At 70.8% G+C, this 115,343-nt stretch carries 95 protein-coding genes (1 of these 95 running past the window's edge); 49 read left to right on the top strand and 46 right to left on the bottom strand.

All coding sequences use genetic code 11. The features are described 5' to 3' along the window. Nucleotides 1–172 precede the first annotated feature (172 nt). A complete protein-coding gene (locus B1H55_RS00670) occupies nt 173–556 on the bottom strand; it encodes a PLD nuclease N-terminal domain-containing protein (RefSeq protein ID WP_073451556.1) in 384 nt (127 codons plus the stop codon). An 82-nt stretch (nt 557–638) separates the two neighbouring features. Between B1H55_RS00670 and B1H55_RS00675 the strand changes: the two genes are divergently transcribed. Further along, the gene (locus B1H55_RS00675) at nt 639–1,952 is read left to right on the top strand and encodes an AMP-binding enzyme (RefSeq protein WP_073451555.1); all 1,314 of its coding nucleotides are present in this window, start codon (nt 639–641) and stop codon (nt 1,950–1,952) included. A gap of 125 nt (nt 1,953–2,077) precedes the next feature. Further along, entirely contained in the window at nt 2,078–3,025 is a 948-nt protein-coding gene (locus B1H55_RS00680; protein ID WP_073451554.1) for a 1,4-dihydroxy-2-naphthoate polyprenyltransferase, read from the top strand. Nucleotides 3,026–3,101: 76 nt separating this feature from the next. Here B1H55_RS00680 and B1H55_RS00685 read toward each other — a convergent pair whose 3' ends face one another. After that, a complete protein-coding gene (locus B1H55_RS00685; RefSeq protein WP_073451553.1) occupies nt 3,102–3,446 on the bottom strand; it encodes a hypothetical protein in 345 nt (114 codons plus the stop codon). A gap of 448 nt (nt 3,447–3,894) precedes the next feature. Beyond that, the gene (locus B1H55_RS00690; RefSeq protein ID WP_073451552.1) at nt 3,895–4,203 is read right to left on the bottom strand and encodes a hypothetical protein; all 309 of its coding nucleotides are present in this window, start codon (nt 4,201–4,203) and stop codon (nt 3,895–3,897) included. A 201-nt stretch (nt 4,204–4,404) separates the two neighbouring features. On the opposite strand from B1H55_RS00690, the gene B1H55_RS00695 reads away from it, so the two are divergent. The 3 genes from B1H55_RS00695 to B1H55_RS00705 all read left to right on the top strand — a co-directional run bounded on the left by B1H55_RS00695 (nt 4,405) and on the right by B1H55_RS00705 (nt 7,605). Continuing rightward, a complete protein-coding gene (locus tag B1H55_RS00695) occupies nt 4,405–6,099 on the top strand; it encodes a cytochrome c biogenesis protein CcdA (protein WP_077240525.1) in 1,695 nt (564 codons plus the stop codon). 73 nt (nt 6,100–6,172) lie between these two features. Further along, nucleotides 6,173–6,748, top strand: coding sequence for a sigma-70 family RNA polymerase sigma factor (locus tag B1H55_RS00700; protein WP_077240524.1), 576 nt, complete (start codon nt 6,173–6,175; stop codon nt 6,746–6,748). After that, nucleotides 6,745–7,605: an anti-sigma factor gene (locus B1H55_RS00705; protein ID WP_077240523.1), complete on the top strand. Its 861-nt coding sequence runs from the start codon at nt 6,745–6,747 to the stop codon at nt 7,603–7,605. The genes B1H55_RS00700 and B1H55_RS00705 overlap by 4 nt, the downstream gene beginning before the upstream one ends. 77 nt (nt 7,606–7,682) lie before the next feature. Here the strand turns inward: B1H55_RS00705 and B1H55_RS00710 are convergent, their stop codons facing one another. Beyond that, entirely contained in the window at nt 7,683–8,258 is a 576-nt protein-coding gene (locus B1H55_RS00710; protein ID WP_073451549.1) for a YagU family protein, read from the bottom strand. A 39-nt stretch (nt 8,259–8,297) separates the two neighbouring features. Next, entirely contained in the window at nt 8,298–9,446 is a 1,149-nt protein-coding gene (locus B1H55_RS00715) for a 1,4-dihydroxy-2-naphthoyl-CoA synthase (protein ID WP_231952745.1), read from the bottom strand. A 52-nt stretch (nt 9,447–9,498) separates the two neighbouring features. Here B1H55_RS00715 and B1H55_RS00720 point away from each other — a divergent pair, with 52 nt between their 5' ends. Beyond that, entirely contained in the window at nt 9,499–10,899 is a 1,401-nt protein-coding gene (locus tag B1H55_RS00720) for an arginine deiminase (protein WP_231952754.1), read from the top strand. A 143-nt stretch (nt 10,900–11,042) separates the two neighbouring features. Here the strand turns inward: B1H55_RS00720 and B1H55_RS00725 are convergent, their stop codons facing one another. Both B1H55_RS00725 and B1H55_RS00730 read right to left on the bottom strand, forming a co-directional pair. Then, the gene (locus B1H55_RS00725) at nt 11,043–12,404 is read right to left on the bottom strand and encodes a hypothetical protein (RefSeq protein ID WP_080461516.1); all 1,362 of its coding nucleotides are present in this window, start codon (nt 12,402–12,404) and stop codon (nt 11,043–11,045) included. Nucleotides 12,405–12,558: 154 nt separating this feature from the next. Then, the gene (locus B1H55_RS00730) at nt 12,559–13,926 is read right to left on the bottom strand and encodes a flagellar basal body-associated FliL family protein (protein ID WP_080461517.1); all 1,368 of its coding nucleotides are present in this window, start codon (nt 13,924–13,926) and stop codon (nt 12,559–12,561) included. Nucleotides 13,927–14,087: 161 nt separating this feature from the next. Between B1H55_RS00730 and B1H55_RS00735 the strand changes: the two genes are divergently transcribed. The 3 genes from B1H55_RS00735 (at nt 14,088) to B1H55_RS00745 (ending at nt 18,731) form a co-directional block, all read left to right on the top strand. Then, complete coding sequence (locus B1H55_RS00735; RefSeq protein WP_073451546.1) at nt 14,088–15,203, top strand: o-succinylbenzoate synthase; 1,116 nt, start codon at nt 14,088–14,090, stop codon at nt 15,201–15,203. 37 nt (nt 15,204–15,240) lie between these two features. Beyond that, nucleotides 15,241–16,983 carry a 2-succinyl-5-enolpyruvyl-6-hydroxy-3-cyclohexene-1-carboxylic-acid synthase gene (gene menD, locus B1H55_RS00740; RefSeq protein WP_077240520.1) on the top strand — a complete coding sequence of 581 codons (1,743 nt, stop codon included), beginning with the start codon at nt 15,241–15,243 and terminating at the stop codon, nt 16,981–16,983. A gap of 236 nt (nt 16,984–17,219) precedes the next feature. After that, the gene (locus tag B1H55_RS00745; protein ID WP_077240519.1) at nt 17,220–18,731 is read left to right on the top strand and encodes a S1C family serine protease; all 1,512 of its coding nucleotides are present in this window, start codon (nt 17,220–17,222) and stop codon (nt 18,729–18,731) included. A 101-nt stretch (nt 18,732–18,832) separates the two neighbouring features. Here B1H55_RS00745 and B1H55_RS00750 read toward each other — a convergent pair whose 3' ends face one another. The 4 genes from B1H55_RS00750 to B1H55_RS00765 all read right to left on the bottom strand — a co-directional run bounded on the left by B1H55_RS00750 (nt 18,833) and on the right by B1H55_RS00765 (nt 24,336). Further along, the gene (locus tag B1H55_RS00750; protein WP_077240518.1) at nt 18,833–19,894 is read right to left on the bottom strand and encodes an alpha/beta hydrolase; all 1,062 of its coding nucleotides are present in this window, start codon (nt 19,892–19,894) and stop codon (nt 18,833–18,835) included. Continuing rightward, nucleotides 19,891–21,624, bottom strand: a complete 1,734-nt coding sequence (locus tag B1H55_RS00755; RefSeq protein WP_143221379.1) for a hypothetical protein — start codon at nt 21,622–21,624, stop codon at nt 19,891–19,893. The genes B1H55_RS00750 and B1H55_RS00755 overlap by 4 nt, the downstream gene beginning before the upstream one ends. Nucleotides 21,625–21,738: 114 nt before the next feature. Next, the gene (gene metX, locus B1H55_RS00760; protein ID WP_073451541.1) at nt 21,739–22,968 is read right to left on the bottom strand and encodes a homoserine O-acetyltransferase MetX; all 1,230 of its coding nucleotides are present in this window, start codon (nt 22,966–22,968) and stop codon (nt 21,739–21,741) included. Between the two features lie 27 nt (nt 22,969–22,995). Continuing rightward, the gene (locus tag B1H55_RS00765) at nt 22,996–24,336 is read right to left on the bottom strand and encodes an O-acetylhomoserine aminocarboxypropyltransferase/cysteine synthase family protein (protein WP_073451540.1); all 1,341 of its coding nucleotides are present in this window, start codon (nt 24,334–24,336) and stop codon (nt 22,996–22,998) included. A gap of 481 nt (nt 24,337–24,817) precedes the next feature. On the opposite strand from B1H55_RS00765, the gene B1H55_RS00770 reads away from it, so the two are divergent. Beyond that, entirely contained in the window at nt 24,818–26,191 is a 1,374-nt protein-coding gene (locus B1H55_RS00770) for a C40 family peptidase (protein ID WP_080461518.1), read from the top strand. A gap of 75 nt (nt 26,192–26,266) precedes the next feature. Here the strand turns inward: B1H55_RS00770 and B1H55_RS00775 are convergent, their stop codons facing one another. Continuing rightward, nucleotides 26,267–26,758, bottom strand: coding sequence for an inorganic diphosphatase (locus tag B1H55_RS00775; RefSeq protein ID WP_073451538.1), 492 nt, complete (start codon nt 26,756–26,758; stop codon nt 26,267–26,269). A 206-nt stretch (nt 26,759–26,964) separates the two neighbouring features. On the opposite strand from B1H55_RS00775, the gene dacB reads away from it, so the two are divergent. The 5 genes from dacB (at nt 26,965) to folE (ending at nt 33,374) form a co-directional block, all read left to right on the top strand. Beyond that, nucleotides 26,965–28,365 carry a D-alanyl-D-alanine carboxypeptidase/D-alanyl-D-alanine endopeptidase gene (gene dacB, locus B1H55_RS00780; protein WP_077240940.1) on the top strand — a complete coding sequence of 467 codons (1,401 nt, stop codon included), beginning with the start codon at nt 26,965–26,967 and terminating at the stop codon, nt 28,363–28,365. Further along, complete coding sequence (locus B1H55_RS00785) at nt 28,365–29,549, top strand: zinc-dependent metalloprotease (protein WP_077240516.1); 1,185 nt, start codon at nt 28,365–28,367, stop codon at nt 29,547–29,549. The genes dacB and B1H55_RS00785 overlap by 1 nt, the downstream gene beginning before the upstream one ends. A 256-nt stretch (nt 29,550–29,805) precedes the next feature. Further along, nucleotides 29,806–30,360: a hypoxanthine phosphoribosyltransferase gene (gene hpt / locus B1H55_RS00790; protein WP_073451616.1), complete on the top strand. Its 555-nt coding sequence runs from the start codon at nt 29,806–29,808 to the stop codon at nt 30,358–30,360. Between the two features lie 357 nt (nt 30,361–30,717). After that, complete coding sequence (gene ftsH, locus B1H55_RS00795; protein ID WP_073451536.1) at nt 30,718–32,847, top strand: ATP-dependent zinc metalloprotease FtsH; 2,130 nt, start codon at nt 30,718–30,720, stop codon at nt 32,845–32,847. Beyond that, nucleotides 32,844–33,374, top strand: coding sequence for a GTP cyclohydrolase I FolE (gene folE / locus B1H55_RS00800; RefSeq protein WP_080461520.1), 531 nt, complete (start codon nt 32,844–32,846; stop codon nt 33,372–33,374). Before ftsH ends, folE begins: the two co-directional genes overlap by 4 nt. A gap of 399 nt (nt 33,375–33,773) precedes the next feature. On the opposite strand, the gene B1H55_RS00805 is transcribed toward folE, so the two are convergent. Further along, the gene (locus B1H55_RS00805) at nt 33,774–34,871 is read right to left on the bottom strand and encodes a sensor histidine kinase (protein WP_231952762.1); all 1,098 of its coding nucleotides are present in this window, start codon (nt 34,869–34,871) and stop codon (nt 33,774–33,776) included. 109 nt (nt 34,872–34,980) lie between these two features. On the opposite strand from B1H55_RS00805, the gene B1H55_RS00810 reads away from it, so the two are divergent. Further along, entirely contained in the window at nt 34,981–35,652 is a 672-nt protein-coding gene (locus B1H55_RS00810; RefSeq protein WP_073451533.1) for a response regulator, read from the top strand. Here the strand turns inward: B1H55_RS00810 and B1H55_RS00815 are convergent. The 11 genes from B1H55_RS00815 to B1H55_RS00865 all read right to left on the bottom strand — a co-directional run bounded on the left by B1H55_RS00815 (nt 35,627) and on the right by B1H55_RS00865 (nt 47,468). After that, on the bottom strand, nt 35,627–36,898 hold the full coding sequence (locus B1H55_RS00815; protein ID WP_240494172.1) for a S8 family peptidase: 1,272 nt from the start codon (nt 36,896–36,898) through the stop codon (nt 35,627–35,629). The genes B1H55_RS00810 and B1H55_RS00815 overlap by 26 nt on opposite strands. Nucleotides 36,899–36,981: 83 nt before the next feature. Next, complete coding sequence (locus tag B1H55_RS00820; RefSeq protein WP_073451531.1) at nt 36,982–37,362, bottom strand: hypothetical protein; 381 nt, start codon at nt 37,360–37,362, stop codon at nt 36,982–36,984. A 42-nt stretch (nt 37,363–37,404) separates the two neighbouring features. Then, nucleotides 37,405–39,360 (bottom strand): alpha/beta hydrolase family protein, encoded by a 1,956-nt coding sequence (locus tag B1H55_RS00825; protein WP_073451530.1) that lies wholly within the window; start codon nt 39,358–39,360, stop codon nt 37,405–37,407. A 12-nt stretch (nt 39,361–39,372) separates the two neighbouring features. Next, nucleotides 39,373–41,079 (bottom strand): ABC transporter ATP-binding protein, encoded by a 1,707-nt coding sequence (locus tag B1H55_RS00830; RefSeq protein WP_231952768.1) that lies wholly within the window; start codon nt 41,077–41,079, stop codon nt 39,373–39,375. Further along, nucleotides 41,076–41,867 carry a hypothetical protein gene (locus tag B1H55_RS00835; RefSeq protein ID WP_073451528.1) on the bottom strand — a complete coding sequence of 264 codons (792 nt, stop codon included), beginning with the start codon at nt 41,865–41,867 and terminating at the stop codon, nt 41,076–41,078. Before B1H55_RS00835 ends, B1H55_RS00830 begins: the two co-directional genes overlap by 4 nt. Continuing rightward, nucleotides 41,864–42,121, bottom strand: coding sequence for an actinodefensin-associated protein B (gene adfB, locus B1H55_RS00840; protein WP_240494173.1), 258 nt, complete (start codon nt 42,119–42,121; stop codon nt 41,864–41,866). Before adfB ends, B1H55_RS00835 begins: the two co-directional genes overlap by 4 nt. Continuing rightward, nucleotides 42,076–43,227 (bottom strand): actinodefensin-associated protein A, encoded by a 1,152-nt coding sequence (gene adfA / locus B1H55_RS00845; RefSeq protein WP_073451526.1) that lies wholly within the window; start codon nt 43,225–43,227, stop codon nt 42,076–42,078. Before adfA ends, adfB begins: the two co-directional genes overlap by 46 nt. Before the next feature lie 95 nt (nt 43,228–43,322). Continuing rightward, complete coding sequence (locus B1H55_RS00850; protein ID WP_073451525.1) at nt 43,323–43,532, bottom strand: actinodefensin; 210 nt, start codon at nt 43,530–43,532, stop codon at nt 43,323–43,325. A 132-nt stretch (nt 43,533–43,664) separates the two neighbouring features. Next, entirely contained in the window at nt 43,665–43,868 is a 204-nt protein-coding gene (locus B1H55_RS00855; RefSeq protein ID WP_073451524.1) for an actinodefensin, read from the bottom strand. A gap of 376 nt (nt 43,869–44,244) precedes the next feature. Next, a complete protein-coding gene (locus B1H55_RS00860) occupies nt 44,245–46,710 on the bottom strand; it encodes an FtsX-like permease family protein (RefSeq protein WP_077240515.1) in 2,466 nt (821 codons plus the stop codon). Then, a complete protein-coding gene (locus B1H55_RS00865) occupies nt 46,710–47,468 on the bottom strand; it encodes an ABC transporter ATP-binding protein (protein WP_077240514.1) in 759 nt (252 codons plus the stop codon). The genes B1H55_RS00860 and B1H55_RS00865 overlap by 1 nt, the downstream gene beginning before the upstream one ends. Before the next feature lie 221 nt (nt 47,469–47,689). Here B1H55_RS00865 and folP point away from each other — a divergent pair, with 221 nt between their 5' ends. From folP to panD, 8 genes are all read left to right on the top strand, one after another. Then, on the top strand, nt 47,690–48,559 hold the full coding sequence (gene folP, locus B1H55_RS00870; protein WP_077240513.1) for a dihydropteroate synthase: 870 nt from the start codon (nt 47,690–47,692) through the stop codon (nt 48,557–48,559). Then, nucleotides 48,556–50,826, top strand: a complete 2,271-nt coding sequence (gene folK, locus B1H55_RS12085) for a 2-amino-4-hydroxy-6-hydroxymethyldihydropteridine diphosphokinase (protein WP_096519393.1) — start codon at nt 48,556–48,558, stop codon at nt 50,824–50,826. The genes folP and folK overlap by 4 nt, the downstream gene beginning before the upstream one ends. Further along, the gene (locus B1H55_RS00885; protein WP_077240512.1) at nt 50,826–51,332 is read left to right on the top strand and encodes a DUF3180 family protein; all 507 of its coding nucleotides are present in this window, start codon (nt 50,826–50,828) and stop codon (nt 51,330–51,332) included. The genes folK and B1H55_RS00885 overlap by 1 nt, the downstream gene beginning before the upstream one ends. 112 nt (nt 51,333–51,444) lie before the next feature. Further along, entirely contained in the window at nt 51,445–52,014 is a 570-nt protein-coding gene (locus tag B1H55_RS00890) for a PH domain-containing protein (protein ID WP_077240511.1), read from the top strand. Further along, nucleotides 52,011–53,792, top strand: coding sequence for a PH domain-containing protein (locus B1H55_RS00895; RefSeq protein ID WP_096519395.1), 1,782 nt, complete (start codon nt 52,011–52,013; stop codon nt 53,790–53,792). The genes B1H55_RS00890 and B1H55_RS00895 overlap by 4 nt, the downstream gene beginning before the upstream one ends. Before the next feature lie 28 nt (nt 53,793–53,820). Next, nucleotides 53,821–54,783: a Rossmann-like and DUF2520 domain-containing protein gene (locus B1H55_RS00900; protein WP_080461521.1), complete on the top strand. Its 963-nt coding sequence runs from the start codon at nt 53,821–53,823 to the stop codon at nt 54,781–54,783. 115 nt (nt 54,784–54,898) lie between these two features. Beyond that, nucleotides 54,899–55,861 carry a pantoate--beta-alanine ligase gene (panC, locus tag B1H55_RS00905; RefSeq protein ID WP_077240510.1) on the top strand — a complete coding sequence of 321 codons (963 nt, stop codon included), beginning with the start codon at nt 54,899–54,901 and terminating at the stop codon, nt 55,859–55,861. A gap of 237 nt (nt 55,862–56,098) precedes the next feature. Further along, entirely contained in the window at nt 56,099–56,554 is a 456-nt protein-coding gene (panD, locus tag B1H55_RS00910) for an aspartate 1-decarboxylase (RefSeq protein WP_073451517.1), read from the top strand. A gap of 164 nt (nt 56,555–56,718) precedes the next feature. Here the strand turns inward: panD and B1H55_RS00915 are convergent, their stop codons facing one another. Further along, on the bottom strand, nt 56,719–57,330 hold the full coding sequence (locus B1H55_RS00915) for a hypothetical protein (RefSeq protein WP_077240509.1): 612 nt from the start codon (nt 57,328–57,330) through the stop codon (nt 56,719–56,721). 152 nt (nt 57,331–57,482) lie between these two features. Between B1H55_RS00915 and B1H55_RS00920 the strand changes: the two genes are divergently transcribed. Beyond that, on the top strand, nt 57,483–59,189 hold the full coding sequence (locus tag B1H55_RS00920; protein ID WP_073451515.1) for a lysine--tRNA ligase: 1,707 nt from the start codon (nt 57,483–57,485) through the stop codon (nt 59,187–59,189). A 16-nt stretch (nt 59,190–59,205) separates the two neighbouring features. On the opposite strand, the gene B1H55_RS00925 is transcribed toward B1H55_RS00920, so the two are convergent. The 15 genes from B1H55_RS00925 to B1H55_RS00995 all read right to left on the bottom strand — a co-directional run bounded on the left by B1H55_RS00925 (nt 59,206) and on the right by B1H55_RS00995 (nt 79,654). Further along, nucleotides 59,206–59,541 carry a DivIVA domain-containing protein gene (locus B1H55_RS00925; protein WP_073451514.1) on the bottom strand — a complete coding sequence of 112 codons (336 nt, stop codon included), beginning with the start codon at nt 59,539–59,541 and terminating at the stop codon, nt 59,206–59,208. Nucleotides 59,542–59,726: 185 nt separating this feature from the next. After that, the gene (locus B1H55_RS00930; protein ID WP_077240508.1) at nt 59,727–61,295 is read right to left on the bottom strand and encodes a peptide MFS transporter; all 1,569 of its coding nucleotides are present in this window, start codon (nt 61,293–61,295) and stop codon (nt 59,727–59,729) included. A 329-nt stretch (nt 61,296–61,624) separates the two neighbouring features. Continuing rightward, on the bottom strand, nt 61,625–62,893 hold the full coding sequence (locus tag B1H55_RS00935) for an alpha-hydroxy acid oxidase (RefSeq protein ID WP_073451512.1): 1,269 nt from the start codon (nt 62,891–62,893) through the stop codon (nt 61,625–61,627). 279 nt (nt 62,894–63,172) lie between these two features. Then, a complete protein-coding gene (locus tag B1H55_RS00940) occupies nt 63,173–64,624 on the bottom strand; it encodes a mannitol dehydrogenase family protein (protein WP_077240507.1) in 1,452 nt (483 codons plus the stop codon). A 160-nt stretch (nt 64,625–64,784) separates the two neighbouring features. Next, nucleotides 64,785–66,107: an RbtT/DalT/CsbX family MFS transporter gene (locus B1H55_RS00945; RefSeq protein WP_077240506.1), complete on the bottom strand. Its 1,323-nt coding sequence runs from the start codon at nt 66,105–66,107 to the stop codon at nt 64,785–64,787. A gap of 330 nt (nt 66,108–66,437) precedes the next feature. Further along, entirely contained in the window at nt 66,438–67,280 is an 843-nt protein-coding gene (locus B1H55_RS00950) for a DeoR/GlpR family DNA-binding transcription regulator (RefSeq protein WP_077240505.1), read from the bottom strand. Nucleotides 67,281–67,456: 176 nt separating this feature from the next. Beyond that, the gene (locus B1H55_RS00955; protein ID WP_077240504.1) at nt 67,457–68,107 is read right to left on the bottom strand and encodes a LutC/YkgG family protein; all 651 of its coding nucleotides are present in this window, start codon (nt 68,105–68,107) and stop codon (nt 67,457–67,459) included. Next, nucleotides 68,107–69,660, bottom strand: coding sequence for a LutB/LldF family L-lactate oxidation iron-sulfur protein (locus B1H55_RS00960; RefSeq protein WP_077240503.1), 1,554 nt, complete (start codon nt 69,658–69,660; stop codon nt 68,107–68,109). The genes B1H55_RS00955 and B1H55_RS00960 overlap by 1 nt, the downstream gene beginning before the upstream one ends. After that, on the bottom strand, nt 69,657–70,454 hold the full coding sequence (locus tag B1H55_RS00965; protein WP_073451508.1) for a (Fe-S)-binding protein: 798 nt from the start codon (nt 70,452–70,454) through the stop codon (nt 69,657–69,659). The genes B1H55_RS00960 and B1H55_RS00965 overlap by 4 nt, the downstream gene beginning before the upstream one ends. A 347-nt stretch (nt 70,455–70,801) precedes the next feature. Continuing rightward, nucleotides 70,802–72,496: an L-lactate permease gene (locus B1H55_RS00970; protein ID WP_077240502.1), complete on the bottom strand. Its 1,695-nt coding sequence runs from the start codon at nt 72,494–72,496 to the stop codon at nt 70,802–70,804. A gap of 251 nt (nt 72,497–72,747) precedes the next feature. Further along, on the bottom strand, nt 72,748–74,709 hold the full coding sequence (locus B1H55_RS00975) for a heavy metal translocating P-type ATPase (protein ID WP_077240501.1): 1,962 nt from the start codon (nt 74,707–74,709) through the stop codon (nt 72,748–72,750). Continuing rightward, on the bottom strand, nt 74,702–75,106 hold the full coding sequence (locus tag B1H55_RS00980; RefSeq protein ID WP_231952777.1) for an ArsR/SmtB family transcription factor: 405 nt from the start codon (nt 75,104–75,106) through the stop codon (nt 74,702–74,704). The genes B1H55_RS00975 and B1H55_RS00980 overlap by 8 nt, the downstream gene beginning before the upstream one ends. A 310-nt stretch (nt 75,107–75,416) precedes the next feature. Continuing rightward, on the bottom strand, nt 75,417–76,943 hold the full coding sequence (gene glpK, locus B1H55_RS00985; protein WP_073451506.1) for a glycerol kinase GlpK: 1,527 nt from the start codon (nt 76,941–76,943) through the stop codon (nt 75,417–75,419). A 76-nt stretch (nt 76,944–77,019) separates the two neighbouring features. After that, entirely contained in the window at nt 77,020–77,784 is a 765-nt protein-coding gene (locus B1H55_RS00990; RefSeq protein WP_073451505.1) for an MIP/aquaporin family protein, read from the bottom strand. A 97-nt stretch (nt 77,785–77,881) separates the two neighbouring features. Then, nucleotides 77,882–79,654 (bottom strand): glycerol-3-phosphate dehydrogenase/oxidase, encoded by a 1,773-nt coding sequence (locus B1H55_RS00995; protein WP_077240499.1) that lies wholly within the window; start codon nt 79,652–79,654, stop codon nt 77,882–77,884. 238 nt (nt 79,655–79,892) lie between these two features. Here B1H55_RS00995 and B1H55_RS01000 point away from each other — a divergent pair, with 238 nt between their 5' ends. After that, on the top strand, nt 79,893–80,975 hold the full coding sequence (locus B1H55_RS01000; protein ID WP_096519397.1) for a sugar-binding transcriptional regulator: 1,083 nt from the start codon (nt 79,893–79,895) through the stop codon (nt 80,973–80,975). A 109-nt stretch (nt 80,976–81,084) separates the two neighbouring features. On the opposite strand, the gene tkt is transcribed toward B1H55_RS01000, so the two are convergent. Then, entirely contained in the window at nt 81,085–83,172 is a 2,088-nt protein-coding gene (gene tkt, locus B1H55_RS01005) for a transketolase (protein ID WP_077240497.1), read from the bottom strand. A gap of 341 nt (nt 83,173–83,513) precedes the next feature. On the opposite strand from tkt, the gene B1H55_RS01010 reads away from it, so the two are divergent. The 7 genes from B1H55_RS01010 to B1H55_RS01040 all read left to right on the top strand — a co-directional run bounded on the left by B1H55_RS01010 (nt 83,514) and on the right by B1H55_RS01040 (nt 91,896). Then, nucleotides 83,514–83,972, top strand: coding sequence for an RpiB/LacA/LacB family sugar-phosphate isomerase (locus B1H55_RS01010; RefSeq protein WP_073451501.1), 459 nt, complete (start codon nt 83,514–83,516; stop codon nt 83,970–83,972). A 90-nt stretch (nt 83,973–84,062) separates the two neighbouring features. Continuing rightward, entirely contained in the window at nt 84,063–85,028 is a 966-nt protein-coding gene (locus B1H55_RS01015) for a DUF7973 family transport facilitator (protein ID WP_073451500.1), read from the top strand. Between the two features lie 72 nt (nt 85,029–85,100). Beyond that, complete coding sequence (locus B1H55_RS01020; protein ID WP_073451499.1) at nt 85,101–85,994, top strand: HAD-IIA family hydrolase; 894 nt, start codon at nt 85,101–85,103, stop codon at nt 85,992–85,994. A gap of 84 nt (nt 85,995–86,078) precedes the next feature. Continuing rightward, the gene (locus tag B1H55_RS01025) at nt 86,079–87,641 is read left to right on the top strand and encodes an FGGY-family carbohydrate kinase (RefSeq protein ID WP_073451498.1); all 1,563 of its coding nucleotides are present in this window, start codon (nt 86,079–86,081) and stop codon (nt 87,639–87,641) included. 32 nt (nt 87,642–87,673) lie between these two features. Further along, nucleotides 87,674–89,062: a sn-glycerol-1-phosphate dehydrogenase gene (locus tag B1H55_RS01030; RefSeq protein WP_077240496.1), complete on the top strand. Its 1,389-nt coding sequence runs from the start codon at nt 87,674–87,676 to the stop codon at nt 89,060–89,062. An 84-nt stretch (nt 89,063–89,146) separates the two neighbouring features. Then, nucleotides 89,147–90,877, top strand: coding sequence for a ribulokinase (locus tag B1H55_RS01035; RefSeq protein ID WP_231952779.1), 1,731 nt, complete (start codon nt 89,147–89,149; stop codon nt 90,875–90,877). Between the two features lie 74 nt (nt 90,878–90,951). Continuing rightward, nucleotides 90,952–91,896, top strand: coding sequence for a sugar-binding transcriptional regulator (locus tag B1H55_RS01040; RefSeq protein ID WP_073451496.1), 945 nt, complete (start codon nt 90,952–90,954; stop codon nt 91,894–91,896). 73 nt (nt 91,897–91,969) lie between these two features. On the opposite strand, the gene B1H55_RS01045 is transcribed toward B1H55_RS01040, so the two are convergent. Next, nucleotides 91,970–92,428, bottom strand: coding sequence for a peptidase inhibitor family I36 protein (locus B1H55_RS01045; protein WP_077240495.1), 459 nt, complete (start codon nt 92,426–92,428; stop codon nt 91,970–91,972). Nucleotides 92,429–92,642: 214 nt separating this feature from the next. Here B1H55_RS01045 and B1H55_RS01050 point away from each other — a divergent pair, with 214 nt between their 5' ends. The 3 genes from B1H55_RS01050 to B1H55_RS12090 all read left to right on the top strand — a co-directional run bounded on the left by B1H55_RS01050 (nt 92,643) and on the right by B1H55_RS12090 (nt 96,547). Next, on the top strand, nt 92,643–93,266 hold the full coding sequence (locus tag B1H55_RS01050; RefSeq protein ID WP_073451494.1) for an amino-acid N-acetyltransferase: 624 nt from the start codon (nt 92,643–92,645) through the stop codon (nt 93,264–93,266). A 167-nt stretch (nt 93,267–93,433) separates the two neighbouring features. Next, a complete protein-coding gene (locus B1H55_RS01055) occupies nt 93,434–94,462 on the top strand; it encodes an HhH-GPD family protein (protein WP_420866431.1) in 1,029 nt (342 codons plus the stop codon). Nucleotides 94,463–95,146: 684 nt separating this feature from the next. After that, nucleotides 95,147–96,547 (top strand): hypothetical protein, encoded by a 1,401-nt coding sequence (locus tag B1H55_RS12090; RefSeq protein WP_143222400.1) that lies wholly within the window; start codon nt 95,147–95,149, stop codon nt 96,545–96,547. 136 nt (nt 96,548–96,683) lie between these two features. Here the strand turns inward: B1H55_RS12090 and disA are convergent, their stop codons facing one another. Beyond that, on the bottom strand, nt 96,684–97,745 hold the full coding sequence (disA, locus tag B1H55_RS01065; protein WP_073451491.1) for a DNA integrity scanning diadenylate cyclase DisA: 1,062 nt from the start codon (nt 97,743–97,745) through the stop codon (nt 96,684–96,686). A gap of 184 nt (nt 97,746–97,929) precedes the next feature. After that, nucleotides 97,930–99,342 (bottom strand): DNA repair protein RadA, encoded by a 1,413-nt coding sequence (gene radA / locus B1H55_RS01070; protein WP_080461523.1) that lies wholly within the window; start codon nt 99,340–99,342, stop codon nt 97,930–97,932. A gap of 207 nt (nt 99,343–99,549) precedes the next feature. Here radA and B1H55_RS01075 point away from each other — a divergent pair, with 207 nt between their 5' ends. The 4 genes from B1H55_RS01075 to B1H55_RS01090 are packed head-to-tail and all read left to right on the top strand — an operon-like array spanning nt 99,550 to nt 103,383. Then, complete coding sequence (locus B1H55_RS01075; RefSeq protein WP_231952785.1) at nt 99,550–100,605, top strand: siderophore ABC transporter substrate-binding protein; 1,056 nt, start codon at nt 99,550–99,552, stop codon at nt 100,603–100,605. Between the two features lie 9 nt (nt 100,606–100,614). Further along, nucleotides 100,615–101,595, top strand: coding sequence for an ABC transporter permease (locus B1H55_RS01080; RefSeq protein WP_231952981.1), 981 nt, complete (start codon nt 100,615–100,617; stop codon nt 101,593–101,595). Continuing rightward, the gene (locus tag B1H55_RS01085) at nt 101,592–102,608 is read left to right on the top strand and encodes an iron chelate uptake ABC transporter family permease subunit (protein WP_077240493.1); all 1,017 of its coding nucleotides are present in this window, start codon (nt 101,592–101,594) and stop codon (nt 102,606–102,608) included. Before B1H55_RS01080 ends, B1H55_RS01085 begins: the two co-directional genes overlap by 4 nt. Nucleotides 102,609–102,630: 22 nt before the next feature. Further along, nucleotides 102,631–103,383, top strand: a complete 753-nt coding sequence (locus B1H55_RS01090; protein ID WP_073451487.1) for an iron ABC transporter ATP-binding protein — start codon at nt 102,631–102,633, stop codon at nt 103,381–103,383. Nucleotides 103,384–103,538: 155 nt separating this feature from the next. Here B1H55_RS01090 and B1H55_RS01095 read toward each other — a convergent pair whose 3' ends face one another. Then, the gene (locus tag B1H55_RS01095) at nt 103,539–104,513 is read right to left on the bottom strand and encodes a sugar-binding transcriptional regulator (protein WP_073451486.1); all 975 of its coding nucleotides are present in this window, start codon (nt 104,511–104,513) and stop codon (nt 103,539–103,541) included. Between the two features lie 201 nt (nt 104,514–104,714). On the opposite strand from B1H55_RS01095, the gene B1H55_RS01100 reads away from it, so the two are divergent. The 5 genes from B1H55_RS01100 to B1H55_RS01120 all read left to right on the top strand — a co-directional run bounded on the left by B1H55_RS01100 (nt 104,715) and on the right by B1H55_RS01120 (nt 109,927). Continuing rightward, complete coding sequence (locus B1H55_RS01100; RefSeq protein WP_073451485.1) at nt 104,715–105,707, top strand: phosphotriesterase family protein; 993 nt, start codon at nt 104,715–104,717, stop codon at nt 105,705–105,707. 15 nt (nt 105,708–105,722) lie between these two features. Then, on the top strand, nt 105,723–106,382 hold the full coding sequence (locus tag B1H55_RS01105; RefSeq protein ID WP_073451484.1) for a 3-dehydro-L-gulonate-6-phosphate decarboxylase: 660 nt from the start codon (nt 105,723–105,725) through the stop codon (nt 106,380–106,382). Next, nucleotides 106,379–107,338: an L-ribulose-5-phosphate 3-epimerase gene (locus B1H55_RS01110; protein WP_231952786.1), complete on the top strand. Its 960-nt coding sequence runs from the start codon at nt 106,379–106,381 to the stop codon at nt 107,336–107,338. The genes B1H55_RS01105 and B1H55_RS01110 overlap by 4 nt, the downstream gene beginning before the upstream one ends. 145 nt (nt 107,339–107,483) lie before the next feature. Continuing rightward, nucleotides 107,484–108,431: a sugar kinase gene (locus B1H55_RS01115; RefSeq protein ID WP_073451483.1), complete on the top strand. Its 948-nt coding sequence runs from the start codon at nt 107,484–107,486 to the stop codon at nt 108,429–108,431. A 95-nt stretch (nt 108,432–108,526) separates the two neighbouring features. Continuing rightward, nucleotides 108,527–109,927 (top strand): MFS transporter, encoded by a 1,401-nt coding sequence (locus B1H55_RS01120; protein WP_073451600.1) that lies wholly within the window; start codon nt 108,527–108,529, stop codon nt 109,925–109,927. A 185-nt stretch (nt 109,928–110,112) separates the two neighbouring features. Here B1H55_RS01120 and B1H55_RS01125 read toward each other — a convergent pair whose 3' ends face one another. Further along, nucleotides 110,113–110,865 (bottom strand): L-ribulose-5-phosphate 4-epimerase, encoded by a 753-nt coding sequence (locus B1H55_RS01125; RefSeq protein ID WP_096519399.1) that lies wholly within the window; start codon nt 110,863–110,865, stop codon nt 110,113–110,115. A 257-nt stretch (nt 110,866–111,122) separates the two neighbouring features. Here B1H55_RS01125 and xylB point away from each other — a divergent pair, with 257 nt between their 5' ends. From xylB to B1H55_RS01145, 4 genes are all read left to right on the top strand, one after another. After that, nucleotides 111,123–112,577 carry a xylulokinase gene (gene xylB, locus B1H55_RS01130; RefSeq protein ID WP_073451481.1) on the top strand — a complete coding sequence of 485 codons (1,455 nt, stop codon included), beginning with the start codon at nt 111,123–111,125 and terminating at the stop codon, nt 112,575–112,577. Nucleotides 112,578–112,765: 188 nt separating this feature from the next. Next, nucleotides 112,766–113,776 (top strand): dihydroxyacetone kinase subunit DhaK, encoded by a 1,011-nt coding sequence (gene dhaK / locus B1H55_RS01135; protein ID WP_073451480.1) that lies wholly within the window; start codon nt 112,766–112,768, stop codon nt 113,774–113,776. Beyond that, on the top strand, nt 113,773–115,059 hold the full coding sequence (dhaL, locus tag B1H55_RS13065; RefSeq protein WP_073451479.1) for a dihydroxyacetone kinase subunit DhaL: 1,287 nt from the start codon (nt 113,773–113,775) through the stop codon (nt 115,057–115,059). Before dhaK ends, dhaL begins: the two co-directional genes overlap by 4 nt. 248 nt (nt 115,060–115,307) lie before the next feature. Beyond that, nucleotides 115,308–115,343, top strand: the beginning of a protein-coding gene (locus tag B1H55_RS01145; protein WP_077240491.1) for an aldose epimerase family protein. The gene runs 894 nt beyond the window's last position; the window shows 36 of its 930 coding nt (coding positions 1–36); the start codon lies at nt 115,308–115,310; the stop codon falls past the right edge of the window.

The following is a 115,343-nucleotide window of genomic DNA, read 5'->3' on the forward strand; positions in this document are numbered from 1 at the left end:
CTACATCACCACCACCCAAACCACCCCACCCCTAACCATCCAACGCCTCATCCCCTACCTCACCGACGACGCCCAAGAACACCACAACCACTAACCCACCACCAACCGGCCTCGACGACAACAACGACCGGTCTCGATGACATTTTCGACCGGTCTCGGATATAGGGAGGGGTTATGGGGTGGGGGTGCTGGGGGAGGAGGGGGAGTCGCCCTCCTCGTCGTCGCGGCGGCGACGGCGGATGTCCCGCTCCAGGTTCCTCAGGAACTCCGGGTCATCATCCGGGCCCAGCGGCCGCTGCCTCTCGGGACGGCGGAACTCCACGCCCTCCCGGGAGGACCACAGCTTCGGCTCCACGACGCCCCCGCGCTCCTCAGCGGCCTTCACCCTCGAGGTGATGATCCACGCGATCGGCCCCACACCGGTGAGGGCCAGGATGATGAGGATCCACAGGGGCTTCGGGAGTCGCGCGGGCATGTCCTCATTCGGTGTGCGAGCGCAGTCCAGCACCGAGTAGATCGCCAGGGCGAACAGGAGGACGATGAGGACGACGCGCACGCCCCCACCATATCCGAGTCGTCGAACACGGGCAGGCCGAGTCCGGGCGGCGCGGCGGCGCGGGCGGTGCGAGGATGCCCCCGTGAGCACGCGCCCGGCCCCCCTCCTCCTGCGCGGCGGTACCAGTCCCGACGCCGTTGCCGGGCTCCGGGCGGCCCTCGCGTCCCTGCTCGATCGGGATACCACCGGCCCCGGCCCTTCCGCAGTCGCCATAGAGGGCAGTGCCGCCTCGTACCCACTGCTCGTCCCCATCTCCCCGCAGGAGGATGAGGCACTCGTCCGCGCCGACCTCGCGCGCCGTCTCGACCCGGCCGGCCCCGCCTCCCGCGCGGACATCCTCCTGCGCACCTCCGGCTCCACCACGGGCACCGGCAGTCTCATCGCCATGAGCGCCCCCGCCCTGGTCGCCTCCGCCCGCGCCACCCATGCGCGCCTCTCAGGACCCGGGACCTGGGTCCTCGCCCTCCCCGCGCACCATGTCGCCGGGCTCCAGGTCCTCGTGCGCTCGCTCGTGGCCGGGACCGAGCCCGTCGTCGTCGACACCACCGGCGGATTCAGGGCCACCGCGCTGACCGGCGGACTGGCCGGCGCCCTGGCCACCAGCAGCCGCCCCGTCTACCTCTCCCTCGTACCCACCCAGCTCCTGCGCGCCTTGGCCGACCCCGACTGCGCCCGCGCCCTGGCCCGCACCAGTGCGGTCCTCCTCGGTGGTGCCGCGGCCGACCCCGTCCTGCTCGCCCGCGCCCGCAGCGCCGGCGTCCCCGTCGTCACCACCTATGGGATGAGTGAGACCGGCGGCGGCTGCGTCTACGACGGCGCCCCCCTCGACGGCGTCACCGTCACCATTGAGGAGCCGGACGCCACCGGCGCGGGCCGCATCGCCCTGGCCGGCCCCGTCCTCGCTCTCGGATACGCCCACCGCACCCTCCCCGGCGATCCCGCCCCCGCCTCGCGCTTCGCCGCGCGCGACGGGAGGCCCCTCCTGCTTACCTCCGATCGCGGGCGCCTCGACGGAGACGGTCGCCTCATAGTCCTCGGGCGCCTCGACGACGTCATCATCAGCGGCGGCATCAAGGTGGACCCCCGCGAGGTCGAGGCCGCTCTCCTGCGCATTCCGGGCGTCGGGGAGGCCTGCGTCGTGGGGATTCCCGACACCCGGTGGGGGAGCGCCGTCGCGGCCGCCGTCGTGCCGGCGCCCTCCTGGGACGACGGCGGACTGGACGCCCAGTCCCTGCGCTCGGCCGCGCGTGCCGCCCTGCCGGGGCCCAAGGCGCCCAAGCGCGTCGTCGTCGTGCCCGAACTGCCCCAGCGAGGCCTCGGCAAGCCCGACCGGCGCGCCGTCGCCGTCCTCCTGGCCGGCTCCAGCCGGCCGGAGGCCCCCCGAGCAGGCGACTGATCCCGATCAGCAGGCAGGCCCCGGACGCAGCCCGCCCGCAGGCTCCCCCCGCGCGGCCCGCCCGCCGTGGGAGCGGACCGCCGCCCGCGATAGGCTCTAGGCCGCATCCCCTCCGAGAGGCCCTCATGAGCAGACCAGCCCACCAGGCACCCCCGGCCCGCGCCACGAACTGGGCAGAGGTCGTGCGCCTGCGAACCCTGCCTGCCGCCGTCGCCCCCGTCCTCCTGGGGGCCGGCGCCGCCACCTCACTGGGCACCGGCTCGCTGCCGCGCACACTGCTCGCCGCGGGCGTCGCCCTGGCCCTCCAGATCGGCTGCAACCTCGCCAATGATTACTCCGACGGCGTGCGCGGCACTGACGATCAGCGCACCGGTCCCCCGCGCCTGACCGCCTCGGGGCGGGTGGCGCCCCGCAGGGTCAAGCTCGCCGCCCTCGGCTGCTTCGCGATCGCAGCCGCGCTCGGGCTCGTGCTGGTGGTCCTGACCGGGCAGTGGTGGCTCATCGGCGTCGGCGCCGCTGCCGTGGCCGCCGCCTGGTTCTACACCGGCGGACCCCGCCCCTACGGATACGCGGGCCTGGGGGAGGTCTTCGTCTTCGTGTTCTTCGGCCTGGTGGCAACCTGCGGCACCGCCTACGTCCAGGGCGGGGTCGTGCCCGGATGGCTCTGGCTCGCCGCCGGCGGTATCGGCCTCATCGCCTGCTCCCTGCTCATGGTCAACAACCTGCGCGACATCGGCACCGATCCCGCCCACGGGAAGATGACGCTGGCAGTGCGCCTCGGCGATTCCCGCGCCCGTAGCGCCTACATGGTCATGGTGTTCATGCCGGTCTTCATCGCCCCCGGATCGCTCGCCTGGGCTCATACCGCCGCCGGTGGGGCCTGGGACGCCATGGCCATCATCGACATCGTCTGCCCGCTGATCGTCATCGCGCCCCTCGCCTGGCGCGCCACCACGGCCGTGAGCACTGGGGCGGCCGGCCGCGAGCTCATCGGCTCCCTGCGCGACGCCGGCCAGTACGAACTCGTCTACGGCGCGGTCATCGGCCTGGCCTTCCTCATCGTGGGGACCTGAGGCCCTCGGGCACGACGGCGCCCCGGCGCCCCGCCCGGTACTGGGCGGGGCGCCGGGGCGCCGCTGCTCACGGGCCTCAGTTATCGCTGTCCGAGCCCATGGAGTCATCGCTCATGGGGTTGGCGGGCGCCTCTGAGGCGTCGCCGCCCATGGTGCCGTCATCGCCCATGGATCCGGCCGGGTCGGTGTCGTCGCCGCCCATCTTGTTGTCGTCATCCGTGGTGGAGTCGTCCCTCATCGAGCCGCCGGGCGCGCCGGAGGCCCCGGCGTCCTTCGCGGCCGGAGCCGTGGTGGCCGCGGGGGCCGTGGTCACGGAGTCGTTGGACTCGCCGGAGTCGCCGGAGTCCGAGGACCCGCAGGCGGCCATGCCGAGGGCGGCGATGGCGATGAGGGAGGCGGCCATGGCGGTGCGAATGCGCATGTGCTTCTCCTAATGGTGGGTGGTGCGAGCGCGTGAGAAGCGCGTCGCCGGTTCGCGGCACCATAACGAATAGATCACTGTGGATTCTGTGATACTCCCCATAGACGCTGGTGGCTGCTGGAGCCCCTATGACCGCTCCTGGTCGCTCCGCGGCGCGGAATCGCGGGCCAATCCATCACGCTCCCTCCCGCTCCTCCCGGCGGGAATCTCCCGGGACTCGTCTCAAGGAGCGCCCGCGGGCCCCGCCCGCGCCGGTCCCCACGGACTTGATCGGGCCCGCCGGTGCCCTTCCCCCTCATCCCCTCTCGGGCGGAGAAGAGCGGTCGACCGCATCGTGATGCAGTCGACCACCAATGAATACGACGAGCCCTCGGCGCGGCCCTCTCCCCAACTCAGAGGCCGCGCCGAGGGAGCTTCTACTCCGTGCTCGTCATGCTCGTCGCGGGGGTCACTTCGCGGCGTCGGTCGCCTTGCCGTCGCTCATCTTGTCGTGGCCGTCCGACATCTTGCCGTGGCCATCGGACATCTTGCCGTCCGACATCTTGTCATCCTTGCCGTCGGACATCTTGCCGTCCGACATCTTGTCATCGGACATCTTGTCGTCGCTCATCTTCCCGTCATCCATCTTGTCGGCGGTGGCGGTCGCGGCGGGCTTGGTGTCCTTCGACTCGCTGGACGAGCCGCAGGCGGCGAGGCCCACGGCGGAGATGGCGATGAGGCCGGCCGCGAGAGCGGTGCGAGCGGTGCGAATGCGCATGAGTGTTCTCCTCTACGAAGGTTCGGGATCGGGCCCGCCTCGTGGCGAGCCATCACCCCTCATCCGGGGCCGGCGCCCCGCTGGATCGGAGCGATTGATGTGACGCTCGCCATGCCCCGCTCATCGTCATTCCACCCATCCACCGAGCGCCCGGCGCCGAACAAGGGATGAATCAACCGCACAGACACGCAAGGAGCCCAGATGCTCATCAGTCTTGTCCTCATCGGCTTCTTCGGAGGCCTCATCACGGGCATATCGCCGTGCATCCTGCCGGTCCTGCCCGTCATCCTCCTGTCCGGCGGCGCCCAGGGCGCCAAGGGCGAGGGTGGGAAGGCGCCCTCGCGCCTGCACCCCTACCTCGTCGTCGGCGGCCTCGTCCTGAGCTTCACCACCTTCACCCTCATCGGCTCCACGTTGCTCAACCTGCTGGGCCTCCCGCAGGACACGCTCCGCTGGGCCGGCGTGGTGCTCCTCGCCCTCATCGGCGTGGCCATGATCATCCCGAAGGTCATGGAGATCATCGAACGCCCCTTCGCGCGCTTCCAGAGCATCGGCGGTGGCAAGCGCCCCACGAACGGATTCCTCCTCGGACTCGTCCTGGGAACCGCCTACGTGCCCTGCGCCGGGCCCGTGCTCGCCGCCGTCTCCGTGGCGGGCTCCACCGGCAGGATCGGCGCCGACACGGTCGCCCTCGCCGTGTCCTTCGGCCTGGGCACCGCCGTCCCCCTGCTGTTCTTCGCCCTGGCCGGCCGCGGCATCACCGAGCGCCTCAAGGCCTTCCGCACGCGCCAGAAGGGCGTGCGCATCGCCGCCGGCGCCATGATGATCTTCCTGGCCGTCGCCCTGGTCACCGACCTGCCCGCCGTCGTCCAGCGCTCCCTGCCGGACTACACCGCCTCCCTCCAGGCCAAGACGGACGAGGCCCTCAGCTCCACCCGCCAGGTCGCCCAGGGCCGAGGGGCCTGCGTCGACGGCGCCGACCACCTGGAGAACTGCGGCACCGTCCCGGAGCTGACCGGGATCAACGCATGGTTCAACACCCCCGGTGAGCAGGCATTGACCGCGGCCGACCGCGAGGGCAAGGTCCACCTCTACGACTTCTGGGCCTACTCCTGCATCAACTGCCAGCGCTCCATCCCCGGCATCGAGAGGCTCTACGAGACCTACAAGGACTCCGGCCTGCAGGTCGTCGGCATCCACTCCCCGGAGTACGCCTTCGAGAAGGAGGTCGACAACGTCCGCGACGGGGCCAAGAAGCTCGGCATCACCTACCCGGTCGCCGTCGACTCCGACCTGGCCACCTGGACCGCCTTCGACAACCACTACTGGCCCGCCCACTACCTCGTGGACGCCACCGGGCAGCTGCGCCAGGTGAAGTTCGGCGAGGGCGGCGAGGAGACCACCGAGAAGCTCGTCCGCGAGCTGCTCAGGCAGGCCAACCCGTCCGTCCAGCTCCCCGAGCCCATCTTCACCGAGGCGGACAACGCCCCCGACGTCTCGGCGGAGCGCAGCCCTGAGACCTACCTCGGCTCCGATCGCGCCCAGTACTTCGCCGACGGCGTCCTCAAGCCCGGTCCCGGCACCTTCACCTTCCCCGCCGAGCAGAAGGAGAGCAGCTTCTCCCTCGACGGCGCCTGGTTCGTCGAGGGTCAGAAGATCAACCCCGATGGCGCGCCCGGCAAGTTGCGCCTGTCCTGGAAGGGCGAGCACGTCTACCTCGTGGCCTCCGGGGAGGGCAATGTCACCTGGAAGAACGACGGCGGCGAGGAGAAGACGATCCACATCTCCGGAACGCCCAACACCAATGAGCTCGTGAGCACGGCCAAGCCCTCATCGGGGCAGCTGGAGCTCACGGTTGACCCGGGGGTCTCCCTGTACTCCTTCACCTTCGGGTGAGGGGCGCAGTCCCCGGCTGCGAATAGGAAGAGAGGAGGAGAACGATGAGGAGGCGCCCCACCGGGCCCGTACTATGCGCAGTGTGGAAAAGCAGCGGCACACTGAGCGCGGCGACGAGGTCGACGCTCTCCTGGGACGTGTTGCCCGGGGTGACGAGCATGCCTTCGCCGAGTTGTACGACGCCTGGGCGGGGCGCCTCCTCGCCCTCATCATCCGCATCGTCATCGACCGGGCCCAGAGCGAGGAGGTCCTTCAGGAGGTCATGCTCGAGGCCTGGCGCCGAGCGCCCTCCTTCGATCCCTCGCGGGGGACGGGGCGGGCCTGGCTCGTCACCATGGCCCGCCACCGGGCCATCGACAGGGTCCGCTCCGCCCAGGCCGCGAGGGACCGTGAGGACGCCTGGCAGGACTACCTGCCCGATAGCGACGTCACCGTGGCCGAGGTGGAGGACCGCATGGAGGCCGGCAGAGTCCGCGAGGCCCTCGACGCCGTCGGCGAGCCCCACCGCACGACGATCGCCCTGGCCTACTTCACCGGCCTCACCCACACCGAGATCGCCAAGCGGATGGGCGTGCCGCTGGGCACCGTCAAGAGCCGCATCCGGGACGGGATGGCCAAGATGAGAACGCACCTAGGAGAACAACGATGAGCAGGGAGGGAGAGGACATGACCGCGGCAACGCGCCCCGGCGCCGATGATGAGGAGCTCCGCGCGCTCCTCGACGGCGAGACCGGTGCCCTCCTCGGCGCATCACTGGCCCCCGTCGAGCCGCCCGCCGGGATGCGTGCAGTGCTCCTGGAGCGGATCAAGGGCATCGAGCAGGAGGGGTCGGCCCCGACGCCGGGCACCCGCTCGGAGACGGTCCGCGCGGACGCCTCCCGGGGCCCCGGCTCCGACGACGCCGAGGCGCTCGCCCCCGTCATCCCCCTGCGCCGTCGCCGCGCCTGGCGCTACACGACCCAGGCGGCGGCCGCCGTCGCGCTCATCGCCGCGGGCTTCGGCGCCGGGTACGGCAGTGGGTACGGATCGGGCTACGACGGCGGCCACGACACCGCCATGGAGCATGTGACCCCGATGGTCGACTACACCCACCTCAATGAGGCCCAGGACGTCCAGCGCGTCACCGACACCATGTCCGACGGGCATGTGGCCACGCTGACCTGGAGCGAGGGCATGTCCATGACGGCCCTGTCCCTCCCGGCGGCGATGCCCGCCTCGACCGGCGGGGCCACTTTGCAGATGTGGTTGGAGGATCCCGCGGGCATCACCTCGCTGGGCGCCTATTCCCCCGATGAGGGCACCACCTTCACCTTCCTTCCCACGACGCCGAGGCCCGGCCAGCGCATTCTCATCACGGCGGAGCCCGCCGGGGGCTCCGCCCAGCCGACGACGACGCCGCTCGTGGTCCTCGCCGTCGGCGGTCAGGGCGACGATGAGGGGAGCGCGTCCTCCGGGCCGAGCGGCCCGGCCTCCACGCCGTCGTCGCCGGCCACCAGCCACGCCTGAGGCGCCTGGCCCGAGCAGTGAGCGGCCCCGGTACCGAGCTCGGTACCGGGGCCGCTCACGCGCGATGAGGAGTGGCGTCAGCGGGCGCCCTCGGCCAGGGGCGCCTCGGCGTCGGGCTCATGCGTGATCCGGTTGCGGATATCGCGGCGCACCACCTCGATGCTCCACAGCCAGATGATGTGTCCGAAGAACTCCGAGAAGTGCTCGGACCAGGTCTGCGCGCCGGCGACCCACGGGAAGGGGTTCGGGGCCCAGCCCAGTATCGGCATCACGACGACGTGCGCGCCCACGTAGACGAGGATGCCGAAGGCGGCGCCCTGCCACAGCTTGATGCCGGGGTAGTACTCGGCGATGACGCAGTAGATGAGCGCGAACACGATCGCGAAGCTGAAGTGCACGATGAAGGACATGATCGGCGCCGGGTTGTTGTTGAAGGTCACCGTGGCGTGCGAGGTGTCGTGGGACATCCCGAACCACTCCAGCATCGACTGCGGGGGGTTGGTCTCCGAGCGGACGCCCGGAGTGCGGGGCGGGAAGGGGACCTCCCAGCCGAACTTCACGATGGCGGAGAAGAAGCCGCCGATGAGACCGACGATGATCGCGGCGCCGATGCGGCGACGGGCCGGATCGGTCTTGGTGAGCAGTGATGACATGGGGGAGACCTCCTCGATGGATGTGCCAGCGGAATACACCTAGAAGTAATAGGGGAACGGTGACCAGTCCGGCTCGCGGCGCGCCAGGAAGGCGTCCCGCCCCTCGACGGCCTCATCGGTCATGTAGGCCAGGCGCGTGGCCTCCCCGGCGAAGACCTGCTGGCCGGCCAGACCGTCGTCGGCCAGGTTGAAGGCGTACTTGAGCATGCGGATCGCCTGCGGCGACTTGGAGGCCACGATGGCGGCGTACTCCAGCGCCCGCTCCTCCAGCTCGGCGTGGGGCACCGCCTCATTGACCACGCCCCAGCGCTCGGCGGTGGCGGCGTCGTAGGGGCGGGCGAGGAAGAAGATCTCGCGGGCGCGCTTGTCACCGCACTGGCGGGCCAGCAGCGCCGAGCCGTAGCCGGCGTCGAAGGAGCCCACGTTCGCGTCGGTCTGCTTGAAGCGCGCGTGCTCGACGGAGGCCAGGGACAGATCGCACACGACGTTGAGGGAGTGCCCGCCGCCGGCGGCCCAGCCGCTCACAGCGGCGATGACGACCTTGGGCATCATGCGGATGAGCCTCTGCACCTCCAGGATGTGCAGGCGCCCCGCCCGGGCCGTGTCGACGCGGGCCCGAGCCGCCGCCACGTCCGCCTCATGGGAATGGGGCTTCGACGGCGGCCGATGGGCGGCGGGGTCAGCGGGCTCGGCGTCCCCGGCGCGCCGAGCGGACGATGCGCCGTCGTCGGTCTCGTAGAGGTAGCCGTCACGGCCCCGGATGCGCTGGTCCCCGCCGGAGGAGAAGGCCCAGCCGCCGTCGCGCGGGGAGGGGCCGTTGCCGGTGAGGATGACGGCGCCGACGTCGCCGCTCATGCGCGCGTGGTCGAGCACGGCGGCGAGCTCGTCCACGGTGCGGGGCCGGAAGGCGTTGCGCACCTCGGGGCGGTCGATCGCCACGCGCACCACGGGAAGATCCCGCGACCAGGCGCCGTCGGCGTCCCGCTCGCAGCCGCGGTGGTAGGTGACGTCGGTGAGCTCGCCCGAGCAGAAGCCCTCGACCTCCCTCCAGCGCAGGGGATCGAAGATCTCCGAGACGCGGCGGGGCAGGGGGTGCTCGGAGCCCCGCGCGGCGCGGGCGCCCCCGGAGACGGGTGCCGGCGGCCTTGGAGGGGCGGATGGGGCTGACGAGGGCGGTACGGCGGTCATGGGCATCAGAGTAGGCGAGTGGCGCGAGGGGGAGCGCGGCTACGCTGGGGCCATGAACGAGTCCCAGCCCAGTGCCGCACCTCATGCGATGCCAGGCGCCGCGTCCGCCGGCGCCCTCCGCGCCACCGGGGCGCCCGTGGCGGCGAGCCGCGCCCACCAGCGCCAGACGATCCCCGCCGCCAGGGGCGGGGGACGGGTCGACTCCGAGGTCGGCCGATTGCGCGAGGTCATCGTCCACCGGCCTGGCGCGGAGGTCGCCCGCCTGACGCCCATCAACGCGAACAGCCTCCTGTTCGACGACGCCCTCGACATCGAGCTCGCCCAGGCCGAGCACGACGCCCTCACCACGATCCTGCGCGAGCACGGCGTCATCGTCCACGACTTCCGCGACCTGCTCGCCGAGTCCCTCGCCGTGCCCGAGGCCCGCGCCCTCGTCCTGGAGCAGGCCGTGGGCCCCGAGGAGGTCGGCCTGTCCACATCCGAGGTCCTCACCGCCTACCTCTCCGGCCTGCCCGACGCCGAGCTCGCCGATATCCTCCTGGCGGGTCTGACCCGCGCCGAGCTGCACGACCGCCTCGACGCCTCCGATTCCAGGACCTTGTTCGCCACGACCTTCCTGTCGACCCTCGAGGGGCAGTTCGTCATCTCCCCGCTGCCCAACCACCTGTTCACGCGCGACGCCTCCTCGTGGATGTACGGCGCCTGCCACCTCAACCCGATGGCGCTGGCCCCCCGCCGCCGTGAGACCGCCAACTACGAGGCGGTGTACCGCTACCACCCCGCGCTCGCCGACCGGGCCGCTCTCTGGACCACCGCGCGCCACGCCACGGGCGCCACCGTTGAGGGCGGCGATATCCAGGTGATGGGCAACCGGACCCTCGTCGTGGGACTCTCGCACCGCTCCACCGCAGCGGGGGTCGAGCGCCTGGCCTCCCGGCTCTTCACCGATGGCGCCGCGGACCGCGTCATCGGCGTCCACATGCCCGACCGCGCCTTCTACACCGAGCTCGATGCCGTCATGCACCTGGACACCCTCATGTCGATGGTCTCCCCGGACACCTACCTGCGCTTCGCGGGCTTCGACGACGTCACCACCGTGGAGATCGAGCCCGGCCCCGCCCACGGCTCCTCGACGCCGGGCCTCAAGGTCACGATCCACGACGGCGCCGAGATGGACCAGGTCCTGGCCCGGGCGGCGGGCATCGACTCCTTCCGCATCATCAGCCCCGACATGACCGATGAGGCCGAGGCCCTGCGGGAGTTGGCGCGCGATTCCTGCAATGTCGTCGCCCTCGCCCCGAACCTCGTCATCGGCTACGCCCACAACCGGCGGGCCAATGAGGCGCTGCGCGCCGCGGGAGTCGAGGTGATCGAGACCCCCGGCGTCGAGCTCGTCCGCGGCCGTGGCGGCGGCCACTGCATGACCTGCCCCGTCACCCGCGACGCCGTGTGAGCGGGCTGCGCGCGCTTCTCGGCGCTGAGCGGTGCCGCCTCCACCCACTGGTGCGTTCTGCCCGCACCAGTCGGTGAAAACGGCACCGGTCGGTGCTGGCAGCCCGGCAACGGGCCTTTGAAGCGGCGCGGTCCGCGGGGGCGTCAGGCGGCGGGCTTGGGGCGGTAGGCCGTCAGGCGCCCTGAGTTGTCGTAGACGATCATCTCGCCGTCGCCGGAGGCGACGCCCCACGAGGAGAGATCGCCGACCCTGATCGCCCCCGACTCACCGCCCGAACTGGGGTCGACCAGGTGCAGGTACAGGTCATGATCCCGTACCTCGCGGACCTCGGCGAGCGGCCCGGTTCCCATCATCGTCGCGTAGGTGACCGGCAGCAACCTGCACTCGGCGTCGTCACCAGCGGCGGCGCGGTTGCGCCGGGCCAGCGAGTTGACGCCCGGCATCGACAGGGTTGACCCGCCATGGAGGAGCGCGGCGGAGCAGGCGCCATCCGTCGCCTCCGTGGAGACCGTCATCGTCGACGGCGCCCAGGAGGTGTCCGCGCTCTCGATCCAGGCGCGGGCCTGCTCCGCGCTGATCGGTGTGGGGGAGTAGGGGAATGTGCCGTAGTCCTTCGAGGCGTCCCGGTGGGCGTCCCCGAGGGGGGCGCCGTCGGGGGAGTACAGGGAGACGCGCTCCTCATCCTCGGATTTGTCCGAGACGCCGATGAGCCAGCCGTCGGACAGGGGCGCTATGAGGGCGGCGCCCGTGATCCGGCCCATGGATCGGGTCGATCCGTCCTCGAGGTCCACGGCGAGCAGCTCCGTGGTGACCTCGTCGCTCCTCTGGAGGTTCAGGTCCTCCATCGCCAGGGCGTACCTGTTGTCGTTGAGCGCGCCGAGCCCCACGTCGATCGTGCTGTTGGACGACTCGATCGTCGTCGTCCAGCGCTCGTCGTAGCGGGAGGTCCACAGCGTGCAGGTCGGGCCCTCGCAGGCGATCGCGATGCCCTGCGCGGCGGAGACCGTCGCACCCGCCGACCACGGGGCGCGAACGCGCTCCTGGGTGTCGAGATCGATCAGGTCACCGCCGTCGACCACCCAGTTCCTCCACACCTCGGCTTCCGGCAGGGCATGGTCGAGCTCCTGCTCCCAGAGGGTCGCGACTCCCTCCTCGGACTCCTGCAGGACCGTGATGAGGGTGGACTCGCTCCGGATGATGAAGCGCACGAGCTTGGAATCGGCTCTTATGAGCTTGGCCCGGTCCTCCTTCTGGGCGCTCGGGGACTCGGGACCGTCATAGCTCCATGCCTCCTCGGTCCCATTGAGCCAATCCGCCGACCACGTACTCCTGGAGGGGGTGATGAGCTCATTCATGGCCCTCGGCGCCGAGGACCTCAGGATCGCGTAGGCGGCGGCACCGCTTCCCAGGAGCGTGCTGATCGCCAGGAGGACCGAGACCGCGGCGCGGACCCGGCCTCCCGGGGCGGGCGGGGGACTCGGTGAGGGCGGCGGACCAGCGACCATGGCATCGAGGATGCCATGGATCCCGGCAGTTCGCACCGGGTCGCCCCGCGCTGCCCCGTCCCCGCGGTGCAGCGCGGGCAGAGGCCCGCGGCCGGGTTCCCGCCACCGGGCGCGCTTGCGCGGATCTCGCCCGGCCCTCTTCGGGCCGCGAGCATCAGGTTGCGGGCATGGGGCGGTAGGCGGTCAGCCTCCCGGAGGCGTCGAAGGCGATGAGGAGAGTGCCGTCGGTGAAGTAGTCCCACGTCTTGCCGCCGCCGATCCTGATCGGGCCCGACTCGCGTGGGGAATCGGGGTCCACCAGGTGCAGGGACAGCTGATCATCGATGACCTCCCGCACCACCGCGAGCGGTCCGGTCCCCATCATCGTCATGTAGCGCATCGCACTGCGGGGATGGCATGTGGAGTAATTCCACAGGTCCACCCTCACCACGGAGTTCGCCGCGGCGAGGCGGAGGGTCCCCCCGCCGTGATTGAGCCCGGTGGGGCACGTGCTCCCGGTGGGCACGGACATCGTCGACGGCGCCCAGGAGGTGTCCGCGCTCTCGATCCAGGCACGGGCCTGATCCACGCTGATCGGTGTGGGGGAGTACGGGAAGGTCGAGTAGTCCTTCGAGTCATCCTCCCTGACCTCGCCCATGGAGGTGCCGTCCAGGGAGTACAGGGCGACGGGCCCCCCGTTGCTCTCGATGGCGCCGGAGGGGTCGTCAACGGCGACGGCCCACCCATCCGAGAGGGCGACCCACGAGGAGTCGTTGGAGATCGTGCCCAGGGAGGCCGAGGAGCCATCCTCGAGATCCACCACGAGCAACTCGGGATCGGTGTCCCAGCGAAGGTCTGCGCCCGGTATCTCAGTTCCCAGGACGTACCGGCCGACGGTGCTGGTGAGGTCGAACCCCAGCTGCTGATTGGACGACGGGATCGTCGTCGTCCAGCGCTCGTCGTAGCGGGAGGTCCACAGCGTGCAGGTCGGGCCCTCGCAGGCGATCGCGATGCCCTGCGCGGCGGAGACCGTCGCATCCGCCGACCACGGGGCGCGAACGCGCTCCTGGGTGTCGAGATCGATCAGGTCACCGCCGTCGACCACCCAGTTCTTCCACACCGCGGTGTTGCTCGCCTGCTTGCCCAGGGTCTGCTCCCAGAGGGGTTCGACGCCGTCGCCGCTCCTGCGCAGGACCGTGACGAGGGTGGAGTCGCTGCGGCGGATGCTGCGGACGAGCTTATCGCCCGCGCCCCACACGCGGGTCCGATCACCCTCCTCCGAGGCGTCGTAGGTCCACACCTCCTGGGCGCCGTTGAGCCAGTCCGCGGAGAAGGCCGGCGGTCTGGCAAGGGAGATCGCGGCGCGCGCCTGCGAGGAAGCGCTCCCCAGCAGCGCGTAACCGGCGACGCCCCCGCCCAGGAGGAGGCTGACCGCCAGCACGATGGACACGATCGCGCGCCCCCTGCTGCTGGTCCCGCCGGGCGTCGCGCCATCGGCGGACCCCGGCCGGGGCTCCGGGGAGGATGAGCGATCAACGGTCATGGCGTTGAGGATGCCAGGGAATCCGGCGGTCCGCACCGGGGCGGAGTCCCCAGCCGGGCCAACCGGGCGCGCAACACCGCCGGGCCCTCCATGACCCGGGGATCCCCATGGCCGGGTGACGGCGAGCCCTGGAATCGCCGACCTCTGGCTATCCTGGGGGCGTGACTCCCACTTCCCATGCGCGGATCCGCGGAGAGCTCGACCTGGGGGCTCTCCGGGAGAAGGACCGCACCGGCCTCCTGGCTGACATCGACAGGATCGTCGTCTGGGATATCGCCCTGACCAGCCGTTTCCGCGGCCTGACGCGCCGCGACGGCATCCTTCTCCACGGCCCCGCGGGCTGGGGCGAGGTCGCTCCCTTCTGGGACTACGACGCCGATGCCTCCGCGCCGTGGCTCGCCGCGGCCCTCGAGACCGCCACCGGCATCGGTCCCGGGGGATCCCCCGCCCCTCAGCACCCCATCGTGCGCACCCACATCCCCGTCAACGTGACCGTCCCCGAAGTGGGGGAGCAGCAGGCCCGTGAAATGGTGGCCGCCTCGGGCTGCCGCACCGCCAAGGTCAAGGTCGCCGGGCGGCGCGACTCCATGCGCAAGGACATCAAGAGGCTCGAGGCCGTTCGGGATGCCCTCGGTCCCGAGGGCCGCATCCGCATCGACGCCAACGGCTGCTGGGACCTCGACGCCGCCGCTCGCCACATCCCCGTCCTCGACCGCGCCGCCGGGGGCCTGGAGTACGTGGAGCAGCCCTGCTCCGACGTCCACGACCTCGCCGCGCTGCGCAAGCGCCTCAGCGTGCCGATCGCCGCCGACGAGTCCATCCGCCTGTCCGCGGACCCCCTCGCCGTCACCCGCCTGCGGGCCGCCGACCTGGCGATCCTCAAGGCCGCTCCGCTGGGAGGGGTCACCCGCGCCCTCGCGATGGCCGAGCGGCTCGGACTGCCCGCCGTCGTCTCCTCCTCCCTGGACACGACCATCGGCCTGTCCGAGGGCGCCCGGCTGGCCGCGGCGCTGCCCGTGCTCGGGCGCGCCTGCGGGCTGGGCACGATCCGCCTGCTCTCGCGCGACGTCGCCGTGCCCTCGGCCATCCCCGTGAACGGGTCCCTCGCGGTGCGCAGGCCCCACCTGTCCAAGGCGATCCTCGGAGCCGCGCTCGCCGGCGAGGCGACCGTCTCCCAGTGGCAGCCGAGGTTCACCCATATGCTCGGGGCACTGGCCGCCCGGCGGGAGCGGGAGGCGCGCGATGCCTCGAGCGCCGTCGGGGGCCTGCCGATCTGACCGGCGCCACCGGCGCCCGCAACCAAGCCGAGGACAGATGCAGCCCCCCTCACTGACCGCTGCCGCCGCCATCGTGGAGGCCCTCGTCGCCGCGGGCGTCCGCTGGGCGGTCCTCAGCCCCGGATCCCGCTCCGCCCCCATGGCCTACGCCCTCGCCGAGGCTGAGACCGCCGGGCTGCTGAACCTGCTGGTCGTCCTGGACGAGCGCAGCGCCGGCTTCACCGCCCTGGGCATGAGCCGTGCGGCGCTCCTGGAGGGCCGGCGCGTCCCCGCCGCCGTCGTCACCACCTCCGGGACGGCCGTGGCGAACCTCCACCCGGCGCTCGCCGAGGCCGACGCCGCCGGCATCCCGCTGCTCGTCATCTCCACCGACCGCCCCCACGAGCTCGTGGGCACCGGCGCCAACCAGACCACCGAGCAGTCGGGCGTCTTCGCACTCGCCCCGCGCGCCACCGTCGACATCCCCGCGGATCTCACCTCCCCCGCCGGACTGGGGGAGGCGGTCGGGCGGGCCGCCATCGCCGGGCAGATTCGCAGGGCCGTGCTCGCCGCCACCGGGGCGCTGACCAGAGATCCGGGTCCCGCGCACATCAACGCCCGCTTCCGCCCACCGCTCGCCCCCGCGGAGGGGGCGATCCTGGGGCGGCCCCGCCCGCATGGGGCACCCTCGGGTCCCGCGGAGGGGCCCGCCGTCCCCGTGCCCCGGATCGCCTGGGAGTCTCCTGGTGCGCCGACCGACGTCGCTGACGAAGGGGACGGCGCTCCGGGACTCGTCATCGCGGGCGACTGCCCGGATCCCGCCCTCGGCGCCCTCGCCGCCCGGGTGGCCGAGCGCCTCGGATGGCCCCTCCTGGCCGAACCGACCTCGGGCGCGCGCCACGGCGCCACCGCGCAGTCCCGCTACGCCGAGCTGCTCGCCACCCGCGCCGGGCACGACCTGGCGGCGCGGGCGCTCCGCCTGCTCGTCGTCGGCCACCCCAGCCTCAGCCGGCCCATCAGCGCCCTCCTCGCCCGCGACGACGCGCGGATCACCGTCCTGGCGGATCGTGCCAGGATCACCGACGTCGCCGGGACCGCGCGGCGCGTCATCGCCGTTGAGCCCGCCGACGCCCCCGAACGCCTGGAGGACCAGGCGACGCGGATCGCGGACATCCTCGGTCGGGCAGGGGCGTCCTGGACGGCTGACTGGACGAGCGCCGCCGCCGCCCTCGATGCTCCCCGAGAGGCGGCGTTCACCGCGGACGACGCCGCCCTCGCCGTCTGGGGCTCCTGCGCCCCCGATCGCGCGGACGCCGAGGCCCCCCTGCTCGTCGTCGGCTCATCCATGACGATCCGTCGTCTCGACCGGCTCGCGCCCGTGGGCGAGCCCGCGCCCACCGCCGTCGCCAACCGGGGTCTGGCCGGCATCGACGGGACGATCGCCACTGCCAGCGGCCTCGCGCTCGCCTCGGGAAGGCCGGTTCGCGCGGTCATGGGGGACCTGGCCTTCCTCCACGACGCCATGTCCCTCGGCCGTGGCGCGCTCGAGCGCGAGCCCGATCTCCAGGTCATCGTTCTCGATGATGCCGGTGGCGCCATCTTCAAGGGCCTGGAGTACGCGGGAGTCCCGGGGGACGAGCGATTCACCCGCCTGTTCTCCACCCCGCAGCGCGCCGACATCGCGGCCCTGGCCCGGGCCCTGGGCATGGCCGTTCACGAGGCGGGCGACGCGCACGCCCTCGAGCGCGTCCTGGCGGAGCCGGTGCGCGGGCTGAGCGTTATCAGGGTCGCCCTGGCCTGAGCCCGCCCTGGGCGCCGGTATACCAAGATGCAACCGATGCAGCGGGTGCTGCGGATTCGGCGGATGCAGTGGCCCTCATTGCCAGGATGATCGCCGGTGTGGGAGGATCGCGCACAGCCTGGCCACAGGTGGTGGGAATAGAAGTCACAGTCTTCCCGGTTTACCTTGCGGCAGTCAGCGGTAGATGATGCGGGCCGACGAGGCGCGCGCCCCATCCAGGAGGTTCAGAGGAGACCATGAGCAACTACGACGAGTCGAACGGGCAGCCGATCGGTGGCGACGGCATCACCAATCCGTACCGCTTCACCTCCTCGGGCCCTGCTCCCACTGACGGCTCGGCCCCCGGGTCGGCGCGCATGACCGACCCCGCCGCGCCCACCGAGACCTACACCTCCGCCCCCGAAGTCCCCGCCGGCTACGACTTCGGCCCGGGCCCCCACACCACCGCCGACGTCTTCGGAGCGCCCACGGCCATGGGCGCCGTCGACGGCGGGGGCCCCGCCCCCGCGGCCCCCGCGAATGAGCGGCGAGGGCCCGGCTGGGGCGCCATGATCGGCATGACCGTGGCCGCCGCCCTGCTCGCCTCCGGGGGCACCTTCGCCGCCCTCCGCTACGACGCCGATGGCGCCCCCTCCTCGAACGGCTCAGGCTCCGCGCCCACCGCCGTCGCGACCGGTTCCACCACGCAGACCGTCACCTCCCAGGGGACGACCCCGGACTGGCAGGCCGTCACCGCCGCCGTGTCGAACTCGGTCGTGTCCATCACGGCGGCCGTGGGGGACAGAGGCCCCGTCGGCTCCGGCGTCATCTATGACTCCCAGGGGCATGTCCTCACGAACCAGCACGTGGTCGCGGGAGCATCGAAGATCATGGTGACCCTCGCCGACGGGCGCATCTACGGCGCCGACGTCACCGGCACGGACGCCAGCACGGACCTGGCCGTCATCAAGCTCAAGGACGCCCCGAGCGACCTCACGGTGGCGCAGATCGGCGACTCTGACTCCGTCGTGACCGGCCAGGGCGTCATGGCGATCGGCAACCCGCTCGGCCTGTCCTCCACGGTGACCACCGGCATCGTCTCCGCGCTCGACCGCCCCGTCGTCACCACCCAGGAGAGCGCCGGGGACTCCTCCAACGGCTCCGACCAGCCCCAGCCCCAGCAGACACCGCAGTCGGGGGGGCTCGGCGGACTGCTCAACAACCTGCTCGACAGGGACAAGAAGCCCAGCACGCAGGTCTACACGAACGCCATCCAGATCGATGCCGCCATCAACCCCGGCAACTCCGGCGGGCCGCTCTTCGACGGCAGCGGCAAGGTCATCGGCATCACCAGCTCGATCGCCTCGACCGGGGGCTCCCGCTCCTCGGGCGAGCAGTCGGGGTCGATCGGCATCGGCTTCGCGATCCCCGTCAAGCTCGCCCAGAAGGTCGCCGACCAGCTTATCGCCACCGGCAGCGCCTCGCACGCCTACCTGGGGGTGAGGACCGGCAACGGCGGTGCTCAGGCCGACGGCGTCCTGCGCGCCGGCGCGGAGGTCGGAAGCGTGGAGCAGGGCTCCCCCGCGGCCAATGCCGGTCTCAAGCAGGGCGACGTGATCACGGCGATCAGCGGTAAGAGCACCAACCAGGCCGCGGCGCTCATCGGCTTCGTCCGCCAGTACTCGGCGGGGGACGATGTGGCGCTCACCGTCATCAGGGATGGCAAGTCCCAGGAGATCAAGGTCACTCTCGCCGAGAAGAGCTCCTGACCCCCTCCTCTCCTTCCGCATCATCGCGACCGGTTTCGATGGCGTTTTCGACCGGTCTCGAGGAGATGCGGGAGGGAGGGGAAGGTAGGGGACGGGTGCGGCTAGCGCAGGACGTAGGCGGTCATCCAGCGGCGCATGGCGCCCAGCACCTGCTCGCGCACGGGGGGCGCGGAGAGGACGAGGTCGTGCACGGCTCCGTCGAAGCGCGCCACGGTGACGAGCGACCCCAGGGCGACGGCGCGCCGGGCCGTCGCATCGGCGTCGATGACCGTGTCCGTCCGGCGCGACTCGGGAGTCCACGCCAGGCTCAGTCGCGAGCGCGCCGAGCCCATCGACAGCACCGGGCAGCGGATATCGAGCCCCGCAGCCACCCGGGCCTGGCCGGCGAGGATCGCCCGCAGCCACCCGGGCCGGATCGGCGCGCCGGGCCTGCGGACCCACTCGTCGTTGATCCGCCAGCCGCGCACCCACGGGTCGTCCGCCCACGCGGGATCCGGATCGCCGTCGCGCTCGTCCCAGCCATCGGTGACGCGGAAGCACTTCTCGGCGGGCAAGCTCGGCGTCGGCAGGGGCCTGCGGGGAGCGCGGCGCGCCAGGGCGCGCAGCACCGGAACCCCGAGGAGCCTGGCCGGCGCCGCCCCCTGGATCTCCAGCCATGGGGAGGCCAGGACGAGCGCCCGCAGCGCCCCCGGGTGGCGGTCCGCCCACAGCGCGGCCACGAGCCCGCCGGTGGAGTGACCGTAGCCGACGACGTCGGTCCCCTCCCCGTGCTCGGCGCGGATGATGCCGAGCGCCCGACCGATCTCCTCGTCGTAGTCATCGAGCGACGTCGTCCAGCCGAGCATCTGCCCCTTGCGCAGGGAGCGCCCGTAACGGCGCAGGTCAAGGGCGTAGAAGGCCCCGCCCAGGCGGGAGATCTCCCGCGCCAGGTGCGTGTGGAAGAAGTAGTCGTTCCATCCGTGCAGGTAGAGCCAGGCGAAGGAGGGTGTCGTGGGTGTGCCCGGCAGGGCTTCGGGGTCCTCCGCGGGCACATGCCGCACCAGGGTGGCGATGGCGCCGTCGGCCTCCTCATCCGGCAGCAGTTCCAGGGTGCGCGCCTGGAAGCCGGGGCCGAGGTGGTCAGGGCCCCAGCCGTCGGTGGGGGCGGCTCCCTCCCCGGTCATGCCGCGCCCGCCGCGTGAACCGTGACCTTATTGCTATGCCTCTCCACCGAGATGAGGCGGTCGGGGGACACGAAGTAGTACGGGGTGCGGCGAGGGCTGCCGGGCATCGAGACCTCCTGCCCGGTGCTGGTGTTCCACACACCCGCGATCTGGAATCCCCGGTCCGGCGAGCCGACGAGCCCGAAGGCGGCCGAGCCGTTGGCGCCTACGGCGTAGACGTCGTCGGTCACGCATTCGCCATCGGTGGCCAGCTCGAAGGTGGAACCGCTCTCGGTCAACGTGACCGTGGGGCAGGCATACCCCTTGTGCTCGCTGTCAGTGGTGGCCACGGCCCATGACATATCACCGTTGTTCGCCCATCTCCTGATCTGATCCGTGGAGGGCTGCATCTGCCCGGTGGTGGAGGCGAACATCTTCGTGCCCGCGGTGGCGCGAAGATCGTTCGCGCTCACGGAGCCCTCCTCCTGCCCCGTGGGGGAATAGAGAACGGTTTTGTCGCCTGTATTGTCGTAGGCCGCCCAGCCGTCAGCCATGGAATTGAGGGGCTTGGAGGTCTCCGTCTCATGGGTCTGGCCGGATTCGACATTGATGATGGTGTGCCCGTCAGGGGTGATGAATGACGGCGACCCCGAGAGGACCAGATCGGAGCGGAGGGGTGATTCGAGGCTCTTGCTGAATCTCGCTCCTGTCCATTTCTGCGTCAAATCCTCGGTATATCCCGCGCACGTCGAGGAGGAGCACACGATGATGACGCCGTCGACCACCCCGATGATGTCCATCGCGGAATCCCAGGGGATGTCGCTCACCTCGCCGGTCTCAAGATCAACGAGTTGCTGCCCGGACAGGAAGTGCTTGCCCCACACGCCGCCCGAGTAGGAGGTGTATTTCTTGACGTCCGCCTGCCATGCCATGGTCGGCTCGGAGTCCGTGATGGGGTAGCTGGTGATCGTGGCGCCCGAGCTCTTCCTCTTCACGGTGAGGAACGAGGCGCCTGCGGGAATGACGTCGTCCGCGTCGCTGTACGTCGCGTGCCACAATTCGTGCCCGCCCTCGGCCCAGGCGGGATCAGGGGCGAGAGGATCGGCGGCTGTCGATGGCGCTGAGTCGTCCTTCCACCACAACAGGTAGCCGATGACGCCGCCGCCCGCGAGCACGAGGGCGATCGCGAGCACCACGGCGATGACGAGGCCGGTCCGACGCCGCCCGGGAGGGGGTGCCATCGGGACGTACTGGCCGGGCACCGCTGCTCCTGGGGCGGGCTGGGCCTGGGCGAACTGCGCGGGCGCGAACTGGGCGGGCGCGAACTGGGCGGGCGGGTACGGGCCCGCCGCGTACGGGGGCTGTACCGGCGGGCCGGGCGCCGGCACCCCCGCGCTCGCCGCGCCGGGCGCGGTCGCACCTTGTGCCGACCAGCCGACCGGGGACCCCGCGCCGTAGGGTGTCGAGGATTCCGGGGCTGCGGAGGCCGGCGCGCCAGGGATCTGCCTGCCAGGGGCCTGCTCGCCGGCCGCCTGCGCGCCGGGGATGTAGGCCCGGATCGCGTCCGGCTCCTGCCGGCCCCCGCCCTCATGCCCAGGAGCTCGGCTGGCCGGATATCCGCCGGGCAGGGCCTCGGTGGGCGCGGAGGAGTCGTGGAGGGGCAGCCGGCCTGCCGGAGTGGCCAGGTAGGCGTCGTCGTCGCGATCGGATGCTGGGCCGCCGGGCCCGGCGCTGGACGGGGACTGGCTCATGGGACGAACCTAGCCGAAGACGCGCCCGCCAGGGCCGTTTCCCACCGTTCCCGCCGCCGCGGAGGTTCCCGGCGCCCTCACCCCGCGATGCTCCCGGCTCCCGCGCGCCGGCTCTCAGCGCCCCGGCCCGGCGTCGGCGAGGAAGTCGCGCAGCACGGCATCCATCTGATCGGCCTCGATGAGGAAGCCGTCGTGGCCGTGCAGCGAGTCGATGGTCGCGCGCCGCGCGCCCGGGATGCCCTCGGTGAGCTCGTCGGCCTGCCACGTGGGGAAGAGACGATCGGAGGACACGTCCACCACCAGCGTTCGAGCGCTGACGTCCGCCAGCGCGGCCGGGATCCCGCCGCGCCCCGTGCCGACGTCGTGGACCATCATCGAGTGGGTGACGATGAGGTAGGTGTTGGCGTCGAACCTGGCCAGCAGCTTGCCCGAGTGGTGGTCGAGGTAGGACTCCACCTGGTAGCGCCCGCCGACGGCAGGATCCTCCGCCCCCTGGTGCGCCCGCCCGAAGCGGGCGTCGAGCTCGGCGGCGCTTCGGTAGGTGGTGTGCGCGATCGCCCGCGCCAGCGCCAGCCCGCGCACCGGCCCCACCGGGTGGGAGTAGTAGTCGCCGTCGAAGAAGTAGGGGTCGCCCACGATGGCGAGCTCCTGGAGGTGGCACCAGGCGAGCTGGTCGGCCGTCGTCGAGGCGCCGGTGGCCACGAGCGCGAGGTTGCGCACCCGCTCCGGGCGGCCCACGCCCCACTCGATGGCGCGATGCCCGCCCAGTGATGCCCCGATGACCAGGTGGAAGACGTCGATCCCTAGGGCATCGGCGAGCCGGGCCTCGGCGGCCACGGCGTCGCGCGTGGTCAGCCACGGGAAGCGCGAGCCCCAGGGGCGCCCGTCCGGGGCCGGCGAGGAGGGGCCGGTGGAGCCCTGGCAGCCGCCCAGGATATTGGCGGCGACCACGAAGTACCGCTCGGTGTCGATCGCGCGCCCGGGCCCCACGAGGCCGCTCCACCAGCCGGGGGTGGGGTGCCCGGGGCCGGACTCACCGGTGACGTGGGAGTCCCCGGTCAGGGCGTGGAGGACGAGGACGGCGTTGTCGCGGGCCTCGCTGAGCTCCCCCCAGGTCTCGAAGGCCAGCACCGTGTTCGGCAGGGTCTCCCCGGATTCCAGGGGCAGCTCCCCGATCTCCAGGAAGCGGCGGTGCCCCGGGTTGTCCCCGGTGCGCCAGGCCCCGGTGGGGGATCCCGCAGCGCGGTCGACGAGCTTGGAGGCGGCCGTCCCCACGCCGGCCGTGATGGGGTCCGGTGAGGTGGGCTCGGGCAGGCCGGGGTCGGGCGATGCCGAGTGACTCATGGCGATCTCCTCGGGCTCGGCCGGCGCTCAGCGCGCGCCCAGGGCGGCCAGGCCCCGGTCGAGGTCGGCGACGATGTCGTCAATGTGCTCGATGCCGATGCTCAGGCGCACCGTCCCCGCGCCGATCCCCGCGGCCGCCAGACCGGCCGCGTCGAGCTGGGAGTGCGTCGTCGTCGCCGGATGAATGGCCAGCGAGCGCACATCCCCGATATTCGCGACGTTGGAGAACAGTTGAAGGGCGTCGATGAACGCGCCGCCGGCCTCGCGCCCGCCGGCCAGGTCGAAGGTGAGGATCGATCCGGCGCCGCGCGGGCAGTACTTGCGATGCAGTTCGTAGTAGGGGCTGGACGGCAGGCCGGAGTAGCGCACCTGGCTCACAGCGGGATGGGGCTCGAGGTGACGGGCCACGGCCAGGGCGTTGTCCACATGCCGCTCCATGCGCAGGGAGAGGGTCTCCACGCCCTGGGCGATGAGGAAGGCGTTCAGCGGGCTCGCGGCGAAGCCGAGGTCGCGCTGGCCCTGCGTGTGCGCCTTGAGGACGAAGGCCACGTTGCCCAGTGGTGAGCCCACCCCGAGGTCGCGGGCGAAGACGACGCCGTTGTAGGAGGGGTCGGGCTCGTTGAAGCCGGGGAAGCGCTCGGCATGCGCGGCGTAGTCGAAGCTTCCGCCGTCGATGATGACGCCGGCGATCGAGGAGCCGTGGCCGCCCAGGAACTTCGTGGCGGACTCGACGACGATGTCCGCTCCCCACTCGAAGGGCCGGGTCAGGAACGGGGAGGCCACCGTGTTGTCCACCACCAGCGGCACCCCTGCTCGGTGCGCGGCGGCGGCGATGGGCTCGATGTCGAGGATGTCGCCCTTGGGGTTGGGGATGGACTCGCCCAGGAAGCACACGGTGGTCTCATCGGCCAGGGCCTCCCAGGCGGCGGCGTCGGAGGGGTCCTCGACGAACCGGGTGGTGATGCCCAGGCGGGGCAGTGCGGTGGTGAGCAGGTTGACGGTGCCGCCGTAGAGCGAGGGCGAGGCGACGACGCTCGACCCAGCGCCGCCCAGGGTGAGGATCGTCAGCGTGGTGGCGGCGCTGCCCGAGGCGACGAGGTGGGCGCCGGTGCCGCCGTGCAGGGCGCAGATCCGCTGGGCGACGGCGGCGTTCGTCGGGTTGTCGAGCCGCGTGTAGATGGGGCCGAGCGAGGACAGGGAGAAGCGGTCGGCCGCCTCGGTGGCGCTGGGGAAGACGAAGGAGGAGGTCTGGTAGATCGGCAGGGCGCGGGCGCCGGTGTCGGAGTCGGGGGTATGGCCCGCCTGGACCTGCAGGGTCTCGAACTGCCAGGAGGCGAGGGTGGCGGGGGTGGTCGCTGCGTTGCTCATCAGGGGTCCTTCGGTGGTGCCGGTGCATGTCTGCTCTCGCCCTTGTGGGGCGGGGACGCGCACGTGGGCCGACGGCGGCGCGGCGGTGTGCGCGTCAGCGATGCATTCGGCGGGCGGAGCGGAAGGACATGGCGCGAAGATGCCATGGCGGCGCCGCGTCTCGCAAGCGCGTCCGGATCCCGGGAGAACCGCGGGTCACAGTGGGATCACGAGACATGGTTGTGAGGGAGGTCACTGGAATGTGGAGGTGGGGTGCTGATCCGCGAGATTCCGGGGATTGAGGGGCGTGCGAGACGGGTGTTACCAATGTGAAATTAGTGGTCACTGTTCTCAAAGGGGTGAATGGTGGCTAATGTTCCTGTTGTATCGCCGTGCGACCCATGGCACGGGAATGTCAGACCCTGGAGGATCCGTGAGCCCTAGACACCGTTCGTTCCGGACGGCACGCGTCTTCGCCGCCGCCACCGCTCTGGCCGTCGCGATGGTTCCCAGCGCGCTCGCCGACACCGTCGACCAGGACGACATCGATGAGGCGAAGAAGGCCGAGAGCCAGACGTCGTCGTCGATCGCCGACCTCGAGGTGCAGCTCGCCCAGTTGAAGTCCGACCTCCAGGCCTCGCAGATCAAGGCCGCCTCCGCCAACGAGGACTACCTCGAGGCCGCCGCCGAGCTCGAGGTCGCCACCACCGCGGCCGCTGACGCCCAGACCGCGGCCGACGATGCCGCCGCGGCCACCGAGACCGCCCGCTCCAGCCTGGGCGCCACCGTCGTCGAGACCTACCAGGACGGCGGCAACCCCCTCGACGCCCTCACCCCGTACCTGTCCTCCGAGTCGCTGGCCGATGCGACGGATACCTCCGTGGCGCTGACCCGCGTGGGCGAGAATCGCAGCGCCGACCTGCAGAACTTCGAGGCGCATCAGGCGGTGGCCGAGAACATGCGGAGCATCGCCCAGACCAAGGTGGCGGAGAAGGAGACCGCCGCCACCAACGCCCAGAGCCTCAAGGCCACGGCCGACGCCGAGGTGACCAAGGCCTCCACGGCCGTCGCCGACGCGAAGTCCAAGCGCGAGTCGCTCATCTCACAGCTCGCGACGCAGCGCAACACCACTGTCGAGCTGGAGACCCAGTATCAGGACCGCCTCGAGGCCGAGCGCCAGGCGCGCGAGGAGGCGGCCGCCAAGACCGCCGCCGAGGAGGCCGCGCGCAAGGCCGAGGAGGAGAAGCGGGCGCAGGCCTCCGCGTCCCCCGCGCCGACCGCGCCCCCGACCCCCAGCCCCTCGCCCAGCCAGTCCCCCTCCGCGACCCCGACCCCCGAGGCGACGACGGCGCCGGCCACGACCGAGGCCGCCCCCGCCACGACGGAGGCAGCGCCGGAGACGACCGAGGCCGCCCCCGCCCCGGCCCCCGAGACCGAGGTCGCTCCGGAGCCGGAGCCCGAGGCGGAGGCCGTTCCGGAGCCCGAGCCGGAGCCGGAGCCCGCTCCCGCCGTCAACGTCGCCCAGACGGCGATCGACACGTCCTACACCTTCCTCGGCGTGCCCTATGTCTGGGGTGGCGAGAGTTACGACGGCGTCGACTGCTCCGGCCTGGTGATGCTGTCCTACCAGGCTGCGGGCGTCTATCTCACGCACTCCTCGCGCGTGCAGTACGGCGAGGGGGCTCAGGTGCCCATCGACGAGGCCCAGCCCGGCGACCTCGTGTTCTGGTCCTCCGATGGGACGCAGTCGGGGATCTACCACGTGGCCATCTACCTCGGTGATGATCAGATGATCGAGGCCCCGACCTTCGGCGTCCCGGTGCGCGTGACCGGCATGCGTTACTCCGGCGTCATGCCCTACGTCGTTCGCTTCTGAGCCCGCTTCCGACCGCGCCCTCCCCTCCCCCTCGCCTCGGGAAAAAGTGGGAAGAGTAGGAAAAGGGGCGATTGATCAGTGGGCGCGGTGCTGCTGCTCGCGCTCGTAGGAGCGGCGGATCTCCGCCTCGGCCTCGTCGCGCCCCACCCAGTGGGCGCCCTCCACGCTCTTGCCCGGTTCCAGGTCCTTGTACACCTCGAAGAAGTGCTGGATCTCCAGGCGGTGGAACTCGCTGACGTCCTCGATGTCCGTGCGCCAGGAGGCGCGCTGGTCCGCTGCGGGCACGCACAGGACCTTGTCGTCGCCGCCCTTCTCGTCGCGCATGCGGAACATGCCCAGCGCGCGGCAGCGGATGACGCATCCGGGGAAGGTCGGTTCCTCCAGGAGGACGAGCGCGTCCAGCGGATCCCCGTCCTCACCGAGGGTCTCGTCGATGAAGCCGTAGTCGTCGGGGTAGCGAGTGGAGGTGAAGAGCATCCTGTCGAGACGGATGCGACCGGTCTCGTGGTCGATCTCGTACTTGTTCCGGTTCCCCTTGGGGATCTCGATGGTGACGTCGAACTCCACGCTGTGCTCCTGACTCTTGTGCGATCCGCGGGAATCCCGGGCGACCCCGGCGCTCCCCGCGGCTGCGGACGGGGCGGCGCAGCTCTGGGAGGGCTGGCCATGATGGCACTAGTGTGGACTACGACGGCGTCTCCCGCCCGCATCCCAGCGGACTGTCAAGCGCCGGCATGACCGAGCACCCCACCCGGCAACAGATCGGAGGCGCCGTGCGCCGCATCACGACCGCCGCCCTCACCGCGGCGACCCTGCTGGTCGTCGGCGGCTACTACGGCGTCGCCGACGCCCTCGACGTCGTGCCCGGGCCGTTGACCGTCACCGGCGCGGGCCGTCCCGCGGCCTTCCCCACCGCGGCAGCCCTCGACGGCGCGGCGGGCTCCACCGCCTCCCCCTACGACTCCTCCGCGCCGAGCCCCGATGGCGGGGCGGTGGCCAGCTACGCCTCCGCCCTCGCCGCCGACTCCCGAGTGGCCGGTTCCACCACCGCCGTGAGCGTCGTCGACGTCGCCACGGGCGAGCAGGTCGCCGGCGTCAGCCAGGACACCCTGCTCACCCCGGCCTCCACCAACAAGATCCTCACCGCCTGGGCCGCCCTGCGCGCCCTGGGCGCGGACCACGCCCTGAGCACCCGCACCGTCCTCTCGGGCGCCTCAGGCGGGACCCCCACCGTCACCCTCATCGGCGGCGGGGACGTCCTCATGGCCGAGGACAAGGGGGACCCGAACGCCGTCATCGGACGCGCGGGACTGGGCGACCTCGCCCGTTCCACCGCTGAGAGCCTCAAGGTCCAGGGCGTGACCTCCGTGGCGGTCGCCCTCGACGACACCCTCTTCCCCGCGGATCAGACGTGGTCCGGCGACTGGGAGGACGGCAATCAGTCCTTCGTCGCCCCGGTCCAGCCGATCATGATCAACGTGCGGGCCCACGAGGGGACCCGCTCCTACCCCGCGGATCCCGCCAACGACGCCGCCCAGGCGTTCTCCAAGCACTTGCAGGCCGCCGGCATCGCCGTCTCGGGCGTGTCCCGGGGTCGGGCCGACGCCGGCGCCACCGACCTCGCCTCCGTGTCCTCCGCGTCGCTGGGCGACATCCTCGGCGTGTCCCTCAAGACCTCGGACAACGCGATGACCGAGGTCGAGGGGCGGCTCATCGCGGCCGCCGCGGGCGAGCCGACCACCTTCGCGGGCGCCACCCGGGCCGTCATCGCGCAGCTCGAGGCCGATGGGATCTCGACGCAGGGCATCACCCTCAAGGACTGCTCGGGACTGGCCACGGGCAACAAGATCCCGGCCCGCCTGCTCACCGACATCCTCCTCAAGGCCGCGGGCCCTGACGGCGGGACAGCGGGGCGCACCCTCATCGCCGATCTGCCCGTGGGCGCCCTCGACGGCACGCTCAACGACCGCCTCGTCTCCCAGACCGGCGCCGGGACCGTGCGCGCCAAGACCGGCTCGCTGGACCAGACGGCCTCCCTCGCCGGGACCGTGGTGACCGCCAACGGCCGTCTCCTGGTCTTCGCCGTCATCATCGACGGATTCGCCCCCGGTGGCCTGACCGGCGCCCGCGCCGCGATGGATGAGGACTTCGTGGTGCCCCTGGCCAAGAGCTGATGGGCTCCGGGCGGTGGCCGCGGCCCGGCCCTGAGGAGGGCGTTGGCGCGGCGTCGACGGCGCGGGGGCTCGTCGACTGGAGTCGCGTGGAGGCATCCGCCGGGGTCGTGATCCCGGTTGCGGGGCCGCGGGCGCACCGGGCCGCCCGTGGCGCCGTGGTGGAGCTGCTGCGGCGGGGTGCCGAGACGGCGCCGGAGCGCGTCGCCGCGATCACGGGCATGCGGGGGGCCGTGCGGGGGACTGGAGCCGGCGCGCGGGTACTCGTGGTGGACCGGGCGGGCCTCGTGCGCGCCACGGCCGGGTTCCTGGCACGGCTCCTCGACGGCGTTCCCGCACCCCCTGCCGGCCCCGTGGCCCGCCAGACCTCCGCCTGGGAGGCGGGCGCCGTTCTCGGGGCCCTGTCCTGCCGACTGCTGGGCCAGGTGCTTCCGCCCATCACGCAGGCCCTCCCCGGGGATGCGGGCCGCCCGGGAGGCGCGGCATCGGACCGCGTCGAGGGCTCCGATCAGCGCCCCCTGCTCCTGCTCGTGGCGCCCAACGTCCTGGCCCTCCAGCGCCGTGAGAAACTCGACCTCGCGGACCTGGCGGCATGGGTGACCATGCATGAGGCCGTCCACGCCTTTCAACTCGACGCCGCGCCCTGGCTCGCCGACCACTTGGTGGCTCGTCTGCGCGAGGAGGTGGGCGCCGTCGTCGAGGAACTGCCCGGGGCGGGCCCCGCGGGGATCGCCGCCATCGCCAGGACCGGCGGCCCGGGGAGGGGCGAGGGGCTCGCCGGCGGCAAGGGGGCAGGCGGGGAGACTGGGCCGGCCGAGCTGCGCGCCACCCTCGCCTTCCTGGAGGGGCACGCCCGGGCCGTCCTCGACGGCGTCACCCCCGCGCTGATCCCCTCGGCGCACGTGCTCCGGACGGTGCTCGAGGCCGACCCCGCCGCTCCGACCGGGCGGAGGAGCCGTCAGGGGCGCGGGCAGGGCGGCGGGCAGGGGCTCATCGCCGATCTCCTCCGCGGGCGACTGCTCCGCGTCGCGCGGGCGGCGCGGTTCTCGCGGGCCGTCGTCGCGCGCGCCGGCCACGAGGGGCTCAACCGGGCCTGGGCGTCGCCGTGGGCCCTGCCCACGGCCGCCGAGCTGGCGAGCCCCGAGGCCTGGCTGGAGCGGGTCGGGAGCGGGGCCCACCTCTCATGAGCCCGGCTGGGGGATCTGATCGGGTGCTCCCGCCGCGGCGGGGACGGTGCCCTCCCCGCTGCCAGGGCCCTTGAACAGCCCCTGAACAGGCCCTGAACAGTCCATCTGACCAGAGTGATGATCACGGAATGGGGGCGATGGGACTCTGGGGGAGGCCCTGCGCCGGAGCGGTCTGGCAGGCTTGGCCCGCGCCGCCGCCGTCCCGACCCGGACGAGTCATCGGTGCGAATGACGAGGAATGAGGGAGGATGAGGGCATGGATGCTGCCGATATGGGCGCCGATCTCCAGCAGGTGCTGATCTCGCGCGAGGAGATCGAGAGCCGACTGGATGACATGGCCGAGAGGATCGACGCCGACTACGCCGATGAGGATCTGCTGCTGGTTGGTGTGCTCAAGGGCGCCGTGTACGTCATGGCGGACCTGTCGCGGCGCCTTCACCGCAATGCGCCCATGGACTGGATGGCCGTGTCCTCCTACGGCTCGGGCACGAAGTCATCCGGCGTGGTGCGCATCCTCAAGGATCTCGACACCGACCTCACGGGCCGCCACGTGCTCATCGTCGAGGACATCATCGATTCCGGCCTCACCCTGTCCTGGCTGCTGGGCAACCTCGCCAGCCGGGGGGCGGCGAGCGTGGAGATCGCCACGCTCCTGCGAAAGCCGGAGGCGATGAAGGTCGCGGTCGACGTCAAGTATGTGGGCTTCGACATCCCCAATGAGTTCGTCGTCGGCTACGGCCTGGACTACGCCGAGCGCTACCGCAACCTGCCCTTCATCGCGACCCTGCGCCCCGAGGTCTACGGCGGCTGAGAGCGGCGGGGCGACGGCATGCTCAGCGCGTGGCGGCGCCGACTTCTCCTTGGAATCACGTCGGCTCGTCCCTCGCTTGCAGGCTCCCGCGCGCATACGGCCCGTCAACGCACGTACGAGGCTCCGCGGCCCTTCTCCCTTCCGCGTCATTCCAACGCTTCGCCCGCCGGACCCCGTTCTGAGCGTGCCACGGCCGGCGCTTCAGCCCGACCCATCCCGCTTCGTCCCATCCCGGCCTTCGCCATCCCCCGCACGCCCGGCGCGAACGTGAGGCGCCCGGGTGCGGTGATCCGCGGCCTCATGGGATAGCGTCGGACCAGAATGACGCTCCGGGTACGTTGAAGGGACGCACCGCCCATGAAGAAGCCTGGCCAGAGCCCCAAGCCCACTCCCTCGGGGGGCCGGGGCGGCAACAGCGACCGCCGTGACCCCTCCGGCCGCGGCGACAAGAAGAACCGCAAGCGCAGGGGCGCCCTCGGCAGCCCCTTCGTGTGGGCCGCCCCCATCGTGCTCGTCGCCGTTCTCATCTGGGCCCTCTACTCCTCCCTCAGCGGCTACCGCGCCATCGACACCTCCGACGGCCTGACCATCCTCAGTGACGGCACCACGATCAAGTCGATCACCGTCATCGACGGCACCAATCGCGTCGAGCTCGACCTCGCGGCCCCCTACACCGCCAAGGCCAAGCTCCCCGGCCAGGAGGATCGGCAGGTCGGGGACAAGGTCCAGTTCACCTACACCGACGCCCAGGCCGCCCAGGTCGACGAGCTCGTTCAGAAGGCCGCGCCCGTCGGCGGCTTCAACTCGGTGGTCCCCACCAGCTCCTGGTGGAGCTCCCTGCTCCAGATCACGCTGCCCATGCTCTTCTTCCTGGGTCTGCTCTGGTTCCTCATGAGCCGTGTCTCCGGTGGCTCGTCCGGCCCCCTCGGCTTCGGCAAATCCAAGGCCAAGATCGGCTCCAAGGAGATGCCCGATGTCACCTTCGACGACGTCGCGGGTGAGGATGAGGCGGTCGAGGAGCTCGAGGAGATCCGCGAGTTCCTCTCCGAGCCCGAGAAGTTCAAGGCCGTCGGCGCCAAGATCCCCAAGGGCGTCCTCCTCTACGGCCCGCCGGGGACGGGCAAGACCCTGCTGGCCAAGGCCGTGGCGGGCGAGGCCGGCGTGCCCTTCTTCTCCATGAGCGGCTCGGAGTTCGTCGAGATGTTCGTCGGCGTCGGCGCCTCCCGCGTGCGCGACCTCTTCGATCAGGCCAAGGAGAACGCCCCCGCCATCATCTTCGTCGACGAGATCGACGCCGTCGGGCGTCACCGCGGCTCCGGCATGGGCGGCGGCCACGACGAGCGCGAGCAGACCCTCAACCAGCTCCTCGTCGAGATGGACGGCTTCGACGCCACCACCAACGTCATCCTCATCGCCGCGACCAACCGGCCCGACGTCCTCGACCCCGCGCTCCTGCGCCCCGGCCGCTTCGACCGCCAGGTCTCCGTGGAGGCCCCCGACATGGCCGGGCGCGCCGCCATCCTCAAGGTCCACGCCAAGGGCAAGCCCATGACCGGCGACGTCGACCTCGACCAGGTCGCCAAGCGCACCCCCGGCTTCACCGGCGCCGACCTGGCCAACGTCCTCAATGAGGCCGCCCTGCTCACCGCCCGCTCCAACGCGCAGCTCATCGACAATCGCGCCCTGGACGAGGCCATCGACCGCGTCATCGCCGGCCCCCAGAAGCGCACCCGCGTCATGAACGACCACGAGAAGGCCGTCACCGCCTACCATGAGGCCGGCCACGCCTTGTGCGCCGCCGCCGGCGCCTACTCCGACCCCGTCACCAAGGTGACGATCCTCCCGCGCGGCAAGGCCCTGGGCTACACCATGGTCATGCCCGCGGACGACAAGTACTCCACCACCCGCAACGAGCTCCTCGATCAGCTCGTCTACGCCATGGGCGGGCGCGCCGCCGAGGAGATCGTCTTCCGCGACCCCACCACCGGCGCCTCCAACGACATCGAGAAGGCCACCGGCACCGCCCGCCGCATGGTCACCGACTTCGGCATGACCCGCAGCGTCGGCGCCGTCAAGCTCGGCACCACCGAGAACGAGACCGTCCTGGGCCTGTCCGCCACCAACCGGGACTTCTCCGAGGCCGTCGCCGCGCAGGTCGACGCCGAGGTCCGCGAGCTCCTCGACGCCGCCCACCGCGAGGCCTGGGAGATCCTCACCCGCAACCGCGACGTCCTGGAGAACCTGGCCACCCAGCTCCTGGAGAAGGAGACCCTCCTGGAGAAGGACCTGGAGGCGATCTTCGCCCCCGTCGTCAAGCAGCCCGAGCGGCCCCTGTGGTCCGCTGATGACAGCCTCGTCCTTCCCGACGGCGTCGCCGGTTCCTTCACCGGATCGCGCCTCCCGCGCCGCCCCGCCGCCGGGGCGGACACAGCGGAGGGCACGGCGATGGGCGCTGACGCCGCTGGCTCCGAGGGCCCCCTCGCATGACCTACGACGCCGAGGGCGTGCGCCGCGCCGTGCGCGATCTCCTGACCGCCGTCGGCGAGGACCCGGACCGCGAGGGCCTGCGCGACACCCCCGAGAGGATGGCCCGCGCCTACGCGGAGCTCTTCGCCGGGCTCGATGAGGACCCGGGCAAGCATGTGGAGCGGGTTTTCGAGGTCGGCCACCACGAGATGGTCCTCGTGCGCGACATCCCCATGTACTCCGTGTGCGAGCACCACCTCCTGCCCTTTCACGGCGTCGCCCACGTGGCCTACCTGCCCGGTGAGCGGGGGAGGGTCACCGGGCTGTCCAAGCTGGCGCGGCTCGTGGAGGGCTACGCGCGCCGGCCCCAGGTCCAGGAGAGGCTCACGGCCCAGATCGCCGACGCCCTCGTCGAGCACCTGTGCATGTCCATGCGGGGCGTGCGCAAGCCCGGCTCCAACACCGTCACCTCGGCCGTGCGCGGCCAGCTGCGTAACGCCGCCACCCGCGCCGAGGCCATGAGCCTCATCCAGGGCGGGAGGCACTGACTGGCGCGGGTGCTCTGCCTGGGAACAGGCGTATAGTGGATGGGATCAGTGACATACTCCACGAAGAAATGGCCTCACCCACTTGGCGCAGCCATCCCATCCGGTGGGCGCGATGGACGAGTTGCTTACCCCCAGGTGGGTAGGAGTTGTGCTGGCGGAGGCGCTGGCAGCTGGGCACAGGACCAGCAGGCTGCTGACGATGACGGCAGGGAGGAGGCGAGAGGCGCGGGCGATCATGGGGGTTCCTTGTCCTAGCGGGGATGATGCCCCTATTTTTCGCCGCACGTGATGGCAGCGATAGTCTTCGAACGGATGATCCTCTTCTCGTTGTTCTAGGACTATCCGCCGAGCCATGGGGCACAGGGATGACGTCGGATGAACTCTCTGTACCCCGCCGGCTCATGGCATGGTGCGGACCTGGATCGGAACACTGAAGACGACGGACCACCGCTCGGCCGATCTGCTCACGGTGAAGGTTCCCCCTAGTGTCTCGATCCGACGCCGCGCCCCATCCAGGCCGATCTTGGAGGACAGCGCGTCGCTGATGGGGGCATCAGGGCTGATCGCGTTGGCGCACATGCACTCGAGGGTGTTGCCGTCAGTCTCAACGACGAGCGAGACCGCGGAGGACGGGGAGGCGTACTTCGCGGCATTAGTGATGAGCTCACCGATGACCCTCACCAACTGCTGATGCACGCCTGGGGTGATCGCTGGGCTGTCGAGGAGCTCGACGCCCTCCTCTGCCAGCGTTGCGCCGCGATCGGCGAGCGAGGCCCGGGATCTCGCGATGGTCTCGGAAAGGCGCGGTGGCGGGGAGGATGCCAGGAGGAGGAGGGCGTCGTCGCCCTTGGCGGCGCTCATCGTCTTGAGGCTCCGCCGCAACTGCTTGATAGCGGTGCGGATCGGGGGAATGATAACAGCGAGCTCTCGTTGGAGGAGATCGTCATTGGGATGCGCTAAACGGCTCTGCTCGGCGAGCATGACCGCATGGCTCAGGTCGCGGACCACGGTGTCATGGAGCTCGGAGACCACGAGGCGCCGTTGCTGCTCCAGTCTCTCCTGGCGCTTCTGCTCACTCGTGGTGATCATGTGGCGATGGCGCCGAACAGTCTCACCACCAGCGAGACAGGGGGAGGCGATGATCGTCGTCACGAGGAGGCCAATGGTGGCGCCATTGGGCGAAAAGGCCGCGTAGGCGACGAACGCGAGGGCATGAGCCCCGGCGGCCAGGTAGGTCACCCGGCGAGGGTATCCCCGGGCGAGGAGCATCGCGCAGATGAACCAGGGGACAGCGAGGGCGGAGAGGGCGATTGGCTCCGCCCCGACCAGACCGATCCAGCTGAGGAGGAGGCTTGCGAGGAGGCCGGGGGCAGGGCGCAGTGAGGACAGGGGGAGGCAACCCACGAGGAGCGCGGTGATCCCGAGAACCCAGGGCTGCCAGGAGCCGCTCGTGACCGGGGAGATGGCGAACAGGAACAGAGCGATCCCCGCGTGCATCAGATGCGCATGTCTCGTGGCCCACCACACGGGGGAGGCCTGCTCGTCAGTTCTGTGAGGACGCATGATCGCACCTCTCGGAGGAGAACGTGATGGTTACGATCATCCCATGCACAACGACGCCATTCCCGCTGATCAAGACAATGTCCGTGACGAGAAGTGCCGAGTGGTGGTCGTCGACGACGACCCGATGGTCCTGCAGGCCCTACGGGCCTACCTGAATGAGGATGAGAGGATCGAGGTGCTCCGCACCTTCAACTCGGCCAGGCAGGCGTTGGCCTTCCTCCAGCGCTACCGGGTGCATGTGCTCATCACCGATGTGCGCATGCCGGGCATGGATGGATTGGAGCTGCTCGCCGCCGTGAGGAGGGACGTGCCGGAGACGGCCGTCATCATGCTCACCTCCTTCGATGATGATGAGGCCATGAGAACGTCGCTGGACCAGCGCGCTAACGGCTTCCTCCTCAAGGACTCCTCTCCCGAGGAGGTGATCCGCGCCGTCCACGCCGCCCGCGACGGTGGCACAACGATCTCCCCAGCCACCGCCTCCCGCCTCGTGGCCCAGCACCTGCGCCCGATGTCGGGGCCCCGCCCTGGCATCACCAAAGCCGAGGCCGAGGTCCTCGCCCTCCTCTGCGAGGGGTGTTCCAACGCGGAGATCGCGGAGAAGCTCTACCTCTCCGAGGCCACTGTCAAGACCCATATCTCGCATGTCATGAAGAAGTACGGTGTGAGCTCCCGGTTGAAGCTCGTCGTTACCGTTCACCAGGAGGAGCTGTGACCTGGCCACCTGAATCGGTGATGGCCTCATGAGGGAGCTGGAGCGCCCCCGCGCCGTACCAGGTGCTCATCCCATCTCCGCTGTCCTCGCACACGAGGGTCTGGTCCTCCGGCGGGCAGGGGATCGGGGAGGCGAGGGACTTCAGTTCATCTTCTACCTCATCAGCGAGAATACCCTGTGAGAGGAGGATGGCCGCAGCCGCCGCGACCTGGGGCGCCGCGAAGGATGTACCGCTCTCATGCCAGTAGTAGCGGCAGGACGCGGGGCCTGCCGGGCAATCATGGAGGATCTCATCGGTGAGGGGCGTCCCGTCGTCGGCGAGAGCCCCGGCCCGGCGCAGGAGATCAGCGGAGGCTGCGGACAGGATCGCGTCGTCCTGGCTGAGCGTGGTGCCAGCTGGGTCGTACATGACCGGGTCCCCACCGGGCGCGACGATATCAATGGCCGTCCCAGTGTTTGAGTACGGCGCCCTCGTCCCGTTCTTGGACAACGCCCCGACGGTGATGGCGTCGTCGAACTGGGCCGGCATGGTCACGCACTCATCGGTGACGGGCCTCTTGCCTTGGCCGGACCATCGCGAGTACTCGTCCTCGGTGCCGTTGTCAAGGTCGAACGCCTTGTTCCCAGAGGCGGCCACGAGGAGAACGCCGCGTGAGGAGGCGTATTCCAAGGCTGATGTGATCCTCTCCAGGTCCTCTTCCTGCTGCTCGCGCTCCTGCGGAGTGTCTTGCGGCGCATCCTCACAGAGCCGGAACCAGGGGTCGATGGTGAAGCTCATGACAAGTATGTCGAGCTCGGCGTCCGCGCCGTACCTGATCGCCTGACTCGTGGCTTCGGCGGTGAAGATCCCTTTCTGATCCCCGGCTTTGAGGCTGACGATGCGGGCGCCTGGGGCTGCCCCGACGATACCGTGCCCATCCGCGGAGGCGGCGATGATGCCGGCGACCCCGGTGCCATGGCCCGCCCCGTCGAATCCTGGATCGCCACAGCCGGGATCGTCGTCGCAGGAGTTTCCCGTGAGGAATGACCTGCTTGTGGCGGCGTCATAGGCGGGGGCAAGGTCTGGATGGTCGGAGTCCACGCCGGTGTCGATGATTCCGATGGATACGCCGGACCCGTATGACGGCGTGCCCGGGACCTCTAACCAATCCAGGTACCACTGCTCGGATAGGAGTGGATCAGGGGGGAGCGAATCGCTGGACGGCGCGCCATCCGGAGATGGGCATGCGCTCGCCGGGCCGCCCACCAGGCCGAGCAGCAATGCCATTGCTACCGGGATCGCCAGCGCCGCGCGAGGAGACCGTTGGGCGCCACGGCATCTCAGACGGGTCACCATCGGGCCACCTCCTCGTAGAGCTCGCGCACAGGGGCGGTGGTCAGGAGGACGGAGCCGTTGTGCTCGATCCAGGAGAGGAACCCGGCCTCTCCATTGTAGGGGGCGCGCTCTCGGCCGATGACGAGATCGATCAGGTGGCCCTGGCGCCGGGCGGCGTGCACGAGCGCGGCATCCTTCTCTATGTCACTGGACAGGGAAGCGCCAGTCTTGGCCAGGGCTCCTCGGAGTGCGAGGAGCCTCGCTTCGACGTGCTCGAGGCTCTCCGAAGAGGGCTGGGCGCTGCGCTGGATCCAGTCGCGCATCCCTTCCGGGGCCCTGGAATCCAGGATTGTGCTGATGGATGAGGAGAGATCGGGGCGATGAATCCTGATCATGATGCGTTTCTTTCTATGGTCGCGATGTGCTGGTTAAGGCGGCTATAAGAGCTGTCCCAAGCGCTCGTCCATCCATGTCGACTCAATGAGCCGACGATCCAGAATGGACTGCCGGGAGTTGAAGCGATGCCCTTCCCCGGGAAAGATGGATAGCGTCACATCCGCTCCGGCCACGAGCAGGTTCTCGTACAAGAAGATCGATTGCTCCGGTGTGGTCGCGGAATTCTCATCCGAATCCCCGCAGGTCAGGAGGAAGGGGATCCTTCGATGGTCGCGGCTGTCGGGGAGGATGGACATCATGCGGTAGAGAGCAGGGTCTGAGGCGGATGTCCGGCGATCGTGCTCGAACCCGGCCGGAGTCGTGTACCGATCGTATGCGCCGCTGCGCAGCAGGACGCCCGTAGGGGAGGAGGCGCCTCGCAGCACGGAGATAGCGGCGAGCGCGGCGCCGAAACTGTGCCCGCCGAGGAAAGGCGTGCCCGCCGATGGCAGTTCCTCGGCGATCATTCCCAGTGCGGCCTCCCAGGCACTGTTCAACTCGGAGAGGATGTCTTGAGCCTCGAGCCTTGACAAGGCTAGGTAATCGATGCCGACCCGGACTACCGGTCGTGATCCGGCATGGCACCATCGGACGCTGTCCGGCTGGAGCATGCCGAGATCGAGATGCGCGGGGCGGCGTTCTTGGGTAGGAAGCGACCAGGCGTTGGCGAACCAGACCAGGGGCGGGGCGCTCCTCGCGGACTCGGCCGAGGTGACGTCGACGGTGCGCTCAGGAAGGACACGGGTCACGGTTACTGCCGACTGCCCCATGCTCGGATCCTCCGTCGAGGGGCACCACAGGATCGGCGCGGAAGGCTCCTCGGGGGCCTCGCGCGAGGGCTGTGCGCTGGGGACGGCGACCAGGCGGTGGCCGCCATCAATGGTGATCACCTGGACGTTGTCATCGGTGCTGCCGGGCAGGACGCGGTCGATGGGATGGTCGCCGCTCCACGAGCCCCCAGGCCAGCGCAGGACATGGGGCGTGCGGAGCTCGACCCAGACGCCGTTAAGCCCCGGAATGCCGGTGTAGTGGCTGACGCCGTCGTCCACGACGGCCAGGACCGAGCCATCATCCACGCGGTAGGACGTGGTCTCTTCCTCGAGCCGCTCGGTGAAGACTGGAATGACGCTCTCGCCCAGTCGGCGGTGGGCGACGGAGCCGCGCGGCAGATCGCCGACGAGCGAGACTGACGGCTCAGCATCCTCCGCCTCCGGCGGGCCGCCACTGACCAGGTACTGGTGGACATGATCCTCGCGGAGGAAATCCGCCAGTTCCTGGGGTGTGCCGGCCACTCCGATGAGGAAGGGGCTGCCCGGCTCGATCAGCACCACCGAGCCTTGTGGGAGACCGGGCAGGGGGCGGTCGTCGATCATGACAGTGCACAGGGATGAGGTGAAGAACTCCTCCACCGTCGCATCTGGCCATATGGATGCCCCAGTGCTGTCCCGGGTGATGACCTCGGATGGCTGGTGCTCAGGCCGGAGCCAGACGACATGGTCGCCGAAGGACCACAGGCGCGTCGTCCCCGCCTGATTGGGCCTGAGGCCCAGGAGGGAGCGCGTGCTCGCGCCCCAGCGGACCGGCTCTGCCCCCACCTCGGCGCAGGCGCTGACATCGACACGGCCGTCGTCCCTCCAGGTGGAGAGCACCCACCCCTTCGGGCCATAGGGGAGGGGAAGCCCGTCCCCACGCTCGGAGAAGAGGGCTGGGCGATCGTTCACCACGGTGCCCAGGTATCCATGCGGGACGCTGGAGGAGACGATGTCGCCGGACTGCCGGTCGTAGGTCACGCCCCTGTACCGGAGTAGGTCCATTCGCGGCCGGGGAACGCTGCGGAACACGGGCGCCTCGAGAACGGCCCTCGCCCCGGTGCGGTGGTCGACGAGCGTGTGAATGCTCAGTTGATTGAGCCCTTGCTTGCGGTGCTGGATCGGTAGCGTGGTGATGCTCGCGCTCATGGGATGTCCTTTCTATACCCCTGACAGGGCAAGCGCTGGGACTTCCCTGAGCCTGCCGGATTCCATGCGATAGGCGCGATCGGTTGTGGCGAACAGGCGTGCGTCGTGGGTGGTGACGATGATGCAGTGGTCGCGCCGCAGGTCGACCAGCGTGGAGATGAGACGGTCAGTGGAGTCGTCATCGAGGGCGGCTGTGGGCTCGTCCAGGAGCAGTACTCGAGGATTGAGGGCGAGGACCCGGGCGATCGCCAACCGCGCTCGCTCCCCACCACTGATCCGCGCGCCGCGCTCCCCAAGCATGGTGTCCGTTCCACTGCGGTCCCCCAACTGGTCCAGGTCCAGTCCGACTCTGCGGCACAGGCTGCGGATACGCTCCTCGCTGATGCCGGGACTGACGGTCTCGAAATTCTCCATGAGGGTCCCGCTGCGGAAGAAGGGCTCCTGGGGGCAGAGTTGGACGATGCGGTTCCACCCCTCAGTCCCCGTCTCCTCAGGGGAGAGACCTGACACGGTGATGCTGCCGCGGCTGGGGTGATTCGCGCCGGCGATCAAACTCAGCAGGGTCGATTTCCCGCTTCCTGAGGGGCCGACGATCGCCACGATCTCCCCGCAGCGGGCTGTGAGGCTGACCGAGTCCAGGAGCACAGTGCTCTTGGGGCCGGTCGAGATGGAATAGTCGGCCTCCCTGACCAGAAGCGCGCCGTCGCTGGGTGCGCTGACTGGGATCCGCGGGGAGGGGTGCCATTCCTCATCGGATTCCAGGAAGTCATGGATCCGGGTGAGAGCGGCCCATGAGGTGGCCACACCCGTGCGGACGCCGGAAGCCGCTTGGAGTGGGCCGTAGAGCTGGGGCGTGAGGGTGGCCAGCGCGGCCAGCGCGCCAGGGCTCATGCTTCCCCGGATGACTGAGTGACCGCCGATGATGAGGACGGCGACGGTGCCCAGGGCGCCGACGAGGTCGAGGCAGGAGGAGAATGCGCTGTCCACGGTGATCATGCGGATGTGGGACCGGCGCACGTCGGCGGCGGCCTGCTCGGCGCGGCGCTCATCGGAGGGGATATCCGCCGTCGTGCGGGAGAAGAGGTGACCCGCGACGCCCACGCGCTCGATGACGGAGCCGCTGAACAGTGACATGGCGTCGAGCATGTGGTCGGTGGTCGCGCCAAGGGCGCGGGCCACTCTCTCGGTGGGCAGGATGAGAATCACTGCCAGCGCGAAGACCACGAGGGTGATGCTGAAGGAGCGGGACCACATGATGCCCAACAGGATCCCCAGCCGTGCCACGAGTCCGAAGCACTGGGGCAGGATCGTGGAGACGAAGGACTGCGCCTGCGCGGTGTCATTGGTGATCTGCGAGAGCAGGGCGCCGCTGGGGGCGGCGGTGACTCGTGAGGAGGGCAGATGGGTGAGCTTGATGAGCATGAGCACGCGGAGCCGCTCCTGGAAACGCTGCCCGGTGAAGGCGGTCATCCGCTGCGAGGCCACCGACACAACCGTGCTGGCCACTGCGGCCAGCGCAGTGAGCATGCCTGGGATGAGGAGATCCGAGCCGGATATGCCCGGTCTCACGCTGTCGATGATGCGCTGGAGCATCAGTGGCGACACAGTGCTCAGGGCCGCCTGGGCGGCGAGCAGGATCGAGGCGATGATGATCGAAGGTGCCGATGCTCGCAGTGCCCGGCCGCATGTGGACGACAGGACGCGGCGAGAAAGGCTCATGCCAGGGCGACGAGTTGACGGTTCCGCCATGACTGGAGCACCTCCCTGCAGTCACGAAGCCCGGAGGCGACCTGGGCATGCGCGGGATCGGTGGTGGACAGGGAGACGACAGCCGGGTAGGAGGGAATGCCGACGCCGGCGTCGCGCAGCGAGACGGCCGGATCGGAGTCGCGGTCAATCCAGTGGATCGTGCCGTCGAGCTCAGAGTCGCCGATGCGGTGGTCCTCCATCACGGCAAGTGCGGAGCAAGCGCTGCAGGTGGGGGACAGGACTACGTAGAGGCGGTTGTGATCGCCCTGGCCGATCTCCACATGCCTCCACCGGTTCCACAGCCGCATCGCTGCGGTCATGACGACGGCGGTGACCACGGCGACGTAGAGGCGCTCCGGCCGCGGGCTTGCCGCCTCCGGGCTGCTCAGGGCGCTGGCCACCAGTGCGACCGCGGTCAGGGCGCATCCCCAGATATGCGCCGCACCGACCCGCATGCCGGCAATGCCGAAGCATCCGCATTCCTGTCCTCTCAGGGTGGTGGCGCCGACGACGAATCCCGCGTAGATGATCGCCAGCGCCAGGAAGGCGATCCGCTGGTCTGCCGCAGCCAGGGCCAGGAGGGACACGAGGATCTCTGCGGTGATGACAAACGCGCTCGACAAATGGAGGGTAAGGAAATTTGCCCCCTCGGGCCATGCCAACTCCCTGTGGGCGGCAGCCCAGATCTTGGCGCTGGCAGTCCCCAGGAGTACTCCTGTGGCCCCGCCGATGAGCATGGTGATGAGAATGCTGCTCATGAGGATGTCTCCTTGGTGTCGCCGCCCTGCGGGGCGTGAATGAGGATGCCGGATTCCGTTGCGGCGCTGACGATCGGGGGTAGAGGGGTGGGTATTGGATGGCTCAAGGCGTGATTAATGAGGTCTCCGCTCTCCTCGTCCAGTTCGTGAATAGCGAGATGGTGGAGGTCGGCGATGGTCCAGCCGCCGTTGTCCAGGTGCGTCAGAATCATTCCGTCAGCGAGCCGCCATTGTTGATCCATGATGTCACCCACCTTTCAATTTCAACGGTTTTCTTCACGTCGTGCGCGTACTTCTGTCTGAGGAAGGGATCCTGGCCGATGATTGCCAGTCCGTCAGGATCGATGCAGCTATTTGCGGCTAGAGTCCCATCCCTCAGTTCCTCCTGCCAGGAGGGCCACATCGACACAGCTTCCGAGACGGCTCGTAGACGGGCCGCCGCATGATCGTTGACTGGATCGCGACCCTGGGCCCGGAACAGGGCCGCATCGAGGGTGCGAATCCCATTCCTGATCTCTTCCGAGCGCTGGGCGTATGGGACTCGGGCGAATGCTGTGAGGACCTCGGGATCATGCGCGGGGCGGTACGGGGCTCGGGACGACCCGGGGGATCCGGCGGGATCATTGGAGGCGGTCCATAGGAGCTGACTGACCCGGGGGGACAATCCTGAGAGTGCGTCCTCCCAGGAGGACAGGGAGATGATCCGGGCGACATCGATCGTCTGGAGAGCGTCGATACTGAGCCACTGCGGCTCCATCTCGACGACGGTGAGGCCTTCCTCCGCCTCGTTTCCCGCTCCGTGATCGTGGCCGTGCGCGTCGTCCGCTTTCCCAAGGATCCGACGTAGAAGGCCCCTGGTGGCAGCTGGAGCGGACTGCTCGCTGGAGATGGCGCCGATCACGTCGCGGATGCCGCGGGCGTCGATCGCCGTCGCCGGCCCGGTCTTGGGTGAAGTCTCCGGCTGGTGCCGTCTCATCAGGGACGTGAGGTAGTGCGGGATGGCCGTGTCGACGGGAGTCAGGGAGTCGATCGTGTCGCTGTCGCTGTGGCGGGCCAGCGCGGCCCCGAGGACCTCCTCCCCCTGGCGGAGGCTGCTTGCGCCCACGGAGTCATACAGATCCTGGGCCATGGGCTGAACATTGTCACCGACGAGCGCGGTGCCGGGAGTCAGTTGAAGGGCGCCGATGAAGACCGACTGGCCCAGCGGTGGGCGGACATCGGCGATGCGGGCGAGGAGGAATCGAAGGGAGACCGCGGTGTGCTGCTCGGCCAGGGATTTCTCCGTGGTCGGCTGCCAGGATCCTGTGCTCTTGGACAGGAGTGTGCAGGCACTGGCCCAGGGGGTATGCTTGAGATCCATCGGTGTGAGCCTTGATCTAGGAGATTGGTCGGGGCTCGGGGCCCGTCCCGCGCCGTGCCAGCGGCGCGGGACGGGCCCCAATGCTCGCTGCGGACTCAGCGGTAGCAGACGCAGGTCTGGCGAACGAGACCGCGGCAGTAACCGCCGCGACGGCCAATGCTGAGGCAGTGGCTGTGGCACTGATACGCGTTGAACGGGCAGCCGAAGCCCTCGGCGTCCTCGAGGGGGGTGCGGGTCTCGGCGTTGATGTCGTCGCCGAGCTCGTTGGCGGCCAGGTCGGCGGTGCGGCGGGTGAACTTGTCCATCAGTGTGTTCCTTTCTGGATCTCTTCCGGTCGGATTATCCGGAAGGGTCTTGGTGCGCGAGAGGCTTCCGCGCACCTTCCCCGGATCGGGGAAGTCTGTGGTTTGTGTTCCTGGTTCTGAGTTCTTCGGAGATCAGTGGCAGCGGCATGAGAGATTGAGGAATCCCCCGCAGTAGCCGCCCCTGTAGCCGATGGCCTTGCAGTGCATGATGCAGGGGTAGTCGGTCATGGGGCAGCTGAATTCGGCCCCCTCGGTAGGGGGTTTGGTCTCCGAATCGAGGGCTTGGGTGAAGGTGGCGTCGGCGAGAGTCGCGGTGCGGCGGGCGAACTGTTTCATGCCCGGTGTCCTTTCTCTTTCTTGAGGGAGCGTCTTATGCCTGGGGGACTCCCGTGCTGTCAGAGGGGTCGTTGCTCAAGATCGTCGTGGATTCGGCTTCGCAAGGATTCTCTCCATGGTCGGTGAGGGTTCCCTGAAGGTTTCTCATCTCTTGGTGATGATTGAAGTCTAGGGAATACGTAAATGCGGAGGAATGGGTGGAAGGAAGGAATTGAAGAGCCGGTGTCACCCTTATGGCTGAGAAGTGGGAGAGCAGAAGGAAGGATGGAGTGGCGGTCGACCTGATCATGCGTCGCGCCGCGGCAACGCTCGAAGGCGTTGCCGCGGCGCAAAGGGGTGGCGTCGATGAAAGCGGGGCTCGGTCGGTGCGACCCGTTCAGTCCTCCGCGAGTGCCATCACCGGTGGGATGGAACTTGCCCGCCCAGCTGGGCGCAGGGATGCCGACATAGCCACAAGCAAAGTGACGATGATGATGCCGGCGAGCTCCGCGTAGGGGAGGGCCAGGGTGACCCCGCCGTCCTTCAGCGCTGCTAAGGTCCCGGCGCCCCCCAAAGCGGTCCCCGCGACCAGCCCCAGGACGCCTCCGACGGTGGCGATGAGGACGCTTTCGGAGATGATGAGGCGCTTGATCTCCGATCGGCTGGAGCCAGTGGCGCGCAGGACCCCGATCTCGCGTGTGCGCTCCAGAACCGAGATGTCGGTGGTGTTGGCCAGGCCGGACAGGGAGATGACGAAGGCCGACCCGATGACGAGGCACACGATGAGCACCATGCGGTTGATGTTGTCCTCCATCTGCTCCCGCGCTGCCGTGCTGCTCACGACCATGAGGCCCTGCCCCCGGGTCGCTTCGCGGATGGCCTTCTCCGTCGTCTCGAGGGAGCTTCCACTGGTGCGGATCCAGATCATGGAGTCCGTGGGGGCACCGGCCGTCAGACGCTGCGCCGTAGCAGGGGTGATCGCCGCCCCCCAGCCCTCGCGCACGCGCGCCGTCAACGTGGTCTGACCACCCGGCCCCTTGAGGGTGACCTGCGCGCCGTCGGGAATGTGGTAGATCTTGCCCACGATGAGCGTGTCATCGGACAGATCCTCCAACCCGTGGGTGGACCGGACGACGGCGGCAGCCTCGGTTTTGTCGATGGCGACGGCGTAGAGCTTCTCCTCGCGGCCGTCCACGCCCTGGGTCAGTTCGAGCGAGGGAACCTCCATGGTCCTGGCCACCCCATCGACGGATGCCAGGGCTGACGACAGCTGCTCGGTGTCGGTCTGCGGCGTCACTCCATGAACCTGAGCATCAACCGGCGAGCCGCGGTAGACAATCTCGTTGAAGGAGGAGCGCAAGGAGAACAGGCCGACGAACAGTGCCGAGCCCACCAGCACGCAGACGAAGAGCGTGGCCGCTGTAGCCGCCGAGCGACTGGCGTTGCCGGCCAGGTTGCGAGTGGCCAGGTGGAGGACCGGTAACCGCCCCGATGCGCCAAGGCGCCCGATGAGGCTCACGATCCCCACGGTGAGCAGGGGCAGCATCGCCAGGAGCCCGGAGATCACGATGACGCCTCCGCCGGCAGCGAGGTACAGGTTGCCGCCGAGGCCTCCCATCGCGGCGAGGACTGCCCCGACGAGGGCCAGGACGGCGCCGATCGCCGCGGCCCACCGGTGCTGGCGCCCCGCCTGCTTGACGTCGGCCGTCTGGCCCGTCAGCGCCACCAGTGGGGAGACACGGGTGGCTCGTCGGGCGGGACGCAGCACCGCGACAAGTGTGGTCAGGGTGCCCAGGGCAACGGTGATCGCGACAGAGACGGGGGAGATCGTGAGGAACTCGCCGGACAGGTCGGCGAACGTCCCCGAACGCACGAGGGCCGTGGCACCGCCGACTCCGACGGCTGCGCCGAGAATGGAACCGATCGCCCCGGTAACGAGGCCGGTGCGCAGGATAGCGAGCATCACCTGGCGCCGGCTGCTCCCAATGCAGCGCAGAAGTCCCACGGTGCGGGTCTGCCGGGCCACGAGGGTGGTGAAGGTCGTGGCGATGACGATCATGGCGACGATGGCGCACACAGGGGCCAACAGGTTGAGGACCGTTGCGATGGTCGTGCCCCCCTGCTCGCTGCTCGCGCGCTGGACGATCTCCTCATCCGCGGTCTGCGTGGAGGCCGAGGGCTGGACCGCGTTGACGGCTTCAGCGACCTTCCCGCGCAGATCCTCGGGGCTGGTGCCCGGCGAGCCGATCACGTACAGATAGTGGTAGTCGGTCCTCGCGCCGAGTGCCGCGTTCTGGTCGGCCGTGGCGTAGACCGCCCCGATCCCGGAGTAGTTGGAGTCGGCGCCCGGCGAGATGATGCCAACGATTGAGGAGGATGTGCGCGTGCCCTCATCGGCGCTCTTGGTGCGAATGGAATCGCCCACATCAAGGCCCTGATTCTCGGCCAAGTCGGTGCTGACGGCGACCTCCCCGACTGCCGAGGGCAGACGGCCGCTGGTCAGCTTCGTGTGGTCGCTGAGCGTCGGCACATCCTGGAGCGCGATGCTGCTGTTGATCGAGTTGGCCAACTGCGGCGGCAGGTCGAGTTTGAGAATGTCCCAATGGGCGCCGCGCACCGAGGCGATTCCGTCAATCGCGGAGATCTGTGACACGAGCGCCTCGTCCAGGCCTCCCTCAGTGCTGTCGGCCTTGCGCCCGTCGGTGACGACCACGGAGGCGTCGCCCACGGACAGGCGGGCGCCCTCCTGGGTCCGGGTGCGGAAAGAATCGGAGACGACGAAGGCGAAGGCGATGAGGGCAGCGCTCATCGTGACGGCCACCAGGGCGGCGACGGTGCGCCGCAGATCGAGGATCGAGGGCATCAGCGGGCCCCCCGTCCCATGGCGTGGGTGCCGCCGCGGTGCGCCGCGGGGGCGTCGTCGATGATGCGGCCATCGCGCAATCGGATGATGCGGTGGGTGGTCGCAGCGGCGTCCTCGTCGTGGGTGACCATGACGATGGTCTGCCCGAGGGTCTCGCACATGCGGACCAGGGTCTCCAGGAGGTTGGCGGTCGAGGCGGTGTCCAGGGCGCCGGTGGGCTCATCGGCGAAGATGACATCGGGCCGACCCACGAGCGCCCGGGCCACCGCGACGCGCTGCTGCTGGCCCCCTGAGAGCTCGGTGGGCTTGTGGGACAGGCGGTCGCCGATGCCCAGGGTGGTGACGACGGCGTCGTACCAGGCCTTGTCCGGCTTGCGGTGCGCCAATCGCATGGGCAGCTCGATGTTCTCCTCGGCGGTCAGGGTCGGCAGGAGGTTGAAGGACTGGAAGATGAAGCCGAGCTTGTCGCGGCGCACCTGGGTGAGCCGCTTGTCGTTCATGGCGGCCAGGTCATCCCCGGTGATGAGGATCCGGCCGGCCGTGGGGATGTCGAGCCCGGCGAGGCAGTGCAGGAGAGTGGACTTGCCGGAGCCGGATGGGCCCATGATGGCGGCGAACTCGCCCTGCCGGATGGCCAGGCTCACGCCGTCGAGGGCGACGACGCGGGCATCGCCCTGGCCGTACACCTTCGTCACGCCCCGGGCCTCGACCACGGGGCCCGCTGGTGCGGTGATGTGCTGCGATTCGATAACGCTCATGGGGCGCTCGACTCCTCGATTCAGTGGATGATCGGACCCCGTTGACGTTAGAAGCGCCCGAGATCCGTGGGAATACTGCGATCGAGGGGTTCGGCGGGCCCGTCTCAGCCTTTCGATGGACGCCCGCGCGGCGCCCGCCCGCAGCGCCCTCCGGGGCGAGCCGGCGCTCACAGTGGCCGGTGAAACAGCCCATCTCGGCCGAGAACCGTTAGCCTGGGGCGGTGACTGAGCATCAGGACGCCCCCCGACTCAGGCCGGAACCACTGCCCGGCTCGCTCGCCGACGGCCGATGCCTCCTCATGGGGATCGTCAACGTCACCCCGGACTCCTTCTCCGACGGCGGCCGCTGGTCCAGCCCCGAGGCCGCCATCGCCCACGCGCGCCAGCTGCTGGCCCAGGGCGCGGACATCCTCGACATCGGCGGGGAATCCACCAGGCCCGGCGCTACCCCCATCACCCCGCGCGATGAGGCCGAGCGCGTCCTGCCGGTCATCCGCGCGCTCGCCGCCGAGGGCGCCGTCATCTCCGTGGACACCATCCACGCCTCCACCGCGGGCGCCGCCCTCGATGCCGGCGCCCTCATCATCAACGACGTCTCCGGGGGCCTGGCAGATCCCGCCATGCACCCCCTCGTGGCCTCCTCCGGCGCCGTCTACATCTGCCAGCACTGGCGCGGCACGCCGGAGACCATGAATGAGCTGACCGACTACCCGGACGGCGTCGTCGCCGGGGTGGAGGGCGAGCTGCGGCGGCGCCTCGACTCCCTGGCCGCCGCGGGCGCGCGCGACTCCCAGATCGTCGTCGACCCCGGGCTGGGCTTCGCCAAGACCCACCCGCAGTCCTGGGAGCTCCTGGCCGCCACCGCCCGCCTGCGCGAGGACCTGGGCCTGCCCGTCCTCATCGGCTCCTCCCGCAAGCGCTTCCTCGCCGCCGCCGCGCCGCCGGGCGCCGAGCCCACGGGGCGCGACGCCGCCACCGCCGCCACCACCGCCCTGGCCGCCGCGGCCGGGGCCTGGGCCGTGAGAGTCCACGAGATCCCGGCCAACCGGGATGCCATCCGCACCGCCTCCCTCTGGAAGGACCCCCGATGAGCACCGTCACCACCACCTCCTCCGACAGGATCCGCCTCACCGGTCTGTCCGCCCGCGGTTACCACGGAGTCCTCCCCTTCGAGCGCTCCGAGGGGCAGATCTTCACCGCTGATATCACCCTCGACCTCGGCCCGCGCGGCACCGCCGTCGCCGCGGTGACCGACTCCCTCAACGACGCCGTGGACTACTCCGCGGTCGCCAACGCGGTGGTCACGCTCATCGAGGGCGAGCCCGTGGCCCTCCTGGAGACCCTCGCCGAGCGGATCAGCGAGACGGTCCTCGCCTTCCCCCGCGTCATGGCCGTGGAGGTCACGATCCACAAGCCCAACGCGCCCCTCGAGGTCGCCTTCGACGACGTCTCCGTCACCATCACGCGCCTGTCCGAGGCGGCGGCCTCCGTGCTCTCCTCGGCGACGAGCGCGCCCGCCGTCGGCTCCGCCCCCGCCGTCGGCTCCGCCCCCGCCGTCGGCAGTGCGCCCGCCGTGGCCAGTGCGCCCGTCATCGGCAGCGCCCCGGCCGCAGCCAGTGCTCCCGTTGCGCCATCCGCGCCGTCGGCGGCCCCCTACGCGGCCGGCGCCCCCGCCCCGGAGCCGCCTCTGCCCATGGAGCTCCCTGCGCCTCCGGAGCCCTCAGCCCCTACCGGGGCCCACTCGGCCGAGGCGGTCAACGGCGCATCCCCGTATCCGGGCGCCTTCACCGGCCGTCTCGACGCCGTCGGCGATTCCTGGTCCGGCGCGCCGGAGGCCCCGCTCGCCCAGGATTTCAGCGCTCCCGAGCCGCCGGAGGCGCCCGCCCCGACCGCTGTCGGCCTCGGCGCAGTCCCGGCCGACCAGTTCGGGCAGGCCCTGGCCTCCTCCACGGGCAGCCCCATCGGCGGTGCGGAGCCGCTCGCGCCCGGGCCGTCGACCGACTCCGCCGGTCGCGCCGAGGCGCCCGATGCCCTGCGGGGCGAGCCGGGGCAGGCCGGTCCCCTCCAGGCCGACTCCGCGGACAGGCCCTGGGACGCCGCCCCGTTCGATCCCGCTGAGCCCGTCGGCGGCGCGCTGCCAGAGGACTCCCAGGAGACGTGGGCCGAGGAGGCGGGCTTCGACGGCGCCGCGCCCTCCCACGACGGGGCCCCCCATGACGCCGGCGCACTCGCCCCCGAGGACCCCGCCCCCTCTCACGACGCAGCCCCCCAGTACCAGGCCGTCGAGCCCGGCTATGCAACCGGGCCCGGCTACGCGGCGGCGGAGGGCCAGGTCCCGGCCGCCCCCGCCGTCGACCCCCTCGCGGAGGCTCCTGCGGCCCCCGTGCCCGTCGTCATCGGCTTGGGAGGCAACCTCGGCGAGGTCGTCCCCAGCCTGCGACGCGCCGTCCACACCCTCCAGAGCGCCGATGGCATTGAGGTGACGGCCATCGCCCCCCTGGCGCGCACCGCCGCCGTCATCGAGCCCGGCGCCGCCGAGCAGCCCGACTACCTCAACACGGTGGTTCTCGCCCGCACGAGCCTGTCCGCGAGGGACGTCCTGGCCCTCTGCGAGCGCCTGGAGGCCGACGCCGGGCGCGTGCGCCTCGAGCCGAAGGGCCCGCGCACCCTCGACGCCGACATCATCACCTACTCCGACCTGCGCTCGACCGACCCCGGGCTCACCCTCCCGCACCCTCGCGCCGCCAGCCGCTCCTTCGTGCTGCTGCCCTGGTCACAGGCGGACGCCTTCGCCGAGATCGACGGCCAGAGCGTCGCCGCCCTGGCCGAGCAGGCCCCGGACCGCGACGGGATCCGCTGGCTCGCCCTTGACTGGATCGACTCCGACGCCCTGCCCAAGCTCCCCACCGGCCAGTACGTGCCCGCCGACGCCCTTGCGGACTCCTCGCAGGAGGGCGGCGAGCGGGCCTCGCAGTCGCAGGGCGTTCCCGACTTCCTGTCCGCGCCATCGGCCGCACTGGTGGGGGACGAGGAGGAGCCCTTCAGCGAAACCGTCCCCGCCTCCATGGTCAAGGACGCCCTCGCCGCCGATCCCTCGATCGGCGACGCCGCGCCATCGGGCCCCGGGATTCCCGGCGCCCCCTCCGTGCCGGTTCCGCCCGCCCCGCCCGCCCCGAACCCCTTCGTCGACCAGGTCCCCCGGGTCGCCGAGCCTGTGATCGAGGAGGCGCCCGGCCAGGTCGGCCTGCCGGATCAGGCCGCGCAGGACGGGAAGGGCCCCCAGCGCTCGGATGACCACACATGGTCGGCCTCCTCCGGCTGGGAGGACGTCCTCGGCCAGGGCGGGCAGGGGATCTGATGCGGCGCACGCGCTGGACGGTGGTCCTCGCGTGCTTCGCCACGACGACCGCCCTCTCCCTGGTGGCCTTCGATCTCACCCTGCGCAACCGGGGCTGGGTGCCGGCCCTGACCGCGTGGGGCGCGGCGACCGGTGCTGTCATCGCCGTGGTCATCCTCATCGCCGGGCTCGCGGTGAGGCGCCTGCGCGCCAAGCAGGCGACCTGGATCACGCCGACCGGCGCCGCAGCGACCGCCGCGGGCGCCCAGGCCTCCGCTCTGGCGGGATCCTGCATCGGCGGCGTCTACGCCGGGGGCCTGGTCTGCGCGTTCCTCGCCCCCGCCTCACCGGCGATGAGCGACCTGGCCCTCACCAGCGGGCTCTGCCTGGTCGCCTGCGCGGTCTGGTGCGGCGTCGGGCTCCTCGTGGAGCACTGGTGCGCCATCGATTCCTCCGACGACGACGATGACCGCCCAACCGGCCCCGCGCGGTCGGGCGGCGCCGCCACGCCCGGGGCCGCTGCCTGAGCCCCGCCGCGCGGCCGGGAGCGGGCGTCGTCCTGTCCCTCCTCCTGTGGGATGAGAGAACCGCCACCGCGCCTCGGGCATGATGGGAGTTCCTGAGAGGACGAGGAGATCCATGACCGCCCACCCAGTTCCAGGCCCCGCTGATCAGCGTCGGACCGCCGCGCCGAGGCCCTCCCGCCTCACCGACGCCGCCCTGGGCGCCGGCGGGCCCTTCGCCCCTCGGGGCATCTCCTTCTCCCCGGTCTCACCCTCCCTGGCCACCGCCCGCGTCATGGCGGTCCTTCCCAGCCTGCTCATCCTGGCCGCGGGCACGGCCATCCCCGCCATCCTCGTGAGCCCATGGTTCTGGGCGGGAACCGTCGCCGCGATCCTCATCCTGGCCTGGCTGCTGTGGATGATCCCCCGCCAGGTGCGGGCCATGGGGTACGCCCTGGCCGGAGAGCATCTCCTGTGGCGCAAGGGGATCATGTGGCGCCGCATGTCAGTCATCCCCTACGGCCGCATGCAGTTCGTCGACACCTCCCAGGGCCCCATCGGGCGCCGCCTGGGCATCGCCGAGGTCAAGCTCCACACCGCCAGCGCCGGCACGGACGCCACCATCAACGGGCTCCCCGTGGCCGAGGCCGAGCGCCTGCGTCAGATCCTCGCCGAGCGCGGCGAGGAGAGGATGGCCGGCCTGTGAGCGGGACCGCCGAGGAGGGCGGTGCCCCCGAGGGCCTGGCGGCGGCCGGCAGCGCCGTCGCCCGCAACCGGCGCGCGGGAGGCGGCGCACCGAAGGGCGCCCGTCAGCGCGCCATGAGCCTCCCCAAGGGCCTGAGCTGGCGCCACGTCCACCCCATCACCCCGCTGGTCCGCGGATGGAGGGTCGTCGCCGCCCTCTTCGCCATTGTCTCCTGGCAGGCGCGGGACAACATCGGGCGCGCGATCGAGCTCTACCACCAGCTGCGCGAGGTCGACCCCGGCCAGTACAGCCAGACCGTGCGCGACTGGGCCGCGGAGGCCTCCGGCGGCGACCCCACGACCTGGCTCGTCGGCGCCGGGATCATCCTCGGCCTGATCGTGCTCGCGATCCTCATGATCCCGTTCCTGTCCTGGCGGGCGATGAGCTACGCCGTCGACGCCGACGCCGTTTACCTGCGATCGGGGATCCTCGCCAAGCAACTGCGCATCGCCCGGCTGCCGCGCATCCAGAGCATCGACATCACCCACCCGCTGCTCGGGCGCATCGTCGGCCTGGGGCAGCTCTCCGTCGAGGTCGCCGGCGGCGCGGACTCCAAGGTCCTCATCGGCTACCTGCGCACCCGCCAGCTCGAGTCACTGCGCCGGGAGATCCTCGACCTCGCCGCGGGCGCCTCCACGGCCGCGCGACCCGGCGCCCCGGTCGGCGCGGGCGAGGCGGGCGCCGGCGCCGGTGGCGGCTCGAGCCCCGAGATCAAGGGCTTCGAGGACGTCGTGGGCGCGCCCCGCATCTCCGAGGGCGTCCTGACTGAGGCCGAGCACCCCCTCTACGCCGTCGAGCCCCGCGTCCTCATCGCCTCCCTCATGCGCTCGGGGACAGCGGTGGCCCTGCTCATGTCCGGCATTCTCACCGTCGTCGCGCTGTTCTTCGTCCTCCGGCAGGAGGCGGACGTCCTCACCGCCCTGCCCGCCATCATGGGTGTCCTCACGCTTCCCATGGCGCTCATCTCCCTGCAGTGGAGCACCCTCACCTATGGCTGGGGGTTCCGCGCGGCGGCGACGCCCGCGGGCATCCGCGTGCGCTACGGCCTCACTGACGCGACCTCCACGACGCTGCCCCCGGGCCGCGTGCACGCCGTCGGGCTCGTCCAATCAGTGCTATGGCGGGGCAAGGACTGGTGGCGCGCGGATGCCACCGTTGCCGGCCGCGCTGTCACCCCCTCCGCCTCGAAAGGCGGGAAGAAGGTCTTCACGCGGCTGCTGCCCGTCGGCCCGCGCGACCACGCGCTGCGAGCCCTGTGGCTGGTGGTGCCCGACCTGGGGGCCCCTGACCCCGATGGCCTCCTCGCATCGGCTTTGACCGGTATCGATGACGACGGCGCCGGTCCCACCGCCGCGCCCGTCGGCTCGACGGGGCGCGGCTTCATCCCCCTGTCGCGCCGCGCCCGTCCCTTCAATCCCATCTCCTGGCGGCGCAAGGCCATCGCCCTGACCGACACCTGCGTCATCCTGCGACTCAACCGCTGGTCACGGCGCGTGAGTGTCATCCCCTACGAGCGCATCCAGTCCTTCCGCGTCCTCCAGGGGCCCCTCGCGCGGCGCCGAGGCCTGGCGACCCTCCATTTCGACATGGTCGACTCCGATGTGCCCGCCCGCCTGACCAACCTCGACGCCCAGCACGTCACCGAGCTCTCGGCGCTCATCGCCGCGCGGGCTGCGAGGCGGGGCCACGATGAGCACCTCGACCGCTGGCTCGCCCGCGTCACCGCCCACGCGTCGTGAGCCGGCCGCGCGTGAGACGATCCGGGCCATGAGTGACGCATCCGGATGCCCCAGCCCCGAGCCGCCCGCCACCGGCGGGGGAGCGATCCGCCCCGGGCGCCTCGGGGTGGGGATCATCAGCGCGGGCCGCGTGGGCGCCGTCCTCGGCTCGGCCCTGCGGGCCGTCGAGCACCAGGTCGTCGGCGTCCACGCCGTCTCCCAGGCCTCGCGCGAGCGCGCCGAGATGCTCCTGCCGGGCGTCCCCGTCCTGGAGGTCGAGCAGATCGTCGAGCGCGCCGAGCTCGTCCTCCTGGCCGTCCCCGACGACGCCCTGGGCCCCCTCGTCCAGGGCCTGGCCGACCTGCGCCGCTGGCAGCCCGGCCAGCTCGTCGTCCACACTTCGGGCGCGCACGGCGTCGCCATCCTCGAGCCCGCGCGCCAGTGCGGGGCCATCCCCCTGGCGATCCACCCCGCCATGACCTTCAGCGGCTGGTCCACGGACATCGCCCGCCTCACCGGATGCCCCATGGCCGTCACCGCCCCCGCCGCCGTCCTGCCGATAGCACAGGCCCTCGCCGTCGAGCTCGGCGGCGAGCCCTTCGTCCTGGAGGAGTCCGCGCGTCCCGCCTACCACGCCGCGCTCGCCCACGGCGCCAACCACCTCGTCACCCTCGTCACTCAGGCCGTGCGCACCCTGGAGGCCGCCGGCGTCCCCGACGGCGCCGCCGCGCTCCGCCCGCTGCTCGCCGCCGCGCTCGATGGAGCCCTCCATGAGGGGGAGTCCTCCCTCACCGGTCCCATCGCCCGGGGGGACGCGGGCACGATCACCAGGCACCTCGCCGCTCTGGAAGCGCTGGAGGACGCCTCGGGCGACGTCCTCGACGATGTCACCGCCGCCTACAGGGCGCTGGCCCGTGCCACCACGGATCGACGTGAGAGCACAGGGATGCTCGGCGCCGAGCAGGCCGGGGCCATCAGGCGCGCGCTGGAGGCCGACGAGCCAGGGTCCTGACGAGGCGCTGCGCCTGTGAGCGCGCGGCGCATGCGCCCCGTCGGCCGCCCCGCGCCGTGAGGAGCGCCCCGAGTGCGGATCGGTCCGAGTCTCAGCGCGCAGTAGTGTGAGCGCCATGACTGGCACCGCCGCACCATCCCCCGCTGTCCTGGCCCGCACTTGTGCGGAGCTCGCCGATGCCCTCGCGGGCGATGCCGCGCCGCGGGCCGTCGTCATGACCATGGGCGCCCTCCACCAGGGTCATTTCGATCTCGTCGCCGAGGCCGCCCGCCGCGTGGGGGAGGCCGGGACCGTCGTCGTCACGATCTTCGTCAACCCCCTTCAGTTCGCCCCCGGAGAGGACCTCGACGCCTACCCTCGCACCCTCGATGCCGATGTCGCCGGGCTCACCCGTGCGCTCACGGCGCCCGACGGTGCCCTGCGGGTGGGCAGGCTCATCGTCTTCGTGCCCACCCCTGAGGTCATGTACCCGGGCGGTGAGCCGCAGGTGCGCATCGACCCCGGTCCCATCGCCACGGTCCTGGAGGGGCGCACCCGGCCCACGCACTTCGGCGGCGTGTGCCAGGTGGTGCTCGCCCTCCTGCACCTGACCGCCCCCAGGTGGGCGATGTTCGGGCGCAAGGACGCCCAGCAGCTCGCCATCGTCAGCGCCATGGTCCGCGACCTCGCCGTGCCCGTGGAGATCGTGCCGGTGGACATCCGCCGTGAGCCCGATGGCCTGGCCATGAGTTCGCGCAACGCCTACTTGGGCCCCGACCAGCGCTCGCAGGCGCTCGCACTTTCCGCCGCCCTGGAGGCCGGCCGTGCTGCCGCCGGCGCGGGGGCGGACGCGGCGCGCATCCGCACCGCCGCGCTGGCCCACCTGGAGGCCGCCCCTGGGGTCGAGGTCGACTACGTCGCCATCGTGGACCCGGAGACCTTCGTGGACCTGGCGGGCGCCGGGCTCGGGCTGGCCGGGGGCCCTGAGAGGCGGGATGCGCAGGGTGAGGGCGCACCGCGCCAGGCGCTGCTCGCGCTCGCTGCCCGCGTGGGCACCACCCGCCTCATCGACAACGCGCTCGTGCCCCTGACGCGCTGATCGGTGCAGACCGGCGCTGACGCCCACGGCCCCGCCCCTGGAGCACCGTCTCGGTCCCGCTTCGCGTCCTCGAACGACGAGGATGAGGATGGCAGGCCCGGGCTGAGGGGCGAAGCGGGGCGCGGGCAGGGAGACGGGAACGGGCGTTTGATGAACGGGCGATGGCCGAGCGGGAGTGGTGCAGACCTCTCATCCGGGGGTCGGCGCGGCCCCCGCGGCCGTCTAGGCTGTTTCACGATGAGCACCCGCACCCGGACGATGATGACGTCCAAGATCCATCGCGCCACTGTCACCCAGGCCGACCTCGACTACGTCGGCTCCATCACCGTGGATGCCGCTCTTCTCGAGGCCGCCGACCTCCTTCCGGGCGAGCGGGTGGACATCTGCAACTGCGCCAACGGCAATCGCCTGTCCACCTACGTCATCCCCGGTGAGCGCGGTGGCGGTCAGATCTGCGTCAACGGCGCGGCCGCCCACCTGGTCGGCCCCGGTGACGTGGTCATCCTCATCGCCTACGGGCAGATGAGTGATGAGGAGGCCCGCGACTACCTGCCGCATGTCGTCTTCGTCGATGCTGAGAACCGGATTGTTGAGCGCTCCGCCGAGCCCGGCGGCGTGCCCGTGGACTCGGAGGCCGCGCGCCTCCAGGGGCTGCGGCCCTCCGGTGTCCCCCTGTCTGAGGCCCGCGCCTGAGCCGGCGCCCCGTTCTGCACGCTCAGCCTCGGGACGCTTCTCCTACTCCGGTGGAGAAACGTTGGAATCTCGCGGAATATTGTGATCGGCCTCCACCGCTCGATAGACGCTCGGAGTCTCCCATGTGCAAACAGGATGTGAATGCACATCCGAGCCCGTGGCCTTCAGACATGGATCCCTCGTTTCCGCAGAATCTCAACGTTCTTGGGAAGAGAGATGCGTGGTGAGCGTGCCAACCCGATCATGAAGTCGCTGAAGGTCCTCACCACGTGCTCCTCCCCGGCCCGGATATCCTCGTGCGTGAGTCGCAGCGTCGGGTATCCCAGCGCTCCCGCCGCGCTGACGCGCCTGCGATCGGCCCGGAACTGCTCCTGGGAGCAGTGGAACTCGAAGCCGTCCTCCTCGAGGATCAGCCAGCCGTCAACGACGTGGTCCACCTCGCCAACGCCCTCGATGGGCACGCAGCACTCAACCTCGAAACCAGCGCGTCGCAGCCAGACTCGGACAGGAGCCTCCAGAGGGGATCGCGTTCTTGGCTCGACCTCCTCCAGTCGTTTCCGGGCGGTGGCGTCATAACGGCTGGTCAGTAGATCCCGCAGTTCCTCGACGGTGGTGTCACCCCGGCTCAGGGCACCAGCGGTCACTGCGGCGTTCACGAGCTCCTTGTCGGACAGCGTCTCGGGCAGCTCATCCAGATGCGCGGCCCCCCAATGACCCTCGACCGCGGAGATCAGTGCCGGAAGATCGTCATTGGTGGCTGAATCGGTGAGGAGCATCCATCCATCGTGGGCGGTCACCAGCCACTCGGGGCCGTGGGTTGTGGATTCCCGATGAGGAGGCCGGTTATCCACAATCCCACGGCCCGAGTTCGACACGGATCACGGCGCGCGCCGGTCCGGCGCCCGTGGAGGGGCCGTAGACTCGGGCCGTGATCGACGAGACCCCCACTGCCCCCGAGGCATCCCCCCTGGCCGACGCCCCTGCGACCTCCTCAGCGGCCCCTGCCGCCGGCCCCTCCGGGCCATCCAAGTCGAAGCAGCCCAAGGCCGAGCCGAGCCCCGGTGAGCAGTTCGCCATCCGCGCCGGCAAGCGCGAGCGCCTGCGCGCCGAGGGCTGGGACCCCTACCCCGTCCAGCTCCCGATCACCACCACGATCGCCGCCGTCCGCTCCAAGTACGCGGATCTGGCCACCGGTGAGGAGACCGAGGACGTCGTGGGCGTCGCCGGCCGAGTCGTCTTTCTGCGCAACACGGGCAAGCTGTGCTTCGTCACCCTGGCCGACGGCGCGGGCACCACCCTGCAGGCCATGCTGTCGGCCAAGTCATTGCCGGGCCACGGCCACTCCTCGCTGGCCGCCTTCAAGACCGACGTCGACCTCGGCGACCACCTCTTCGTCCACGGCCATGTGGGCACCTCCCGCCGCGGCGAGCTCTCCATCTTCGCCGAGCCGATCCTGCGCGAGGGGCATGACGCCGCCGACCTGGCCACCGCCGGCGACGACGCCCTGGCGGTCCCTGCCTGGCGCATCGCCTCCAAGGCCCTGCGGCCCCTGCCCAAGACCTGGACCAATGAGGCCGGCGAGGCCGTCACTCTGTCCGAGGAGCAGCGGGTGCGCCGCCGCGAGCTCGACCTCCTCACCCGCCCGGCGGCCCGCGACATGGTGCGCATCCGCGCCGCAGTCGTGCGCTCCCTGCGCGAGAACTTCCACCGCCGCGACTACGTGGAGCTGGAGACCCCTATGCTCCAGGTCATCCACGGCGGCGCCGCCGCGCGCCCGTTCGTCACCCACATGAACGCCTTCGACATGGATCTCTACCTGCGCATCGCCACGGAGATCTACCTCAAGCGGGCGGTCGTGGGGGGCGTGGACCGCGTCTTCGAGATCAACCGCAACTTCCGCAACGAGGGGGCCGACTCCTCCCACTCCCCGGAGTTCGCCGCCCTGGAGGCCTATGAGGCCTACTCGGACTACAACGGCATGGCGGATCTGACCCGCAACCTCGTCCAGCAGGCGGCCCGCGACGCCTTCGGCCTGCCCGAGGGCGGGGAGGTCGTCACTCTGGCGGATGGCACCGAGTACGACCTGTCCGGCGAGTGGACCAAGATCGATCTCTACACCTCCATCTCCGAGGCGGTTGGCGAGGAGATCACCGTGGACACCCCCCGCCAGGATCTCGTTCGCATCGCCGAGGGGCTGGGCCTGGAGGTCGACGACTACGCGGTGGCCGGCAAGATCGCAGAGGACATCTTCGAGGTGACCGTTGGCGACTCCCTGTGGGCCCCCACCTTCGTCTACGACTTCCCCGAGGACACCTCGCCGCTGACCCGCTACCACCGCTCCAAGCCGGGACTGACGGAGAAGTGGGACCTGTACGTGCGCGGTTTCGAGCTGGGAACCGCCTACTCCGAGCTGGCCGACCCGGTGGTCCAGCGCGAACGCTTCGAGGCGCAGGCCCTCGCGGCTGCCAACGGCGACCCGGAGGCCATGGTCCTCGATGAGGACTTCCTCGTGGCCATGGAGCAGGGCTTCCCGCCCTGCGGCGGCATGGGCATGGGCATCGACCGCCTCCTCATGGCCCTGACCGGTCAGGGCATCCGGGAGACCATCACCTTCCCCATCGTCAAGCGCGGCTGATCATCCCCGAGGCGTCTCAGCGCGAGGCGCCGGACTCCCAGGCCTTGAGGGCATCGACCACCTCGTCGAGGTACTCATCGACCTCGTCCTGGTCGTATCCGGCCCGCAGGGGCATCCACAGCGGGTTGAAGACGGCGCTCAGCAGTTGAGCGGCGGTCAGGATGCCGGCCCCTCCCGAGGCAGCGCTCATCGAGGCCATGAGAGTCGGCGCCCTCCTCGCCTCCCAGGCGCGCAGGGCCTGCTCGGCCCGGGCCATCGTCGCGTCCACGTCCTCGACGACGTAGCGGGGCCCCAGACGGGCCTTCTTGAAGGACTTGAGCTGGACATCACGGCTGGTGATGGAAGGAGTCACGGGTATCCAATCCGGTTCGGGAACGGGAGGAGGGGCGGCCCGATTATAGGGGAGGGGCCATGAGCCGACCCCGGCCCCGATGGAGTCGGCAGACCCATGATCGGGGCCGGGGCCGGGAGAGGCGACGCGGTGCCGGTTGCCGAGTCGGCCCGCGGGTCGAACCGCAGCGGCCCGCTGCTCCCCCCCTAGTCGCGCGTGGCGATGCGCAGGTCGTTCATCTGGCGCTGCGTCCAGGGGGCCAGGGCGTAGAGACCGAGCGCCACGAGGATCGTGATGGTGCCCAGGCCGTAGTAGTACGTCGAGTCCGCGATGCCCGCCGTGCGCTCGATGACGACGGCTGCGATGCCCTGGCCGGTGGAGGATGCCAGCAGCCACAGCGCCATCGCCTGGGAGGCGAAGGACTTGGGGGCCAGTGCCGTCGTCGTGGACAGCCCCACGGGGGACAGGAACAGCTCGCCGATGGTCTGGACGATGAACACGAAGGCGAGGAACCACCAGGGCGAGAGCGCATCACCGCCGGTCCAGGTGGCGAAGCCGAGCCCCATGAGCAGGGCGGAGAGGCCGATGAGGAGGACGGCCGAGGCGAACTTGACCGGGGTGGAGGGGAACTTGCCCGCCCGGCGCGTGAAGATCCACCCGACGAACGGAGCCAGGGCGACGATCACCAGTGGGTTGACCGACTGGTAGGCCTCGGGCGTGAGGGTCCAGCCGAAGAAGGGCGTACGGCCGTCGGTGTGCGCCTCGGCGAAGGTCGCCATCTTGCCCGCGGCCTGCTCGAAGATCATCCAGAACAGGACGGCGCCGATCCACAGGGGAACGTAGGCCCGCAGGTGGCCGCGCTCGGCGGCGGTGACGCTGGGGGAGCGGAACATGACGACGAAGTAGGTGATCGACGAGCCCGTGGCGACGAGGAAAAGGGCGTAGGCGATCGCGGAGGACAGGGAGTGGGTGATGACGAAGATGACCCCGGCCAGGGCCGCGAAGCCGGCCACCGCGCCGACGCAGATCAGCAGCAGGCGCGTCAGGGCCGCGCCACGGATCGGGCTGGGCACGTCGAACGCGAAGGCGGAGAGCTTGTGCCGTCCGTAGATGAAGGCCACGAGCGCCAGGGCCATCCCGATGGCGGCGGCCGCGAAGCCCGCGTGGTAGCCGTAGTGGCCCCTGAGCCAGCCGGTCACCAGTGGGGAGAAGAAGGAGCCGACGTTCACCGACATGTAGAACAGCTGGAAGCCGGCGTCGCGGCGCGGGTCATCGTCGTCGTAGAGCCCGCCGACGATCGTCGACAGGTTCGGCTTGATGAATCCGGTTCCGACGGCGACGCATACGATCCCCACCCACGCCAGCGGCGCCACGGGGACCGACAGGCACAGATGACCGATCATGATGATGACCCCGCCGTAGAGGGTCGACAGCCACGGGCCGATGACGCGGTCGGCGAAGATGCCCCCGGGGATTGCCAGCAGGTACACGGCGGCGCCGTAGGCGGCGAGGATGACCTGCCCGGTGTTGGTGCTCAGGCCCAGGCCGCCGTTGGCGATCGTGTCGGTGATGAAGTAGAGCAGGATGGCGCGCATCCCGTAGTAGGAGAAGCGCTCCCACATCTCGACGTTGAGCATCCACGGCAGGCCGCGGGGATGGCCGAAGAAGGGGCCGCGATCATCCCGGGACGGGCCGGTGCGCAGGGTGGTCGGCGTCCATCGGGACGCGATGGGCGCCCGATCCGCCGTGGCCGAGGCGGTGGTCTCGGTCGTCATGTGTGTCTCCTCAAGGGGGTGAGACGGCCGGTGGCGCCCGCCTCGTGAGCGGGGCCACCGCGCTGTGACGTGGGGCCACTGGGGGTCCAGTGGTCCAGCCCGGGCCCGATGGCGCCCCCGGCGACCGCTGTGAGGGCGATCTGCCGGGGGCGCGCGGGCGCGAGGACTGCGGGCACGATACCCCCGGGGTGTAACGAATTGTTTTCCCCGTGGGGTGGGGACGGGGGCGGCCGCATCCCAAGCCGCTGATCGCAGTGTGCCGGGCCGAACGGCCGGAGCGGCATACCGGGGCCCGTCCTCGTCCGGAGTGATCCGTGGATGCGGGACCCTCAGCGGCTGAGGTTCGCCTCGGCCGCGGCTACCTGGCTGCTCACGGGGACGAGTCGGGTGAGCTGGGTGACGTGGCGGGGCTCCAGCTCCTCGATGGTGGCGACCCCGAGCAGGCGCATGGTGCGCACGATCTGGTCGGCGAGGATCTCGATCATGCGGTCCACCCCGGCCCGCCCGCCGGCCATGAGCCCGTAGAGATAGGCGCGGCCCACCAGCGAGAACTTCGAGCCCAGGGCGGCGGCGGCGATGATGTCCTGGCCGTGCATGATGCCGGTGTCGATCATGACCGTGGTGTCCTCGCCCACTTCGCGCAGAACCTCGGGCAGGAGGCGGAAGGGGACGGGGGCGCGGTCCATCTGGCGCCCGCCGTGATTGGACAGCAGGATCCCGTCGACGCCGAGGTCGACGAGCCGCTTGGAGTCCTGCACGTTCTGGACCCCTTTGACGATGATCTTGCCCTTCCACATCGAGCGGATGACGGAGAGGTCGGCGTCGGAGATCGTGGGGTCCATGACGGAGTCGAGCAACTCGCCCACCGTGCCGCCGGTGGACGACAGGGATGCGAACTCGAGCTTCGGGGTGGTCAGGAAGTCGAACCACCAGCGCGGGTACATCGCCGTGTTGAGGACTGTCCCGGCGGTGATCTGCGGCGGGATGGAGAATCCGTTGCGCTTGTCCCGCAGACGGGCGCCCGCAGTGGGCACGTCAACGGTGAACATGAGGGTGTCGAAGCCCGCCTTCTGCGCGCGCTCGACCAGGCCGTAGCAGATCTCGCGCCGGCGGGTGACGTAGAGCTGGAACCAGTTGCGGCCGGTGGGATTGGCGGCGGCGACGTCCTCCATGGACGTGGTGCCCAGGGTCGACAGGCTGAAGGGGATGCCGGCGGCACTGGCGGCGGTGGCCCCGGCGATCTCGCCCTCGGTCTGCATGAGGCGGGTGAATCCGGTGGGGGCGATGCCGAAGGGCAGGGAGGAGCGCCCGCCGAGGATGGAGCAGGAGGTGTCGGTCTCCGGCGCGGGGCGCAGGATGTCCGGGTGCCATTCGATGTCCCGGAAGGCCTGGCGGGCGCGGCGCAGGGAGATCTCCTCGTCGGCGGAGCCGTCGGTGTAGTCGAAGGCCGCGGCCGGCGTGCTGCGCTTGGCGATAGTGCGAAGGTCCCAGATCGTCTGGGCTGCGGCGAGGCGGCGACGGCGCCCGTTGAAGTCTGGAGTCTTGAACTGCAGGAGCTCGAAGACCTCGGATGGTCTGGGGAACTGGCGCTTCACCACGGGGCTACCTCTTTGTCGACTGGTGGTGCCGCAGTCGGCGATGGCCGCTGCGGCGATCGGATAAGGCCGGGACCTTGGTCTAGGTCTGGCGCACGCCGAAGTATGCTCTGCGACAGTCAAAATGGCAAGGCAAGCCTTACCTGTGTGGGCGCCGGGGCGCGGATGCCCCGGCGCCCTCCGGGACAGGGGGCGTCGGGGCCTCCGGTATCGCCGGCGAGCCCGATCATGGGGATCGGCGCGCTGGGGCTCTCCTGGGCCGTGGGGCGCCGTGACCGCGGCTCAGTCCTCGTTGAGCGTGGCCTCCATCCGGGCGCGCGCGCCCTGCTCCTTGATGGCGGCGAGCTCGGCGAGGAAGGCGGAGCGGAATCGCTCGTCGGCGTCCAGACCGGAGAAGATGTCGTCGTTGCTCAGGAAGGCGTCCTCCTCGCCGTCGCGCTGGCGCCGCCCGTAGTCCTCCAGGTGGTCCTGTGCGTCCGGGATCGGGTTCCCGGCCTCGTCCATGCCCTCGGCGCACCAGGCCCATGCGGCGCACAGCGCCGCGCCGAGGCGTATGGAGCGGCCCGCCTCCAGGTTCTCCCTGATGGTGGGCAGGACGAACTTGGGCATGCCGGAGGGCCCGAAGAAGGCCAGGCGCGCCAGGGTGTCGGCGATCGCCGCGTTCGTGAAGCGCTCGAACAGCGAGTCCACGTAGGCGGGCAGATCGATTCCCGGCACCGGGCGCAGTGTCGGCAGGGCCTCGCGCTCCAGGTAGGCGCGGGTCCAGGCGGCGATCTGCGGGTCGGCGGCGGCCTCGTGCCCGTAGGTCATCCCCAGTGGTCTCCCCCAGTGCGCCAGCGCCTGGTGGGAGGCATTGAGCAGGCGCAGCTTCATGAGCTCGTAGGGGACGACGTCGGTCACCATCTGCACGCCGACCTCCTCGTACGGCGGGCGCCCGGCGGGGAACCCGTCCTCCAGCACCCACTGGGTGAAGGGCTCGGCCACGACCGGCCAGGCGTCGTCGACGCCGAGCTCGGAGCGCACCAGGGCGATGTCCTCCTCCGTGGTGCGGGGCGTGATCCGGTCCACCATGCAGTTGGGGAAGGAGACGCTCCTGTCGATCCAGTCGGCCAGCTCGGGGTCGCTCAGCCGGGCCTGGGAGACGATGGCGGTGCGGGCCACCTTCCCGTTGCCCGGCAGGTTGTCGCAGCTCATGACCGTGAACGGGGCCGTGCCCTCCTCACGGCGCCGCCGCAGGGCCTCCACGATGTAGCCGAAGGCCGTCGTCGGCTCGCCGGGGTTGGCGGCGTCGTGGACCGCGCCCTCGGCGTCGGCGCGGAAGACGCCGGTGGCGTCATCGATGTTGTAGCCGCCCTCGGTGACTGTCAGGGAGACGATGCGCGTGGTCGGCGCGGTGAGCGCGTCGAGCACCTCGTCGCGGGCCTCGGGGGCGTAGAGATAGCGGTGGATGGAGCCGATGATCGAGGGCTCCAGATGGCCGTCGGGGTGCTTGAGGGTGAGCGAGTACAGGGTGTCCTGGCTGGTCAGGGCATCGCGCATGACGGCGTCGGCCGGGAGGAGCCCGACGCCGCAGATGCCCCAGTCCAGCGCCTTGCCCTCGCGCATGAGGCGGTCCACGTACATGGCGTGGTGGGCGCGGTGGAACCCCCCGACGCCGAAGTGGACGATCCCGGTGGTGATCGCCGAGCGGTCGTAGGTGGGGGCGAGGGGCGAGTCTGCGAGGCTGGTGGTCATGGTGCTCTCCTTGAGTCAGTAGGGGCGATACGGTGCAATATGGCGCAGTACGGGGATGGATGGCGAGGGATCTGGACGGCTGCCGCGCCCATGGGCCGCCCGGCGGATGTCTGGGACCGCTCGTGCGCGGGCCGGGCGGTGCCCATGGGGCGCGGTCGCGTCAGGCGGCCGCGTGGCCGGCCTCCTCCTTCGGCTTGTCGGACAGCGCGGGCGCCGAGTGGAGGATTCGCGCGTTGCCGGGCAGTTTGAGTGCGAAGCACAGCAGGAAGGAGACGGCGTAGATGAAGGCCAGCGCCATCCCGGGCCAGAAATAGCCCTGCGCGGTGTTCTCGTCGCCCAGGAGCATGGTGACGATGGCGGGGCCGACGAATGCTCCCAGACCGGCCCCGAGGTTGAGGATGGCCAGGGCATTGCCGGTCTCGCCGTGCGCGTGGGCGACGAGCAGGGGAGTGGTGGGCACGTGCGCGCTCAGGCCGATGCCGATCCCGGCGGTGCCGATCGCGATGAGGAAGAAGTTCGGTCCTGCGATGATCGGGATGAAGTACATGTACACCAGGGACGCGAAAGTAATCGGCGTGGCTGCCCACTGCAGGGTGTTCCTCCATCCGATCCGGTCGCCTGCCACGCCCCAGAAGACGTCGCCGATGATCGCGACCAGGCCGAACACCGAGAACTCGAGGATCGCCTGGGACTCCGGCATTCCGAATACCTTGTGGAGGTAGACGACGTAGTAGGCCTGCATTCCGTACTGGCCGGAGAGGTTGATGATCTTGACGATGCCGCCGATCGACACCTTGGGGTAGCGCCAGAGGACGGACACCGCCGAGCCGACCGACTTGGCGATCGAGATCCCGGAGGTCTGCGTCGCCGAGGGGTGCAGTCGCAGGAAGAGCATCGTGATAATGCCGCCGATGGCCGCGAGGATCCAGCCGGCCCACAGAGTGGCGATGTGGCCGATGGCCGGCAGGAAGAAGCTCGAGAAGTAGGAGCCGAGGAACTGCATGCCCAGGGAGAAGGCGAACCAGAACCAGCCGGAGACCGAGGACTGGCGCTCCGGGGGCGTGACCATCATGGTCCAGGTGAGGTAGCCGTAGGCGAACATGGGGTAGCCGAATCCGCGCAGCCCGTAGAACAGGAGGACGAGCGGCATCGAGTGGCTGGGGATCCCGACGAGGATGAACAGGGCGTCGAAGATGAGGAAGGACATCAGGCCGGTGAGCATGACGGCGCGGCAGCCCAGGGCGTCGCACAGCGCTCCGGAGAGGAACGCGGCGATCGCGACGATGACGCCGTAGAAGGAGACGATGGTCGACCCCTGCGCCACCGTGAACCCGACGTCGTCGGAGGAGAAGTAGTTCGTGATCCACACGGCCTCGATTCCGTCGCCGATCACGAAGATGACGACGCCGAGGAAGCCGAGGGCGAGGTTGGTGGGGAATCCAGTCTTCTGGATCGCTGCGATAACAGGATTGGAGCTAGGCATTCAAGGCTCGTTTCGACGGGACTGCGTTGTCTTGGATGTCGTGTCAGATCCTTCTGACGGATCCAGCATCGCCGATCGGAGCATGCCTGGTAGTGACCAGTCGAGGATTCCCGACTGCCGATTCACCGTTGGGGGCCGATCCTCGCGTCGATTCCGCCGGCGCGGCTGAGCGGCCCCGGTGATGCTCCGGGATGACCGGTTCGCCGTGCCCGGATGACCGTTATCGACCGGATCGGTGCCCGCTGAGCGGCAGGGCCGGGCCGGGCGGGCCGACCCGCCCTCGAGGGGGGCGGGGGGGGCGGCCCGCCGCGGCCACTGGGCGGATCCTGGTCAGACCCGATCCAGCCGTCCCCCGGCGTCGACGATCCGGCGGGCGATCGATGAGCGCAGCTCGGTGCCGGTGATGATGCGCTCGAACTGGCGCGCGTGTCCGAAGCGGCACAGGGTGGAGCGCGCGAACTTCGTATGCGAGCCCACGAACAGCGCCCGCTGGGACACGGACAGCGCCGTCTCCTTGACCTCGGCCACTGAGGCATGGGGCGTGGTGAGCCACCCATCCAGATCCACCCCGTTGGCGCCGATGATGGCCAGGTCGGGCTGCATGTCGCGCAGCATTCTCGTGGCCCACCGCTCGACGCTGGCAGCGGTCACATGGCGCACCCGGCCGCCCAGCACGATCACCGTGGTGCGGGGGCGCTCGCACATCTCCAGGGCCGTGGGCAGGGAGGCGGTGATGATCGTCAGATCCCGGTCCGTGGGCAGGGTCCGGCCGACGAGGAGCGGGTGGAAGCCCTCGTCGAGGAAGACGGTGTCGGCGGCGCCCAGCCGATCGACGGCGGCCTGGGCGATGCGCTCCTTCTCATCGGCCAGGTGGTCCTTCCTGTAGGTCAGGGTCGACTCGAAACTGGAGGCCTCGGCGATCCTCACCCGCCCGTAGGAACGGGTGATCGCATGCGTGTCCTCGAGCTCGCGCAGATCGCGCCGGATGGTCTCCACGGAGACCCCGAAGAGGCCGGGCAGGGAGGATACGGCCGCCTCGCCGGTGGCCCTGAGATGGGCGAGGATCGCCTTGCGCCGCTCGGGCGCACCCAACTGCTCCCCGTGCCGACCGGTCGGCGTGAGGGGCCGCCTGCCCTCGAGATGCGACGGATCCGCTGTGATCTCAGTGCCCATGCCCTCCATCGTGGCATGTCAGCGGCGGATATGGGAGGGGAGCGGGGGATGCGCGGAGGCCCCGGCGCCCTCTGGGACAGGGATGGGCGCCGGGACCTCCGGTTCTCCACGGCCCGAGGGTGAACATCCCGGGCGGTGGAGCCTTGGGCGGGGCTGGATCGCATCCGGCCCCGCGGTCAGTGCGCGATCACGACCCCCAGGTTGCGGGGCCCGTGGACCCCGTTGACGCGGATGAGCTCGATGTCGCTCGTGGCCGACGGGCCGGCGACCCAGGTGGTCGGGCGGGTCGGGTTCTCCCCCAGGATGTCCACGGCCTGCGGCACCGTGGGCTGGATCGACTCGCGCTCCAGGATGATGACGTGGCGGTCGGGCACCAGGGAGATCGCGCGGCGCCCCTGATCGGGCTCGCCATCGAGGCAGATCGTGCCCGACAGGGAGATCGCGGTGCGCGAGCAGGTGACGACGGCGTCGATCCCGTCGAGCTCGAGCGTGGGGATCGGGTCCTGACGGGAGTCCTCGCGGACGGTGCGCCCGTTCCTCGCCGCGGCCTCCTTGTAGGCCTGCGGGAGCCCTGAGGGGACCACGACGGTTGTCGCGTCGGCCAGGAGGGCGTCGATGGCGTCGAGGATGCCGGCGTCCTTCGTCTCGACCCGCACAACGGCGTTGTAGTCCTCCAGTTTCTCCACCATCTCCGCCACGACGGGCTCGGAGCCGGGCGGATTGACTCCCTGGCGCGTGTAGGCGCGCGGGACGGGCGCGGCCGGGGCGGTCTGGGAGCGGGAGATCGCCTCCCGGGCTCGCGAGAGGATCACGCTGCGGGCGTCCATCACTTGGCCTCCTTGCTGCTCGCGGTCGACTGCGGGTGCGTGCGCCTCCACCACTCGCGGAAGGTCTCCGCGGGGGCGGCGGGCACGTCGCGAGTGCCCGTCCACATCGAGGCGGGGAAGGGCAGGGAGCCGATCTTGCCGTCACGGTCGATCAGGCGCGTGGCCTTGATCGCCTTCGTGGCCGTGGTCCAGACCCTGCTGCTCTTCATCACGGGGGTGGTGACCCCCATGGCCACGTCCCACATGTCGGGGAGGATCTTGCGCTTGACGTCGACCGTCCTGGCGCGCAGGTGGACGAGGATCGTCGGGATGTCGATCTTGACGGGGCAGACCTCGCCGCAGGCCCCGCACAGGGTGGAGGCGTAGGGCAGGGTGTGGACCGGATCGTCGTCGGACAGGCCCTGGGTCAGCTGGGGGGTGAGGATCGCGCCGATGGGCCCGGGGTAGACCGATCCGTAGGCGTGGCCGCCCGTGTGCTGGTAGACGGGGCAGATGTTCATGCACGAGCCGCAGCGGATGCAGTGCAGCGCCTCGCGGCCGATCGGGTCGGACAGGGCCTTGGTGCGCCCGTTGTCCATGAGGATGAGGTGGAACTCCTGGGGGCCGTCGCCCTCGGTGACGCCCGTCCACATGGACGTGTAGGGGTTCATCCGCTCGCCTGTGGCCGAGCGCGGCAGGAGCTGGGAGAAGATCTCGACGTCCTGGAAGCGCGGGACGAGCTTCTCGATGCCCATGAGGGTGATGAGCGTGTCCGGCAGGGTCAGGCACATGCGGCCGTTGCCCTCGGACTCGAACACGGAGACGGTCCCGGTCTCGGCCACGCCCATGTTGGTGCCGGAGACGGCCACCTTGGCGTGGAGGAACTTCTTGCGCAGATGGGCGCGGGCGGCGGCCGTGAGCTCCTTGGGATCGTCGGAGAGATCGGCCGGGGCGTCGCCCATGCGGTCCAGGAAGATGCCGCGGACCTCGGAGCGGTTGCGGTGGATGGCCGGGACGACGACGTGCGAGGGCATGTCGTCGGCGAGTTGGACGATCATCTCGGCGAGGTCGGTCTCGTTGGCGAAGATGCCCTCGGCCTTGAGGTGCTCGTTGAGGTTGGTCTCCTGGGTGGCCATCGACTTGATCTTGACGATCTCGTCGACGCCCTTGGATTTGATGATCTCGGTGACGATGGCGTTGGCCTCGGCGGCATCGCGCGCCCAGTGGACGATTCCGCCCCGGGCGGTCACGTTGGCCTCGAACTGCTCCAGGAGCTCGGGAAGGTTGCTCATCACCTCGTTCTTGACGGCGGAGGCGGCGTCGCGCAGGTCCTCCCAGTCGGGCATCTCCTCCACGCGCATGGCGCGCTTTCCCCGGATGGTGCGGGTGGCGTGGCCGAGGTTGCGGCGCATCTGCGTGTTCTGCAGGGTGCGGTGCGCTCCCTTGGTGAAGGTGGTGCCCCAGCGCAGGGGGTCCGTGGGGACGTCCACGGTGGTCGCCCAGCCGCCGGTGTGGGGACGGTCCTCGGGGCGCTGGTCCGCGCCCGCGGGCATGCCCAGGAATGTCTGGCTCATCGGGCCACCCCCGCATCCGCCTGGAAGGCGACGTTGCCGATGAAGGGGGCGTCCTTCGTCGAGGCGAGGATCTCCGCGAGGTGCATGATCCGCACGCCCGAGTTCAAGCGGGACAGCCCGCCGCCGATGTGCATGAGGCAGGAGTAGTCGCCCGCGCACAGGATCTCGGCCTTCGTGGCCTTCACATTGGCGACCTTCTCGGTGAGCATCGCCGTGGACGTCTCGTGGTTCTTCATGGAGAAGGTGCCGCCGAACCCGCAGCAGACGTCCGCGTCGGGCAGGTCGACGAGGTCGATGCCCTCGACGGCGCGCAGCAGCGTGTAGGGGCGGTCCCCGACCTTCGCGATGCGCATCGAGTGGCAGGTGGGGTGGTAGGTGACGCGGTGGGGGAAGTAGGCGCCGACATCCGTCAGTCCGAGGACGTCGACGAGCAGCTCGGATAGGTCGTAGGTCCGCTCGGCGACGGCGTTGGCCCGTTTGGCCAGGTCGTGGTCGCCCACGTGCTCGGCCACGAGGGCCTGCTCGTGGCGGGTCGCCCCGGTGCAGGAGCCCGAGGGGACGACGATGGCGTCCCACTCGCCGTCGAGCACGGGCTCGAAGGTCCTCACATGGTTGCGGATGAGCTTGGCGCCCTGCTTGAAATACCCGGTGTTCGCGTGCATCTGGCCGCAGCAGACCTGCCCCTCGGGGAAGACGACCTCATGGCCGAGCCTCTCCAGGAGCGTGACGGTCGCCTGCGGCGCTTGCGGGAACATGGTGTCCGCGATGCAGGTCGCGAAGAGCGCGATACGCACGATGAGGACCTCCCTGTCTTCTGTCTCGCGGCGTCGTTGTCCGATGTTGCCCTCACCCTAGGGCCTTCGTCCCTACTCCAATGACCGCGATGGCCGCGCCTCAGCGCCGGGTGGAGCGAGATCGGGACGCGACCCTTGGCATGCTGCGGAAACTCGGCGCCGTCGTTGGGCGGGGGCCGGCCAGGGGCGGGGGCCGCGTCGGCGTCGTCAGCTCCTTCCGCGCCGGTTATTACGAACGTGTGTCGTGATGTTTTGCCGGCGGGCTCTCAGCGAGCCGTCCCCTCGCGCATGGCACGAGGGGACGGCTCGGGTGGTGGGGAGCGGTGTGGGGCGCCGCCGCAGGCGGCTCAGCGGATGGGCATGTAGGCGCCCAGCCAGCCCTGCGAGCCGACGAAGACCAGCGCGCACAGGAGGAGCAGCAGGCCGATCGAGTACGGGGCGACCCGCTTGAGGATCTCGGCGTCCGACCCGGGCTCGTCGATCGCGGTGGAGGCCACCGCCAGGTTCTGCGGGGAGATGATCTTGCCCAGGCCGCCGCCGATCGTGTTGCCCGCCAGCAGGATGCGCGCGTCGAGACCGGCGCCCTGGGCGGCTGTCGCCTGGAGCTTGGCGAACAGGGCGCCGGCGGAGGTCGCCGAGCCCGCCACGCCCGTGCCCACCCAGCCCAGGATCGGGGCGAGGAAGGCGAAGAAGGCGCCGGTCGACGCCAGGGCCGCGCCGATCGCCGTGGTCTGGCCGGAGAAGTTCATGACGTAGGCCAGTGCCATGACGGAGGCGATGGTCAGGATCGCCAGGCGCAGGTTGTGGATCGTCTTGGGCAGGACGGCGAACATGGCGCCCACGCTCGTGCGGTAGCGCCCCCCGGAGGAGACGGTGCCGTAGACGATGGCCACGATGATGCCGGTGACGAAGATCCAGGTGCCCGGGTTGGACAGGATCTGAAGGGTGTAGGTGCCCGAGTCCCAGGCCTTCCCATCGGCATCCAGCAGCTGACCGTGGACTCCGGGCCAGTGGATCGGCAGGTCCTTCGACTCGAACAGCGCGGGCAGGTCCACGCCCAGCTTCCACAGCTTGGTGATGGCGATGATGACCACGACCAGCACGTAGGGCAGCAGGGCGAGCCCCACGCGGGCGCCGTCGGGCTTGTCCTCCTCGGCGATGGAGGTGCGGAACTCCTCGGGCGTGGTCGGGGTCCACACGAGCAGGAAGACGTAGCCGGCGGCCAGGCCGAGCAGGGAGGCGGCCACGGCGGTCAGCTCGTAGGAGCTCGAGGAGACGAGGAAGTGCCCCGCGCCGGTGGCCAGGCCGATCGCGATCGCCAGCGGCCACAGCTGCCTGATGCCCCGCATCCCGTCGATGATCTGCAGCAGGACCAGGGGGATGAAGGCGGCGAAGATCCAGGTCAGGTGCCCCATGCGGGTGGCGACCTCGACGGCGTCCTCCCCGCCCAGCTGGCCGGCGGTGGTGACGGGGATGGCCATGGCGCCGAAGCCGACGTTGATCGCGTTGCCCACGATCGTGGCCACGGCCGCCTTGATCTTGGGCAGCCCCAGGCTCACCAGCAGGGCGCAGGTGATGGCCACGGGCGCGCCGAAGCCCGCCAGGCCCTCCATGAGCCCGCAGAAGGAGAAGGCGATGATGAGCGCCTGGGCGCGCTGGTCGCCCTTGCCGATGACGTTGAAGATCGCCTTGAGGTCGGCGCTGCGCCCGGAGGACTCGGTGAGGTTGTAGAGCCAGACGGCGGCGATGATGATGTAGACGATCGGCATGAGGCCGAAGACGGCGCCCTGGGTGGCGCTCATGATGGTCAGGCCCACCGGCATCCCGAAGAGGAGGGCGATGACCATGGAGATCGCCAGGGAGATGAGCGCGCACCAGTGGGTCTTGACCTTGAAGGCCCCCATGAGGACGAAGAAGGCCGCCAGGGGCACGAGTCCCACGAGGGCGGTCAGGTAGACACTGTTCCCGACGGCGCTCGTCGACGGTGTGAAGCCCGTCGCGAGGACCGCTGGGAGAGCGCTGGTGGGGAAGGCTGGTGCCATGAGGACCTCCGGCGTCGTTGCTGGTCAGTTAGCGGGTCTGCGAGGTGGGGCGGGCGTGGCGCCTCGTGCCATCTGAAGGCCCGGGAAGGGGCGGATCCTGCCGTGCCGAGTCGCCCGGGCGCGGCAAGTGGACGAACGTCCTAGGCGAGAGTACCCGACATCCCCGGCGCGCGGTGCGAGCCGGGGATGCCGGGAGCGGGTGGGGCGATGGGCCCGCGCCTGGAGGCGCTCCGAGGCCGGCCCGCCGTCGCTCAGCGCCGGGGACCGGGGGCCAGGCGCGCGGAGTTGAGGATGAAGGCGCTCTCGGAGCCCACGTGCACGAGCGCGGCGGCGATCGGGCCCAGCATGCCCAGCGCGGCCAGCCCCATGGCGACGGCGTCCACGGCGATGGTCCCGATGAAGTTCGCCATGATGACCCGCCGGGCCCTGCGGGCGATGCGGATCGTGCGCGCCAGGGAGAGCGGGTCGGAGCCCACCAGGACGATGTCGCCCGCCTCTCGGGCAACATCCGTGCCCGAGCCCATGGCGATGCCGACGTCGGCGGCGGACAGGGCGGGGGCGTCGTTGACGCCGTCGCCGACCATCGCCACGCGATGGCCCGCCGCGCGCAGCTCGCCGATGATCGCGTCCTTGTCGTGGGGCAGCAGCCCGGCGCGGATCCGCTCGGGGGCCAGGCCCAGCTCCGCCCCGATCCTCGCGGCCGTCGACGGCGCATCCCCTGTGAGCATGAGGACGTCGATGCCCATGTCCCGGATCCGGGAGAGCATGAGGGCCGATCCCTCGCGCAGTTCATCGGCGACGAGGATGGTCCCCGCCGTGGCGCCGTCGACGACGACCTGGACGGCGGTGGTGCCCGCGGGCAGGCCCGCCGCGGAGCCCGTCGGCCCGGCGAGCCCTCCGGGAGCCTGATCGGCGTCGAGGCGGCCGACCCTCACGCGCCGGCCCTCGACGAGGGCCTCGACCCCCATGCCGGGGGTGTAGCGGTTGGACTCGGGCGAGGGGATGGGCAGGCCCCGCTCGCGGGCCCGCTCGACGATCGCCCGCCCGATGGGATGCTCCGTGTTCCACTCCGCGGCCGCGGCCAGGCGGAGCATGGAGTCCTCGGCGCCCGGGCCGCCGTCGGCGGGGTGCAGCGCGACCACGCGCGGCGCGCCAGTGGTGAGCGTGCCGGTCTTGTCCAGCACGACGGTGTCGACGGCGGACAGGACCTCCAGATGCGCGCCGTCCTTGACGAAGGCCCCGGTGCGCGCGCACCGGGCGATGGCGGCCAGGACGGCCAAGGGCGTGCCGGCCGCGACGCCGCAGGCCCCGGCGGCGATGATGACGGAGATCGTGGCCTGGGTGTCCCGCGTGATCAGGAGGGTGATGACCGCCAGGCCGAGGGCCAGGTAGACGATCCGGGCGGCGAGCACGTCCGCCAGGCGGTGGACGGGGGCGCGGCTGTCCTGCGCGGCGCGCACGGCAGCGATGATCCTCCCGAAGGAGGAATCCTCGCCCGCCTTCGTCACCTCGAGCTCGAGGGGCCCCTGGGTGATCGAGCCCGCGGGCACGGGATCGCCCTCGCCCACGGTCACCGGCATGGACTCCCCGGTGATCCGAGACTGGTCGATGTCGGCGCTGCCCCTGCGCACGACGCCGTCGGCCGGGACCCGCCCTCCCGGGCGCAGGGCGATGACCTGGCCCGGGGCGAGGTCATCGATGGGGATCTCGCGCTCCTGGCCGTCGATGATGACGCGGGCCGTGCTCGGCAGGAAGGTCATGAGGCCGGTGAGCGCGTCGCGCCCCCGCTCCATGCACAGGTCCTCCAGCACCTCGGCCACGAGCACGAACTGGGCGATGAGCAGGGCCGTCCCCCACTGGCCGATGGCGGCGGCCGCGGCGATGGCCAGCAGCATGGACAGCTCCATGCTCATGCGCCGCTCGCGCAGATCCCCCCAGGCCTCGACGACGATGGGCCAGCAGCCCGTCACCAGGACGACGGTGCCGATCGTCGCCAGCGCCCACCCCGGCGCGCCCGCCAGTCGGGTGATCCAGGCGGCCAGGGCGCCGATGGCGACGAGGATGATGCGGGAGGCGTCGGCGATCTCGATGCGCTCCAGGAGCGGTTTGCGGGCCTCGGCAGGAGCGGGCTGCGCGGGTGAGGGCGCGGTGGAGGGCGCCTCGCTCGGGGCGAGGGGTGCGGGCGCAACGCGTTCGGGCGCTGTCTCAGTCATGATCCACTCCGATCCGGTGGTCGGCGGGGAGATTCCCGGTGACGTGCTGGGCCTGGAAGACGGCCTGGCGCACGAGGATGCGGGCGTGCTCGTCGATGAGCCGGTAGTAGACGCGGGGGCCCTCGTTGCGCGAGGCGACGACATGCCCCAGGCGGAGCTTGGCCAGGTGCTGGGAGACGGCCGCGGCGCTGCGGCCGGTGCGCTCGGCCAGGACGCCCGAGGAGAGCTCGCCCTCCTCCTCCAGCAGGGCGATGATGCGGATGCGCGTGGCATCGGCGAGCAGGGAGAAGACCTCGGCCGCGAGCTCGGCGGTCTCCAGCGTCTCGGCGTCGCTCATGGCGGGGCGTGGAACGGTGCCGTCGTCGCGCACGAGCGAGAGTTTAGTGTTTGCGTGCATGCTTAAATGGTAGGAGGGTGGCGGCCCGTCCGCAAGGGCCGGGGCTCCCGTTCCTACCGTCTCGGCCCGCACCTACCGTCTCGGCCCGGCCTTGCGCCCTCACCCCCGAGATACCGTCTCGGCCCATTCCTACCGTCTCGGCCCGGCCTTGCGCCCTCGAACTGCGAGAATGAGGGCGCAACGGCGGGATGAGACGGTATCTCGGGGTCGAGGGCGCACCGAGGCCCCCGGCGCGCGGGCGCCAGGGGCCTCAGGGGGCCGGCGGGGAGGGGTGGGAGAACGGCCCAGCCGGCCGATCAGGGGGTGGTGGTTACTTGACGTCCTCGTCCACCCAGTCGAAGGTCCGGGTCACGGCCTTCTTCCACAGGCGGTAGGTGCGGTCGCGCTCGGAGGCGTCCATGGACGGCGTCCAGCGCTTGCCCTCCTGCCAGTTGGCGATGACGTCGTCGGTGGAGGCCCAGAAGCCCACCGCGAGGCCGGCGGCGTAGGCCGCGCCCAGCGCCGTCGTCTCCACCACCGAGGGGCGCACGACGTCGCAGCCCGAGATATCCGCCTGGAACTGCATGAGGAGGTCGTCGTGGGTCATGCCGCCGTCGACCTTGAGCTCCTTGAGCGGCACGCCCGCGTCGGCGTTCATGGCATCGAGCACCTCGGCGGACTGGAACGCCGTCGACTCCTCGACCGCCCGGGCGATGTGGCCCTTGGTGACGTACCGGGTCAGGCCCACGATCGCGCCGCGGGCCTCATCGCGCCAGTAGGGGGCGAACAGGCCGGAGAAGGCCGGGACGAAGTACACCCCGCCGTTGTCCTCCACGCTCGCGGCGAGTTCGCCGATCTCCGAGGACGTGGCGATCATGCCGAGGTTGTCGCGCAGCCACTGCACCAGGGAGCCGGCCACCGCGATCGAGCCCTCCAGGGCGTAGACCGGGGCGGCGTCGCCGAGCTTGTACAGCACGGTGGTCAGCAGGCCGTTGTTGGAGAAGACCGGCTCGGTGCCGGTGTTCATGAGCGTGAAGCAGCCGGTGCCGTAGGTGTTCTTGGCCATGCCCTTCTCGAAGCAGGCCTGGCCGAAGGTCGCCGCCTGCTGGTCGCCGAGGATCCCGGAGATCGGGGTGTCCACCAGCAGGCCGTTCTTGCGGCCGTACCCGTAGATCTCGGAGGAGGACTTGATCTCGGGCAGCATGGAGGTCGGGATGCCGAAGTCGGCGCAGATGTCCTCGCGCCAGGTCAGGGTGCGCACATCCATGAGGAGGGTGCGCGAGGCGTTGGTGACGTCGGTGGCGTGGACGCCGCCGTTGATCCCGCCGGTGAGGTTCCACAGGACCCACGTGTCCGGGGTGCCGAAGAGCAGGTCGCCGGCCTCCGCGCGCTCGCGGGCGCCCTCGACGTTGTCGAGGATCCACTTGATCTTCGTGGCCGAGGGGTAGGTGGAGACATTCTCGCCGGTGATCTGGCGGTAGCGCTCGGTGCCCAGCGGGTCGCCGTCGGCGATCTCCCGGACGATGTCCCCCGTGCGCACGTCCTGCCACACGAGGGCGTTGTACACGGGCTTGCCCGTGCTCTTGTCCCACACGATCGTGGTCTCGCGCTGGTTCGTGATGCCGACGGCTGCGATCTCGTGGCGGTTCGTCTCGGCCTTCTGCAGCGCGTCGGCGACGACGGAGCGCACGGACTCCCAGATCTCCACGGGGTCGTGCTCGACCCAGCCGGGGTTGGGGAAGATCTGCGTGAACTCCTTCTGGCCCACGGAGACGATCTCGCCGGAGCGGTTGAACAGGATGGCTCGAGACGACGTCGTGCCCTGGTCGATGGCGATGACGTACTTCTTCTCGGTCATGGGATTTCCTTTCACTTCTTTGTGAGGGGGGCGGGTGCCGGGGGCGGTCCCGTGAGGGGGCCGCCCCCGGTGCGGGTCAGGCGAGGTCGCAGGCGAAGACGATCACCGTGGCGACGATGGCGCCCAGGATCGGGCCGACCACCGGGACCCACGAGTAGCCCCAGTCGGATCCGCCCTTGCCCTTGATGGGCAGGACGGCGTGCGCGACGCGCGGGGCGAGGTCGCGGGCGGGGTTGATGGCGTAACCGGTCGGGCCGCCGAGCGAGGTGCCGATGACGACGATGATGAGGGCCACGCCGAGGGGGCCGATGGAGCTCTGCGTGTGACCGGACACGAAGACCCAGATGATCAGGACGGCGGTGCCGATGGCCTCGGTGAGGGTGTTCCAGCCGTAGGAGCGGATCTCGGGGGCGGTGGAGAAGACGCCGAGCTTGAGGGCCGGGTCGCAGTCCTCGTCGAAGTGCTGCTTGAAGGTCAGCCAGCACAGGACGGCGCCGACGAAGGCGCCGAGGAACTGGGCGACGATGTAGACGAGCACATTGGCGGCGCTCACGGCGATGCCGCCGGCCCCCAGCTCCGGTCCGTTGAGCGTGACGCTGGAGTCGAACATGTGGCCGACGACCTTCGCGATCGTCACTGCGGGGTTGAGGTGGCCGCCGGTGTTGTAGGCGACGTAGACGCCGGCGAACACCGCCAGGCCCCAGCCCCAGTTCACGAGGAGCCATCCGCCGTCCTTGCCCTTGGACTTGGGCAGCAGGTTCGTCGCGACGACGCCGCCACCGAGGAGGAGGAGGATCGCAGTTCCGAGGAACTCCGAGAAGAAGATCTGAGCAAGGCTCATGGGAGATTCACTTTCTGCACGTCAACGTGCCATGAGGGGTTATCAGGGGGAGGGAGAGGGACATGCGCCCGCTCGGGTGAGCGGGCGCACGCGCTGATCAGATGGGCCGGGTGACCTTGGCGACCGCTTCGGCGTCGGTCGTCTCGGCCTCGGCGGCGGCGATCTGCTCGACCCTCTCGGCGTAGGAGGCTAGCTCGGCAGCGGCGTCCTTGTCAGACCAACGGAGGAGCGGGGCCATGATCCCCAGGATCTCCTCGGCGGCGGACAGGCCGCGGTCGCGGTGGGAGACGTCCAGGCGCACGCGGTGCAGCAGGACGTCCTCGAGGTGCTCGGCGCCCTCGTGGGTGACGGCCCAGGAGACCTCGGCGCGCAGGTAGGTGGGGGCCCCGGCCAGGGGCTCCCCCAGGCGCTGGGAGTTCTCGGCCTCGGCGTCGGCGTCGATGAGCTCCAGGATGTCGGCCGTCTCGTCCCCGTAGCGGTCCAGGAGGTGGGTGATGCGCGCCAGCGTCCAGTCGCGCTCCGCCGCGAGCTGGGCGGCGCGGCCGGCCAGCTCCTCGTAGCCCTCGGCGCCCACGAGCGGCAGGTTCTCGGTGCGGCTGGGGTGGGCGTGGGCGAGGGCCTCGCCCAGGGCGTGGTCGACGGCGTCGACGCCCATGACGCGGTAGGTGGTCAGCTTGCCGCCGGCGATGGCGGTCAGGCCGGGGGCCACGCGGGTGACGGTGTGCTCGCGGGAGACCTTCGTGGAGGCCGCCTTGGCGCCGGGCTTGAGGCGGGGCTGGAGCAGCGGGCGCAGGCCCGCGTAGACGCCGATGATGTCCTCGCGGCGGATCGGGCGGGTGAGCACGGAGTTCGCGTGCTCGAGGACGTAATCGATGTCAGCGCTGGTGGCCACGGGCTTGGCGACGTCCTCGGCCCAGGGGGTGTCCGTGGTGCCGATGACCCAGTACTCGGGCCACGGGATGATGAAGAGCACGGACTTCTCGGTGCGCAGGAAGATGCCGGTCTCGGCGTCGATGGCGGTCTTGGGCACGACGATGTGGATGCCCTTGGACGCCAGCACCTTGAGGCCGCCCTCGGTGGTGGCCATGTCCTGGACCTCCTCGGTCCACACGCCGGTGGCGTTGATGGTGCGGGTCGCGCGGATCTCGATCTCCTCGCCGGAGGCGAGGTCCGTGGCGGTCACGCCGGTGACGCGGCCCTCGCCGTCCTTGAGGAAGCCGGTGACGCGGGTGCGGTTGGCGGCGTGGGCCCCCAGGCCGACGGCGGTGCGCACGAGGTCGATGACCAGGCGCGAGTCGTCCACTCGGGCGTCGTAGAAGCGGATGGCGCCGGCCAGGTGGCTGGTGTCCAGCGCGGGGGCCAGGGCTGCGGTGCCCTTCTTGCCCAGGTGCTTCTGGATGGGCACGGTCCTGTGCCCGCGGGCGCCGGCGACGGCCAGGGCGTCGTACATGCCCACGCCGACGGCGGAGTAGGTGCGCTCGTAGTGGTGCTTGAGCGGCCACAGGAAGGGCTGGGCCTTGACGAGGTGGGGCGCGTTGGAGGTCAGGAGGCGGCCGCGCTCGGTGAGGGCCTCGTGGACGAGGGCGAAGTTCGCCTGGTAGAGGTAGCGCAGGCCCCCGTGGACGAGCTTGGAGGACCACGACGACGTGCCGGAGGCCCAGTCGCCCATCTCGACGATGCCGGTGCGCAGGCCGCGGGAGGCGGCGTCGACGGCGATCCCGGCGCCTGTGACGCCGCCTCCGATGACCAGGACGTCGAGGGGCTCGTCGGTGGGGCCGTTCGCGGACAGGGCGGCGAGCGCCTCGGCGCGCTGCTCCCGGTTGAGGGCTGTGGATCGTAGTGGTGCGGGTGCGGGGGCTGGGCTTGACATGGTGGCTCCTCGGTCTCGACGGTGAGCGGCTGCGTCTCGGGCGCGGCTGTCAGGGCGGCGGTTGTTCCCTGTGACACATCGTCGAGGCTTATGAGAGGATGGGCAAGCAGGCTGCACGAACGTGCAGAACTGGTGTGCGGAGCGGAGGAACATGACCACTCGGAGTGACGATTCTCCCCGGAATCCCGGCGGTTCTGGTGAGAATTCCACGCAACTGCGGGCCTATGAGGCGGCGTCGATGTACTACGTTCAGGGCGAGACGATGGAGGTGATCGCCCATCATCTGGGGGTGTCGCGCTCGACCGTCTCGCGGCTCCTGGATCGCGCCCGGGCGACGGGCATCGTGCGCATCGAGCTCACCCAGCCCGGTGGCGCCGGCTCCATCGAGGGGAGATTCGCCTCGCTGTTCGGCGTGCGCGCCCAGATCGTGCCCGTGCGCGAGGGGGCCACGGAGATCCATCGGCTTCAGCAGGTCGCGGGCGTCGCTGCGGCCCGGATGGTCGAGCTGGCCGCCGAGCTGGCCGAACGGCGAGATGCCGAGGCTCCGAGCGCCCCGGCCGGCACCGGCGCCGAGGCGGCAGGCGCGGAGGAGCTCGGCGAGGGCGGTGGCGGCGGCAGGGGCGGATCCGCGGGCGCGCCCTCACCGGGTGGTGCCGAGGGCGCGCTGGGCGCGGGCGGCCGGGGCGTCGTCGTCGGCGTCGCCTGGGGGACCACCATGTCCGAGGTGAGCGCGGCCCTGCCGGCGCGGCAGGTTCCGGGGGTGACTGTGGTCCAGCTCAACGGCGCCACGGACCCGATGGAGATGGGGCCCAGCGCCGGCGAGGTGCTCTCGCGGGTCGGCCACGCGTTGGGCGCGCGCGTGGTGGCCTTCCCCGTCCCCGCCTTCTTCGATCACGTGGCTACCCGCGAGGCGATGTGGTCCGAGCGCTCCGTGCGCCGGGTGCTGGCGCTGGCGCGCAGCGCTGACCTGGCGGTCTTCGGCGTCGGGTCGGTGGTCCAGGGCGTCCTGCCCTCGCAGGTCTACGAGGGCGGGCATGTCAGCCGCGCCGACCGCGTGGCGCTGCGCCGGGAGCGGGTGGTGGGCGACGTGTGCACCGTGCTGCTGCGCGCTGACGGCTCGTGGAGCGATATCGCCCTCAATGCGCGGGCGACCGGCCCCACACCCGCCCAGCTCGCGCGCATCCCGAGGCGCCTGTGCGTGGTGGCCGGGCGGGCGAAGGCCCCCGCCCTGCTGGCGGCGCTGCGGGCACGGGTGGCCACGGACCTCGTCGTCGACGACGCGACCGCCCGTGCCGTCCTCGATCTGGCCTCCGCCTCATAACCTCCCCCTCCCCTCCCCTTCGCCGAGACCGGTCGAAAACGTCATTGAAACCGGTCCGCCGACCGGTTTCAATGACGTTTTCGACCGGTCTCGGCGAAAAAAGGGCGGGTCAGGGGCGGGGCGCCAGGGCCCGGGCGGCCACCTCGGCGACGTGCTCGCCGGTGAAGCCGTACTCCTCGAACAGGCGCGGTCCTGGCGCTGAGGCTCCGTAGTGGTCGAGGGACACGATCGCCCCCGAGTCGCCCACGATCTCGCGCCAGCCCATCGCGATGCCGGCCTCCACGGAGACCCGCACGGCACCGGCGGGCAGCACCGAGGCGCGGTAAGCCTCGTCCTGCTCGGCGAACCACTCCAGGCACGGTGCGGAGACGACGCGGGTCGGGGTGCCCGCGGCGCCCAGGCGCTCGCGCGCGTCCATAGCCACACCCACCTCGGAGCCGGTGGCGATGATGACGACGGCGGGGTCGACCGTCGCCCCGGAGGCGTCAACGGCGTCGGCCAGCACGTAGGCCCCCCGGCGCACCCCCTCGGCGGCGGCCTCGGGGGTCGCGTGGACCGTCAGGTTCTGGCGCGACAGGACGATGCCCGCCGGCTCGCGGCGACGGCGCAGGATCTCCGCCCAGGCGGCCGCGGTCTCGTTGGCGTCGGCGGGCCGCACGACGGCGAATCCCGGGATCGCGCGCAGGGCCGCCAGATGCTCGATGGGCTGATGGGTGGGGCCGTCCTCGCCGACGCCGATGGAGTCGTGGGTCCAGACGAACACCGAGCCGATCCCCATGAGCGCCGCCAGGCGCACGGCCGGGCGCATGTAGTCGGAGAACACCATGAAGGTGCCGCCGTAGGGGCGGGTGAGCCCGGCGAGGGCGATGCCGTTGAGGATCGAGCCCATCGCGTGCTCGCGCACGCCGAAGTGGATGGTGCGTCCGTAGGGGCCGTCGGCCGCGCCAACCGCCAGGGAGGACGGCAGGAAGGAGGGCTCGCCGGCCATCGTCGTGTTGTTCGATCCGGCCAGGTCCGCCGAGCCCCCCCACAGCTCGGGCACCACGGGCGCCAGGGCGGTCAGGGTCTTGCCGGAGGCGGATCGGGTGGCGACGGCGTCCCCGAGCGCCCAGTGGGGCAGGGCGGCCTCCAGCCCCTCGGGAAGCCGACCGGCGCGCAGGCGCTCCAGCAGCGCGGAGCCCTCGGGGGCGGCCGTCCGCCAGGCGGCGAAGCGGGCGTCCCAGTCGGCGCGCAGGGCGGCAGCGCGCTCGGCGGCCCGGGCGCGGGTGTGCTCCAGGACTTCGGCCGGCACCTGGAAGTCAGCCTCCGGGTCGAGCCCGAGGGCGCGCTTGAGGCCGGCGACCTCCTCGGCCCCGAGCTTGGCGCCGTGCGAGGACTCGTCGCCCTGCTTGGTGGGCGAGGGCCAGGCGATGATCGTGTGCAACCGGATGAGCGTGGGCCGGGCGGTCTCGGCGCGAGCCGCCTCGAGGGCGGCGTGAAGCGCGTCGTAGTCCTCGCGGTACTGCCCGCCGGCCTTCCAGTCGACGTCGATCACCTGCCAGCCGTAGGCGGCGAAGCGGGCGGAGGGGTCCTCGGTGAAGGCGATGTCCGTGTCGCCCTCGATGGAGATGTCATTGTCGTCGTAGATGGCGATGAGGTTGCCGAGCTGCTGGGTTCCCGCCAGGGAGGCGGCCTCGGAGGCCACGCCCTCCTGGAGGCACCCGTCGCCCACGATCGTGTAGACGTAGTGGTCGAAGACGGACTCGCCGGCGGGGGAGGCGGCGTCGAAGAGCCCGTGCTCCCTGCGCGCGGACATGGCCATGCCCACGGCGTTGGCGATGCCCGCGCCCAGCGGCCCGGTGGTGGTCTCGATGCCGGCGGTGTGCCCGAACTCGGGGTGGCCGGGGGTGAGCGATCCCCAGGTGCGCAGGGCGGCGATGTCGCTGATCTCCAGGCCGTAGCCGGCCAGGGCGAGCTGGATGTACTGGAGCAGTGAGGCGTGCCCGATGGACAGCACGAAGCGATCGCGGCCCAGCCAGGCGGGGTCTGCGGGGTCGCAGGCCATTTCCTTCTGATAGAGCAGGTAGGCGACGCCGGCCAGGGAGATGGGGGTCCCGGGGTGGCCGGATCCGGCCTTCTCGACGGCGTCGGCCGCCAGTGCCTTCGAGGCGGCGATGGCCTTGAGATCGAGGTCGGTCAACAGCGCGGGCGTGGTCATGCGTTCCTCCTAGGACGGCGGTCCCTGGGCTGGGCTGGTGCGGTTGTCGATTCACACACTAACGAAGCACGCCGATGCGCCGGGCGCCAGTACCGCAACGCTCATATGTGCGCAGGACCGGCGGAGTGCCGGGACGCAGGCGGTGTGGGGCGCCTCACGATACCACCGGCCCCGGCGCAGCGGCAGGGGCCCTGCGGAAATTGCTCATGTGTGCAACCGATTGTCGAATTCGGCGCCATTCAGGACCATGAGAAGCGCATATCAACCACCGCATCATCCGCCTCTCCCCGGGGCGTCAACAGCTCCGGACGGAATGGTGCGGGCGAGCGAGGAGGCCGCATATGGGATACAGAATCGTCATCGCCTGCGATGATGCTGCCGTCGAGTACAAGGATGTGCTGGCTCGGGATCTCGGGAGCGATCCGCGCGTCGATGAGGTGATCGACGCCGGCGTGTCGAAAGGGGAATGCATTGATTACCCCCACGTCGCCGTGAGGGCCGCCCGTATGATCTCCGACGGCGACGCCGATCGCGGCCTCTTCCTCTGCGGTACCGGCATGGGCATGGCGATCAGTGCCAACAAGGTCCCCGGTATTCGCGCCTCCGTCGCCCACGACTCCTTCTCGGTGGAGCGCCTCATCAAGTCCAATAACGCCCAGGTCCTCACCCTCGGCCAGCGCGTCATCGGCATTGAGCTCGCCCGAAGGCTCGTCAGCGAATGGCTCGGCCACGACTTCGACCCCTCCTCGCCGTCGGCCCGCAAGGTGGCCGCCCTGGAGTCGTACGAGACCGGCTCCTGAGCCCCGCCCCAAGCCCATCGCCCCAACCCCCCTCGCCCGCGCGCCCGGGTGAGGAGCTCCCTGACCACCGCAGCACTTCAAGGACGAAGAATGACACCCGATACAACAATCCCCCTGCTGGAGAACCTGGACTTATTCTGGCTCCTGGCCGCCTGCGTCGGAGGCATCATCGGCGGCATCGTAGGAGCGAACAACGCCTTCGGATTCACCGGCGTCATGATCCTGACCGGTTTCGGGATCGCCGCCTCGACGGGCAGTACCTTCTTCTTCGACTATGTCGCCTTCGGCCCCGTCTTCGGCCCGCATATCGCCTTCGCCGGAGCCGCCGCCGGATCCGCCTACTCGGCGAAGAAGAAGTTGCTCGACACCGGACGGGATATCGATACCCCGCTGGGCAGCCTCAAGGATCCGACGGTCCTATGGGTGGCCGCAGGATTCGGCGTTGCGGGTTTGATCGTGCAGCGCCTCATCGCCCTCATCCCCTGGTTCGGGACCCACACCGACTCCGTGGCCCTGACGGTCTTCCTGTCCGGCTGCGCCTCCCGGCTCGTCTTCGGATCCACCGGCGTTGTCCACGCCCCGACCCCGCCACAGGGATCGCATCGCTGGCTCGATCACCAGGAGACGCCGGGGCAGCTCGGCACCGTCGCCCTCGGCGCAGCCGTCATGGCCTCCGGCGGCGCGATCGTGCTGACCTCCTACGCCCGGGCCCACCTGCCCGAGGACGCGGCAGCCGCGGTGGCGGGCAATGCCCACACCCTGCCCTTCGCCATCTCGGCCCTCTGCATCTTCCTACTGGTGGCAGGGCAGAGGGTCAATGTCACCCACCACATCACCATCATCGCGGGCCTGGCCGGCGCGCAGTTCTGGCTCGCCACCGGCAACGGATGGGCGGCCCTGGCCATCGGCACCGTCTTCGGCGTCCTGTCGGGCTTCGTCGCCGAGTTCATCATCGCTCGCCTCACCTACTACCACGGCGACACGCACATCGACCCGCCGGCCGGGACGATCTGGATCATGACCACCCTCATCCACCTGACCCTGCTCGCCGTTTGACCCCTCCGCCCCGACCGGGCGTTCCCGGGGCAATCCCGCCCGGAACGCCCCCATGACCCCCAGGAAGCACTCATGAGCGACCCGCGTCCTCCCAGCACCGCTCCGTCCGCCGTCCACGACTGGCCCACCGAGCTCTACGACGCCTACGTCTTCGACATGGACGGCACCATCTACCTCGGTGATCACCTCCTGCCGGGCGCCAAGCGCCTCATCACCGAGCTGCGCCGCCGGGCCATCCCCGTGCGCTTCCTGTCCAACAATCCCACCAAGGACCCCGACCAGTACGCCGAGAAGCTCGCCCGCCTCGGTCTGCCGACGCCGGTGGGCGAGATCGCCAACACGGTGGTCACCACCGTGCGCTGGCTGATGACCCACCACCCCGGTGCCACCGTCTTCGCCATCGCCGAGGATCCGCTCAAGCGCGCGCTGGCCCGGGCCGGCATCGCGCAGAGCGAGGTTCCCGAGGAGATCGACATCGTCGTCGCCTCCTACGACCGCGCCTTCGACTACCGCAAGCTCCAGATCGCCTTCGACGCCATCTGGTTCCACAAGAGGGCCTTCCTCATCGCCACCAACCCCGACCGCTTCTGCCCCTTCCCCGGTGGGCGCGGCCAGCCCGACTGCGCCGCCGTCATCGCCGCTATCGAGGCCTGCACCGGCACCACCTGCCGCACCGTCATCGGCAAGCCCAACGCCTCGATGCTCCAGGCCGCCATCGGTGACCTAGACCTGCGCCCCGAGCGCTGCATGATGGTCGGCGATCGGCTCGGCACCGATATCCAGATGGCGGTGCGCACCGGCATGCGCTCCGCGATGCCTCTCACCGGTGAGTCCACCCTCGCCGACGCCCGGGCCCTTAACAGCGCCGACCGACCCACCTACGTCCTCGACCGCATCGACCGGCTCATCCCCGCCGCCGGCTGGGAGGAACTCGGTTGGAGCGAGGAGGCCGACCCCGTCCCCTGAACCGCCCCGACCCGCCCGACGCCGCTCACGCGGCGGCACCGCTGCCACGACATGAAGAGACGACACGAAGAACGGAGACCAACGATGGTCAGTCCTGGATACGAAGGCCCCTACCTGCTCGGCATCGATTTCGGAACGGAGTCCTGCCGCGCGGCGATCTTCGACCTCGCCGGTCACCCGATCGCCTTCACCGCCGCCCCCTACCCCACAGCCCACCCCCGCCCGGGCCGAGCGGAGCAGAGCCCCGGGGACTGGTGGGACGCCCTCAGGGCCGCCGTCTACCGAGTCCTCAACGAGACGGGCATCCCCGGCCGTCACATCGCCGGCATCTCCTATGACGCCACCACGATGACCGTCGTCGCCATGGACGCCAATGGCCAGGAGCTGCGCCCGGCGATCATGTGGATGGACGTGCGCGCCTCCGAGCAGGCCTCTCGCGCCGAGACGATCGACCACTGGGCCCGTCTTTACAACGGCGGCGGCACCATGGGGGCGACCGCCGAGTGGTACCCCTTCAAGGCCGCCTGGCTCAAGGAGAATGAGCCCGAGATCTACAGGGCCGCTCACCGGCTCGTCGACGCCCCCGAGTGGCTCACCCACAGGCTCACCGGCGAGTGGACCCTCAACATCAACTCTGCGGCCCTGCGCATGTACTACAACCGCGACAAGGGCGGTTGGCCGGTCGAGTTCTACGAGCACATCGGCTGCGGCGACGTCTTCGACAAGATCCCCGAGCGCGTCCTCGACCTCGGCATGCCCGTCGGCGGGTTGACCGCCGCCGCCGCCGGCGACCTCGGCCTGCTGCCCGGTACGCCAGTCGCCCAGGGCTGCGCGGACGCATGGGCGGGGCAGATCGGCCTGGGCGTCGTCGAACCCGGCAAGACCGCCATCATCACCGGATCCTCCCATGTCATCACCGGCCAGTCGCCCAGTCCCCTGCATGGCAGCGGCTTCTTCGGCGCCTACACCGACGGCGTCCTGCCAGGCCAGTACACATGCGAGGGCGGCCTGGTCTCCTCGGGGTCCGTGCTCAAGTGGTTCAAGGACAACTTCGCCGCCGACGTCGCCGCCGCCGCGGAGCGCCTGGGCTACAACCCCTACAAGATCCTCGACGAGCGCAGCGCCCATGTGCCGGTCGGCTCCAACGGCCTCATCATCAACGAGTACTTCCAGGGCAACCGCACCCCGTACACCGACTCCAAGGCGCGCGGCATCGTATGGGGCCTCACCTTGGGCACCACGCCCGAGGAGTTCTACCGGGCGATCCAGGAGGCCGTCTGCTACGGAACCGCTCACGTGCTGCAGGCGTTCAAGGACGCAGGCTTCGCCACCACCGAGCTCGTCGCCTGCGGCGGCGCCACCAAGTCCCGCGACTGGATGCAGATGCACGCCGATGTCACCGGTGTTCCCGTCACCCTCACCGAGGTGGGCGACGCCGTCGTCCTGGGCTCGTGCGTGCTCGCGGCCGTCGGCGCCGGGCAGTACCCCTCCATCCAGGACGCCGTCCGAAACATGGTGCGCGAGACCGACCGCATCGAGCCGCGTCCCGATGTCCACGAGGAGTACCGGTTCTACCTCGAGAAGTACATGGAGACCTACCCGCGCCTGCGGGATCTCTCCCACGGGATGGTCGACCACCTCGTCTGACACGTCCGAATCCAAGGAAGGAAGCACGATCCATGACACGGTCCTCGGACACCGACCTCATCACCCGGGCCCTGGCCACCGCGACCGATACCAGGCGGATAGCCTTCGGCGACGACGTCCTGAGCGCCACGGGCCCCCTCTTCGCCGATCTCTTCCCCGGCAAGCGGGTCATCATCGTCGCCGATGGGAACACCTTCGCCGCGGCGGGCCGGCCCGTGATGGACTCGCTGGCGGCCGCGGGGGTGGAGGCCATCGAGCCCTATATCTTCCCGGGCGCCCCCACCCTTTACGCCGACTACGAGAACGTCGAGATCCTGCGCGAGCGCATCAGGCCCCTGACGGACGCCATCGTGTGCTCCATCGCCTCGGGCACGCTCAACGACATCGCCAAGCTCGCCTCCGGGGAGCTCTCCCGCCCCTATATGAACGTGTGCACCGCCGCCTCCGTGGACGGCTACGCCTCCTTCGGGGCCTCGATCTCCAAGGACGGCTTCAAGATCACCCGCAGTTGCCCTGCCCCTGCCGGTCTCGTGGCGGACCTCGGCATCATCGCCGCCGCCCCCGGGCGACTGACCGCCACCGGATACGGCGACCTCATCGAGAAGGTCCCCGCCGGGGCCGACTGGGTGCTCGCCGACGAGCTCGGCATCGAGCCCATCGACGACGACGTGTGGGACCTGATCCAGGGCCCGCTGCGCGACGCCCTGGCCGACCCCGGGCGCATCGGCGCGGGAGACCCCGGGGCCATCAGAGGGCTGGCCGAGGGCAACATCATGTCCGGCCTGGCCATGCAGGCGGCACAGTCCTCCCGCCCCGCCTCCGGAGCGGGGCATCAGTTCTCCCACGTGTGGGAGATGGAGGGCCACGGCCTGGACTGGGAGCCGCCCCTGTCTCACGGCATGAAGGTCGGTATCGGCACCATCGCCTCCTGCGCCATGTGGGAGGAGATCCTGAGCCGCGGCCCCGGTTTCGTGGAGGCGATCGACGTCGACGACGTCGTCGCGCGCGCGCGCTCCGACGAGGAGGTCGAGGCCGCCGTGCGCCGGGCTCTCATCCCGCGCATCGCGCAGGAGGCGGTGGGGCACGCCGTGGGCAAGAACCTCACCGGCGATGCCCTGCGCGAGCGCATCACCGCCATCAAGAGGGCCTGGCCGCGCATCGTCGAGCGGGTTCGCCCCCTGCTCATGAGCCCGCAGGAGGTGGCCGACCGCCTCAAGGCCGTGGGCGCGCCCCATCACCCCGAGATGATCGGGATCGATATGGGGCGCTTCAGGGCGACCCACGCCAAGGCCCAGATGATCCGGCCCCGCTACACCATCCTCGATGTCCTGACCGACCTCGGGCTGCTCGACGACGTCGTCGACGCCCTCTTCTCCCCGCGGGGCTACTGGGGGCGCCATCCCCACGAGGAGCGGGGCTGACCGCCGACCAGGACCCGGCCGGACCCCGGGCGCCCCTGGCCCCTGATCGACCACCCACCGCGCGACCCTGAATGCGAAGGAGCGATGAGCACCATGACAACCACCCGAGTGCCCTCCAGGGAGGGGACATGCACCCTGGGTCTCGACTTCGGCACGCTATCCGTGCGCGCCGTCGTCACCCGCGTATCCGACGGCGAGATCCTCGCCGATGCCGTGAGCGAGTACGCCACCCCGATCATGGACCGGCGCCTGACCGCCGGTGACAACCGCGAGCTGCCCCCGGAGTTCGCCCTCCAGGTGCCCGGCGACTACCTGGAGTCCATGTGCGCCGCCAGCGCCGCCGCCGTGCGCGCCTCCAGGGTGAGTGGCTCCGATATCATCGGCGTGGGACTCGATGTCACCTCCGCCACCGTCGTCGTCACCGACTCCGACGGCGTGCCCATGTGCGACAAGCCCGAGTTCGCCAACAACCCCCACGCCTACGTCAAGCTGTGGAAGCACCACGGGGCGCAGGGCCAGGCCGACCGCATCGTCGAGCTCGCCAGGAAGCGCGGCGAGGCATGGCTGCCCCGTTACGGCGGCATCCTGTCCGCCGAGATGCTCCTGCCCAAGGCGCTGGAGACCCTCGAGAAGGCCCCTGACGTCTACGCCGCTGCGGGAGAGATCGTCGACATGCTCGACTGGCTCACATGGCGCCTGACCGGCACTCTGGCCTACTCGGCCTCCGATTCCGGCTACAAGCGCATGCTCCAGGACGGCGTCTACCCCTCCGAGGAGTTCCTCGGCGCCCTCAATCCCGACTTCGCCGACGTTTACGCCACGCGAATGAACCACCCGATCGCCCCACTCGGATCGGCTGTGGGAGGCCTGACCGCGGAGTACGCCCAGGCCTTCGGGCTGCGCGAGGGCACCCCTGTGGCCGCGGGCAACATCGACGCCCATGTCCACGCCGCCTCGGTCAACGCGGTTCGCCCCGGTCAGCTCACCGGGATCCTCGGTACCTCGACCTGCTGGGTCCTGCCCGCCGAGGAGTGCGTGGAGGTGCCGGGCGTCTTCGGCGTCGTCGACGGCGGCATCTCCGAGGGCACATGGGGCTACGAGGCCGGTCAGAGCGCGGTGGGCGACTCCTTCGCCTGGTTCATCGAGAACAACGTGCCGCGCTCCTACTTCATCGAGGCCGAGTCCGAGGGCGTCTCGATCTTCGCGCTCCTGGCCCGCCTGGCCGCTGAGCAGGAGATCGGCGAGCACGGCCTGGTGGCCCTCGACTGGTGGAACGGGAACCGGTCCCCACTGGTCGACTCCCAGCTGACCGGTCTCATGATCGGCCAGACGCTCGTGACCCGCCCCGAGGATCAGTACCGCGCGCTCCTGGAGTCCACCGCCTTCGGCGCTCGTGTCATCATCGAGAATTTCGAGTCCCACGGCGTGCCCGTCACCGAGGTGCGAGTTGCCGGGGGACTCATCAAGGACGGGTTCCTCATGCAGATGTACGCGGATATCACCCGGCGACGTCTGCTGACCGCATCCACCATCCAGGCCGGGGCCCACGGCTCCTCGATCTTCGCGGCCGTCGCCGCCGGCGCCCACCCGGACCTGCCCACTGCGGCGACCGCGATGGGCGGCGTATCCGAGCGGGTGTATGAGCCCGACGAGAGCGCGGCGGTTCAATACGATCGCCTTTACGAGATCTACCGCCATCTCCATGGGCTCTTCGGGCGCGGGGACGAGACGATGCACGCCCTCAAGGCTCTGCGGGCCGACGCCCTCCGGCGCCGGGCGGAGGAGCCGACGCCGAGCGAGGTCGACCGGGACTGAGCGATACTCATGGCGCTGCGCGGCGCCTGGTGGGACCGGGACCGCGTAGCGCCCGGCGCCGGGGGAGGATGATGATGAGCGACGCCGAGCGCGAGGCCCTCATGCTGCGGGCCGCCGAGCTCTACTACTACGAGCGCCTCACGCAGGCGGCCATCGCCGACCGCCTCATGTGCTCGCGATGGACCGTCGGGCGCCTGCTGGAGGAGGCCCGGGACTGCGGGATGATCACCATCTCGATCGTCCACCCCCACGCGCGCGACCGCCCCTTGGAGAACCGGCTGCGCGATGCCTTCGCCGTGTCCGATGCCATCGTCGTCACCTGCGCGGAGGAGTCGGGAACCGCCCGCCGCGTCGTCGCCTCCGCGACGAGCGACTACCTCACCGGGCTGCGCCCGCGCCCGGCGACCCTCGGCGTGTCCTGGGGGCGCACTGTCGCGGCGGTCGCCCAGGCCATGCCCGACCGCTGGACGAGCGGGCTCAAGGTCTACCAGGCCTTCGGCGGGCTCATCCGCTCCGATGACGATGACGACGTCATCGGGCGATCGATCAGCCTCATCGCGCGCAAGGGGCAGGGAGTCGGGCGCCTCCTGCCCGCCCCGGCCTTCGTGCGCGACGTTGAGCTGGCCCAGCGCCTGCGCCAGGAGCCGAGCATCGCCCGCACGCTCCGCGATGCCGCTGGCGCCGACACCATCCTCTACTCGCCCGGGGCGATCCGCGACGATTCCATTCTCGTGCGCTCGGGATACCTCAAGAAGGGGGTGATGGAGCGACTGCGCGCCAAGGGGGCGGTGGCCGACTTCTTCTCCCACTTCGTCGACTCTAACGGCGTGCCCGTCATCCCCGAAGTGGAGGACCGCGTGATCTCCATCGGCCTGGAGGCGCTCGCCGGGCCGGGTAGGCGGATCATGGCGGGCTACGGGCCGGACAAGGCGCTGCCGATGCGAGTTGCCCTCGCCGCCGGCTTCGCCACCGCCGTCGTCACCGATTCGCGCACGGCCTCTGCGATCCTGTTGCGCTGAGCCGGCCGGAGGCGGCAGCCGCGCGCCCCTCGGCTCAGGGGCGAGGGGTGCGCGAACTGCGGGCCATCAGGTCTCAGGGGGTCGCCAGGCTGTGCGAGGCGTTGTTCTGGTAAAGGTCGAGGAGCAACTGGGCCTCCCCGCCCGCGATGACCTGGGTCCGGCCACCGTAATACGAGTTCTCGTAAACAGTGAGTGTCCTCCCTGACCTGTTCCAGACGTACTTGGCGTTGTTCTTCAGGCACTCACCGGCGCCAGTATCGCTGCCCTTGAACTCATAGCACGACGGCTGGGATGCCCCATAGTTCGGCACGTCGCTGCCGGCGTCGAAGTCGGACACGGCCCCGTCGAACCAGACTCCAGGCATCCCGTGAGTGTTGAATGTATCGTGGTAGAAGCAGACCTCCCCCTCATCGCAGACTCCGTCGCGCGCGGTGCCGGCCTGAGCCGCGGGCGTGGCGAGAGCGGAGATGCCGAAGGCGAGGGTGGCGATGGAGAGCGCCCCGGTGAGGCGGCGCTTGGGGGTGATGCTCATGAGTGCGGACCTTTCTGGGATCTGTGCTCCAATGCGTCGTTGACGTCGAGCGCCGGTGCTCGACGTCTCCAGGCTAAGGAGGAGGCCGTGACGGCCTCCAGGGTGCGCCTACCCACTTGACGCGAGGGGCTGCCTGCCTCATCATCCCCGATGACCTGGGATGATGGAGCACCCGGTGATCCCTGGGGGATGAACGGATGGGTATGGTAATCCGATGACCTCCATCCCTGACGACCAGTCCGCCACCACTGGCGTCACCGCCAGTGCCGCCACCGGTGCGGGTGCGACCGCTGCGGTTCGGGCGCTGCCGATCCTGCGGCCCGCGCGCCCCGTGGATGTGCGCGCCATCGCCGAGCTGGTCCGCCCCTTCGCCGAGAGGCGGATCCTGATCTCCAAGGACCTCATCGCCTATTTCGAGGATGTCCAGGAGTTCACGATCGCCGAGCTCCCGCCGCCCCCCGGGGTCGAGCGCCCCACCGGGATCGAGCCGGGGCGGATCGTGGGCTGCGGCGCACTGCACGTCATGTGGGATGACATCGCGGAGATCCGCACGCTGGCGGTGGACCCCCGCGTCAAGGGGAGGGGTATCGGCTCGGCGCTGCTGCGCTCCCTCATCATCCGGGCCCGTTCCCTGGACCTCAAGCGCCTGTTCTGCCTGACCTTCGAGGTTGACTTCTTCAGCAGGCACGGCTTCCAGGAGATCTCGGGGACACCCGTGGGCACGGACGCCTTCGCCGAGATCGTCCGCTCTCATGACGACGGCGTCGCCGAATTCCTGGACCTGGCCCGGGCCAAGCCCAACACCTTGGGCAACACCCGGATGCTCCTGGAGCTCTGATCCGGTGCCGGACCCCGAGCGCTGTGATCGCCGACGTGCAGCGTGGTTGTGAACGTTCCCCGGGGACGCGTCCGCAACCCCGCGGCGCGTCCGCAACTCAGTCGTGCGGGTTCCGGTGCCCGGTTCATGGCCGCCCAGCCGCTACGATGCGGGCCCAGGAGGCGCACGTGGATGGAGCAAGCGGATCGGGCACTCTGGGCCGCGGGGGCTCCCCGGCCCGAGGCCGTACCGGGAGTCCCGCGGGCAGTGCCGGCAGTGCTGCCGACGGTACTGGCCGCGCCGGTGCCACTGGGGGAGACGACGCCGCCTCGGAGATCATCGCGTGGTACCGGCTCCATGCCCGCGACCTGCCCTGGCGCCGTCCCGGCACTTCGCCCTGGGCGGTCCTCGTCAGCGAGGTCATGAGCCAGCAGACGCCGGTAGCCCGCGTGATCCCGGCCTGGCAGGAGTGGCAGCACCGCTGGCCGGGTCCCGCCGAACTCGCCGCCGCCCCCACCTCCGATGTCCTGCGCGTCTGGGGCCGCCTGGGCTACCCCCGCCGGGCACTGCGCCTGAAGGAGTGCGCGGGCGTCGTCGCCGCCGAGTACGACGGCGTGCTGCCCGCTGAGCGAGAGCGCCTCCTGGCCCTGCCCGGCGTGGGGGAGTACACGGCCGGCGCCGTGCTGGCCTTCGCCCACGGGCGCCGTGCCCTGGCCCTGGACACGAATGTACGCCGCGTCCTGGCGCGCAGCGTGGGCGGGGAGGCGCTGCCCGCCCCTCACCTGGGTCGCGCCGAGCGCGAGCGCGCCGAGTCACTTCTGCCCCGCGGGGACGCGACGGCGGCCAAGTGGTCCGTGGCCGTCATGGAGCTGGGGGCGCTGGTGTGCGTGGCCCGCGATCCGGACTGCGGGGCCTGCCCCTGGCGCCGGCGCTGCGCCTGGCTGGCCGCGGGGCGTCCTGCCGACGCGCATGCGGGCAGGCGCCGGACCCAGGCCTGGGCGGGCACGGACCGCCAGGCGCGGGGCCTGGTCATGGCGGTCCTGCGGGAGGCCCCCGAGGGGCGCGGCGTCGTCGCCGAGGCGCTACTCGCCGCGGCCGCAGGCGCGGCCAGGAGGGGAAGCGCCGATCCCGGGCAACCCGCTCGCGCCCTGGCGGGCCTCCTGGCCGACGGCCTCATCGCCACCGACGATGCCGGCTCCACCTACCGCCTGCCGTGAGCGGGGCACGGCGGGTGAAGAACCGGCATTCCCCGCTGCACCGGATGCGTCCTGCGGCGTGGCGGCGATTCCTGCGGGGGCGTCCTTGATGGGAGCGTCGCGCGGGCATCGTGGGGAGCCGAATTCGTCTCCAGGCGGTCCGCATGGAACTGACGCTGGGTTTTCGTTGAGATGGCGATGAGATCAGCGTGCCGAAGCCGGGCGGTACGGGGTCCGTTCGAGCCGTTCGAGCCGTCCGAACGGCCAGGGGCGGAGCGGCAGGGACGACCTGGGCAGCGCTGGGAGGTCTTGAGCATCGCTGGGACGTTGAGGGCACCACGGGGAGCGATGCTTTCAACGTCCCACCGCTGCCCATAACGGTCAAGTGCTGCCCAAGACCCCCAGCACTGCTCTCGACGCGACTCGACTCGGGGCGGACCGGGGGCGCCGCTACCCATCCAGAGGTTCCCGTGCGCCGGCTCGTCCGTGCGCCGATGACGCCACCGACGGCCACCCCGCCTGACGGACCGAGCGAAGAGCATCACGCCGAGGGACATGATCTGAGAAGCGCATACGAGCGGTCGACCCCAGCGCAGTGGAGCGAGTTGCGGGGCGCCCAGTCGGTGCGCGAGGACCCCGGGACACGCCATCGGCCTGGCGGGCCGCTCGCGGGAGGGGTGGGATCCGGGCGGTACAGTCGGCCGCATGGCACATGGACGCGGAGGGGGCAGTGGGAGCAGCGGCGGTTCGGCCAAGGGCCGGGGGAACGGCCGACCGCGCCCCGCGGGCTCTGCGCGCTCCTCGGCCCGGGGATCAGCCGGCGGGCGCTCTTCCGGCTCATCGTCCCGGATCAGGGGATCCTCCGCGGGCCGGCAGGCGCGCTCGGCCAGGAGCGGCGGGGACGCGCGCACCGGGGGCGGCCCCGACCCCCGGCGCCGGCAGAAGGCCTCTTCCCGGCGCGCCGGCACCGCCGCAGGGGACTCCAAGGACCGCGGCTCCGCCCCGTCCCCCGGTCAGGGATCGCGTCGTGGGCGATTGGACCGCACCGCCAATGCCCTGAGCACCCAGCGCCACCCCCGCGCCGGGGCCATGGGAGCCGTAAGGGGAGCACTCGCCGCCCTCGTCTCCTCCCGGCCCCAGAGCCAGAAGGGCCCCAGGCCCTCGTCCTCGCGCGCCTCCGCGCCGAGGCCGTCCGAACAGCGGCCCAGCGGGGGCTCCCGCCGCGCCGCCAGGAGCGCTACGGCGGGAGCGGGAGGCACTCAGGGCCCGCGCCGCCCGCGCGGGCAGAGCGGTCAGCGCAGCCAGCACAATCAGCGCGTTCAGCGCAGCGAGCGCGCTCACCGCAGTCCGCGCCCCGCGCCGCCTCCTCAGCCCCGCTACTGGCTGCGGCGACTGGTGCTGCTGGGCGCCGTCGTCCTGCTCCTGCTGGCACTCGTCTTCGGCATCGTCAAGGGCGCCTACGCGATCCGCGACCGGATCCGCGAGCAGGACCGTCGGCAGGCGGCTGAGCAGACGGTCACCCCCTACCCCGCCCCGCAGGCCTGCGCGGCCGACGGCCTCGGCGTCTCGGTCAGCGCCCCGGAGGAGGTCGCCCCCGGCGAGGGCATGAGCATCGAGGTCACCGCGACGAACAACGGCGCGGATGCCTGCCTCCTGGATCTGGGCGGCCAGTCCCTGGGCGCCTCGATCACCTCCGGGGGGAATCCCGTGTGGGCCTCCGACACATGCTCGCCGTCGGCCGATAGCCGCCGGCTTCTCATCAAGCCCGGCGGTTCCGCCTCCGCCACCATCACCTGGGACGGGCGGCGCAGTGGGACCGCATGCGCACCCGCCACCCCGACGGCGACCGCCACTGCCGCCGCCTCGGAGTCGGCCGGCGCGACCCCCGCGCAGACTCCCTCCGGGGACCCGAGCGCTTCGCCGAGCGCCGATCCCAGCGCTGATTCCAGTGCCGGCACCGACCCCGCTGCCACCCCGACGGCGTCGCCCTCGCCCTTGGCCCCTGCTCAGTCCAACGGGGATGTCGCGACGACGGGCGTCTACAAGTTCCAACTGCGCCTGGGCGACGCCGCCATCGGCGACGAGAGGGTCTTCGTCGTCAAGTGACGCGGTTGGCGCGGCGCGGGATGGGGGAATCGGCTCGCGGGGCCTGCCGGCGGTGCCGCCTGAGAGCGCCTCGGCGCCCGATGACGCCGGGGCCCGGCCCGGGCCGACTCCGCGGGCCGAGGCCCGCAGCACTGTCTCAGCGCTCGTTGAGGGAGACCTCGGCGAGGCGGCTCAAGCCGTCGCGCAGAGTGCGGGCGCGGCGCGGCCCGATCCCCTCGACGGCCTCGATCTCCTCACTCGACGCCCCGAGGATGCCCTGCAGGGACCCCCAGTGGTCCACGACGGCCCGGATCGCTACCAGCGGCAGCCGCGGGATCTTGGACAGCAGGCGCAGGCCGCGCGGGGAGATGGCGGCGTCGAGGTCCTGGCCATCAGGACCCCCCAGGCTCATGGAGCGGGCCACCATGGCCAGGTCGAGCAGGGCGGGTGAGCCCACCCACTTCAGGCGCGCGTCCACCGTGGCGACCTCGAGGCCGTCGGGCAGGTAGTCCGCCAGGAGGAAATCGCGCTCGGCCATGAGGCCGCGCGTGAGTTCCTCGAGCTGCAGGTCGAGCAGGCGGCCGTCGGTGCCCAGTTCGAGGACGTAGCCCTCGATATCCGAGGCGATGCGCCGCACCATCTCGAGCAGTTGGAGGACGCTGGTGACGTCGCGGACGGAGACGATGTCCTCGATCTCCAGGGTGTTGAGCCCGGAGGTGGTCTGGGACAGGCGCGTTGTGTAGCGCTCGAGGGTGGCCAGGGCCTGGTTGGCGCGGGCCAGGATCGATTCGCTGGGCTCGATGACGCGGCGCTTGCCGTCGATGTACAAGGAGATGATCTGCATCGACTGGCTCACCGAGATCACCGGGTACCCGGTCTGGCGGGCCACGCGCTCGGCGGTCCGGTGGCGCATGCCCGCCTCCGAGGTCTCGATCGAAGCACTGGGCAGGAGCTGGACATTGGCGCGGCGGATGCGGGTGGCGGTGGAGTCGATGACGACCGCGCCATCCATCTTCGACAGCTCGCGCAGCCGGGCGGCGGAGAGCTCTGCGTCGATCTGGAAGCCGCCCGAGGAGATCTCCTCAACCGTCTCGTCGTAGCCGATGACGATGATCGCGCCGGTGCGGCCGCGCAGGATGCGCTCCAGGCCGGCGCGCAGCTCGGTGCCGGGGGCGACGAGGGAGAGGGTCTCACGCATGAGACTGCTCGTATCGCTCATCAGTGCTCCTGGTCTGGTGCTCGCTCAACGGATGAGTGGCGCCGTCGTGGCTGATCCTCCGCCATCGTAGTGGCGGGTCGGGGGCCCGCCCCGGCAAGGTGTTGAAGACCACGGGTTCCGACGCCGAGTTGTTGTCTTCCGGGATCATCGCCGCTCCTCGCCGCCCTGCGCGGGTGGGCCGGCCTCAGCGATGGGGGAGCGCCGCGCCGATGGCCTCGCCCACATGGCTCACCGGCAGCACCCGCATGCCGGGGACCTCCCGCAGCTCCTCGGAGCCGGCCAGGGGGACGAGCGCGCGGTCGAAGCCGAGGCGCGCCGCCTCCGCCAGGCGCCGCTGGATGCCGACGGTGGCCCTCACCTCCCCGGTCAGCCCCACCTCCCCGAAAGCCACGAGCCCCGGCGGCGTGGGCAGGCCCTGGGCGGCGGAGACGATGGCGATCGCCACCGCCAGATCCGTTGCCGGCTCGACGGCGCGCGCCCCGCCGACGGTGGAGACGTAGACATCCGAGCTGGACGTGTCCACCTTGAGCCGGGCGGCCAGCACGGCCAAGCCCATGGCGACACGGGCGTGGTCCACTCCGGACGTGGTGCGGCGAGGCGACCCGGCCCCCGCCCCGGCCACGAGGGCCTGGATCTCCACGGGCATGGGCCGGCGCTCCTCCAGGGTGACGGTGGCGCAGGTGCCCGGCACCTCGGATCGGGCGGCCGACAGGAAGAGCCCGGAGGGATCGGCCAGCCCCACGATGCCCCGTTCGCCGAGGTCGAAGCAGCCGACCTCATCAGTGGGCCCGTAGCGGTTCTTCGCCGCCCGCAGGAGCCGTAGGCGGGCGTGGCGGTCGCCCTCGAACTGGGCGACGACGTCGACCAGGTGCTCCAGGACGCGGGGTCCGGCGATCCCGCCGTCCTTCGTCACATGCCCCACGAGCAGCACGGGGATGCCGCGCCCCTTGGCCACCGCGATGAGCGCGCCGGCCACGGCCCGCACCTGCGTCACCCCGCCCGCCGATCCCTCGACGGCCGCCGAGGCGATGGTCTGCACCGAGTCGACGACGAGCAGCGAGGGGGAGGCGTCCTCCACATGGCCCAGCAGCGCGCCCAGCTCCGTCTCCGCGGCGAGGAGCAGGGCGTCGTCGATGGCCTCGATGCGCTCGGCGCGCAGGCGCACCTGGGAGGCGGACTCCTCACCGGTGACGTACAGGACGGGGCCCTCGCCCCGCTTCCGGGCGACGGCGGCCGCCTTGGCCGCGACATCGAGCAGGAGGGTGGACTTGCCGACGCCCGGCTCCCCCGCGAGGAGCACCACGGCCCCCGGCACGATGCCGCCGCCCAGCACCCGATCCAGCTCGCCGACCCCGGTGGGGCGGGCCCGGGCCTCCTCCGCGCTCACCTGCCCGATGGGGCGGGCGGGGGAGGCGGGGCGCGCTGCGGGCACCGCTCGGGCAGCCCCCGGGCCCCCGGCGCCGGTGACCTCCTCCAGGGTCCCCCAGGCGCGGCACTCCCTGCACTGGCCCAGCCATTTGGGGCTCGACCAGCCGCACTCGGAGCAGCGGTAGGAGGGCTTGGGCGCCTTGGTGAGGGATGCGGTGTTGCTCGGCATGCTCCGAGAGTATCGAGGGGCCCTGACACGAATGACGGGCGCCTCGGGGAGGCGGGACGAGGCCCGAGCACGGGAGGAATAGTTCAGTCAATCCCCGTCACAATACTTGCATGGAGGTAAGGCTCACCTTTCTGAACAGGGTTCTTTCAGGCATTATTTCCCTGCCGCGCACCGCTGGCCTCCGCCCTCCGTCGATAAGGATCTCCCGTGGCCCCTCGCCGACACCTGCTCGCACCGCTCCCCCTCACCCGCCGTGGCGCCCTCGCCGGCGCCGGCGCGCTCTCCCTGGCGGCCGCCCTGGCCGCCTGCGGCTCCAAGAAGGAGGGCGGCTCGCAGGCCGACGGAGGCGCCACCGCCGCGGACGGCTCCGCCTCGGCGGCCCCCACGTCGGTCAGCATCGAGGACAACCACGGCGCGGTGACGATCAACCTGCCGCCCGCGACCGTCGTCTCCACCGACAACCGAACCTTCGAGGTCCTCGCCGACTGGGGCGTCGCACTCGCGGCAGTGCCCAAGAAGATCATCCCATCGACCATCACCGCCTACTCCGGCGACGGCGTCGTCGACCTCGGCAACCACCGCGAGCCCGACTTCGACGCCCTCATCGCCACCGCGCCCGACCTCATCATCATCGGCCAGCGCTTCACCCAGCACTACGACCGCATCGTCCAGGACAACCCCGAGGCCGCCGTCATCGACCTCGAGCCCCGCGAGGGCCAGCCCATCGACGCCGAGCTCGGCCGCGAGGTGACAGCGCTCGGGCAGATCTTCAACAAGACCGCCGAGGCGGACAAGCTCATCGCCGACCTCGGCTCCGCCATCGAGAGGGCCAAGGGCGCTTACGACGCCTCCCACAAGGTCATGGCCGTCAACGTCTCCGGGGGCAATATCGGGTACGTCGCCCCCGGCAAGGGGCGCACCTGGGGCCCGCTCTTCGATCTGCTGGGACTGACCCCCGCCCTCCAGGTCGAGGGCTCCACCGATGACCACCAGGGGGACGACATCTCCGTGGAGGCCATCGCGGAGGCCAACCCCGACTGGATCCTCGTCCTCGACCGCGACGCGGCGATCAAGGCGGACGACCCCTCCTACGTCCCGGCCAAGGACGTCATCGCCGGCAATGCCGCGCTGCAGAGCGTCACCGCGGTGAGCAAGGGGCAGATCGTCTACGCCCCCGCGGACACCTACACCAACGAGTCGATCATCACCTACACCGAGATCGTCACCTCCATGGCCGACGCCTTCTCCGGCAAGGCCTCCTGAGTGGCGCCGATACCGGGCGCCGATCGGAGGACCCGCCCGCCCCTGCTCGGGCGCAGCCAGCTCATCGGCCTCGTCGTCATCCTCGCCCTGCTCGCCGCGAGCCTGGCCGCCGGCGAGTACTCCATCCTCAGCGGGGCTGACGGAGCCCGGCTGTTCCTGGACGTGCGCGTCCCGCGCACGATCGCCCTCGTGCTCTCGGGCGCCGCCATGGCCATGTCGGGACTCGTCATGCAGGCCCTGACCCAGAACCGCTTCGTGGAGCCCACCACCACGGGCACCACGGAGTGGGCGGGGCTGGGACTCCTGGCGGTCATGATCCTCCTGCCGAGCGCCACGGTGCTCACGCGCATGGTCGGGGCGGTGACGGCGGCCTTCGCCGGCACGATGATCTTCTTCCTCATCCTGCGCCGCATCAGCCTGCGCTCCTCCCTGCTCGTGCCCATCGTGGGCATCATGCTCGGCGCGGTGGTCAGCGCCGTGTCCACCTTCATCGCCCTCGAGGCCGACGCCCTGCAGTCCCTGGGGGTCTGGTTCCAGGGCTCCTTCACCTCGGTCTACCGCGGCCAGTACGAGGTGCTGTGGATCGTGCTCGCCGTCGTGCTCGCCGTTTTCGTCTACGCCGACCGGCTCACAGCGGCGGGACTGGGGGAGGACGTGGCGACGACGATCGGCCTGGACTACCGGCGCGCCGTCATGATCGGCACCGGCCTCATCGCGATCGCCACGGGGGTGGTGACGGTCGTCGTCGGCTCCCTGCCCTTCCTGGGCCTCATCGTGCCCAATATCGTGTCCATGCGGCGCGGCGATGACCTGCGCTCCAACCTCCCCTGGGTCTGCCTGCTGGGCGTCGGCATCGTCACCGTGTGCGACCTCGTGGCGCGCACGATCATCGCCCCCTTCGAAGTGCCGGTGGCCGTCATCCTCGGGCTCGTCGGCGCCGCGGTCTTCATCGGCCTCATCATCGGCCAGGTGAGGAGGGGGACCGTATGAGCGCGACCGAAGAGCGGCGCTCCGGCGCCTTCGCCTCGCGGGCCGACAGGCGCCGCTGGTGGCTCCTCTTCCTCGGCATCACCGCGCTCGCCGCCACCTGCGTCGTCGGCCTCGTCCTCTACGGGAATCCCGCCGTCGTCGGCTCGCGCGGTTTCTGGAGGATCGTCGACCGCCGCATGGACGCGGTCATCGCCATGGCGGTGGTCGCACTGTGCCAGGCCATGGCCACCGTCTCCTTCCAGACCGTCACCGGGAACCGGATCCTGACCCCCTCGATCCTCGGATTCGAATCGCTCTACCGGGCGATCCACACCACGACGATCTTCCTGTTCGGCGTCGCGGGCCTCAACGCCGCCCGCACCACGAGCATGTTCCTGCTCCAACTGGCCCTCATGATCGGGCTCAGTCTCCTGCTCTACTCCTGGCTGCTCCTGGGCTCGGTCAAGGGCCTCTACCCCATGCTCCTGGTGGGCATCATCATCGGAGCGGGCCTGGGGAGCCTGTCCACCTTCATGCAGCGCCTGCTCACCCCCAGCGAGTTCGACGTCCTCACCGCTCGCCTCTTCGGCTCCGTCAACAACGCCGACCCCGACTACTACCCGGTGGCGATCCCCCTCATCCTGGGGGCGGCGATCGTCCTCTACGCCCTGTCCAAGCGCCTCAACGTCCTCTCCCTGGGGCGCGACACGACGACGAGCCTGGGGGTCGGCCACGCCAGGATCTCCCTGACCGTCCTCGTGCTCATCTCCGTGCTCATGGCCACCTCGACCGCCCTCGTCGGCCCCATGACCTTCCTCGGCTTCCTCGTGGCCACCCTCGCCTACCAGCTCTCGCCCACCTACGACCACCGCTACGTCTTCCCCATGGCCGTCAGCCTGGCCATGCTCACCCTGTGCGGTGCGTACTTTCTCATGAGGAACGTCTTCTCCGCCCAGGGGGTCGTATCCATCATCATCGAGTTCGTCGGCGGGGCCCTCTTCCTCATCGTCCTACTGCGCCGGGGGCGGCTATGAGCCCCCGGCTGAAGGAGACGCCATGATCGACCTGTCCGATGTCCGCAAGGTCTACTCCTCCGAGGTCTCCATCGGGCCGGTGAGCCTGGAGATACCCGCAGGCGGGATGACCGCCTTCATCGGCCCCAACGGCGCCGGCAAGTCCACGCTCCTGACGATGATCGGACGACTGCTGGGCATCGACGAGGGCGCCATCACCGTGGCCGGCAAGGACGTGACCACCACGAGGTCCGCCGAGCTGGCCAGGATCCTGTCCATCCTGCGCCAGGAGAACCACTTCATCTCCCGCCTCACCGTGCGCCAGCTCGTGGGCTTCGGACGCTTCCCCCACAGCCATGGGCGCTTGACGGCCGACGACGAGCGCGTCATCAGCCGCTACATCGACTTCCTCGGCCTGGCGGACCTGGAGTCCCGCCACCTCGACCAGCTCTCCGGCGGCCAGCGCCAGCGCGCCTACGTGGCGATGGTCCTCACCCAGGAGACCGAGTACGTCCTGCTCGACGAGCCCCTCAACAACCTCGACATCGCCCACAGCGTGGAGATGATGACGCACCTGCGCCACGCCGCCACGGAGCTCGGCCGCACGATCCTCATCGTCCTGCACGACATCAACATCGCCGCCCGCTACGCGGACCGCATCTGCGCCATCAAGGACGGCGGCGTCGCCTTCTTCGGCACCCCGGCCGAGGTCATGGACCCCGCAGTCCTCTCCGAGGTCTTCGGCACCGACATCACGGTCATCGAGGGCCCCCACGGCCCCCTCGCCTGCTTCTGAGGCGCGGAAGCGGAAAGGGGCCGGGCTGCGCTCCTCTCGCCGACCGGCGCCTCGTGCCCCGAGCGGTGCCGTTCGCACCGAGAGGTGCGGGCTGCGCCGAGAGGTGCGGGCTGCCCGCTCCAGTGGGTGCGAATCGCACCGGTCGGCGTCGGGGCTCAGCGCCTCGCGGCCTCCAGCGCGAGAACGGCGCGGGCGGTGGGCTCGTCGGTGGCCAGCGCGGAGAGGTAGCCGCTGCGCAGGGCCGCCAGGATCGCCGTCGTCTTATCGGCTCCGGCCGCGACCCCGATGACCAGTGGGATATCCGCCAGGCGCTCCAGGCCCAGGCACAGCGTGCGCTCGCAGATCGCGGTATGCACATGGCGGCCCTCGGCGTCGAGGTGGTGCCCGCAGATGTGGGCGACGACACCCTTGGCCCGGCACTCGGCGATCACCTCCGGCGTCATCCACCGCCGAAGCAGTGGGCTGACCCCCAGCCCATCGCCGACGGCGCCGATTCCGGTCAGCGCCGCGTCCGAACGGGCGGCGAGCTCGATCGTCGTCGAGACCTGCTCCTCCTGTCGCATGCCCGTGGCCATGGCCAGGGAGTCGAAGACGAGCGGCACGGTGAGATTGCGGTAGTGCCCGCCCAGGCGCAGGGCCATGGAGCGGGAGATGTTGGGGCCGTCCTCCAGGTTGAAGGACTCGCCCGCGCTGCCCACCATCGCCACCACCATCGAGTCCGGCCAGATCTGCTCCGGCAGGTGGTGCGCCACCGCCCCGACCGCGCGCCCATTGGACACGGCGACGACGCAGCGCCGTCCCACGTGCTCCAGCAGGAGCTGCCCGGCCGAGCGTGCAAGCTCCGCGCTGACGCCCTGCTCGCCCGCGGGCCGCGCCTCGCAGACCCGGGCCTGCTTGAGGTCGAAGACCCGAGCCAGCTCCTCCTCGAGCCCTATGAGGCGCTCGATCGGATGGGAGACCGTGATCGTGACGACCCCCTCGCGCCGGGCCTCGGCGAGCATTCGGGAGACCGTGGGGCGCGAGTAGCCCAGGCGGGAGGCGACCGCCGCCTGGTCGAGCCCGTCCTCCCAGTACAGGCGGGCGACATCGAGCAGCAGGGACAGTCGGGATCGACTAGCAGCGGCGCACATCTGTTCCTCCTCGACTCATCAGGGGTGCGAGCGGGCGGCATTTCCGAGGCCCGTGCTGCGATTCTAGGAACCGCCGGTCGGAGAGTGCATCGGAGGTTGTGAACTTATGTTCACCGCCCTGATTCGGTCCCCACTGGTCGACTCCTAGGTTCATTCATGCCGGCCGCGCATCGGGCGCGGTCCGTTCGAAGGAGAACCCGCATGAGCATCGTCCGCACCATCCACGGCGACGTCGAAGCCTCCACCCTCGGCGTCGTCAACGCCCACGACCACCTCATCCGCGTCGGCGCCGGCGAGGTCTACATCGACCCCGACCACCTCCTCATCGACGAGGACAAGGCCGTCGAGGAGGCCACATCCTTCGTGGCCGCCTCCAAGCGCTTCGCCACCTCCGGCACCATCGTGGACATGTGCCCCGCCTCCTCGGGGCGCGGCGTCCTCAAACTGCGCGACGTCGTCGACCGCGTCCCCGATCTCCAGGTCATCCAGGCCACCGGCTTCCACCAGCAGAAGGTCTACCTCGAGTGGCGCCAGTCCTGGGTCAACCAGTACACCGTCACCGAGATCGCCGACCTGCTCATCGCCGACATCGTCGAGGGCGTCGACGCCAACGACTACATGGGGCCGCTCGTCAAGCGCACAGACATCCGCGCCGGCGTCATCAAGTGGGCCACCGCCTACGGCAGGATCACCGACTGGGAGGTCAAGACCGGCCAAGCCGTCGCCATCGCCTCCAAGGAGACCGGCGCCCCCATCAACACCCACGTCACCGCCGGCACCTGCGGCCCCGAGCAGGCGCGCTTCCTCGTCGACCACGGCGTGGCGCCCGAGAAGATCGCCATCGGCCACATCCAGCGCAACTGGGACCCCTGGGTGCACGAGCAGATCACGTCCCTCGGCGCCTACGTGGAGCTCGACGGCACCAATCGCATCAAGTACGTGCCGGACAACGCCCGCGTCAACCTCATCAAGACCCTGGGGGACAAGGGCTACGGCAAGCAGATCCTGCTGGGCACCGACTCCGGCAAGGCCTCCTATCAGAAGGCCTACGGCTCGGTCTCCGGCATCGACTACGACCCGGCCGTCTTCTGCCCGCGCCTCATCGACGACGAAGGGGTCGATCCCGCCTACGTCCAGGACCTCCTGGTGAACAACGCGGCGACCTTCTTCGCCTTCGAGCCCCTCGCCGGCTGAACGGGGGAGAGGATCATGGCACCAGAGCCCAGGCTGCAGATCGCCCTGGACACCTTCGACCTGGCCAGCGCGCTCGGGCCGCTTCAGAAGGCGGCCCCCCATGTCGACGTCATCGAGTGCGGCACCATCCTCGTCCTCGCCGAGGGATTCCATGCCGTGAGGGCCGTGCGGGCCCTCTTCCCGGACAAGGAGATCCTCGCCGACGTGCGCATCGCCGAGGCCGGCTCCAAGATCGCCCGCATGGCCTTCGAGGCGGGGGCCTCACTGGTCAGCTGCGTCGCGGGGGCCTCCATGGCCACGATCGCGCAGGTCTGCGCCGTCGCCGCCGAATTCGACGGCGAGGTCCAGGTCGAGCTCGCCGACGAGTGGTACGACGCCGACCGCGCTCGCGCCTGGCGCCGGGCCGGGGTCCAGCACGTCATCGTCAAGCGCTCCCGGGACCGCGAGGCCGCCGGGGACCTGTCCTGGAAGCCCGAGGACCTGGGGCGCATCGACGAGCTCGCAGGCATGGGATTCACCGTGACGATCACCGGCGGGGTCACTCCTGCTGACCTGCCGACTTTCGCCGGCCACCCGGTCGGCATCGTCATCGCCGGGCGCTCCATCGTGGCCGCCGCCGACCCCGCCGCCGCAGCGGCCGAGCTCAAGCGGGCCATCGGGGAGGTGTGGCCATGAGCGCGAGCCTCCTGGCGCCGTCGGCGCCCCCGGCCAGTGCCGCGCGACCTGCCGGCCCGCCCCCGCCCGACGATCCCCTGGCCAACGGCCTCAGCCTGGGGATCTACGAGAAGGCCCTGCGCGGCCCCGCCCCCGTCGCGCCCCCGCAGTGGCGGGACTTCCTCGCCCAGGTGGCGCAGGGCGGGTTCTCCTTCCTGGACCTGTCCATCGATGAGTCCCCCGAGAGGGAAGCCCGCCTGGACTGGTCCCGGGAGCAGTGGCGCGCCGTGCGCCGCGCCGCCGAGGACGCCGGGGTGATGATCGGCGGGATCTGCCTGTCCGTCCACCGGCGCATCGCGCCGGGCTCCGCGGACCCCGCCACGCGCCGTCGCGCCCGCGAGGTCATGGCCCAGGGTCTGCGCGCCTGCCACGAGGTGGGAGCCCCGGTCCTCCAGATCGCCGGCTACTACTGCTTCTACGAGGAGCCCGGGCCGGACTCGGCGCGTTGGTACGCCGAGCTCCTCACCGACTCCGTCCCCCTGGCCGCCCGGCTCGGGGTGGTCATGGGCATCGAGAACGTCGACGGCGTCGGCGTCACCTCCATCACCCGCGCCATGGAGCTCGTTGAGGAGATCGACTCCCCCTTCCTCCAGGTCTACCCGGACCTCGGCAACATCGCCGAGCAGGGTCTCGACCCGCGCATCGAGGTCCCCGCAGGGCGCGGCCACATGGTGGCCATGCACGCCAAGGACGTGCGCCGAGGGGAGCCGCGCCGCGTCGAGATGGGCGCCGGGATCGTCGACTGGGACCTCTCCTTCTCCCTCCTGGCCGACCAGGGCTGGGCCGGGCGCCTCATGATCGAGATGTGGAACGACGACGCCCCCGACTCCGTTGCCAGATGCGTGGCCGCCCGGGCCTTCATCGAGGAGCGGGCCCGCGCGGCGGGCATCGCCATCGTGGGGCCCGAGGCCCCCTGATCCTCCGGGCCAACCGGCCCGGTACCACTCCACCAGTCCCTGCCCGCACGCGGCCAGCGCCGCACGACCCCACCACTCGCACGATCCGTACCACCGCACCACTCGGGCCGGACCCGGCCCAGCCCGGAGAACGAAGGAGTTCGCCATGACCTATGACCTATCCACCATCGGTGAGGGGCAGATCCGCCTCACCTGCGAGCGGGGCGACCGGCTCGTCACCGCCCGCACCCTGCGCATGACCGCCGCCGGCTCGGAGGCCAATGTGGCCGGCCTGCTCTCCGAGCTCGGACGGTCGACCACATGGGCATCCAAGCTGCCCAAGGGGGAGCTCGCCGATCGCATCGCCCTGGAGTACTCCGCCGTCGGCGTCGATATGAGCCATGTGGTGCTCACCGAGGAGGGACGGGTGGCGCTGTACTTCCTCGAGCCCGGGGAGTTCCCCCTGCCCGGGAAGGTCACCTACGACCGGCAGCACACGCCCTTCCGCTCCATCACTCCCGCCGACTTCGACTGGGAGTCCCTGCTGGACACCCGCGTCGTCTTCCTCACCGGCATCACGGCGGCGCTCACCCCCGAGACCGCCGGCGTCGTGCGCTACTTCGCCGACGCCGCCCGCGAGCGCGGCGTCGACATCGCCCTCGACGTCAACTTCCGGTCCCTGCTGTGGAGCGGGGAGCAGGCGCGCGAGGTCCTCGAGCCCATCGCCAGGATGTCATCGATCCTCTTCTGCTCGCGCACCGACGCCCGCATCGTCTTCGGCGTCGACGGCGAGGGCGTCGAGGCGTGCCGCAACCTGCGCGAGGCCATGGGCGTGCCCACCGTGGTCTCCACTGATGGGCGCGCCGGCACCTACCTCTCATCCGAGGGCGGCGAGAGGGTCTTCGACATCAAGTCCGTCACCGTCGTCGACCGCCCGGGGGCGGGGGACTCCTTCGTGGCCGGCACCCTCCACGGCTGGCTCGACGGCGACGTGGTCGCCGGCATCGGGATGGGCACACGGGTCGCCCAACTGGCCCTCACCCACCACGGCGACCTCACACATGTGCGTCCCGGCGAGCTCGCCCTGCTGGGCGGCTCCGACATCGTCCGCTGAGGCGGCCCGGGGCCGGGCGGGCGGCCTTCTGCCCTCCCGGCCCCGGCGGCCCGGCCCACACACATTGGTTCAGCAAGGTACAGATAGGTTCAATGATGAGCGCATCGACTCTCACCCCTCCGCGCGGGGCCACCGCCGCGGAGCAGATCGACAACCATCGCCTCACCGGCCATCAGAAGTCCCTCATCTCGATGGCCATCGTCGGCAACGTGTCGGAGTTCTTCGACATGTTCCTCATCGGCTTCATCATCAACATGCTCTCCAGCGCCCCGGGCTGGAGCCTGACGGGGATGCAGTCCGGCATCATCCTGGCCGGAGCGGGCCTGGGAACGGTCCTCGGCTCGATCATCTGGGGGCGCCTGGCGGACAGGATCGGCCGCAAGCAGGCCTTCATCTGGTGCATCGTCGTGCTCGTCGTCTTCACGGCGGCCTCGGCGCTCACTCCCGTCAACGGCTGGATTCTTCTGGCTGTCCTGCGCACCGGCGTGGGATTCGGCGTCGGCGGCCTCAATATCACCTCCGTGCCCTACGTCCAGGAGTTCGTCCCCGCCAAGCAGCGCGGGCTCCTGTCCGGCCTGACGAGCGTGTTCATCCCGGGAGGCATCCTGCTGGGCAGCCTGGTGACGAAGTACTTCGGGGACGCGCTGGGCTGGCGCGGCCTCATCGCGGTGGGCTGCATCCCCATCGTCCTGCTCGCCTGGACGCGAGTGGTGCCCGAGTCGCCGCGCTTCTACCAGACGCACGGCCGTGAGGCCGAGGCGCGGGAGGCCTACGCCTGGGCGATGGAGATCCCCGTGGAGCAGGTGGCCGCCCTGCCGGAGATCCCTCAGGAGAGCTCGGTGGCCTACTCCACCATCCTGACGCGGTACCCGCGCCAGCTGCTCGTGGTTTCGCTGGGCTCCTTCTGCTTCATCCTGGGCTCGTTCACCGTGCAGTCCTGGGGGCAGACGCTGCTCGGGCAGTCCTTCAAGTTCGACGGCGGCATGGTGGCGACGCTGTTCATCCTCGTCTCGCTCGGCGACCTCCTGGGGCGCCTGGGCTCGGCCTGGATCTCCGACCGCATCGGACGGCGCCTGACTATGCTCGGCTGCGGCATCATCGGCGGCATCGGCGCGCTCATCGCGGCGCTGTCCACGAGGATGGTCGGCGACGACGGCGCCGCGAGCAGCGCCGGGAGTGCCGGCTGGGTGTTCTTCATCGGGATTCTCATCATCATGACCTTCGGCGACGGCGCCTTCGGGATCCTCAACGCCTTCGGCGGCGAGCAGTTCCCGACCTCCGCGCGCTCCACCGGCCTGGGGCTCGGCTATGGGATCGGTGCGATCGCGAAAGTGGCGGGGCCCTACCTCGTGGGAGCCCTCATCGGTGGGGACAAGCCCACCAGCACCGACGTCGTCTTCGTGCCCTTCCTCATCTTCGCCGTGCTGCTCGTGCTCGGCGGGGTGACCTACATGTTCGCCACCGAGACCAAGGGCGCCTCCCTCGACGACATCTGACCCCTCCGCTCTTCGCCGAGACCGGTCGATAACGTCATCGAGACCGGCCCACTGCCACAGTGGGCCGGTCTCGATGACGTTATCGACCGGTCTCGGTTATAGGGAGAGGTGATGGGCCTGCGCGATCTGTGCCGATCTGTGCCGATCTGTGCCGATCTGTGCCGATCTGTGTCGATCTGTGCCGATCAGTGCTGGCCGTAGACGTTCTGGTAGCGGTCGTTGAGGCTGTCGATGGCCGCCTGGTCGATCGGGACCGGGGTGCCCCCATCGCGCGCGATGTGCACTGTGCGCGCCACCTCCTCGCACATCGCCGCGGCCTTGACCGCCGCCCGAGCGTCGGCGCCGATGGTGAACGGCCCGTGGTTGGCCATGAGCACCGCGGGTGAGCGAGACCCCGACAGCGTCTCGACGATGCCCCGGCCGATCGAGTCGTCCCCGATGAGCGCGAAGGGACCCACCGGGATCTCGCCGCCGAACTCATCGGCCATCATCGTCAGCACGCAGGGGATCGGCTCGCGCCTGGCCGCCCACGCCGTCGCGTATGTCGAGTGCGTGTGCACCACCCCGCCCACGCGCTCCATGTGCCGGTAGACGTAGGCGTGCGCGGCCGTGTCCGACGACGGCGCGAGCGAGGCGGGCGTGCCGTCGTCGATCTTGGCCCCGTCCAGGGTGCACACGACCATCGTCTCGGGTGAGAGCTGGTCGTAGGTGACGCCCGAGGGCTTGATGACGAACAGGTCCGTCTTCTCCGGCCCGTCGCCGCGATCCACGACCACCCTCTCGGAGACGTTCCCAGCCGTCCACACCACGAGGCCCCATCGGGGCAGCTCGGCATGCAGGGCGGCGACCCTCTCACGGGTGACGGCGACGGCGGAGCGCAGCTCCTCATCCAGCTCGGCCAGGATGATCCGGTGGCCTGAGGGCGTGTTTGATGGCATTGTCGGCATGGTGGTTCTCCTCACTGAGATAACTGGTGGGCCGAGGCGAGATGCAGTCGCCCGGTGATGGCCCGGTCGGGGTTCGCGAGTCCGCTCACATGCTGATTCGGTGGTTTCCCTGACGGCTCCCGATTGTCACACTGGTGAGAAGGGGATCTCACTGGGCTGCGCGCACATCGGTGCAGGTCCGCGCGATCCCCGACAGGCGCAGTGACGCGCTCGCCGCGCAGCCCCACCGTTTCAAGGGAGAAGGCTCCATGACTTTGGCCGCTGGTGTTGATTCGTCGACGCAGTCGTGCAAGATCGTTGTTCGGGATTTGGTTACCGGTGCTCTGGTGCGTCAGGGGCGGGCTTCGCATCCCGATGGCACTGAGGTTCATCCTGATCGGTGGTGGCGGGCCCTGGGACAGGCCGTCGACGCCGTTGGGGGGCTCGATGACGTGGCGGCCCTGAGCGTGGGCGGTCAGCAGCACGGCATGGTGCTGCTCGACGCCGGTGGTGAGGTGATCCGCCCGGCCCTGCTGTGGAATGACACCCGCAGCGCCGGCGCGGCGGGCGAACTGATCAGCGAGTTGGGCGGCGGCGACCGGGCCGCCGGGCGCGCCGCGTGGGCCGCCGCGGTGGGCAGTGCGCCGGTGGCCTCGCTGACCATCACCAAGCTGCGCTGGGTGGCCGACAACGAGCCCGAGGCGGCCGCCCGCATCGCCGCCATCTGCCTGCCCCATGACTGGCTGACCTGGCGTCTGCGGGGCACCGGGCGCTTGGAGGACCTGGTCACGGACCGCTCCGACGCCTCGGGGACGGGCTACTTCGATTGCGTGTCCAACACCTACCGGCGCGATCTGCTGGCCATGGCCCTGCGCCGCAGCCAGGAGGGGGTCGAGGACATCGTCCTGCCGCGCGTGGCCGGCCCCAACGAGGCCGCGGGCGCCGGCGGGGCGGATGCCGCGGGCCGCGGCCTGTCCCACCTGGTGCTGGGCCCGGGATGCGGGGACAACGCCGGGGCGGCCCTGGGCCTGGGCCTGCGCCCCGGGCAGACCTGCCTGTCCTTGGGCACCAGCGGTGTCGTGGCCGCGGTATCGACCACCCCCACCCACGACCCCACGGGCCTGGTCACGGGCTTCGCCGACGCCACCGGAGCGTTCCTGCCGCTGGCGTGCACCCTCAACGGCGCCCGGGTGCTGGACGCCGCCAAGACGGTCCTGGGCGTGTCCTACCAGGAGTTCGACTCCCTGGCCCTGTCAGCCGCCCCCGGGGCCGGGGGGCTGGTCCACGTGCCCTACCTCGAGGGCGAGCGCACCCCCAACCTGCCCGACGCCACGGGGATCCTGGCCGGCATGACCCTGGCCAACCTCACCCCGGCCAACTACGCGCGCGCCGCGGTGGAGGGCCTTTTGTGCCTCATGGGCGCCGCCCTGGACGCCGTGCGCGCCCAGGGCGTGGACATCACCGAGGTCACGCTCACCGGCGGCGGGGCCAAATCGGCCTGCGCCAAGGCCCTGGCCCCCGCCATCCTGGGCCTGCCGGTCAACGCCCCCGCCCCCGACGAGTACGTCGCCAACGGAGCCGCCAGACAAGCTGCCTGGACCCTCGCCGGCACCGACGAGCCCCCCGCATGGGCCCCCACCACCACCGAGCGCCTCACCGCCACCCCTCAACCTCACATCCGCGCCGCCTACAACAACACAGCACAACTCCTGGAACGAGGGTAGGAAAGTCGGAGGCCGCCAGCGCCCGGCGAGGGCGGGACGTGGGCGGGCGCCGGGGCATCGATCCTCCGGGACATCTGATGATCGCCGTCGGCTGAAGCCGCGGGCCGCGCGCCCGCCTCCGCCCCGTGCGGCGCTGAATCCCGCCGATCCGCCTGCGCGTCGGGCCCGGGACGAGTAGCGTCGGTGTCATGAAGAAACTCATCAACGCCATCGACGCCGTTGTCCCTGAAGCTCTGGCCGGAATGGCCGCCGCCCACCCGGGTGAGCTCCGGGTGGATCCCGAGCACCGCGTGGTCTATCGCGCCACCCCGAAGGCCGAGGGCAAGGTCGCGCTCGTCTCCGGAGGCGGCAGCGGTCACGAGCCCCTCCACGGGGGCTTCGTCGGCACCGGGATGCTCGACGCCGCCTGCGCCGGGGAGATCTTCACCTCCCCCGTGCCCGATCAGATCGTCGCCGCCACCACCGAGGTCGACCGCGGCGCCGGGGTCCTGCACATCGTCAAGAACTACACCGGCGACGTCATGAACTTCGAGATGGCCGCCGAGATCGTGGACATGGAGTCCGGCATCAAGGTCGCCACCGTCGTCACCAACGACGACGTCGCCGTCGAGGACTCCCTCTACACCGCCGGGCGCCGCGGCGTCGGCGTGACCGTGCTGGTGGAGAAGATCGCCGGCGCCGCCGCCGAGGAGGGCCGGCCGCTGGAGGAGGTCGCCCGCATCGCCGGCGCGGTCAACGCCGCGGGCCGCTCCATGGGCATGGCCCTGACCTCCTGCACCGTCCCCGCCAACGGAAAGCCCTCCTTCGACCTTCCCGAGAACGAGATGGAGATCGGCATCGGCATCCACGGCGAGCCCGGCCGCCACCGCGAGCCCATCGCGCCCGCCGCCGAGATCGCCAAGAGGCTCGTCGAGCCGATCCTCGCCGAGCTGCCCGCCGCCGACGGCGAGGACCGCGGCGTCATCGCCTTCCTCAACGGCATGGGCGCCACGCCCCTGCTCGAGCTCTACCTCATGTACGGCGAGGTCGCGAAGCTCCTCGACGCCGCCGGCATCACCGTGGCGCGCAGCCTCGTGGGCGACTACATCACCAGCCTCGACATGGCCGGATGCTCGCTCACCCTCGTGCGCGCCACCGACGAGATGCTGCGCCTGTGGGACGCCCCCGCCGTCACCCCCGGCCTGAGGATGGGCGCATGAGCGACGTTCCCGCCGGATCCTCGGAGGCGGCCGCTCCCGCCGCCCCGCCGGCCCGGTTGACGGTGGAGGATCTGAAGTCCTGGCTGCGCGTGACTGCGTCGCGCATCGCCGAGCGCGCCGATGAGCTCACCGAGCTCGACGCCGCCATCGGCGACGCCGACCACGGCGCCAATATGCGCCGGGGCATGGCCGCCGTCGTCAAGGCCATCGACGCGGCGAACGGGGCCGACGGCGCCCCGGCGCTCGACACCGCCGACGCGCTGCTGAAGAAGACCGGCATGACGCTCGTCTCCTCCGTCGGAGGGGCCTCCGGGCCCCTGTACGGCACCTTCTTCATGCGCATGGGCGCCTCCCAGGCCGGAGCCACCGAGCTCGGTGCCGGCGCGCTCGCGAGCGCCATCGACGCCGGAGTCGCCGGAATCGTGGCCCGAGGCAAGGCCGGCGCGGGGGAGAAGACCATGCTCGACGCCTGGTACCCCGCCCTGGAGGCCCTGCGCGCCGAGGGTGAGGACCTGGCAGCCGCCACGGCCGCCGCCGCGAGCGCCGCCGCCGAGGGCCGCGACGCCACCGAGCCGATGATCGCCACGAAGGGGCGCGCCTCCTACCTGGGGGAGCGCTCGCAGGGGCATATCGACCCGGGCGCCGCCTCGACCGCGATCATCCTGGGGGCACTGGCCGACGTCGTCGCCGGGACCGCCGAGGCTCCCGGGGCCGAGGTCACGGCCGCGGAGGAGCCCGTCGCCAAGGCGGCGCGGCCCCAGGAGACTGGGACGGCTGGGACCGCGGCCGCAGTGGAGCCACCTGACCCGGCTCCCTCCCCTGACTCTGAGGAGAAGGGGAGCGGTGCCGCCGACTCGGGCGCCGCCGTCGGCATCGTCCTGGTCTCGCACTCCCGCGCCCTGGCCGAGGCCGCCCGTGAACTCGCCACCGGGCTCATGTCCTCGGTGAGCGCGCCGATCGAGATCGCCGCTGGCCTGCCCGACGGCGGGCTCGGCACTGACGCCGGGGCCGTCGCCGCCGCCATTGAGCGCCTGGCCGCCCGGCCCGGCAACCGCGGCGTGCTCGTCGTCGCGGATCTCGGCAGCGGCATCATGAGCGCCGAGGCGGCCCTGGAGCGGCTCGGCCCTGATACGGCCTCCCGCGCCCGCCTCAGTCCGGCGCCCTTCGTCGAGGGTCTCATCGGCGCCTACGGCGCCGCCGGGATCGGCCTCGAGCTGGAGGCGGTGGCCGCCGAGGCCGCCAAGGCGGCCCCCGCCAAGGCCGCTCAGATCTCCGGAGCCTGAGCCCCCGCCCGGGACGGGTCCGCCCCGGTGAAGACACCCACCGGGGCGGGAACCACTCCGGGCCGCTATCGGCGTGCGCCTTCAAGCCGCAGATACCGTCTCACCCCGCTCTTGCGCCCTCGAACTACGAGAATGAGGGCGCAAGAGCGGGGTGAGACGGTATATCGGGGGTGAGGGCGCATGATCCTGCGTAGGATGGAGCGGCAACCGGCGCGCGAAGGACAGCGGCATACGCGGGAGGAACACCGATGATCAACGGAGAGCTCATCGACCTGAGGGCGGGC

The organism is Actinomyces denticolens, assembly GCF_002072185.1.
Lineage (GTDB): Bacteria > Actinomycetota > Actinomycetes > Actinomycetales > Actinomycetaceae > Actinomyces > Actinomyces denticolens.

Bases quoted from the DNA above. Each gene is read 5' to 3' on its own strand.
- B1H55_RS00680 (WP_073451554.1), top strand. From the start codon at position 2,078: ATGAGCAGACCAGCCCACCAGGCACCCCCGGCCCGCGCCACGAACTGG.
- B1H55_RS00685 (WP_073451553.1), bottom strand. From the start codon at position 3,446: ATGCGCATTCGCACCGCCATGGCCGCCTCCCTCATCGCCATCGCCGCC.
- B1H55_RS00690 (WP_073451552.1), bottom strand. From the start codon at position 4,203: ATGCGCATTCGCACCGCTCGCACCGCTCTCGCGGCCGGCCTCATCGCC.
- B1H55_RS00695 (WP_077240525.1), top strand. From the start codon at position 4,405: ATGCTCATCAGTCTTGTCCTCATCGGCTTCTTCGGAGGCCTCATCACG.
- B1H55_RS00700 (WP_077240524.1), top strand. From the start codon at position 6,173: ATGCGCAGTGTGGAAAAGCAGCGGCACACTGAGCGCGGCGACGAGGTC.
- B1H55_RS00705 (WP_077240523.1), top strand. From the start codon at position 6,745: ATGAGCAGGGAGGGAGAGGACATGACCGCGGCAACGCGCCCCGGCGCC.
- B1H55_RS00710 (WP_073451549.1), bottom strand. From the start codon at position 8,258: ATGTCATCACTGCTCACCAAGACCGATCCGGCCCGTCGCCGCATCGGC.
- B1H55_RS00715 (WP_231952745.1), bottom strand. From the start codon at position 9,446: ATGACCGCCGTACCGCCCTCGTCAGCCCCATCCGCCCCTCCAAGGCCG.
- B1H55_RS00720 (WP_231952754.1), top strand. From the start codon at position 9,499: ATGAACGAGTCCCAGCCCAGTGCCGCACCTCATGCGATGCCAGGCGCC.
- B1H55_RS00725 (WP_080461516.1), bottom strand. From the start codon at position 12,404: ATGGTCGCTGGTCCGCCGCCCTCACCGAGTCCCCCGCCCGCCCCGGGA.
- B1H55_RS00730 (WP_080461517.1), bottom strand. From the start codon at position 13,926: ATGACCGTTGATCGCTCATCCTCCCCGGAGCCCCGGCCGGGGTCCGCC.
- menD (WP_077240520.1), top strand. From the start codon at position 15,241: ATGCAGCCCCCCTCACTGACCGCTGCCGCCGCCATCGTGGAGGCCCTC.
- B1H55_RS00745 (WP_077240519.1), top strand. From the start codon at position 17,220: ATGAGCAACTACGACGAGTCGAACGGGCAGCCGATCGGTGGCGACGGC.
- B1H55_RS00750 (WP_077240518.1), bottom strand. From the start codon at position 19,894: ATGACCGGGGAGGGAGCCGCCCCCACCGACGGCTGGGGCCCTGACCAC.
- B1H55_RS00755 (WP_143221379.1), bottom strand. From the start codon at position 21,624: ATGAGCCAGTCCCCGTCCAGCGCCGGGCCCGGCGGCCCAGCATCCGAT.
- metX (WP_073451541.1), bottom strand. From the start codon at position 22,968: ATGAGTCACTCGGCATCGCCCGACCCCGGCCTGCCCGAGCCCACCTCA.
- B1H55_RS00765 (WP_073451540.1), bottom strand. From the start codon at position 24,336: ATGAGCAACGCAGCGACCACCCCCGCCACCCTCGCCTCCTGGCAGTTC.
- B1H55_RS00770 (WP_080461518.1), top strand. From the start codon at position 24,818: ATGGTTCCCAGCGCGCTCGCCGACACCGTCGACCAGGACGACATCGAT.
- B1H55_RS00785 (WP_077240516.1), top strand. From the start codon at position 28,365: ATGGGCTCCGGGCGGTGGCCGCGGCCCGGCCCTGAGGAGGGCGTTGGC.
- hpt (WP_073451616.1), top strand. From the start codon at position 29,806: ATGGATGCTGCCGATATGGGCGCCGATCTCCAGCAGGTGCTGATCTCG.
- ftsH (WP_073451536.1), top strand. From the start codon at position 30,718: ATGAAGAAGCCTGGCCAGAGCCCCAAGCCCACTCCCTCGGGGGGCCGG.
- folE (WP_080461520.1), top strand. From the start codon at position 32,844: ATGACCTACGACGCCGAGGGCGTGCGCCGCGCCGTGCGCGATCTCCTG.
- B1H55_RS00805 (WP_231952762.1), bottom strand. From the start codon at position 34,871: ATGCACGCGGGGATCGCTCTGTTCCTGTTCGCCATCTCCCCGGTCACG.
- B1H55_RS00810 (WP_073451533.1), top strand. From the start codon at position 34,981: ATGCACAACGACGCCATTCCCGCTGATCAAGACAATGTCCGTGACGAG.
- B1H55_RS00820 (WP_073451531.1), bottom strand. From the start codon at position 37,362: ATGATCAGGATTCATCGCCCCGATCTCTCCTCATCCATCAGCACAATC.
- B1H55_RS00825 (WP_073451530.1), bottom strand. From the start codon at position 39,360: ATGAGCGCGAGCATCACCACGCTACCGATCCAGCACCGCAAGCAAGGG.
- B1H55_RS00830 (WP_231952768.1), bottom strand. From the start codon at position 41,079: ATGAGCCTTTCTCGCCGCGTCCTGTCGTCCACATGCGGCCGGGCACTG.
- B1H55_RS00835 (WP_073451528.1), bottom strand. From the start codon at position 41,867: ATGAGCAGCATTCTCATCACCATGCTCATCGGCGGGGCCACAGGAGTA.
- adfA (WP_073451526.1), bottom strand. From the start codon at position 43,227: ATGGATCTCAAGCATACCCCCTGGGCCAGTGCCTGCACACTCCTGTCC.
- B1H55_RS00850 (WP_073451525.1), bottom strand. From the start codon at position 43,532: ATGGACAAGTTCACCCGCCGCACCGCCGACCTGGCCGCCAACGAGCTC.
- B1H55_RS00855 (WP_073451524.1), bottom strand. From the start codon at position 43,868: ATGAAACAGTTCGCCCGCCGCACCGCGACTCTCGCCGACGCCACCTTC.
- B1H55_RS00860 (WP_077240515.1), bottom strand. From the start codon at position 46,710: ATGCCCTCGATCCTCGATCTGCGGCGCACCGTCGCCGCCCTGGTGGCC.
- B1H55_RS00865 (WP_077240514.1), bottom strand. From the start codon at position 47,468: ATGAGCGTTATCGAATCGCAGCACATCACCGCACCAGCGGGCCCCGTG.
- folK (WP_096519393.1), top strand. From the start codon at position 48,556: ATGAGCACCGTCACCACCACCTCCTCCGACAGGATCCGCCTCACCGGT.
- B1H55_RS00885 (WP_077240512.1), top strand. From the start codon at position 50,826: ATGCGGCGCACGCGCTGGACGGTGGTCCTCGCGTGCTTCGCCACGACG.
- B1H55_RS00890 (WP_077240511.1), top strand. From the start codon at position 51,445: ATGACCGCCCACCCAGTTCCAGGCCCCGCTGATCAGCGTCGGACCGCC.
- B1H55_RS00900 (WP_080461521.1), top strand. From the start codon at position 53,821: ATGAGTGACGCATCCGGATGCCCCAGCCCCGAGCCGCCCGCCACCGGC.
- panC (WP_077240510.1), top strand. From the start codon at position 54,899: ATGACTGGCACCGCCGCACCATCCCCCGCTGTCCTGGCCCGCACTTGT.
- panD (WP_073451517.1), top strand. From the start codon at position 56,099: ATGAGCACCCGCACCCGGACGATGATGACGTCCAAGATCCATCGCGCC.
- B1H55_RS00915 (WP_077240509.1), bottom strand. From the start codon at position 57,330: ATGCTCCTCACCGATTCAGCCACCAATGACGATCTTCCGGCACTGATC.
- B1H55_RS00930 (WP_077240508.1), bottom strand. From the start codon at position 61,295: ATGACGACCGAGACCACCGCCTCGGCCACGGCGGATCGGGCGCCCATC.
- B1H55_RS00940 (WP_077240507.1), bottom strand. From the start codon at position 64,624: ATGACCACCAGCCTCGCAGACTCGCCCCTCGCCCCCACCTACGACCGC.
- B1H55_RS00945 (WP_077240506.1), bottom strand. From the start codon at position 66,107: ATGCCTAGCTCCAATCCTGTTATCGCAGCGATCCAGAAGACTGGATTC.
- B1H55_RS00950 (WP_077240505.1), bottom strand. From the start codon at position 67,280: ATGGGCACTGAGATCACAGCGGATCCGTCGCATCTCGAGGGCAGGCGG.
- B1H55_RS00955 (WP_077240504.1), bottom strand. From the start codon at position 68,107: ATGGACGCCCGCAGCGTGATCCTCTCGCGAGCCCGGGAGGCGATCTCC.
- B1H55_RS00960 (WP_077240503.1), bottom strand. From the start codon at position 69,660: ATGAGCCAGACATTCCTGGGCATGCCCGCGGGCGCGGACCAGCGCCCC.
- B1H55_RS00970 (WP_077240502.1), bottom strand. From the start codon at position 72,496: ATGGCACCAGCCTTCCCCACCAGCGCTCTCCCAGCGGTCCTCGCGACG.
- B1H55_RS00975 (WP_077240501.1), bottom strand. From the start codon at position 74,709: ATGACTGAGACAGCGCCCGAACGCGTTGCGCCCGCACCCCTCGCCCCG.
- B1H55_RS00980 (WP_231952777.1), bottom strand. From the start codon at position 75,106: ATGCACGCAAACACTAAACTCTCGCTCGTGCGCGACGACGGCACCGTT.
- glpK (WP_073451506.1), bottom strand. From the start codon at position 76,943: ATGACCGAGAAGAAGTACGTCATCGCCATCGACCAGGGCACGACGTCG.
- B1H55_RS00990 (WP_073451505.1), bottom strand. From the start codon at position 77,784: ATGAGCCTTGCTCAGATCTTCTTCTCGGAGTTCCTCGGAACTGCGATC.
- B1H55_RS00995 (WP_077240499.1), bottom strand. From the start codon at position 79,654: ATGTCAAGCCCAGCCCCCGCACCCGCACCACTACGATCCACAGCCCTC.
- B1H55_RS01000 (WP_096519397.1), top strand. From the start codon at position 79,893: ATGTACTACGTTCAGGGCGAGACGATGGAGGTGATCGCCCATCATCTG.
- tkt (WP_077240497.1), bottom strand. From the start codon at position 83,172: ATGACCACGCCCGCGCTGTTGACCGACCTCGATCTCAAGGCCATCGCC.
- B1H55_RS01010 (WP_073451501.1), top strand. From the start codon at position 83,514: ATGGGATACAGAATCGTCATCGCCTGCGATGATGCTGCCGTCGAGTAC.
- B1H55_RS01015 (WP_073451500.1), top strand. From the start codon at position 84,063: ATGACACCCGATACAACAATCCCCCTGCTGGAGAACCTGGACTTATTC.
- B1H55_RS01020 (WP_073451499.1), top strand. From the start codon at position 85,101: ATGAGCGACCCGCGTCCTCCCAGCACCGCTCCGTCCGCCGTCCACGAC.
- B1H55_RS01025 (WP_073451498.1), top strand. From the start codon at position 86,079: ATGGTCAGTCCTGGATACGAAGGCCCCTACCTGCTCGGCATCGATTTC.
- B1H55_RS01030 (WP_077240496.1), top strand. From the start codon at position 87,674: ATGACACGGTCCTCGGACACCGACCTCATCACCCGGGCCCTGGCCACC.
- B1H55_RS01035 (WP_231952779.1), top strand. From the start codon at position 89,147: ATGAGCACCATGACAACCACCCGAGTGCCCTCCAGGGAGGGGACATGC.
- B1H55_RS01040 (WP_073451496.1), top strand. From the start codon at position 90,952: ATGAGCGACGCCGAGCGCGAGGCCCTCATGCTGCGGGCCGCCGAGCTC.
- B1H55_RS01045 (WP_077240495.1), bottom strand. From the start codon at position 92,428: ATGAGCATCACCCCCAAGCGCCGCCTCACCGGGGCGCTCTCCATCGCC.
- B1H55_RS01050 (WP_073451494.1), top strand. From the start codon at position 92,643: ATGACCTCCATCCCTGACGACCAGTCCGCCACCACTGGCGTCACCGCC.
- B1H55_RS12090 (WP_143222400.1), top strand. From the start codon at position 95,147: ATGGCACATGGACGCGGAGGGGGCAGTGGGAGCAGCGGCGGTTCGGCC.
- disA (WP_073451491.1), bottom strand. From the start codon at position 97,745: ATGAGCGATACGAGCAGTCTCATGCGTGAGACCCTCTCCCTCGTCGCC.
- radA (WP_080461523.1), bottom strand. From the start codon at position 99,342: ATGCCGAGCAACACCGCATCCCTCACCAAGGCGCCCAAGCCCTCCTAC.
- B1H55_RS01085 (WP_077240493.1), top strand. From the start codon at position 101,592: ATGAGCGCGACCGAAGAGCGGCGCTCCGGCGCCTTCGCCTCGCGGGCC.
- B1H55_RS01090 (WP_073451487.1), top strand. From the start codon at position 102,631: ATGATCGACCTGTCCGATGTCCGCAAGGTCTACTCCTCCGAGGTCTCC.
- B1H55_RS01095 (WP_073451486.1), bottom strand. From the start codon at position 104,513: ATGTGCGCCGCTGCTAGTCGATCCCGACTGTCCCTGCTGCTCGATGTC.
- B1H55_RS01100 (WP_073451485.1), top strand. From the start codon at position 104,715: ATGAGCATCGTCCGCACCATCCACGGCGACGTCGAAGCCTCCACCCTC.
- B1H55_RS01105 (WP_073451484.1), top strand. From the start codon at position 105,723: ATGGCACCAGAGCCCAGGCTGCAGATCGCCCTGGACACCTTCGACCTG.
- B1H55_RS01110 (WP_231952786.1), top strand. From the start codon at position 106,379: ATGAGCGCGAGCCTCCTGGCGCCGTCGGCGCCCCCGGCCAGTGCCGCG.
- B1H55_RS01115 (WP_073451483.1), top strand. From the start codon at position 107,484: ATGACCTATGACCTATCCACCATCGGTGAGGGGCAGATCCGCCTCACC.
- B1H55_RS01120 (WP_073451600.1), top strand. From the start codon at position 108,527: ATGAGCGCATCGACTCTCACCCCTCCGCGCGGGGCCACCGCCGCGGAG.
- B1H55_RS01125 (WP_096519399.1), bottom strand. From the start codon at position 110,865: ATGCCATCAAACACGCCCTCAGGCCACCGGATCATCCTGGCCGAGCTG.
- xylB (WP_073451481.1), top strand. From the start codon at position 111,123: ATGACTTTGGCCGCTGGTGTTGATTCGTCGACGCAGTCGTGCAAGATC.
- dhaK (WP_073451480.1), top strand. From the start codon at position 112,766: ATGAAGAAACTCATCAACGCCATCGACGCCGTTGTCCCTGAAGCTCTG.
- dhaL (WP_073451479.1), top strand. From the start codon at position 113,773: ATGAGCGACGTTCCCGCCGGATCCTCGGAGGCGGCCGCTCCCGCCGCC.